This is a genomic window from Caballeronia udeis (assembly GCF_001544555.2).
Lineage (GTDB): Bacteria > Pseudomonadota > Gammaproteobacteria > Burkholderiales > Burkholderiaceae > Caballeronia > Caballeronia udeis.
Genome location: NZ_FCOK02000023.1, coordinates 1 through 113620 on the forward strand (window position 1 = coordinate 1; position 113620 = coordinate 113620).

At 59.9% G+C, this 113620-nt stretch carries 93 protein-coding genes and 14 pseudogenes; 54 read left to right on the forward strand and 53 right to left on the reverse strand.

What is annotated here, in order from left to right:
* Positions 1 to 88: 88 nt before the first annotated feature.
* The 3 genes from AWB69_RS17795 to AWB69_RS17805 form a co-directional block, all read right to left on the reverse strand.
* The gene (locus AWB69_RS17795) at positions 89 to 352 is read right to left on the reverse strand and encodes a hypothetical protein (protein ID WP_062087069.1); all 264 of its coding nucleotides are present in this window, start codon (positions 350 to 352) and stop codon (positions 89 to 91) included.
* A gap of 216 nt (positions 353 to 568) precedes the next feature.
* A complete protein-coding gene (locus tag AWB69_RS17800; protein ID WP_062087071.1) occupies positions 569 to 811 on the reverse strand; it encodes a hypothetical protein in 243 nt (80 codons plus the stop codon).
* Positions 812 to 1090: 279 nt separating this feature from the next.
* Complete coding sequence (locus tag AWB69_RS17805; protein WP_331712679.1) at positions 1091 to 1732, reverse strand: YdcF family protein; 642 nt, start codon at positions 1730 to 1732, stop codon at positions 1091 to 1093.
* 391 nt (positions 1733 to 2123) lie between these two features.
* Here AWB69_RS17805 and AWB69_RS49450 point away from each other — a divergent pair, with 391 nt between their 5' ends.
* On the forward strand, positions 2124 to 2438 hold the full coding sequence (locus AWB69_RS49450) for a hypothetical protein (protein WP_062087073.1): 315 nt from the start codon (positions 2124 to 2126) through the stop codon (positions 2436 to 2438).
* 310 nt (positions 2439 to 2748) lie between these two features.
* Here AWB69_RS49450 and AWB69_RS17815 read toward each other — a convergent pair whose 3' ends face one another.
* Entirely contained in the window at positions 2749 to 3012 is a 264-nt protein-coding gene (locus tag AWB69_RS17815) for a hypothetical protein (protein ID WP_062087075.1), read from the reverse strand.
* 470 nt (positions 3013 to 3482) lie between these two features.
* Positions 3483 to 3881 (reverse strand): transposase, encoded by a 399-nt coding sequence (locus AWB69_RS17820; RefSeq protein ID WP_047898056.1) that lies wholly within the window; start codon positions 3879 to 3881, stop codon positions 3483 to 3485.
* Between the two features lie 411 nt (positions 3882 to 4292).
* On the opposite strand from AWB69_RS17820, the gene AWB69_RS17825 reads away from it, so the two are divergent.
* The 4 genes from AWB69_RS17825 (at position 4293) to rluB (ending at position 10390) form a co-directional block, all read left to right on the forward strand.
* On the forward strand, positions 4293 to 5207 hold the full coding sequence (locus AWB69_RS17825; RefSeq protein WP_062087077.1) for a LysR family transcriptional regulator: 915 nt from the start codon (positions 4293 to 4295) through the stop codon (positions 5205 to 5207).
* A gap of 191 nt (positions 5208 to 5398) precedes the next feature.
* Complete coding sequence (locus AWB69_RS17830; RefSeq protein WP_062087214.1) at positions 5399 to 6652, forward strand: pyridoxal phosphate-dependent aminotransferase; 1254 nt, start codon at positions 5399 to 5401, stop codon at positions 6650 to 6652.
* Between the two features lie 428 nt (positions 6653 to 7080).
* On the forward strand, positions 7081 to 8340 hold the full coding sequence (gene scpB, locus AWB69_RS49455) for an SMC-Scp complex subunit ScpB (protein WP_082913457.1): 1260 nt from the start codon (positions 7081 to 7083) through the stop codon (positions 8338 to 8340).
* 100 nt (positions 8341 to 8440) lie between these two features.
* Positions 8441 to 10390 carry a 23S rRNA pseudouridine(2605) synthase RluB gene (rluB, locus tag AWB69_RS17845; RefSeq protein WP_062087079.1) on the forward strand — a complete coding sequence of 650 codons (1950 nt, stop codon included), beginning with the start codon at positions 8441 to 8443 and terminating at the stop codon, positions 10388 to 10390.
* A 3-nt stretch (positions 10391 to 10393) separates the two neighbouring features.
* Here rluB and AWB69_RS47765 read toward each other — a convergent pair whose 3' ends face one another.
* Positions 10394 to 10762 carry a hypothetical protein gene (locus tag AWB69_RS47765; protein ID WP_156528886.1) on the reverse strand — a complete coding sequence of 123 codons (369 nt, stop codon included), beginning with the start codon at positions 10760 to 10762 and terminating at the stop codon, positions 10394 to 10396.
* 75 nt (positions 10763 to 10837) lie between these two features.
* Between AWB69_RS47765 and rimP the strand changes: the two genes are divergently transcribed.
* The 5 genes from rimP to truB all read left to right on the forward strand — a co-directional run bounded on the left by rimP (position 10838) and on the right by truB (position 17345).
* Entirely contained in the window at positions 10838 to 11299 is a 462-nt protein-coding gene (rimP, locus tag AWB69_RS17850) for a ribosome maturation factor RimP (RefSeq protein WP_047898052.1), read from the forward strand.
* Complete coding sequence (gene nusA, locus AWB69_RS17855) at positions 11296 to 12771, forward strand: transcription termination factor NusA (protein WP_062087081.1); 1476 nt, start codon at positions 11296 to 11298, stop codon at positions 12769 to 12771. Before rimP ends, nusA begins: the two co-directional genes overlap by 4 nt.
* A 92-nt stretch (positions 12772 to 12863) precedes the next feature.
* Positions 12864 to 15866, forward strand: a complete 3003-nt coding sequence (gene infB / locus AWB69_RS17860; protein ID WP_062087083.1) for a translation initiation factor IF-2 — start codon at positions 12864 to 12866, stop codon at positions 15864 to 15866.
* Between the two features lie 123 nt (positions 15867 to 15989).
* Positions 15990 to 16412: a 30S ribosome-binding factor RbfA gene (rbfA, locus tag AWB69_RS17865; protein WP_062087085.1), complete on the forward strand. Its 423-nt coding sequence runs from the start codon at positions 15990 to 15992 to the stop codon at positions 16410 to 16412.
* Positions 16413 to 16415: 3 nt separating this feature from the next.
* Positions 16416 to 17345 (forward strand): tRNA pseudouridine(55) synthase TruB, encoded by a 930-nt coding sequence (truB, locus tag AWB69_RS17870; protein ID WP_062087087.1) that lies wholly within the window; start codon positions 16416 to 16418, stop codon positions 17343 to 17345.
* Positions 17346 to 17416: 71 nt separating this feature from the next.
* Here the strand turns inward: truB and AWB69_RS17875 are convergent, their stop codons facing one another.
* From AWB69_RS17875 to AWB69_RS17890, 4 genes are all read right to left on the reverse strand, one after another.
* Positions 17417 to 18976: a DHA2 family efflux MFS transporter permease subunit gene (locus AWB69_RS17875; RefSeq protein WP_062087089.1), complete on the reverse strand. Its 1560-nt coding sequence runs from the start codon at positions 18974 to 18976 to the stop codon at positions 17417 to 17419.
* Between the two features lie 30 nt (positions 18977 to 19006).
* Positions 19007 to 20263 (reverse strand): HlyD family secretion protein, encoded by a 1257-nt coding sequence (locus AWB69_RS17880; protein WP_062087091.1) that lies wholly within the window; start codon positions 20261 to 20263, stop codon positions 19007 to 19009.
* A gap of 42 nt (positions 20264 to 20305) precedes the next feature.
* On the reverse strand, positions 20306 to 21838 hold the full coding sequence (locus AWB69_RS17885; protein WP_062087093.1) for an efflux transporter outer membrane subunit: 1533 nt from the start codon (positions 21836 to 21838) through the stop codon (positions 20306 to 20308).
* Between the two features lie 133 nt (positions 21839 to 21971).
* Positions 21972 to 22493, reverse strand: coding sequence for a MarR family winged helix-turn-helix transcriptional regulator (locus tag AWB69_RS17890; RefSeq protein ID WP_062087094.1), 522 nt, complete (start codon positions 22491 to 22493; stop codon positions 21972 to 21974).
* 403 nt (positions 22494 to 22896) lie between these two features.
* Here AWB69_RS17890 and typA point away from each other — a divergent pair, with 403 nt between their 5' ends.
* The 6 genes from typA to AWB69_RS17920 all read left to right on the forward strand — a co-directional run bounded on the left by typA (position 22897) and on the right by AWB69_RS17920 (position 32796).
* Positions 22897 to 24723, forward strand: a complete 1827-nt coding sequence (typA, locus tag AWB69_RS17895; protein ID WP_062087096.1) for a translational GTPase TypA — start codon at positions 22897 to 22899, stop codon at positions 24721 to 24723.
* A gap of 303 nt (positions 24724 to 25026) precedes the next feature.
* Positions 25027 to 27885, forward strand: coding sequence for a 2-oxoglutarate dehydrogenase E1 component (locus AWB69_RS17900; RefSeq protein WP_062087098.1), 2859 nt, complete (start codon positions 25027 to 25029; stop codon positions 27883 to 27885).
* Positions 27886 to 28082: 197 nt separating this feature from the next.
* Positions 28083 to 29375, forward strand: coding sequence for a 2-oxoglutarate dehydrogenase complex dihydrolipoyllysine-residue succinyltransferase (gene odhB / locus AWB69_RS17905; RefSeq protein WP_062087100.1), 1293 nt, complete (start codon positions 28083 to 28085; stop codon positions 29373 to 29375).
* A 104-nt stretch (positions 29376 to 29479) separates the two neighbouring features.
* The gene (gene lpdA / locus AWB69_RS17910) at positions 29480 to 30910 is read left to right on the forward strand and encodes a dihydrolipoyl dehydrogenase (protein ID WP_062087102.1); all 1431 of its coding nucleotides are present in this window, start codon (positions 29480 to 29482) and stop codon (positions 30908 to 30910) included.
* A 127-nt stretch (positions 30911 to 31037) separates the two neighbouring features.
* Positions 31038 to 32135, forward strand: coding sequence for a cell division protein ZapE (gene zapE / locus AWB69_RS17915; protein WP_062087104.1), 1098 nt, complete (start codon positions 31038 to 31040; stop codon positions 32133 to 32135).
* Positions 32136 to 32301: 166 nt separating this feature from the next.
* Positions 32302 to 32796, forward strand: a complete 495-nt coding sequence (locus tag AWB69_RS17920) for a transposase (RefSeq protein ID WP_062087105.1) — start codon at positions 32302 to 32304, stop codon at positions 32794 to 32796.
* A gap of 119 nt (positions 32797 to 32915) precedes the next feature.
* On the opposite strand, the gene AWB69_RS17925 is transcribed toward AWB69_RS17920, so the two are convergent.
* Together AWB69_RS17925 and AWB69_RS17930 are read right to left on the reverse strand one after the other, a co-directional pair.
* Positions 32916 to 33389, reverse strand: coding sequence for a DUF2147 domain-containing protein (locus tag AWB69_RS17925; RefSeq protein ID WP_062087107.1), 474 nt, complete (start codon positions 33387 to 33389; stop codon positions 32916 to 32918).
* A gap of 160 nt (positions 33390 to 33549) precedes the next feature.
* Positions 33550 to 34644, reverse strand: a pseudogene (locus AWB69_RS17930) (ShlB/FhaC/HecB family hemolysin secretion/activation protein); the annotation flags it as partial.
* A gap of 979 nt (positions 34645 to 35623) precedes the next feature.
* Between AWB69_RS17930 and AWB69_RS17935 the strand changes: the two are divergent.
* From AWB69_RS17935 to AWB69_RS17965, 8 genes and pseudogenes are all read left to right on the forward strand, one after another.
* The gene (locus AWB69_RS17935; protein ID WP_062087109.1) at positions 35624 to 35785 is read left to right on the forward strand and encodes a Flp family type IVb pilin; all 162 of its coding nucleotides are present in this window, start codon (positions 35624 to 35626) and stop codon (positions 35783 to 35785) included.
* Positions 35786 to 36016: 231 nt separating this feature from the next.
* Entirely contained in the window at positions 36017 to 36586 is a 570-nt protein-coding gene (locus AWB69_RS17940; RefSeq protein WP_062087110.1) for an A24 family peptidase, read from the forward strand.
* A gap of 110 nt (positions 36587 to 36696) precedes the next feature.
* Positions 36697 to 37046, forward strand: a pseudogene (locus tag AWB69_RS47070) (TadE family protein).
* Between the two features lie 33 nt (positions 37047 to 37079).
* A complete protein-coding gene (gene cpaB / locus AWB69_RS17950; protein WP_062087112.1) occupies positions 37080 to 38045 on the forward strand; it encodes a Flp pilus assembly protein CpaB in 966 nt (321 codons plus the stop codon).
* Between the two features lie 131 nt (positions 38046 to 38176).
* Positions 38177 to 39658, forward strand: a complete 1482-nt coding sequence (locus tag AWB69_RS17955; protein WP_082913465.1) for a type II and III secretion system protein family protein — start codon at positions 38177 to 38179, stop codon at positions 39656 to 39658.
* 129 nt (positions 39659 to 39787) lie between these two features.
* Positions 39788 to 40207: a hypothetical protein gene (locus AWB69_RS17960; RefSeq protein WP_156528887.1), complete on the forward strand. Its 420-nt coding sequence runs from the start codon at positions 39788 to 39790 to the stop codon at positions 40205 to 40207.
* Positions 40162 to 40926, forward strand: coding sequence for a P-loop NTPase family protein (locus AWB69_RS47770; protein ID WP_156528888.1), 765 nt, complete (start codon positions 40162 to 40164; stop codon positions 40924 to 40926). The genes AWB69_RS17960 and AWB69_RS47770 overlap by 46 nt, the downstream gene beginning before the upstream one ends.
* Positions 40917 to 41660 (forward strand): annotated as a pseudogene (locus tag AWB69_RS17965) (sigma 54-interacting transcriptional regulator); the annotation flags it as partial. The gene AWB69_RS47770 and the pseudogene AWB69_RS17965, both read left to right, overlap by 10 nt.
* A gap of 53 nt (positions 41661 to 41713) precedes the next feature.
* Here AWB69_RS17965 and surE read toward each other — a convergent pair.
* The 11 genes from surE to AWB69_RS18015 form a co-directional block, all read right to left on the reverse strand.
* Positions 41714 to 42502, reverse strand: coding sequence for a 5'/3'-nucleotidase SurE (gene surE, locus AWB69_RS17970; protein WP_062087115.1), 789 nt, complete (start codon positions 42500 to 42502; stop codon positions 41714 to 41716).
* Between the two features lie 126 nt (positions 42503 to 42628).
* Positions 42629 to 42868: a hypothetical protein gene (locus AWB69_RS17975; protein WP_062087117.1), complete on the reverse strand. Its 240-nt coding sequence runs from the start codon at positions 42866 to 42868 to the stop codon at positions 42629 to 42631.
* 196 nt (positions 42869 to 43064) lie between these two features.
* On the reverse strand, positions 43065 to 43988 hold the full coding sequence (locus tag AWB69_RS17980; protein ID WP_082913466.1) for a DUF1571 domain-containing protein: 924 nt from the start codon (positions 43986 to 43988) through the stop codon (positions 43065 to 43067).
* Positions 43989 to 44257: 269 nt separating this feature from the next.
* On the reverse strand, positions 44258 to 45571 hold the full coding sequence (locus AWB69_RS17985; protein WP_062087119.1) for an acetyl-CoA C-acetyltransferase: 1314 nt from the start codon (positions 45569 to 45571) through the stop codon (positions 44258 to 44260).
* Entirely contained in the window at positions 45568 to 45708 is a 141-nt protein-coding gene (locus tag AWB69_RS47775; protein ID WP_156528889.1) for a hypothetical protein, read from the reverse strand. The genes AWB69_RS17985 and AWB69_RS47775 overlap by 4 nt, the downstream gene beginning before the upstream one ends.
* A complete protein-coding gene (locus tag AWB69_RS17990) occupies positions 45705 to 46607 on the reverse strand; it encodes a MaoC family dehydratase (RefSeq protein ID WP_062087121.1) in 903 nt (300 codons plus the stop codon). The genes AWB69_RS47775 and AWB69_RS17990 overlap by 4 nt, the downstream gene beginning before the upstream one ends.
* Before the next feature lies 1 nt (position 46608).
* Positions 46609 to 48039: a 3-oxoacyl-ACP reductase gene (locus AWB69_RS17995; protein WP_062087123.1), complete on the reverse strand. Its 1431-nt coding sequence runs from the start codon at positions 48037 to 48039 to the stop codon at positions 46609 to 46611.
* 36 nt (positions 48040 to 48075) lie between these two features.
* Positions 48076 to 50580 (reverse strand): acyl-CoA dehydrogenase, encoded by a 2505-nt coding sequence (locus tag AWB69_RS18000; protein WP_062087125.1) that lies wholly within the window; start codon positions 50578 to 50580, stop codon positions 48076 to 48078.
* Between the two features lie 111 nt (positions 50581 to 50691).
* Entirely contained in the window at positions 50692 to 51543 is an 852-nt protein-coding gene (locus tag AWB69_RS18005; protein ID WP_082913459.1) for a TetR/AcrR family transcriptional regulator, read from the reverse strand.
* A gap of 213 nt (positions 51544 to 51756) precedes the next feature.
* Entirely contained in the window at positions 51757 to 52983 is a 1227-nt protein-coding gene (locus AWB69_RS18010) for an MFS transporter (protein ID WP_062087130.1), read from the reverse strand.
* Between the two features lie 491 nt (positions 52984 to 53474).
* The gene (locus tag AWB69_RS18015) at positions 53475 to 54005 is read right to left on the reverse strand and encodes an Lrp/AsnC family transcriptional regulator (protein ID WP_062087132.1); all 531 of its coding nucleotides are present in this window, start codon (positions 54003 to 54005) and stop codon (positions 53475 to 53477) included.
* A 151-nt stretch (positions 54006 to 54156) separates the two neighbouring features.
* On the opposite strand from AWB69_RS18015, the gene mdeB reads away from it, so the two are divergent.
* The 3 genes and pseudogenes from mdeB to AWB69_RS18030 all read left to right on the forward strand — a co-directional run bounded on the left by mdeB (position 54157) and on the right by AWB69_RS18030 (position 58687).
* Positions 54157 to 56877 (forward strand): alpha-ketoglutarate dehydrogenase, encoded by a 2721-nt coding sequence (gene mdeB, locus AWB69_RS18020; RefSeq protein ID WP_062087134.1) that lies wholly within the window; start codon positions 54157 to 54159, stop codon positions 56875 to 56877.
* A 293-nt stretch (positions 56878 to 57170) separates the two neighbouring features.
* A pseudogene (locus AWB69_RS18025) lies at positions 57171 to 57344 on the forward strand (helix-turn-helix domain-containing protein); the annotation flags it as partial.
* Positions 57341 to 58687 (forward strand): pyridoxal phosphate-dependent decarboxylase family protein, encoded by a 1347-nt coding sequence (locus tag AWB69_RS18030; RefSeq protein WP_062087138.1) that lies wholly within the window; start codon positions 57341 to 57343, stop codon positions 58685 to 58687. The pseudogene AWB69_RS18025 and the gene AWB69_RS18030, both read left to right, overlap by 4 nt.
* A gap of 185 nt (positions 58688 to 58872) precedes the next feature.
* Here the strand turns inward: AWB69_RS18030 and AWB69_RS18035 are convergent, their stop codons facing one another.
* On the reverse strand, positions 58873 to 59622 hold the full coding sequence (locus AWB69_RS18035) for a sulfite exporter TauE/SafE family protein (RefSeq protein WP_062087140.1): 750 nt from the start codon (positions 59620 to 59622) through the stop codon (positions 58873 to 58875).
* Positions 59623 to 59743: 121 nt separating this feature from the next.
* Here AWB69_RS18035 and AWB69_RS18040 point away from each other — a divergent pair, with 121 nt between their 5' ends.
* Positions 59744 to 60646, forward strand: coding sequence for a LysR family transcriptional regulator (locus AWB69_RS18040; protein ID WP_062087142.1), 903 nt, complete (start codon positions 59744 to 59746; stop codon positions 60644 to 60646).
* 29 nt (positions 60647 to 60675) lie between these two features.
* On the opposite strand, the gene AWB69_RS18045 is transcribed toward AWB69_RS18040, so the two are convergent.
* On the reverse strand, positions 60676 to 61773 hold the full coding sequence (locus AWB69_RS18045; RefSeq protein WP_062087144.1) for a DNA alkylation repair protein: 1098 nt from the start codon (positions 61771 to 61773) through the stop codon (positions 60676 to 60678).
* A 487-nt stretch (positions 61774 to 62260) separates the two neighbouring features.
* Between AWB69_RS18045 and AWB69_RS18050 the strand changes: the two genes are divergently transcribed.
* Entirely contained in the window at positions 62261 to 63826 is a 1566-nt protein-coding gene (locus AWB69_RS18050) for a methyl-accepting chemotaxis protein (protein WP_062087146.1), read from the forward strand.
* Between the two features lie 144 nt (positions 63827 to 63970).
* Entirely contained in the window at positions 63971 to 64360 is a 390-nt protein-coding gene (locus AWB69_RS18055; protein ID WP_062087148.1) for a VOC family protein, read from the forward strand.
* Positions 64361 to 64364: 4 nt separating this feature from the next.
* Here the strand turns inward: AWB69_RS18055 and AWB69_RS18060 are convergent, their stop codons facing one another.
* On the reverse strand, positions 64365 to 64751 hold the full coding sequence (locus tag AWB69_RS18060; RefSeq protein ID WP_062087150.1) for a nuclear transport factor 2 family protein: 387 nt from the start codon (positions 64749 to 64751) through the stop codon (positions 64365 to 64367).
* Between the two features lie 495 nt (positions 64752 to 65246).
* Positions 65247 to 66155 carry a LysR family transcriptional regulator gene (locus AWB69_RS18065; protein ID WP_231937153.1) on the reverse strand — a complete coding sequence of 303 codons (909 nt, stop codon included), beginning with the start codon at positions 66153 to 66155 and terminating at the stop codon, positions 65247 to 65249.
* Positions 66156 to 66268: 113 nt separating this feature from the next.
* Between AWB69_RS18065 and AWB69_RS18070 the strand changes: the two genes are divergently transcribed.
* The 11 genes and pseudogenes from AWB69_RS18070 to AWB69_RS45835 form a co-directional block, all read left to right on the forward strand.
* Positions 66269 to 67117: an oxidoreductase gene (locus AWB69_RS18070; protein WP_062087152.1), complete on the forward strand. Its 849-nt coding sequence runs from the start codon at positions 66269 to 66271 to the stop codon at positions 67115 to 67117.
* A 346-nt stretch (positions 67118 to 67463) separates the two neighbouring features.
* Positions 67464 to 68459, forward strand: a complete 996-nt coding sequence (locus tag AWB69_RS18075; RefSeq protein WP_062087154.1) for a YncE family protein — start codon at positions 67464 to 67466, stop codon at positions 68457 to 68459.
* Positions 68460 to 68721: 262 nt separating this feature from the next.
* On the forward strand, positions 68722 to 69462 hold the full coding sequence (locus tag AWB69_RS18080; RefSeq protein WP_062087156.1) for an FCD domain-containing protein: 741 nt from the start codon (positions 68722 to 68724) through the stop codon (positions 69460 to 69462).
* A 153-nt stretch (positions 69463 to 69615) separates the two neighbouring features.
* Positions 69616 to 70599, forward strand: coding sequence for a hypothetical protein (locus AWB69_RS18085; RefSeq protein WP_062087220.1), 984 nt, complete (start codon positions 69616 to 69618; stop codon positions 70597 to 70599).
* A 41-nt stretch (positions 70600 to 70640) separates the two neighbouring features.
* Positions 70641 to 71651 carry a tripartite tricarboxylate transporter substrate binding protein gene (locus AWB69_RS18090; protein ID WP_062087158.1) on the forward strand — a complete coding sequence of 337 codons (1011 nt, stop codon included), beginning with the start codon at positions 70641 to 70643 and terminating at the stop codon, positions 71649 to 71651.
* Positions 71652 to 71730: 79 nt separating this feature from the next.
* A complete protein-coding gene (locus AWB69_RS18095; RefSeq protein ID WP_062087159.1) occupies positions 71731 to 72111 on the forward strand; it encodes a VOC family protein in 381 nt (126 codons plus the stop codon).
* 90 nt (positions 72112 to 72201) lie between these two features.
* Positions 72202 to 72705 (forward strand): tripartite tricarboxylate transporter TctB family protein, encoded by a 504-nt coding sequence (locus AWB69_RS18100; RefSeq protein WP_062087161.1) that lies wholly within the window; start codon positions 72202 to 72204, stop codon positions 72703 to 72705.
* Positions 72706 to 72718: 13 nt separating this feature from the next.
* Positions 72719 to 74275 (forward strand): tripartite tricarboxylate transporter permease, encoded by a 1557-nt coding sequence (locus tag AWB69_RS18105; RefSeq protein ID WP_062087163.1) that lies wholly within the window; start codon positions 72719 to 72721, stop codon positions 74273 to 74275.
* Positions 74276 to 74418: 143 nt separating this feature from the next.
* A complete protein-coding gene (locus tag AWB69_RS18110; RefSeq protein WP_231937154.1) occupies positions 74419 to 75522 on the forward strand; it encodes a porin in 1104 nt (367 codons plus the stop codon).
* A 291-nt stretch (positions 75523 to 75813) separates the two neighbouring features.
* Positions 75814 to 76959 carry a porin gene (locus AWB69_RS18115; protein ID WP_062087167.1) on the forward strand — a complete coding sequence of 382 codons (1146 nt, stop codon included), beginning with the start codon at positions 75814 to 75816 and terminating at the stop codon, positions 76957 to 76959.
* A gap of 72 nt (positions 76960 to 77031) precedes the next feature.
* Positions 77032 to 77190: pseudogene (locus AWB69_RS45835) on the forward strand (DDE-type integrase/transposase/recombinase); the annotation flags it as partial.
* 320 nt (positions 77191 to 77510) lie between these two features.
* Here AWB69_RS45835 and AWB69_RS18125 read toward each other — a convergent pair.
* Positions 77511 to 77693: pseudogene (locus AWB69_RS18125) on the reverse strand (BPSL1445 family SYLF domain-containing lipoprotein); the annotation flags it as partial.
* Positions 77694 to 77916: 223 nt separating this feature from the next.
* Between AWB69_RS18125 and AWB69_RS49460 the strand changes: the two are divergent.
* Positions 77917 to 78165, forward strand: a complete 249-nt coding sequence (locus tag AWB69_RS49460) for a hypothetical protein (protein WP_075643933.1) — start codon at positions 77917 to 77919, stop codon at positions 78163 to 78165.
* A gap of 431 nt (positions 78166 to 78596) precedes the next feature.
* Here AWB69_RS49460 and AWB69_RS48715 read toward each other — a convergent pair whose 3' ends face one another.
* From AWB69_RS48715 to AWB69_RS50790, 4 genes and pseudogenes are all read right to left on the reverse strand, one after another.
* Complete coding sequence (locus AWB69_RS48715; RefSeq protein WP_062087171.1) at positions 78597 to 79031, reverse strand: hypothetical protein; 435 nt, start codon at positions 79029 to 79031, stop codon at positions 78597 to 78599.
* 433 nt (positions 79032 to 79464) lie between these two features.
* Positions 79465 to 80168: pseudogene (locus AWB69_RS47075) on the reverse strand (NRAMP family divalent metal transporter); the annotation flags it as partial.
* 274 nt (positions 80169 to 80442) lie between these two features.
* A complete protein-coding gene (locus AWB69_RS49465; protein ID WP_062087175.1) occupies positions 80443 to 81198 on the reverse strand; it encodes a RecQ family zinc-binding domain-containing protein in 756 nt (251 codons plus the stop codon).
* Positions 81199 to 81302: 104 nt separating this feature from the next.
* Positions 81303 to 81635 (reverse strand): annotated as a pseudogene (locus AWB69_RS50790) (DEAD/DEAH box helicase); the annotation flags it as partial.
* A 212-nt stretch (positions 81636 to 81847) separates the two neighbouring features.
* On the opposite strand from AWB69_RS50790, the gene AWB69_RS47785 reads away from it, so the two are divergent.
* A complete protein-coding gene (locus tag AWB69_RS47785) occupies positions 81848 to 82210 on the forward strand; it encodes a hypothetical protein (protein WP_156528890.1) in 363 nt (120 codons plus the stop codon).
* Positions 82211 to 82319: 109 nt separating this feature from the next.
* Here the strand turns inward: AWB69_RS47785 and AWB69_RS45860 are convergent, their stop codons facing one another.
* Positions 82320 to 82727, reverse strand: a complete 408-nt coding sequence (locus AWB69_RS45860; protein WP_331712680.1) for a sensor histidine kinase — start codon at positions 82725 to 82727, stop codon at positions 82320 to 82322.
* Between the two features lie 75 nt (positions 82728 to 82802).
* Here AWB69_RS45860 and AWB69_RS50795 point away from each other — a divergent pair.
* Positions 82803 to 82946: pseudogene (locus AWB69_RS50795) on the forward strand (glutathione-dependent formaldehyde dehydrogenase); the annotation flags it as partial.
* 246 nt (positions 82947 to 83192) lie between these two features.
* Here the strand turns inward: AWB69_RS50795 and AWB69_RS18155 are convergent.
* The 3 genes and pseudogenes from AWB69_RS18155 to AWB69_RS18160 form a co-directional block, all read right to left on the reverse strand.
* A pseudogene (locus tag AWB69_RS18155) lies at positions 83193 to 83863 on the reverse strand (HAD family hydrolase).
* A 13-nt stretch (positions 83864 to 83876) separates the two neighbouring features.
* Positions 83877 to 84044 (reverse strand): annotated as a pseudogene (locus AWB69_RS48720) (hemerythrin domain-containing protein); the annotation flags it as partial.
* Between the two features lie 216 nt (positions 84045 to 84260).
* The gene (locus AWB69_RS18160; RefSeq protein ID WP_062087181.1) at positions 84261 to 85139 is read right to left on the reverse strand and encodes a manganese catalase family protein; all 879 of its coding nucleotides are present in this window, start codon (positions 85137 to 85139) and stop codon (positions 84261 to 84263) included.
* A gap of 819 nt (positions 85140 to 85958) precedes the next feature.
* On the opposite strand from AWB69_RS18160, the gene AWB69_RS18165 reads away from it, so the two are divergent.
* Positions 85959 to 86327, forward strand: coding sequence for a hypothetical protein (locus tag AWB69_RS18165; RefSeq protein WP_062087182.1), 369 nt, complete (start codon positions 85959 to 85961; stop codon positions 86325 to 86327).
* A 510-nt stretch (positions 86328 to 86837) separates the two neighbouring features.
* Here AWB69_RS18165 and AWB69_RS18170 read toward each other — a convergent pair.
* Entirely contained in the window at positions 86838 to 87443 is a 606-nt protein-coding gene (locus AWB69_RS18170; protein ID WP_082913462.1) for a YsnF/AvaK domain-containing protein, read from the reverse strand.
* A gap of 209 nt (positions 87444 to 87652) precedes the next feature.
* A complete protein-coding gene (locus AWB69_RS18175) occupies positions 87653 to 88372 on the reverse strand; it encodes a YrzE family protein (protein WP_062087183.1) in 720 nt (239 codons plus the stop codon).
* A gap of 247 nt (positions 88373 to 88619) precedes the next feature.
* Here AWB69_RS18175 and AWB69_RS18180 point away from each other — a divergent pair, with 247 nt between their 5' ends.
* Positions 88620 to 89051: a response regulator gene (locus tag AWB69_RS18180; protein WP_062087184.1), complete on the forward strand. Its 432-nt coding sequence runs from the start codon at positions 88620 to 88622 to the stop codon at positions 89049 to 89051.
* A 68-nt stretch (positions 89052 to 89119) separates the two neighbouring features.
* Here AWB69_RS18180 and AWB69_RS18185 read toward each other — a convergent pair whose 3' ends face one another.
* Entirely contained in the window at positions 89120 to 89407 is a 288-nt protein-coding gene (locus AWB69_RS18185; protein WP_063977846.1) for a DUF6723 family protein, read from the reverse strand.
* A gap of 464 nt (positions 89408 to 89871) precedes the next feature.
* Here AWB69_RS18185 and AWB69_RS18190 point away from each other — a divergent pair, with 464 nt between their 5' ends.
* Both AWB69_RS18190 and AWB69_RS18195 read left to right on the forward strand, forming a co-directional pair.
* Complete coding sequence (locus tag AWB69_RS18190; RefSeq protein ID WP_062087186.1) at positions 89872 to 90411, forward strand: DUF4142 domain-containing protein; 540 nt, start codon at positions 89872 to 89874, stop codon at positions 90409 to 90411.
* Positions 90412 to 90445: 34 nt separating this feature from the next.
* Positions 90446 to 90946 carry a YciE/YciF ferroxidase family protein gene (locus AWB69_RS18195; protein WP_062087188.1) on the forward strand — a complete coding sequence of 167 codons (501 nt, stop codon included), beginning with the start codon at positions 90446 to 90448 and terminating at the stop codon, positions 90944 to 90946.
* Positions 90947 to 91255: 309 nt separating this feature from the next.
* On the opposite strand, the gene AWB69_RS49470 is transcribed toward AWB69_RS18195, so the two are convergent.
* The 13 genes from AWB69_RS49470 to AWB69_RS18260 form a co-directional block, all read right to left on the reverse strand.
* Positions 91256 to 91462 (reverse strand): hypothetical protein, encoded by a 207-nt coding sequence (locus tag AWB69_RS49470; RefSeq protein WP_231937155.1) that lies wholly within the window; start codon positions 91460 to 91462, stop codon positions 91256 to 91258.
* A 16-nt stretch (positions 91463 to 91478) separates the two neighbouring features.
* Positions 91479 to 91784: a CsbD family protein gene (locus AWB69_RS18205; RefSeq protein WP_063977847.1), complete on the reverse strand. Its 306-nt coding sequence runs from the start codon at positions 91782 to 91784 to the stop codon at positions 91479 to 91481.
* 796 nt (positions 91785 to 92580) lie between these two features.
* A complete protein-coding gene (locus AWB69_RS18210; protein WP_062087190.1) occupies positions 92581 to 92883 on the reverse strand; it encodes a hypothetical protein in 303 nt (100 codons plus the stop codon).
* Positions 92884 to 93129: 246 nt separating this feature from the next.
* On the reverse strand, positions 93130 to 94317 hold the full coding sequence (locus AWB69_RS18215) for a glycosyltransferase family 4 protein (RefSeq protein WP_062087191.1): 1188 nt from the start codon (positions 94315 to 94317) through the stop codon (positions 93130 to 93132).
* A gap of 836 nt (positions 94318 to 95153) precedes the next feature.
* Positions 95154 to 96140, reverse strand: a complete 987-nt coding sequence (locus AWB69_RS18220; RefSeq protein ID WP_062087193.1) for a UDP-glucuronic acid decarboxylase family protein — start codon at positions 96138 to 96140, stop codon at positions 95154 to 95156.
* Between the two features lie 38 nt (positions 96141 to 96178).
* Positions 96179 to 97138, reverse strand: coding sequence for a glycosyltransferase (locus tag AWB69_RS18225; protein ID WP_062087195.1), 960 nt, complete (start codon positions 97136 to 97138; stop codon positions 96179 to 96181).
* Positions 97128 to 98201: a glycosyltransferase family 9 protein gene (locus tag AWB69_RS18230; protein WP_062087197.1), complete on the reverse strand. Its 1074-nt coding sequence runs from the start codon at positions 98199 to 98201 to the stop codon at positions 97128 to 97130. Before AWB69_RS18230 ends, AWB69_RS18225 begins: the two co-directional genes overlap by 11 nt.
* Positions 98198 to 99199 (reverse strand): glycosyltransferase, encoded by a 1002-nt coding sequence (locus AWB69_RS18235; protein WP_062087224.1) that lies wholly within the window; start codon positions 99197 to 99199, stop codon positions 98198 to 98200. Before AWB69_RS18235 ends, AWB69_RS18230 begins: the two co-directional genes overlap by 4 nt.
* Before the next feature lie 62 nt (positions 99200 to 99261).
* Positions 99262 to 101007 (reverse strand): carbamoyltransferase family protein, encoded by a 1746-nt coding sequence (locus tag AWB69_RS18240; protein WP_062087200.1) that lies wholly within the window; start codon positions 101005 to 101007, stop codon positions 99262 to 99264.
* 27 nt (positions 101008 to 101034) lie between these two features.
* A complete protein-coding gene (gene waaF / locus AWB69_RS18245; protein ID WP_062087202.1) occupies positions 101035 to 102204 on the reverse strand; it encodes a lipopolysaccharide heptosyltransferase II in 1170 nt (389 codons plus the stop codon).
* A 150-nt stretch (positions 102205 to 102354) separates the two neighbouring features.
* Positions 102355 to 103659, reverse strand: a complete 1305-nt coding sequence (locus tag AWB69_RS18250; protein WP_062087226.1) for a glycosyltransferase family 4 protein — start codon at positions 103657 to 103659, stop codon at positions 102355 to 102357.
* 221 nt (positions 103660 to 103880) lie between these two features.
* Entirely contained in the window at positions 103881 to 104807 is a 927-nt protein-coding gene (locus tag AWB69_RS18255; protein ID WP_062087228.1) for a glycosyltransferase family 2 protein, read from the reverse strand.
* A gap of 109 nt (positions 104808 to 104916) precedes the next feature.
* Complete coding sequence (locus AWB69_RS18260) at positions 104917 to 105522, reverse strand: PIG-L deacetylase family protein (protein ID WP_231937156.1); 606 nt, start codon at positions 105520 to 105522, stop codon at positions 104917 to 104919.
* Positions 105523 to 105833: 311 nt separating this feature from the next.
* Here AWB69_RS18260 and AWB69_RS18265 point away from each other — a divergent pair.
* The 3 genes and pseudogenes from AWB69_RS18265 to AWB69_RS51100 all read left to right on the forward strand — a co-directional run.
* Positions 105834 to 106529, forward strand: a pseudogene (locus tag AWB69_RS18265) (SDR family NAD(P)-dependent oxidoreductase); the annotation flags it as partial.
* Between the two features lie 775 nt (positions 106530 to 107304).
* A complete protein-coding gene (locus tag AWB69_RS18270) occupies positions 107305 to 107640 on the forward strand; it encodes a hypothetical protein (RefSeq protein ID WP_062087204.1) in 336 nt (111 codons plus the stop codon).
* Between the two features lie 1148 nt (positions 107641 to 108788).
* Positions 108789 to 110744, forward strand: a pseudogene (locus AWB69_RS51100) (Tn3 family transposase); the annotation flags it as partial.
* 274 nt (positions 110745 to 111018) lie between these two features.
* On the opposite strand, the gene AWB69_RS18290 reads toward AWB69_RS51100, so the two are convergent.
* Entirely contained in the window at positions 111019 to 111498 is a 480-nt protein-coding gene (locus AWB69_RS18290; RefSeq protein ID WP_062087206.1) for an amidase family protein, read from the reverse strand.
* A 557-nt stretch (positions 111499 to 112055) separates the two neighbouring features.
* On the opposite strand from AWB69_RS18290, the pseudogene AWB69_RS18295 reads away from it, so the two are divergent.
* From AWB69_RS18295 to AWB69_RS18305, 3 genes and pseudogenes are all read left to right on the forward strand, one after another.
* Positions 112056 to 112772: pseudogene (locus AWB69_RS18295) on the forward strand (tyrosine-type recombinase/integrase); the annotation flags it as partial.
* Between the two features lie 43 nt (positions 112773 to 112815).
* Positions 112816 to 113112: a hypothetical protein gene (locus tag AWB69_RS18300; RefSeq protein ID WP_062087208.1), complete on the forward strand. Its 297-nt coding sequence runs from the start codon at positions 112816 to 112818 to the stop codon at positions 113110 to 113112.
* 106 nt (positions 113113 to 113218) lie between these two features.
* Entirely contained in the window at positions 113219 to 113455 is a 237-nt protein-coding gene (locus AWB69_RS18305; protein ID WP_062087210.1) for a hypothetical protein, read from the forward strand.
* Positions 113456 to 113620: the final 165 nt, after the last annotated feature.

A 113620-nucleotide genomic window follows, 5' to 3' on the forward strand; every position in this document is an offset into this window, starting at 1 on the left:
GCGTAAATCGATCATCGTTGCCTGCTGGAAGCAAGCCGAGCTTTGGTGATGTCATGATTTACGTAATACTCAATAGTACCTCAGCACCTTAGTGAGTCTCGTGCGGCACGTCGAGGATCAGGATGATGGTCCAGTCGGCGTCGCCGTCATGGTGATACTGACGCTCGGCCACAATGAACGGCTGCTGTTTGCCGTCCGGGCCGAGAAATAGCACGTCGCCTTCCATGGGCAGGCACTCAACGGGCGGCAGCGCGAGATACGCGTCCTTGTCTTTTGTGTTGCGCGGCATCAGCTTTTCAATCTTGCGTGATGCTGCTTCGGTCCATTCGATATCCAGCTGGATGTTGCTCATACGATCCTCCGCACACGGGTGCGATTCAATTTATCGACGCGGAATGTAGCATACGCCGCGCCGGCGGGGGTATCGTTGCCGGCATCGTGGTCAGAAGTCGTCATTCACGAACAAAAGCCGGATACAACGCTTTGCGCGTCGTATCCGGCTTTTTTGTCGAACGGTCTGCCAAACAGCTAACGTTTGCGCGCCGTTGCGACGCGTACGCCCGATCGCTTATTCGGCCGTGCCTTTCTTCGAATGCTTCATGCCCGGCTTCTTATGATGCATGGTGTCCTTGTGCATCGGCATTTCGCTCTGCATGTTCGACTGGCGTGCCTGCAGGTCCTGCGCGCGCTGCTCGATATCGGAGATTTTGGCCGGATCGGTACTCATCGTGACGCCCTGATCGGATTGTGCGAATGCTGCGCTGGTCATTGCGCTCAGGGAAAACAAGACTGCCAGGGACACTTTCTTCATTGTTACCTCCATAGACTCGTTGAACCCGGGTTGGCCTGTCCCGATTAGCGAGACATTACACGCTGCGTAGCAAATACCGATCCTGCTCGCGAATCGTTACATGTAGTTACAGTGCCGTCACATTTCAGCAATAGCACTGCGGTTCGACTCTAACAGAGCTTCAGCCCGGCCAGTCGATTGACTGAGCCGGCGATAATACCGGCGAAGCGTTTTGGTTTCTAGTACTGAATTTTGAGATAACTGGCGGTGCTTCTGCATGATTTGTAACATCGAGATGATTCAATAGAGCCCCAGGCGTCGGTACACCCGAAAGCGCGCGAGGCCGACCAGTTCATGAAGCGCAGTTTCCGCATCGATGAAACCACACGAGCCGGGAAAGAAGGTGGCCCGAGGTTGTCGCACGTTGCTGGTGAACGCTTGCGTGTCGAGGCCGAAAGCATTGAAGGCCAGCAGTGACCGTTCCATATGATAAGCAGAGGTAACCAGTATCAGCGATCCGTCGGGTTCGGGCTGCACGATGCTGGCTACGTTGCGGGCGTTCTGGTACGTATTGAGGCTTTCGTTCTCGATCACGAGATCGGAGGCGCTCACGCCGCGGGCAAGCAGGAAGGGGGCGTAATTGTCGGCTTCGGCTTGTTCGTGATGCTGCGGATTACCGCCGCTTACGATTACGCGGCAAGCGCCGCCTGCGCGCCGGCAATCACGATACAGCTCGGCTGTGACAACAATACGTGTGAACGCATCGCGTTTTGGAACAAGATGTTTTTCGCTGTCGTAACGCGTGCCGCCACCCAGCAGGATAAAAGTCGTTCGCGATGCGAAATGCACGTCCTGCGGCGTCGACCTGGCTTCAAAGCCGCGCTGCGCAAGGTGCAGCAACGGCGCTGAAAGCCACCCCGCGCCCAGCGCCCAGAACAGCAAGACGCAAACAACCGCGACAGTGCGCCGGCGTTGTCGCCAAACTGCGAACAGTGCAAAGAAAAGCAGCAATAAAGTTATAAGAACCAATTTGGTTTGAGGTAACGTATAGGTTTTCGAGATAATCCGCTTCGTGGTCATCGCATTCGTGAGAATGCATCGCCGGATCTGCGGAACGCTTTGCGTAGTGCACGTTTAACGGGCGCTCGGAATTATAAGTAGCGGTAAGCAGAAATAAGCAGCACCTAGCGCAAGCGGCGGCTGCGAGTTCCGGTCAGGGGCCGCGAAGTCGGCATTTTGACTGGTTTCGGGGCGTGCCGCGTTTAGTCGGTGCCGCTGGCAGTCAGTTACTGCCATGTGGCGCCGTCACGGCTGCACTGGAAGACATAACGAGATGACCACGTATTCAAACGAAGCCGTACTCGAAGCGCTCCGGCGAGCTCAGTATCGTCAAGTTCCGTGGGCAAGACGCCCAAACGTTTTTAGCCATCTACGCGACCTGGGCCTGCTGGAACTGGTCCGGCAACGCACCGTAGCACCTGCTCCTGGTTTTCACGCTCCCGTGGACATTGCGGTGGTAACCGAGCGAGGCAAGCTCGAGTTCTCCCGGCTCGCACGAGACGAGCGCTCGATGGACTGGGATCTGCACCGCGCCGCGCCTTATTCTCCGGCCGTAATTCAGGAACCCTTGGCCGAAGCGCGCGCTTAAAGCGCTTCCATCCTCCGCGCTAAAACGGTCTTGCGCTTCGCAGTGCCCGAGTGCCGGGCAAACGGTTGCGGCGACTGTCGCTCCACTTTTGGGTCGAATGAGTGCTGCTCTAAAGTGGCGCGCTCATGACCGCGGCAAAATTCCGGCAAAAAAAAGCCCGTATCACAAGGATACGGGCGTACCGGATCTACTTCTGCCACGCTGTGCTCATGGCATAACGTCGGACTTGTGCGATACGGAAGGGTTCCCCATCGGCTAAATATGGCTTGAATTAGCGATATTCCGACGCTTTGGTGCGCGTCGACGCTGCTCAGCGCTTTGGCGGTCGATTACTACGCTCCGGTTCCGGCCGCGCTCGCGCGTTGCTCGCTATGTCGCCTCGCAAGTCTCCGCGCGGCGCCGTTTCGGTTATTGCACCACCACCACGCACTGGTTCCTTTTTCCAGGCCTGCAGACTGGGCTGCGTTTGCGCGCGCAGCGCGAAGTTGCCCGAGGGCGAACCGGCGTACACCGGAATTCCCGCGCCCAGCGATGAAACCACAATGCCGCACACCAGCAGTGACATTGGTTTCATGATGAAAACTCCCCTTCGGACCGATATCGGCCCGCTAGCCAGCTTCATAAGCTATGCCAGCGCACGAAAGGGTGCTGTAAATATTGGTAAAGAGTTGTTTCCTGATTTCCCGGCATGGACGGCAAGCAATGACCAAGCACGCGTTTAAGCTGCCGCAAAGACAAGGCGCGCAAAGACAAGGCATGCCATGCGCTCGCTTTCGGTCAACGAAAGGCGAGCGCTTGCCGGCAGATTTTTGACAGGCTAAAACGGTCTGCGAGCGCAGACCGGCGACCCGTCACTCGAGAAGAGACATCGAGTGCTGAGCCGGGATAAAGCGCAGGAAACCTGCGCGCGGGTGCTTCGCGTGAATCTGGTCCTACCGCGCTGGTCATACACAGCTCATCGTACAGCTCTGGTCACACCACGTGGGTCGTACCGCGACCGACCATACAGCCCGAACGTGCTACTTGCCGCGTTGTGCCAGCCTGTCAGGCCATCTTGACCGGAGCGCGCCACGATTCCGGATTCGTCCAGAATGCGCCACGCAAACGGTCGCGGCTCGGCGGTACGGGCGGTTTCGCAGCGGTGGAACCGATCCGGCCCCGCAGCGACACCTCACGACCATTATTGCCAAGACGTTTCACGATTTCGGCGAGCGTACCGTCCGCTTGCCATTCGTCGAACCGGCGGCGGCAGGTCGGCGGCGACGGGTAGCGGCCCGGCAGCTTCGACCACCCTTCACCCGTGGACAGGACCCACAACACGGCATTGACGACAGCGCGTGCTTCGACACGCGGACGGCCGCGCCGTTCGCTACGTGCCGGTTCTGCGCAAAACAAGGCCTCTACCAGCGCCCACTCGTTATCTCTTAAATCGTCGAACATCATGTTTCACCTCAGCGAAGCTAACCCCGGTGCGCTGCCCCGCGCCGCGCACTCTGGTCGGAATTCGAAGATCGAATCCAGGTAAGGTCGGAGCAGACATTGCGACGGACGATTTGCGTTTAAAACTGCAATGGCACCGACCCCTGCGCAACTTAATGCGAGAACCGTGCCATGCGTGTATCGATCGGTCGGAAAGCCTCGCGGCAGTAGGCTGGCGCGGTGCCAGCATGGGCCGTATGAGACGCTATAAGTGCAGTTAATGAAATCGGGACAATCACCAATCAAGTGCAACAAGCCCATCTGGCGTGCGCAAATGCATTTTTGCTGCACCGCAGCGCGAGTGATGAAACCGTTTTCCTGGCCCAGCGTTGATCTACAATTTGCATTGATAAGCCGGATTGATGAGGGGAAGGTATGGGCCGAGCGCTCAATGTGACGTTGCGGCAGCTTCGGGTGTTTATCGAAGTCGCCAAGCTGCAGAGTTTTAGCCGGGCCGGGGACGAAGTCGGCCTGACGCAGTCCGCGGTGAGCCGGTGCGTGAGGGAGCTCGAGGGGGAAATCGGCCTCAAGCTGGTCGACCGGACCACCCGCGAAGTGCAACTCACCGATGTAGGCGCCAATCTCGTGGGCAGCGTGTCGCGGCTGCTGTCGGACCTCGATGAAGCGCTCCGGGAAATCCGCGACCTCGGTCAGCAGCGACGGGGGCGGGTGATCGTGGCGGCCAGTCCGACGGTGGCGTGCCGCTTGATGCCGCTGGTCATTTCGGCCTGCGTCCGGGAATTTCCGTTGATTTCACTGGGCTTGCGCGACGATCTGCAAAGCGATGTGATCCGCAAGGTCAAGTCCGGCGAAGTCGATTTCGGCGTGGCGATCGGCCCGTACGCCAATGACGACCTGCATGGGGAAGTCGTGATGACCGACTCGTTCTGCGCGGTCGCGAGGCGGGACCACCCCCTTGCGGCGGCACAGGAGGTGCCATGGGCGGCATTGTCCGGCGAACGTCTGGTGATGCTGGATCACGCTTCCGGAAGCCGTCCGATTATCGATGCGGTGCTGCGCGAGCATCACGTTATCGCCGATGTGGTGCAGGAACTCGGCCATTCCGCCACCGTCTTCGGGCTGGTGGAGGCGGGCGTCGGCATCAGCGTGCTGCCGTGGCTGGCCCTGCCGTTGCCGGCGAACTCGTCGCTGGTGGCATTGCCGCTCGTGCCACGCGTGGAGCGAACTGTCGAACTGGTGCGCCGGCGCGACCGGTCGTTGTCGCCTGCGGCCGAGTCGGTGTGGGGGTTGGTTGCCGGATTGCCGAAGCGCGTCGAGGAACTGGCGTAGCGGGCTTCTCGATAGCGTTGGCGGCTATGTGGGAGGGCGGGCTTCGTTCGATCGTCGAGGATTTGCCCGATTCCACGCTTCGCGAAACCCGCGAAAGCGCGAGAACTGGCCTGATGGCTAACGCGTGTGCCGTACAGCGCTTTTCAGAAGGCGCCGCGTTAGACTTTCGCTTTCCATCGGCGGAGGCGGCAATGAGTGAGTCAGGAGGGGCGGTTATCTCGGAACTGGGTGCGCTGACCAGTGCGGCGGCCAATGCGCAGGAAGCGGGTGGACGTGCGCCGAATGCACGCGACGCGGTCCGTGCGTTACGCCCGTCCCAGATCCGTGAGGTTGCCAACGCGGGTTTCGGTGTCCCGGACGTCCTGCCTTTCTGGTTCGGTGAATCAGACCAGGTCACGCCGCAATTCATCCGCGACGCCGCCAGCCGCGCGCTCGCCGACGGTGCAACCTTCTATACCCATAACCTGGGTATCGCCGCGTTGCGAGAAGCGCTTGCGGATTACGTCGGCAAGCTGCATGGCGCTACCCGGCCTGCTGAAATTGCCGTGACCAGCGCCGGAGTCAACGCGCTGATGCTCGCGACGCAACTGGTCGCAGGCGCGGGCGACCGTGTGGTGGCGGTCACGCCGCTGTGGCCGAACCTTGTGGAAATCCCGAAGATTCTTGGCGCGACGGTGGAAACGGTTACGTTGACGTATGGCCCCGACGGCTGGACGCTCGATCTCGAACGTTTGCTTGCGGCGCTCACCCCGGGTACACGCATGCTGATGATCAATTCGCCGAACAACCCGACCGGCTGGGTCATGACGCGCGAGCAGCAACAGGCAGTGCTCGACCGGTGCCGGCAGTTGGGCATCTGGCTGGTCGCTGATGAAGTCTACGAGCGCCTCTATTACGGCGATGACGCCGCGGTCGCTCCTTCTTTCCTTGACCTGGCGACCCGCGACGAACGGGTGATCGCGGTGAATTCGTTCTCGAAGGCCTGGCTGATGACGGGCTGGCGGCTGGGCTGGATCGTCGCGCCCGAGCGTCTGATGGAGGATCTCGGCAAGCTGGTCGAGTACAACACGTCGTGTGCGCCTTCGTTTGTCCAGATGGCCGGTGTCGCCGCGGTGAAGGACGGTGGGCAGTTTACGCAAGAGCTGGTCGCCGGCCTGCGCGCCAGCCGCGATTACCTCGTGGCGGCGTTGCAGCGCATTCCGGGTATCGACGTGCGGGCGCCCGCGGGTTCCATGTACCTGTTCTTCAGGCTTCCGGGCGCGGACCGCAGTCTTGAACTGTGCAAGGCGCTTGTGCGCGAGAGTGCGCTCGGACTGGCTCCCGGCAGCGCATTCGGGCCGGAAGGAGAGGGTTTTGTGCGCTGGTGCTACGCATGCGATACCGCTCGCCTGGACGCCGGGGTGGCACGCCTGCGGGCGTTCATGGAAGCGCACCCGGTTTCGTAAGGGCTGCGGGCTGTCGGGGCGCAAGGGACGGATTGCCGGGAGCCGGGCGCGGGGTTTCGGCTCGCAGGGCCGCCAGACGGGATTGCCGACGTGACCGCCAGACGTGAGTCGGGCAGCTACCCAATGTTTCACCTTTACGCACCGTTTGTTTTTGCGTAATATGCGTCCAGTCACGCGCTTCCGCCTTGGAAAGTGCTACTTCGTCCGGCTGGGAAAAGCTCGGCGATCAGGATCTGATCCCGTATTTTGCCTCCCCCCGGTGCGTGCTCCCAATCAATATGACCGATCAGAAATCGGGCGAGCGCGTCGTCAGTATCCTCGTCCACGATTTTCCAGTCTGAGCGTTGCGAATGGTTCGAGTAGTCGGCGTCATTCGATTCGGCCTGACTTGACCGGTTCATAGACCATACAGGGTCCTATCTAGCTGCATGAATACCCAAGAGGCGAAGATCGTCCTCGAGACTGCCTTGATCTGCGCGCAGGAGCCGCTGAAACTCGCCGAGTTGCGCAAGCTTTTCGCCGACGACATCTCGGCAGACACGGTTCGCACCTTGCTCGACGCCCTGAAGCAGGATTGGTCGGGACGCGGCGTGGAACTCGTGGCGCTGGCGTCCGGATGGCGGTTTCAGAGCAAACCTGCAATGCGGGCCTATCTCGATCGGCTACACCCGGAAAAGCCGCCCAAATATTCGCGAGCTGTTCTTGAAACGCTTGCGATCATTGGTTACCGGCAGCCTGTGACGCGTGGAGACATCGAAGAAATTCGCGGTGTCACGGTGAACACGCAGGTCGTGAAGCAACTGGAAGACCGCGGTTGGATCGAGGTCATCGGTCATCGCGACGTGCCGGGCCGCCCGGCGCTTTATGCCACCACCAAGCAGTTCCTGGATGACCTGGGCTTGAGCGCACTGGACGAGTTGCCTGCTCTCGACAACCCGTCGGCGCAACTGGAAGCGTCGTTGCTCGCGCAACATGCAATCGATTTTCCCGGTGACGACGCGGCGGCAATAGGCGCGGTGCTGGTGCAAGGGTTGGAATCGAAGGGCGAACCCGCTTTGTCGCTGGACGCTCCGGACGCGGGCAATTCGCCGTCACCCGAGCATTTGTCCGGCGCTGACCCGGTCACGACAGCAATGGGTACGGCTGAAAACGAGGCGGGCGACGAGCACGGTGCTGTCGAGCCGGGAACGCCGGATGCTGCGGCGAGTACGACTATGCATGAAGCAGGTGAGTCACCCCGTTCGCAGGAACCCGTGGCGGCCGAAGCAGTCGACCCGGAAGGCGAAGCGTTTTTGCGTTCACGGGCCGGTGCTGACGAGCCTGTGAATGAGGAGAACGACGGCGCGCAAACGAACGCACCGGCGCAATTTGAATCGCATGAACCGCAACAAGCGGTGCCGCTGACCAGCCCGGAACCGCTCGAAGCGGCTGCGGGTGTCAGCCGGGACCCAGTACAAGCAACGCCCGGCGACGCGCTCAAGCGTCGCGAGGCGGCGCCGGATGCCGGCGCATTGACGAGCGACGCAGCGCAACACGCATTACCGCGCGCCGCAGATGAATCCGATGGCGCTGACACCGCGCATGCATCGGATGCATCGAACCCATTCGACGCATCCGATGCGCCGGACGAATCAAGCGAAACCGACGAATTCAACGCACCGGACGACCAGACTGCGCGCCGCGCCTGAGGCCTGTTTGCCCGAACCTTCATTCGGCTGCTAATCACCATCGGCCGGATTTTTTGACGCGCCTGCGACGGGCGCGCGACCCGACACAATTGAGGTTGTTTTGACACATTCCCACGACAGCGATTCGCCCGAATCCGAGCGCCCCGTTCGTGCCGATGAAGCACATGGCCAGGCCGACGCAGGCGAACGCACACGCAACGACGAACCCGCGGACGGCGAAGAACGTCCGCGTCGCGGTTTGCGGCGCGGGCCTCGCAGCCTGATTGCCCGCCGTCGCGCCGTCGCCAAGACGAAGGGCGCCGACGGTGCACCATCGGTGGCACCGGGTGGCGTGATTGCTGAAGCTCCCCCGGATGGCGTGGTTGCTGCGCAGGTGCGGATGCCGCGCAAGGATGCGGGCTCGCGTGGGCCGCGCAACGGCGCGGGAAGTGGCGACGGTGCACGGACCGGGGCGGCTGGCAAGCCCCGCGGTCCGCGTGAAGCGTCGGCCGAGGGAACTCGCGAAGGCCAGCCGCCGCGCGAAGGCGGCCGTCGCCCGGCGCGGCAGGCTCAACCCGGACAGGCTCAAAAGCGCGGTCGCCGCGATGACGCGGCAGCACCGGCAATGCCGGCTTCGGCAACCGCCGCAGGAGGCGCTGAGGACGACGTTTTTGCCTATGTGACATCGCCGGCATTCGACGCCGACAACACCACGGGCGGCGTGCGCGCTCCCATGTTGCGGCGCGGTCGCAGCGCTCCCCAAAAACGCGTGCTCGAAGCGGACGACGACACGCCGAAGCTTCACAAAGTGCTCGCCGAGGCGGGAATGGGTTCGCGCCGCGACATGGAAGAGCTGATCGTGGCCGGCCGGGTATCGGTGAATGGCGAGCCGGCGCATATCGGCCAGCGCATCATGCCGACCGACCAGGTCCGCATCAACGGCAAGCCTGTGAAGCGCAAGCTCGCCAGCAAGCCGCCGCGCATCCTCCTGTATCACAAGCCGACCGGCGAGATCGTCAGTCACGCCGACCCGGAAGGCCGTCCTTCTGTCTTCGACAACCTCCCGCCAATGAAAACAGCCAAGTGGCTCGCGGTCGGGCGGCTCGACTTCAACACAGAAGGTCTTTTGCTGCTGACAACGTCCGGCGATCTGGCCAACCGGTTCATGCATCCGCGTTACAGCGTCGAGCGTGAATATGCGGTGCGGGTGGTGGGTGAATTGTCGGAAGGCATGCGTCAGAAGTTGCTGCATGGCGTGGAGCTGGAAGACGGCCCGGCCAATTTCCTTCGTATCCGCGACGGCGGCGGCGAAGGCACGAATCATTGGTATCACGTGGCGCTGGCTGAAGGCCGGAACCGCGAAGTGCGCCGCATGTTCGAAGCAGCCGGCCTGATGGTGAGCCGGCTGATCCGTACGCGCCACGGCCCGATCGCGTTGCCCAAGGGGCTCAAGCGCGGTCGCTGGGAAGAACTCGAAGACAACGAAGTGCGTGGTCTCCTGGCATCGGTCGGACTGAAAGCACCGGCCGAAGAACGGGGCGCACGCAGCGCTGCACCGCGCATTCAGCCTGATCCGCTGCAAACGTCGATGGGCATCATCACCCGTGAACCCGTGCTCAGTTCGCATGGCCGATTCGCCCAGACGCCGACACGCGGTGGCCCTGGAGGCGCGGGCGGCCGGCGCGGCGCACCGGGCGGTTTCGGCGGCGGCTCCTCCAGTGGTGGTGGTTATGCGGGCAATGGCGGCGGGGGCTACGGCGCGCGCGGCAGCAATGGCGGCCGGGAAGCCAACGGCAACCGTGCGGGCGGCGAAGCGAACGGTAACCGCGCGATTCCACGTCCAGGCGGCTCGGCCGGCGGCCCACGCGGCAGTCGTCCGCCCGGTTCGCCTGCCATGGGTGGTGGCAATGGGGCAGGCGGACGCTCGGCAAACGCGGGCGGCAAACGTCCCGGACAGGGTGGCCGTCAAGGCCCGGCTGGCACCGGTGCGCAAGGTAATGGCGGCAACGCGGGCGGCGCGGGCCGCGGCGGCGCACGCCCGGCGCCGCGCAACCGGACACGCGGACGCTAAGAGTCAGATTTCGCGCCCGGCACAAACCTCAGAAATTTCTACGGCGCGGCATGTGACTTGAACAACGGACAAGGGGCAGGCGGGCAATCGGATCGCCCGCTCACTTCTCACTTGTCCGTGAAATTCAGCTTGATCAGTTTTAGCCCGGGGAAGTCCGACAAAACGGTGATGAATGGCTTCGATTTGCCTTGTAAATGGCCGCCAAATGGCTATATACAGGGCGCATTGGTTGCGTTTATCCCGAAAAATGGCTAAAATCACAAAGTCGCTGGGCATGGTGTTTTGTTTCGCCGCCCGGATGTGATCTCGGTACAGAAGGATGGGCGTTGCGCCCATTTTTTTTTGGCCGTTCGGTTCAGCATCTTGGGGCAACGAAAGTGCGCCGGCTCAAGGCGCGGTCCGCAGGTGTTCGGCGTGGAGCGCGCGAACATCTTGGAGTCTTTCACTGTGCAACTGACGGAAATCATCGAAACCACGGTCTCGGGCCTGGGCTACGAACTTGTCGATATCGAGCGCGCGGGGGGCGGTTTGCTGCGTATCTCCATCGACCAGCCCGCCGGCATCGCGATCGAAGACTGTGAGAAGGTCACACGTCAGCTTCAGTATCTGTTCGAAGTGGAGAATATCGATTACTCACGGCTGGAAGTCGGGTCGCCGGGTCTCGATCGTCCGCTGAAGAAATTGGCGGATTTCGAACGCTTCGCAGGCAGCGAAGTCACTATCACATTGAAGAAGCCGCTGGACGGGCGCAAGTCGTACCGTGGCATCCTGCATGCCCCGGATGGCGAGTCGATTGGTTTGGAATTCGAAGGGAAGGACGGCGGCGCTGCGATGCTCGATTTCACGCTCGCAGACCTCGATAAAGCACGTCTCGTCCCCAAAGTTGACTTTAGGAGCCGCAAACAATGAGTCGCGAAGTTTTGATGCTGGCGGATGCGCTGGCGCGCGAGAAGAACGTCAACAAGGACGTGGTGTACGCAGCGCTCGAAGCAGCGCTTGCTTCGGCAACGAAGAAGCTGTTCGAGGAAGACGTGGACATCCGCGTGGCAATCGACCGGGAAAGCGGCGAGCACGAAACTTTCCGTCGCTGGAAAGTGGTGCCGGACGAAGCCGGCCTGCAGGAGCCCGATCAGGAAATCCTGCTGTTCGAAGCGAAGGAAGAAAAGCCCGACGCACAGGTCGACGACTATATCGAGCAACCCATTCCGTCCATCGAGTTCGGCCGGATTGGCGCGCAGGCTGCCAAGCAGGTGATTCTTCAGAAGGTTCGCGACGCTGAGCGCGAGCAGATCCTGAACGACTTCCTGGAACGCGGCGAAAAGATCATGACCGGCGCGGTCAAGCGTCTGGACAAGGGTAATTTCATCGTCGAATCGGGCCGTGTGGAAGCGCTGTTGCGCCGCGACCAGTTGATTCCGAAGGAAAACCTGCGGGTCGGCGACCGGGTTCGCGCCTACATTGCGAAGGTTGACCGCACGGCACGTGGTCCGCAGATCGAACTCTCGCGCACGGCGCCCGAGTTCCTGATGAAGCTGTTTGAAATGGAAGTGCCGGAAATCGAGCAGGGCCTGCTCGAAATCAAGGCGGCCGCGCGCGATCCTGGCGTGCGTGCGAAAATCGGGGTGATTGCTTACGACAAGCGCATCGACCCTATTGGTACTTGCGTCGGGATTCGCGGTTCGCGGGTTCAGGCGGTGAGAAATGAGCTCGGTGGCGAGAACGTCGACATCGTGCTATGGTCAGAGGACCCCGCCCAGTTCGTGATCGGCGCGCTCGCGCCGGCTGCCGTACAGTCGATCGTCGTCGATGAAGAGAAACATTCGATGGACGTCGTTGTTGACGAGAACGAACTCGCGGTTGCCATTGGCCGTAGCGGCCAGAACGTGCGTCTTGCCAGCGAATTGACTGGCTGGCAAATCAACATCATGACGCCGGACGAGTCCGCGCTGAAGCAAAACGAAGAGCGTGGCACGTTGCGCAGCCTGTTCATGGCGCGACTCGACGTTGATGAAGAAGTGGCTGACATTCTCATCGACGAAGGCTTTACCAGCCTTGAAGAGATTGCGTATGTGCCGCTCAACGAAATGCTCGAAATCGAAGCCTTCGACGAAGACACCGTTCACGAGTTGCGTAATCGCTCCCGTGACGCGCTTCTGACGCTGGCGATCGCGAATGAAGAAAAGGTCGAGGGTGTGGCGCTCGACCTGAAGAGTCTCGAAGGTATGACCGATGAGTTGTACGCGAAGCTCGAAGAACACCAGATCCGGACGCGCGACGACCTCGCCGAGCTGGCTGTGGATGAACTGGTCGAGATGACCAGTATTGAAGAGGATGCCGCTAAGGCGTTGATCATGAAAGCACGTGAACACTGGTTCCAGTGAGAAATGACCATGGCGCACTGACATATCGCGGCCGTTAGGCCGCATGACCCGATCAAACAGCAGGGAATTTGTCCTTGCATCAAGAGGAATGAATGGCGAGTAACAACGTAGCCCAATTTGCCGCGGAACTCAAAATGCCTGCGGGCGTCCTGCTCGAGCAGTTGCAGGCGGCTGGCGTCACGAAAGCGAGCGAGGATGACGATTTGTCCGAGACGGACAAGTCGCGCCTGCTCGAACACTTGCGCAAGTCGCACGGTTCCGCCGATGCTGACAAACGCAAGATCACTTTGACCCGCCGGCATACGTCGGAAATCAAACAATCCGACTCTACGGGTAAAGCTCGCACCATTCAGGTCGAGGTCCGCAAGAAGCGCGTGTTCGTGCAGCGCGATCAGAGCGGTGTTGAACAGGTCGTTGAAGGTGCGAACCACGTCGAAGAAGACGAAGTGGACGAAGCCGAATTGCAGCGTCGCGACGAAGAGGCGCGCCACGCCGCCGAATTGCTCGAGAAAGAAGCGCTGGAGTTGAAGGAACGCCAGGAACGCTTCGAACGCGAAGAGGCGGAACGGGTTGCGCGTGAAGCGGCTGCTGAAGCCGAGCGCCGCCGGGCCGAGGAAGAAGAGGCCAAGCGTGCTGCCGCTCAGGCGGAAGCCGCGGAAATCTCGCGTGCTGCATCGTCGGCGCGTCAGGAAGCCCGTGCGGAATCGAAGGCGGAACACACCGCCGATGAACCGGTAAAGGTCGAAGCTGCCGCACCGCAGGTCGATGAGAAGGCGGCTGCTGAGCGTGCCGCTCAACGCGAAGCCGCGAAGAAGGCGGAAGACGCCGCGCGCGCTGCGACCGAAAAGGCGCGGGCCGAGCACGACCAGATCGCGAAACGCCGTGCTGCAGCTGAAGCTGAAGCGCGCGCTATTCGCGAGATGATGAATACGCCGCGCAAGGCCCAACAGGCGAAACCGCCTGAGCCGTCGCCGGCCGTCGTGGCTGCTGCAGTTGCGACAGCGGCCGCCGCCGCGAAGGTGGCGGAAGGCGCGAAGGCTGCAGAAGCCAAGGGTACGCTGCACAAACCGGCACGCCCGGAAGGTTCGGCTCCGGCACGTCCGGCAGTGGCGAAAAAGCCGGCTGCAGGCGCACCGGCGGCTACCACGCCGTCGTTGGGACCGGACAAGAAGAAGGCCGGTGGCAAGAGCAGCTGGCAGGACGATGCAGCCAAGCGTCGCGGCATCAAGACGCGTGGCGACACCAGCGGCGGTGTGGATCGCGGCTGGCGCGGCGGCCCGAAGGGTCGTGGCAAGCATCAGGACCAGACCAACTTCCAGGCGCCGACGGAACCGGTGGTGCGGGAAGTGCACGTGCCGGAAACCGTGTCGGTGGCGGACCTGGCGCACAAGATGTCGGTGAAGGCTTCGGAAGTCATCAAGGTAATGATGAAGCTGGGCCAGATGGTCACGATCAACCAGGTGCTGGACCAGGAAACGGCGATGATTGTCGTCGAAGAACTGGGTCACAGCGCGGTTGCGGCCAAGCTGGACGATCCGGAAGCCATGCTGGTCGAAGGCGAGACGCAGGAAGAAGTGGGCGAACGCCTGCCGCGTCCGCCGGTGGTCACGGTCATGGGTCACGTCGACCACGGCAAGACCTCGCTGCTCGATTACATTCGCCGCGCGAAGGTCGCCTCGGGTGAAGCGGGCGGGATTACGCAGCACATTGGCGCCTATCACGTGGAAACGCCGCGCGGCGTGATTACGTTCCTGGACACGCCGGGTCACGAGGCCTTTACGGCCATGCGCGCTCGCGGTGCAAAGGCAACGGACATCGTGATCCTGGTGGTCGCAGCCGATGACGGCGTGATGCCGCAAACGAAGGAAGCCATCGCTCACGCGAAGGCGGGTGGCGTGCCTATCGTCGTGGCGATCAACAAGATCGACAAGCCGGATGCGAATTCGGAACGCGTGAAGCAGGAACTCGTGGCTGAAGGCGTCGTGCCGGAAGAATACGGTGGCGATTCCCCGTTCGTGGAAGTGTCGGCGAAGACGGGTTTTGGTATCGAAAGCCTGCTGGAAAACGTCTCGCTGCAAGCTGAAGTGATGGAGTTGAAGGCGCCGATCGAGGCTCCGGCCAAGGGTCTCGTGATTGAAGCGAAGCTCGACAAGGGCAAGGGCCCGGTTGCGACCATCCTGGTGCAGTCGGGTACGTTGAATCGCGGTGACATCGTGCTGGCGGGTACGGCTTTTGGTCGCGTCCGGGCCATGCTCGACGAAACCGGCAAGCCGATCAAGTCGGCAGGTCCGTCGATCCCGGTCGAGATTCAAGGTCTGTCGGAAGTGCCGGGCGCCGGCGAAGAAGTCATGGTCCTGCCGGACGAACGCAAGGCGCGCGAAATCGCCTTGTTCCGTCAAGGCAAGTTCCGCGACGTCAAGCTGGCGAAGCAGCAGGCAGCGAAGCTAGAAAACATGCTCGAGTCCATGACGGAAGGCAACGTGCAGAACCTGCCGTTGATCGTCAAGGCCGACGTGCAAGGTTCGCAGGAAGCGCTGGTGCAGTCGCTGGTCAAACTGTCGACCAACGAAGTGCGCGTGCAGATCGTGCACAGCGCGGTCGGCGCGATCAGCGAGTCGGACGTCAACCTGGCAACGGCATCAAAGGCGGTCATCATCGGCTTCAACACGCGGGCCGACGCTCAGGCGCGCAAGGTCGCGGAGTCGAACGGTATCGACATTCGCTACTACAACATCATCTATGACGCTGTAGATGAAGTGAAAGCGGCCATGTCGGGCATGCTGGCGCCGGAGAAGCGCGAAGTGGTCACGGGTATGGTGGAAGTGCGCCAGATCATCCGTGTGCCGAAGATCGGCGCGATCGCGGGTTGTATGGTCACCGACGGCTTCGTCAAGCGGAACTCGATGGTGCGCGTGCTGCGCAACAACGTGGTCGTTCACACGGGCGAGATCGATTCGCTCAAGCGCTTCAAGGACGACGTGAAGGAAGTACGTCAGGGCTTCGAGTGCGGTATGTCGCTGAAGAATTACAACGACATGGTGGAAGGCGATCAGTTCGAGATCTTCGAAGTGACCGAAGTCGCGCGTACGCTTTAAAAGATTCGCCGCTGGACTCGAGGGCGGAGGGGGCTTCACGCCCGCTCCGCCCTTTTTATTTGCCTGAGTGAGCGCCCTTGAGCGCCCCCATGAGTCCGGCGCATACACATTTATGGAAACATCATGGCCAAGAAACGTACTTCACTCAATCGCAATGTGCAGATCGCGGATCAGATCCAGCGCGATCTCGCAGAACTGGTGCGCGATGTCAAAGATCCGCGCATCGGCATGGTGACGTTTCAGAGCGTCGAACTGACGCCTGATTACGCTCATGCAAAGGTGTATTTCACGACGCTGACCGGCGATCCGAAGGAAACGGAGGCCGGGCTGAATCACGCAGCAGGGCATTTGCATAACCTGCTGTTCAAGCGCCTGCATATCCATACCGTGCCGACGCTGCATTTCCACTACGACCAGACTGTGGTGCGGGCGGTGGAAATGTCGAAGCTGATCGATGAAGCGAATTCCACGCGCGCGCTGGATGACGAAGAAGATGACGCGGACAAAGACGATGCGGACAAAACCGACGACGAGAAGGGCGCCTGACCGATGAACGGTTCTACCCGCCCGAAGATCCCGCGTCGTGTGCTGGATGGCGTGTTGCTGCTCGACAAGCCACTCGGACTATCGAGTAACGACGCGCTGATTCGTGCCAAGAAAATCTATCTGGCGAAGAAGGCTGGGCATACCGGCACGCTCGATCCGCTCGCAACGGGTCTGCTGCCGTTGTGTTTTGGTGAAGCGACCAAGTTTTCGCAGGATTTGCTTGAAGCCGATAAAACCTATGAAGCGACCATGCGTCTCGGCGTGCGCACGACGACTGGGGATGCCGAAGGCGAAGCAGTGCAAACACGTGACGTAAGCTGCGACGAAGCGGCCATCAGGGACGCGATGGCTCACTTTCTCGGCGAGATCGCGCAGGTTCCGCCGATGTATTCTGCACTCAAGCGCGACGGCAAACCGTTGTACGAGTACGCTCGGGCCGGGCAGACGGTGGAGCGCGAAGCGCGCAACGTGACCATTCATGCACTTGATCTGATTGCGTGTGCGTTGCCGGACGTGACGTTTCGCGTGACGTGCAGCAAGGGGACGTACGTGCGGACGCTTGCTGAGGATATCGGCGAGAAGCTGGGGTGTGGCGCGCATCTGGTTGGGCTGCGCCGCACGGGCGTTGGCGCGTTGACGCTAGAGCATGCGGTCACACTCGACACGCTTGCAGAAGCCACGCAAGACACGCGGGACAGCTGGCTGCAACCGGTGGATGCATTGCTGTCCACTTTCCCGGCGGTTCACCTCGACGCCGATGCCACGCGTCGTTTTGCGCAAGGCCAGCGGCTGAAGCTATCGGAGATTGCGGATGCACCGGCTGAGGCCGACCGCGTGCGTGTCTATGCACTCGATGGCGATCGTCTGCTCGGCGTGGCGCGAGCGGGCGAGGGTGTGTTGGCGCCGGAGCGGCTGGTGGTATCGGCGGCTTGAAGATGGACCGTTGAAAAAAAACGCCACGAAAATTTTTCGTGGCGTTTTTTTTATTGTGTATCGAACCAGCGTCAATGCGCTGCCGAAGCCGCGGCCGCGGAATCTCCGCCGCCGGATCGCTCTGGTTTCGTGATCCAGATCAGCGCAATCAGCGCGACGAATATCCCTGCCGAGATATAGAACAGGTCGTTTACGCCCAACTGCGCGGCCTGCTGCGTGGCCATGCTATTGAACAGACCGTACCCCTGCGACTGGCTGAAGCCGGCCGCACCGAACTGCTGCATGGACGCCGTGAAGTTCGGGTTGTACAAGTTGGCCTGCTCCACCAGTTGCGCATGATGAATATTCGACCGATGGTCCCACGCGGTCGAAAAAATCGATGTGCCAATCCCGCCGCACATGATCCGCACGAAGTTCGACAATCCCGAAGCCGCCGGAATCCGGTTTCCCGGCAATCCGGACAGCGTGATGGACACGAGCGGGATGAAAAATCCAGCCATGCCGATACCCTGGATCAAGGTGGGCATCATCAGCGAGAAGGTATCCACGCCCGTGGTGTAGCGCGAGCGCATCCAGAACACGAGCGCGAATACGAGGAATGCGGCGGTTGCGATCTTGCGAGGATCGACGCGTGGCAGGAACTTGCCCACCACCGGCGAGAGCACGACCGCAAACAGGCCGACCGGCGCGAGCACCAGGCCGGCGTCGGTAGCGGTGTAGCCAATGTCGGTCTGCAACCACAACGGCAGCAGCACGAGATTGCCGAAGTACAGCCCATAACCGATCGCAAGCGCGATCGTCCCGCCCGTGAAATTGCGCAGCTTGAAGAGTGACAGGTCGACAACCGGATGTTCCGCCGTCAGCTCCCACACGATGAAAAACGCCAGCGCGATCACGGCAATCAAGGTCAACACCACAATGGTGGTGGAGTTGAACCAGTCGAGATCCTTGCCCTTGTCGAGCATGATCTGCAGCGATCCGACCCATAGCACGAGCAGCCCCAGGCCCACGGTATCAATAGGCGCCTTGCGGATCACCGAATCACGGTCGCGGAAGATCACGAACGTGGCGACAGCCGCGACGATACCCACCGGTATGTTGACGTAGAAAATCCACGGCCAGGAGATGTTGTCCGAGATCCAGCCGCCGAGTATTGGGCCGGCGACCGGCGCGATCAGCGTGGTCATCGACCACATGGAGAGCGCCATGGGCGCCTTCGCCCTGGGATAACTCGCGAGCAGCAAGGTCTGCGAGAGCGGGATCATGGGGCCGGCGACCGCACCCTGCAACACGCGTGCGGCGAGCAGGAAGGGCAGGGTCGGCGCGAGCCCGCACAACCACGAAGCGAGCACGAACAATACGATTGACGTCATGAACAGGCGCACCTGTCCGAAGCGCTGCGTGAGCCAGCCGGTCAGCGGCACCGAGATTGCATTGGCGACCGCGAATGACGTGATCACCCACGTGCCCTGATCCGACGATACCCCGAGGTCGCCGGAGATCGACGGAATGGACACGTTGGCAATCGACGTGTCGAGCACGTTCATGAACACCGCGAGCGACACCGCGATCGTACCGATCACGAGTTTCGCGCCCTCTAGCGGTGGATGAACGGCGTTTGGTTGAGACATATGACGGTTCCGGAATACTTGTGCGAGCGCTTACATCAGCTTGGCGAGATCTTGCTTCGTCGCCGGCTGCACGTTGTCCTTCGACGTCTTCTGCGTGCCGCCGGTACCCGGACCCGAACTGCCTTCGTTCGCTTCGATAATGCGAGCGATCTCGGCGTCGGCCTGATCGCCGTACTTGGCGAACACGTCGGTCTGGTACACGGTGTTGGGTGCCGCGCCGAGCTGGCCGCCGTTCTCGGACTTGATCGTCACGTCCACGTTCATCGACAAACCGATGCGCAGCGGATGTTTCTCAAGTTCCTGCGGGTCGAGTCCGATCCGCACCGGCAAACGCTGCACGACCTTGATCCAGTTGCCGGTTGCGTTTTGCGCCGGCAGCAGCGAGAACGCCGAGCCCGTGCCGGCCGAGAAGCCGATCACCTTGCCGTGGAACACCACGCCGGAGCCGTACACGTCGGCCGTCAATTCGACCGGCTGGCCAATACGCATATGCGTGAGCTGCACTTCCTTGAAGTTGGCATCGACCCATACGCCGTTCAGCGGCACGATCGCCATCAACGGATTACCCGGCGAGACGCGCTGGCCGACCTGCACCGAACGCTTCGCGACATAACCCGTCACCGGCGCCGGCATGGTGTTGCGTGCGTAGTTGATGTACGAATCGCGGACCTTCGCGGCAGCGGCGAGCACGTTTGGATGACTCGCGATAGTCGTATTCGCGGTGAGCGAACGGTTCGCCTGGAGCTCTTGTTGCGCGGCGTTGAGCGACGCCTGCGCGGCACGCACGGCGTCGCGGGCATGCGAAATTTCTTCGCCCGAGACCGCGCCCGTCTGCGCAATCGTCATGCGGCGGCGCAAGTCGTCCTGCGCACGCGAGAGATCCGACTGACGCAGCGCGACTTGCGCGGCGTACTGGTCGTCGTTGACGAACAGCGTGCGGACCTGGCGCACCGTCTGCGCGAGATTCGCTTCGGCCTGATCGAGCGCGACCTTGGAGTCGGCGGGATCGAGTACGACCAGCGGATCGCCCATCTTCACGGTTTGCGTGTCGTCGGCGTTCACCGAGATTACCGTGCCGACCACTTGCGGCGTGATCTGCACGATATTGCCGTTCACGTACGCGTCATCCGTGCTTTCGTGGAAACGCGCGATCAGGAAGTAGTACAGCCCGTAAGCAATAGCAGCGATGATCACGACCAGCACGATCAGGCTCATCAACACCCGGCGTTTGGTGTTGTTGGTTTTGGGCGCCGGCGCGGCTGCGGCGTTTTGTTGAGGGTCGCTCATGAATAGCTCCGTATGCTCTGTCTTGGATTGCTGCTAGTCGATTCAGTTTGCTGTCTTGGACGCAGCCGACGCGGTCTGCGACGGTGCGCTCTTCGACGTTTGCCCGTCGATGGCCAGGTTTGTGTCCGCGGCGTCAAATCCTCCGCCCAGCGCCTTGATGAGCCCGAGTTGCAGGTCACGGCGCTTCATGCGCAGATTCGTCACGGTCTGCTCGTTCGCCAGCCGGTTCTGATCGGCGGTGAGCACTTGCAGTTGCTGCGACAAACCAGCCTTGTAGCGAATCACGGCGAGCTGATACGCGTGCGTCGAGGCGTCGAGGGCGCGCGCGGCGTCGCTGGTTTGCTGATCCACCGAACGAATCGATGCGATCTGCGTGGCCACGTCGTTCAGCGCATTGATCAGGGTCTGGTTGTAGTTGGCCACGTCCAGATCAAAGTCCGCGTAACGGCCTTTCAACTGTGCGCGTAATGCGCCGGCGTCGAAGATCGGCAGGTGAATGGCGGGTCCCGCCTGGAACTGACGGCTCGTAAAGTTGAGAAAGCGGCTCCACCCGAACGCGTCGAATCCTGCCGCCGCCGACAAATTGATGTCGGGGAAGAACTCTGCCTTCGCTTCCTTGATGTCCGATGTCGCTGCCTCCACCTGCCAGCGGGCCGCGACAATATCCGGACGGCGCGAGATCAGATCCGCCGGCACGTTGTCCGGCAGCGTGACCTCGATCTTCGAATTGAGCACCGGGGTGGCGATCTTCAAGCCCCGATCCGGGCCTTGGCCGAGCAAAGCGCCCAACTGATATCGCGTGGTCGTGATCTGGCCGTCGAGTTCGGACAGGTTCGTCTGGCTAGTCGCAATATTGCCTTCGGCGGTGCGGCTTTCCACGTTCGTGTCGAGCCCCGCCAGCACGCGGCCGTTCGTGATCCGCCCGATGTCCAGCCGGTTTGCGATCTCGCGCTGGGCCACGTCACGCAGTGCGTAGAGCAGGGCGAGCTGGTTATAGGTCTGCGCAACGGACGCGGCCAGCGTTATGCGCGCCTGCTGCATGTCGGCCTCGGCGGCTTTCTGCTGCGACACAGCCTGATCCAGCCGTGCGCGGTTCTTGCCCCACAGGTCGAGATCCCACGACGCGCTGACGAGCGCATTGTTTTCGCTATACCACGACCCGCCGAACGGAGGCGGGTAGAGCGCATTGCCGGAGTAAAGTTCGCGCGTCCATGAATACGAGCCGTTCACCTTCGGGTAAAGACTGGAGCGGGAGGACTCGATATAGGACGACGCCTTCGCGATGCGCGCCTGTGCCTGCGCAATCGACGGATTACCGGCCAGCGCTTCGTCGATCAATTGCGGCAATTGCGGATCGCCGAACTGCTTGGCCCAGTCAAGCGATGGCCATTGGCCGCCTTGCGATGGCAGGCTTTGCGTGGCTTGCAGCGCATCGCTTTGGGGCTGGGCAATCTGCTTGTCGCTTTTGATGCCGGCGTAGTTCGCGCAACCTGCCAGCGCGAACGCCGCCACGGCGACAGCCACGGCGCTGCGCGCAGCGACGGGCGCGGAAGCGGACGAATAAAAGAGTTTCATCGCTCGGCTCTTTGATAGGGTGTGTAAAGATGGACGCTGCAACTAATTTCTTTCGTTTCCGTTACGATATCAGGCGCGTAAGAGGAACGTACTGTCATCCCGCGGGCATCATTCAGCGGCGCGCGACGGGTCATCAATAGGAGGGTTTGGAAGCGGATTTTTCCTGCATGCCAAGCATTGCCGCAGACATGGGGTCGCCCGAATTCAACAGGATTCGACGCAGCATGCTTTTCAGGAAGCCTACTTCCTCTGGCGTAAATCCGCAGAGCAGCTTGTCGAGCACCTTCGTAAAAATGGCGGGGATCTGTCCGGCAAGCGCGCGGCCTTCTTCGGTCAGCGCCAGTCGAACGACCCGCCGGTCTTCCTCGCTGCGCAAGCGCGTAATGAGTCCGCGCTTTTCCAGCCGGTCGATCAGGCGCGTGACGGCGCTCGCGTCGATCCCGTATTCGCGGGCGAGATCCGCTGCGGCGAGGCTCCGGCCGCTCGCCAGCATGAACATGATGCTGGCTTGCGTGCTGGTGATGCCGAGATCGGCCATGGTGAGCTGCGTGACGTTGTTCCACAAAGTCGAGCGGACACGGCTAAGCAGGTAACCCACGCTTTCGCTGAGTTCGTAGTTCGCGATTTCGGGAACCGGCTGGGGGGTGTCGCTCATGGATTCTCGTGCGCTTGCAATAATTGACTATGCAAGATTATAGGGTCAGGTAGTTGACGCGGCAAGGACTTTAAGAATCCCCTTAATTCGTCTGGGGCTATCGCCGGTGTTGTTATTTTGAGATTCGTTTGAGGCTCGCCGAGTCCCGAAGGCAGGCGTTGACGGCGTTTTTAGTCTGTCTTGAAATTGGCAGGCGGTTCCGGGTTATGTCCTATTGCACGATGGGGAGGAAGAGGACACGCCGGCGTGTTACACTCTCGGGTTCCCATCGCGCCGAGTGCGGGGGGCGTGGACGTTTCTTTTTGAGTTGACCTTTTGCGTCAACTTTCTGAGTTGACCCCGCGGCCTGCTGCTTGCACCCACCCACGGCGCTCAACTGTATGTAAAAGCTCCTCAGCCTCCTATGACTCGCGCCCTCCGCAATATCGCCATCATCGCCCACGTCGACCACGGCAAGACTACGCTCGTCGACCAATTGCTCCGCCAGACGGCCACGTTCCGAGAGAACCAGCAAGTGGTCGAGCGCGTGATGGACTCGAACGACATCGAAAAGGAACGTGGCATTACGATCCTTTCGAAGAACTGCGCGGTCGAGTACGAAGGCACGCACATCAACATCGTGGACACCCCGGGACACGCCGACTTCGGCGGTGAAGTGGAGCGCGTGCTGTCAATGGTCGACTCCGTGCTGCTGCTGGTGGACGCGGTTGAAGGCCCGATGCCGCAAACGCGCTTCGTGACGAAGAAGGCGCTGGCGCTGGGACTGAAGCCTATTGTGGTGATCAACAAGGTCGACCGGCCGGGCGCGCGGATCGACTGGGTGATCAACCAGACTTTCGACCTGTTCGACAAGCTGGGCGCCACCGAAGAACAACTCGATTTCCCGATCGTCTATGCATCGGGCCTGAACGGTTATGCCGGCCTGAACCCGGACGTGCGCGAAGGCGACATGCGTCCGCTGTTCGACGCCGTGCTGGAACACGTTCCGGTTCGCCCGGCTGATCCGGAAGCGCCGCTGCAGTTGCAGATCACGTCGCTCGACTTTTCGTCGTATGTTGGCCGTATCGGTATTGGCCGGATCACGCGTGGCCGTATCAAGCCGGGCATGGCTGTCGCCGTGCGTACGGGTCCTGACGGCGCAATCCTGAACCGCAAGATCAATCAGGTTCTGTCATTCAAGGGCCTGGAGCGCGTGCAGGTCGAAGAAGCCGAAGCTGGCGACATCGTGCTGATCAACGGCATTGAAGAAATTGGCATTGGCGTGACCATTTGCGCGATCGACACGCCGGAAGCGCTGCCGATGATCACCGTGGACGAACCCACGCTGACCATGAACTTCCTGGTGAATTCGTCGCCGCTGGCTGGCCGCGAAGGCAAGTTCGTCACGAGCCGCCAGATCCGCGACCGCCTGTTCAAGGAACTGAACCACAACGTGGCGTTGCGCGTGAATGAAACGGGCGACGAAACCACGTTCGAAGTCATGGGCCGCGGCGAACTGCACCTGACCATTCTTGTGGAAAACATGCGCCGTGAAGGTTACGAACTCGCCGTGTCGCGTCCGCGCGTGGTGATGACGGAAGTCGACGGCGTGAAGCACGAGCCGTACGAAAACCTGACCGTCGACATGGAAGATGCCAACCAGGGCGGCGTGATGGAAGAGCTGGGTCGCCGCAAGGGCGAAATGCTCGACATGGCGTCAGATGGCCGTGGCCGTACGCGTCTCGAGTATCGTATTTCAGCGCGTGGCCTGATCGGTTTCCAGTCGGAATTCCTGACGCTAACGCGCGGCACGGGTCTGATGAGCCACACGTTTGATTCGTATCAGCCGGTGAAGGAAGGCGGTGTTGGCGAACGTCGTAACGGCGTGCTGATTTCGCAGGACGACGGCGCCGCAGTCGCATACGCATTGTGGAAGCTGCAGGACCGTGGCCGCATGTTCGTGTCGCCGGGCGACGCACTGTATGAAGGCATGATCATCGGCATTCACAGCCGTGACAACGACCTGGTCGTGAACCCGATCAAGGGCAAGCAGTTGACCAACGTGCGTTCGTCGGGAACGGATGAAGCGGTGCGCCTCGTGCCGCCAATCCAGATGTCGCTGGAATACGCAGTTGAATTTATCGACGACGACGAACTGGTCGAAGTTACGCCGCAATCCATCCGTCTGCGTAAGCGTTACCTGAAGGAACACGAGCGTCGTAGCGCCAGCCGTAAGGGCGCAGTGGACTAACTTCACGCGAGTGCGCGTGTCTGGAAAAGCCGCCTTCGGGCGGCTTTTTTATTGCAATGAGGCACCGCATCGGATGCGTCCCTTATTCACGAAAGATCCTCGAAAGCCCGCTGGATAAGCATTCCGGCTGCGACCATCCGCGCGTCGACGCATTGATCTGTGCTATGCTAGAGAAGGTATTGCCAGTTTTAGGTCCTTCCAAGCAGACTTGATTCGCGCAATCCGCTAAACGGTCAGGCCGTGTTGCGGAAGGTTGAGTAACCCGCTATTTCTCGAGAAACTCGAAGAAAGGTGAGCGTAAAAATGATGAAGAATTCCCAGCTGAACTCCTATTTGTTCGGCGGTAATGCCCCGTACGTCGAAGAACAGTACGAGGCATATCTCGATAATCCCGCGTCAGTGCCCGAGACCTGGCGTACCTATTTCGATGCGCTGCAGAACGTGCCTGCATCGGATGGGACGAATCACAACGACGTGGCCCACGGCCCTATCGTCGAATCGTTCGCGCAACGCGCGAAATCGAACGGCTTCGTGCCGCGCGAGAGCAGTGGTGATCTGGCGACCGCGCGCAAGCAGGTCTACGTCCAGTCACTGATTGGCGCCTACCGTTTCCTCGGCTCGCAATGGGCCAACCTCGATCCGCTGAAGCGCCGCGAGCGCCCGGCCATTCCTGAGCTCGAACCCGCGTTCTACGACTTCACCGAAGCCGACATGGACCAGATGTTCCATGCACAGAACCTGTATTTCGGGTTCGAACAGGCGTCGCTGCGCGAGATCGTGAAGGCATTGCGTGACACGTACTGCGGCACGATCGGCGCCGAGTTCATGTACATCAGCGATCCGGAACAGAAGCGCTGGTGGAAGGAAAGGCTCGAATCGATCCGCTCCACGCCGAATTTCACCCCCGACAAGAAAAAGCACATTCTTCAGCGCCTGACGGCGTCTGAAGGGCTCGAGCGTTTCCTGCATACGAAATACGTTGGCCAGAAGCGTTTTTCGCTGGAAGGCGGCGAGAGCTTCATCGCTTCCATGGACGAAGTCGTGCGCCACGCCGGTGCAGCCGGCGTGCAGGAAATCATTATCGGCATGGCTCACCGCGGACGTCTGAACGTCCTGGTGAACACGCTGGGCAAGATGCCGGCTGACCTGTTCGCCGAGTTCGAAGGCAAGCACGTCGACGACTTGCCGGCCGGTGACGTGAAATATCACAAGGGTTTCTCGTCGGATGTATCCACCGACGGCGGCCCGGTCCACCTGTCGCTCGCGTTCAACCCGTCGCACCTCGAAATCGTGAACCCGGTGGTCGAAGGGTCGGCGAAGGCACGGATGGACCGTCGCGGCGACGTCGACGGGCTGCAAGTGCTGCCGGTCCAGATTCACGGCGACGCGGCGTTTGCCGGTCAGGGCGTGGTCATGGAAACGCTGAACCTTGCGCAAACGCGCGGTTACGGCACGCACGGCACGCTGCATATCGTCATCAACAACCAGATCGGCTTTACGACGTCCGACCCGCGCGATGCACGCTCGACGCTGTATTGCTCGGATGTGGCGAAGATGATCGAAGCGCCGGTGCTGCACGTGAACGGCGACGATCCGGAAGCGGTCGTGCTGTGCACGCAGTTGGCAATCGACTTCCGCATGCAATTCCACAAGGACGTGGTTGTCGACATCATCTGTTTCCGCAAGCTCGGCCACAACGAACAGGACACGCCGGCGGTCACGCAGCCGCTGATGTACAAGACCATCGCGAAGCATCCGGGTACGCGCGCGCTGTACGCTGAAAAGCTGGTGCAGCAAGGCGTGATCACGGCTGAAGACGCTGACGGTTATGTGAAGGCGTACCGCCAGGCAATGGACGACGGTCACCACACGGTCGATCCGGTGCTCTCGAACTACAAGAGCAAATATGCGGTGGACTGGGTTCCGTTCCTGAACCGCAAGTGGACCGATGCAGCCGACACGGCCGTGCCGCTGGCAGAACTGAAGCGCCTCGCTGAACGGATCACGTCGATTCCGGAAAACTTCAAGGTGCATCCGCTGGTCGAGCGTGTGATCAACGATCGTCGCGCCATGGGCCGTGGCGAAGCGAAGCTTGACTGGGGCATGGGCGAGCATCTGGCCTATGCGTCGCTGGTGGCGTCGGGTTACGCCGTTCGTCTCACGGGCCAGGACTCGGGCCGTGGCACGTTCACGCACCGTCACGCCGTGCTGCACGACCAGAACCGCGAACGCTGGAACGACGGTACGTATATTCCGTTGCAGAACATTGCTGAAGGTCAGGCGAAGTTCACCGTGATCGACTCGGTGTTGTCGGAAGAAGCGGTGCTCGGTTTCGAGTACGGTTATTCGACTGCGGAACCGAACACGCTGGTTGCATGGGAAGCGCAATTCGGCGACTTCGTGAACGGCGCGCAAGTCGTGATCGACCAGTTCATCTCGTCGGGCGAAGTGAAGTGGGGCCGCGTTTCGGGTCTCACCATGCTCTTGCCGCACGGCTATGAAGGCCAAGGTCCGGAGCACTCTTCGGCACGTATCGAACGATTCCTGCAACTGTGCGCGGATCACAACATGCAAGTGGTCCAGCCGACCACGCCGGCGCAGATTTTCCATCTGTTGCGCCGCCAGATGATCCGTTTGTTCAGGAAGCCGCTGATTGTCGCTACGCCGAAGTCGCTGCTGCGTCACAAGGAAGCGGTGTCGGATCTGTCGGAACTGGCGAAGGGCTCGTTCCAGCCGATCATCGGCGAAGTGGACGGCGCGGTCGAGCCGAAGAAGGTCAAGCGCGTGATCGTGTGCTCGGGCCGCGTGTATTACGACCTGGTGGCGCATCGTCGCGAAGCGAAGGCGAACGACGTCGCGATCATCCGTATCGAGCAGTTGTATCCGTTTGCCCATAAGCAATTCGACGCGGAAATCAAGAAATACGAAAACGCGACCGAAGTGGTCTGGGCACAGGACGAGCCGCAGAACCAGGGCGCCTGGTTCTACGTCGAGCACCATCTGCGTGAAGGCATGCGTGAAGGACAGAAGCTGGCTTACAGCGGCCGTCCGGCATCGGCATCCCCGGCAGTCGGCTACTACGCGAAGCACTACGAGCAGCTGAAGGCGCTGATCGAAGGCGCGTTTGGCCGGTTGAAGGGCGCGCAGACAATCTCGAAGTAAACGGCTGTGACCGGGGATCGGCCTTTGGCGGCTCCCCGGTTTTTCATGCGCTGTCCTGTGATTCAAGTTTCGATTTTGAACGTGGAATGCACAAGCAGCGCTCGCGGTTGGTAAGACCCGTTGGACGCGCGCTGCATTTACACGCTCTGGTCACCCAGGAATTGACGTTGTACCCAGATACATTCAGGAAAAACATAATGTCTATCGTAGAAGTCAAGGTTCCCCAGCTTTCTGAGTCCGTGTCGGAAGGCACTTTGCTGACGTGGAAGAAAAAACCGGGCGATGCAATTGCCATCGACGAAATTCTCGTCGAAGTCGAAACGGATAAGGTCGTGCTGGAAGTGCCGGCACCGGCTGCGGGCGTGCTGGCGCAAGTGATCAAGCATGACGGCGATATAGTGACGGCCGAAGAATTGATCGCGACGATCGATACGGAAGCGAAAGCGGGCGCAGCACCAGTTGCTGCCGCCGCAGGCGCGGCTGAAGTGCGGCCGGCACCGGCCGCGCAGGAAGCTGCTCCGGCAACGGCATCGGCTGCCGCTTCCAACACGTCGGCTTCGCCGTCGGCCGCCAAGATCCTGGCCGAGAAGAACGTCTCGAGCGACCAGGTTTCAGGTTCGGGCCGCGATGGCCGCATCACGAAGGGCGACGCCCTGGCCGCCACGCAAGGTGCGCCGGCTGTTTCCGCTGCGGTTTCCGCGCCTGCTGCAAAGCCGGCCGCTCCTGCCAAGGCTGCTCGTCCGTCCCTGCCGGACGTGAAGGCGCCGGGCGCTGACCAATGGCTGAAGGATCGCCCGGAACAACGCGTGCCGATGTCGCGTCTGCGCGCACGTATTGCCGAGCGTCTGCTCGAGTCGCAGCAAACCAACGCCATCCTGACCACGTTCAACGAAGTGAACATGGCGCCGGTGATGGACCTGCGCAACAAGTACAAGGACAAGTTCGAGAAGGAACATGGCGTGAAGCTCGGCTTCATGTCGTTCTTCGTAAAGGCGGCAGTCCACGCACTGAAGAAGTATCCGCTGGTGAACGCGTCGATCGACGGTAACGATATTGTCTATCACGGTTACTTCGACATCGGTATTGCTGTTGGTTCGCCGCGTGGCCTGGTGGTGCCGATCGTTCGCAATGCGGATCAATTGAGCCTGGCCGACATCGAGAAGAAGATTGCTGAATACGGCGTGAAGGCGCGCGACGGCAAGCTGTCGATCGAGGAAATGACAGGTGGTACGTTCTCGATCTCGAACGGCGGTGTGTTCGGTTCCATGTTGTCCACGCCGATTATCAACCCGCCGCAGTCGGCCATTCTCGGCGTGCACGCAACGAAGGAACGCGCCGTGGTCGAGAACGGCCAGATCGTGATTCGTCCGATGAACTACCTGGCGCTGTCTTACGACCACCGGATCATCGACGGCCGCGAAGCCGTGTTGTCGCTGGTCGCGATGAAGGATGCGCTGGAAGACCCGGCTCGCTTGCTGCTGGACCTGTAAGCCCTGCGTTGGCCCTTTAAATCTGGCAGTAAAACCTTATTTGGGACTCATGGCGCGTTCGGTAGACCCGGACGCGTTGTGTATCCAACAAGAGAAGGATAGTCATGTCCAAAGAATTTGATGTCGTCGTGATCGGTGCGGGCCCTGGCGGTTACATCGCGGCAATTCGTGCAGCGCAACTCGGCAAGTCGGTTGCGTGCATTGAAAGCTGGAAGAACCCGGCCGGCAATCTGAAGCTCGGCGGCACGTGCCTGAACGTGGGCTGCATTCCGTCGAAGGCGCTGCTGGCTTCGTCGGAGGAATTTGAAAACGTTTCGCATCACCTGGCCGATCACGGTATCAACGTGGGCGACGTGAAGCTCGATATCGCGAAGATGCTCGCCCGCAAGGACGGCATTGTCGAGAAGATGACGAAGGGCATCGAGTTCCTGTTCCGCAAGAACAAGATCACGTGGCTGAAGGGTCACGGCAAGTTCACCGGCAAGACGGACGCCGGTGTGCAGATCGAAGTGAGCGGCGAAGCAGAAACCGAAACCGTGACCGCGAAGAACGTGATCATTGCGACGGGATCGAAGGCGCGTCATCTGCCGGGCATTCCTGTCGACAACAAGATTGTTGCGGATAACGAAGGCGCGCTGTCGTTCGACGCCGTGCCGAAGAAGCTCACCGTGATCGGCGCGGGCGTGATCGGGCTGGAACTGGGCTCGGTGTGGCGCCGTTTGGGCGCGGACGTGACCGTGCTCGAAGCGCTGCCCGCGTTCCTCGGCGCGTGCGACGAGTCGCTGGCCAAGGAAGCCGCAAAGCAGTTCAAGAAGCAGGGCCTGGACATTCATCTTGGCGTGAAGATCGGCGAAGTGAAGACGACGGATTCGAGCGTCTCGGTGGCCTACACGGACAAGGACGGCAACGCGCAGACGCTGGACGCCGACCGCCTGATCGTGTCGATCGGCCGCGTGCCGAACACGGATAACCTCGGTCTGGAAGCCATCGGCCTGAAGGTGGACGAACGCGGTTTTGTTCCCGTTGACGACCATTGCGCGACCAGCGTGCCGAACGTGTACGCAATCGGCGACGTGGTGCGTGGTCCGATGCTCGCGCACAAGGCCGAAGATGAAGGCGTGCTGGTGGCGGAGATCATCGACGGTCAGAAGCCGCATATCGACTACAACTGCATTCCGTGGGTGATCTACACCGAACCGGAAATCGCGTGGGTCGGCAAGACGGAACAGCAGTTGAAGGCTGAAGGCCGCGAGATCAAGACCGGCCAGTTCCCGATGATGGCGAACGGCCGCGCGCTGGGTATCGGCAAGGCTGACGGCTTCGTGAAGATGATCGCGGACGCGAAGACCGACGAACTGCTCGGTTGCCACATCATTGCAGCGAACGCGTCGGACCTGATCGCTGAAGCCGTGGTGGCGATGGAATTCAAGGCGGCATCGGAAGATATCGGCCGGATCTGCCATCCGCACCCGTCGTTGTCGGAAGTGATGCGCGAAGCCGCGCTCGCCGTCGACAAACGCGCGCTCAACATGTAATAGCAGCACGGCTTGAGCAGCAGGACGAAGGCGGGCGGGAGTTTTCCCGCTCGCCTTTGTTTTATCCACGGCCTTCAGCCTCTTCAGCTCATTTTGGCTCACTTCAGGGCACCCGGTCCCTCGCACCATGAACGTCAACGAATACTACGAACACGAACTGCAGACACGGGGTTATCAGTCGGACGCAGCGCAACTGGCGGCGGTCGAACGGTTGCAGCGTTGCTATGACGAGTGGGTCGCCTACAAGGCGCGCCGCTCGAACGCGTTCAAGAAGCTGATCGTGCATCCGGAGATCCCGCGCGGCGTCTACATGTGGGGCGGCGTGGGACGCGGCAAGAGCTTCCTGATGGACAGTTTCTTCGCGGTGGTGCCGGTGCAGCGCAAGACGCGCCTGCACTTCCACGAGTTCATGCGCGAGGTGCATCGGGAACTGGAGGAGTTGAAGGGCACGGCCGATCCGCTCGATGAACTCGCGCGACGTGTGGCAAAGCGTTACCGGTTGATTTGCTTCGACGAGTTCCATGTCTCGGACATTGCCGACGCCATGATTCTTTATCGGCTGCTCGACCGCTTGTTCGGCGCCGGCGTGCAGTTCGTGATGACGTCGAACTACGACCCTGACTTGCTGTATCCCGATGGCTTGCATCGCGATCGGCTGCTGCCTGCCATTGAGCTGATCAAGTCGAAGCTGGACGTGATCAATGTCGATGCCGGTACGGATTATCGTAAGCGGACCTTGTCGCAAGTGACCGCCTACCATACGCCGCTGGGCGCTGCCGCCGACAAGGCGCTGCGCGCCGACTTCGCCAAGCTTGCCGCCGTGCCGGACGAAAGCCCGATCCTGCGCATCGAGAAGCGTGAGCTGAAGGCCCTGCGCAAAGCCGATGGCGTGGTCTGGTTCGACTTCGCGACGCTCTGCGGCGGCCCGCGTTCGCAGAACGATTACCTCGAACTGGCGAGCCGCTTCCACGCGGTGATTCTCTCCGATGTACCAAAGATGTCGCCGCGCAATGCGTCCGAGGCACGGCGTTTTACGTGGCTGATCGATGTCTTCTATGACCACAAGGTGAAGCTGCTGATGTCGGCGGAGGTGCCCGCGGAAGAACTGTACGTGGAAGGGCCGATGGCCAACGAGTTTGCCCGCACGGTCTCGCGGATCACGGAGATGCAGTCGAAGGAGTATCTGGAGTCCGAGCGCCGGCTGGTGGATACCTCGCTGACCTGAAGCAGCGTCGGCCGAACGGCCGAGTTGACAATGCGAGACTCATAATTTCGCTGCGAGCTTACTGCTGTAAGGCTTTGAACCGTATTTCAAGATTCGGACATGTCTTATTCCGGGGTTTCCGGCGGATCGGTATCTTCTAATCACTTACTTGTGACTGGAGAGAACCATGAAGCCTTACCGCGATATGTCCGACGAAGAATGGCAAATGGTCGCGCCTTTGCTGCCCGAGTTGCGGCCTCGTCCCGAGTTGCGCGGGCGGCCGCTCGCCAACACCCGCGCCGTGCTCAACGGCGTGCTCTGGGTCATGTACAGCGGCGCTTCATGGTCAACATTGCCCCGCAAATATCCGTCGTATCAGACATGCCACCGGCGCTTCAAGGCGTGGCACGAATCCGGTGTGCTCGGGCGCGTGATGCAGCAATTGTTCGGCCCAGCGAGTGAAGGGTTGTATTCGCTGATGACCTCGCGCATGCGAGTGCCAACCGAGTTACCCGAGGGATTGGGCGACCATGCGGTTGCTGCGGATATCGCTCAGCTTGCGGAGATGCAGGGCGATGTGCGGCCCGTGCTCATGCCGCCTGGGTCGCTCGTTCCGCTCGGACCGCTGACCCCGGCCGAGCCGGTTGAATACACGCGGGGCGGTGTGCGTCACGCGGCCTGATGGCGGTGTGATAGGCGATGTGACGTGCGAGCAAAGGTCGCTCGCACACAAAAACCCGTCTGGGAGGCTCGACGTCCTCAGACGGGTTTTTATGCTTCAGACAACATGACGCAGCGTTCCTATTGCTGTCGAATCCAGGTTTGCGAGCGTCCGAGCAGTGAAATGCCAATATATCCGCGCACCACAAGTTTCTGGCCGCCGTCTTCCAGATGCATCTTGCATTTGTATACCTTGCCGTTCTCCGGGTCGAGGATCTCGCCGCCATCCCACGTATCGCCATCGGGCTTCATGCCGTTGATGATGGTCATGCCCTTCATCAACTGATCCTTGCGTGAATCCGTGCAGGCCGTGCAGCGGCGGTTCGGATCGTCGTTGTTGCCCAGGCCGTTGAGGACCTTGCCGCTGAGCGTGCCATCGCTGTCCTGGGCGATCTGCACGACTGCCTTGGGCTGACCGGTCTTGTCGTCGATGGTCTGCCAGAGTCCCGTGGGAGATGCAGCCTGCGCCATGGCTGTTGCTGCCGAGGCGAGTAGTGCGCCGGCCAGCAGGATGCGTCTGAAATGCCCATAGGCGCGTGGGGTAAGTCCCGTCATGCTTCCTCCTTGAGGTAAAACGTCTCTTGATACATTGTCGATGTCGTTATTCTGCCGGCCACGGGGCACAGCGTGCCGGACAGAATACGTCAAAGCATCGGGATGCGTTTTGTACAAACCCTCTAGTCGGACCTGGTTGGCCGCTATGGCTTGTCCTGCTTCAATTGAATTGGTAGGAAAAGGTTGCGTTGACGCGCGGGCGGCGCGATCCGCTCCCTTCCAGCGGGGCATCGCTCACCGGTTTCGCCAGCGATAAATCCAGGCTGTAGTACTTAGCATCGGAGATCCGGAAGCCCACGCCTATTGATGCCAGGCGGCTTGGTTTCGCGCCGCCGGCATGGAGATACGTGTGGGCGGTATCGACGGAAACGTCGGGCGTGAAGGTCTTCAAAAACGCCAGGCCAATTGCAAACGGCCGGTTGATTTCGGCCGATGCGGCCCAACCCGAATCGCCCGATACTTCTCCCGGCTGATAACCGAGCGCGAAGCGTTGTCCGCCAAATGCGATCTGTTCCGACGTCGGCAGGGAGTCCGCACTGTATTGTCCGGTCGCCGCAATCGCGGTGCCTATCTTGAACGGCCATTCGTTGGTCTGCGAGACCGTCGCGCCGGTGCGCACGAAGGTGAGCGACGCAGGGTTGGTCGTGACAACGCCCGGAATGTTGGTGTCCGCCGATTTCGATGCCCCAAGCACATCGAACGCTTTCGCCACGTTCAGGCTCGCGCGCCGTACAGTTCCCGTATCCACGCCGGTGTAGTCGAGTTGCAACGTGGTTACACGCACCTGCGAACGCTGGCCAAGCTGCGCGCCCGTGATGGTGTTCTTGTAGCGGTCCTCGTCATGCGAAGCGTACGCGCCGACCGTGCCGATCAGGTTGCGCGTGTTGCTCAACACGAACGTATACGACGCAGACAGGCCCACTTTGTCGTTGACGACAGTGCGCTCGACATAGGAGGGTAGATAGGGGTTATCGACAGGATGTCCATAGTAGTGCGATGCATCTACCTTGACGGTGAAGCCGTCGGTACCTATTGGCAATGAGCCGTTGACGTCGAAATAGGTCTGATCGTCGCGGCCCTTGGGCGCGAGCGCCGAGACGCCCAGCGTCTCACCCTGTCCGAGCAGGCCGTTTTCCGTTGCAGTAATAATCCCCTGCACACCGGAATGATTCATGTCTATCCCGGTCGCGAAATTGAAGGGCTTGCGCTCGACATCGAGATCGAGCGTGGTCGCGCCGTCGGTGGTCTGCGGGGGCGCCAAGGGCCAACACGGTCGCGATAGCCGCGGTGAGAATGGTGACGCGCAATGCGCCGCTTTGGATTTGGATGGTCTTCATAACGCCCTCGGATGGTATTTAGTTTTTGCTTTTTGAATTGCCATCGTCTTATTGCAGGACGCGTGCCATTTGTATGGAGGATGACGAACGGTTTGGTATGAATAAAGGATTAACCAGACGGTACAAGGCCTGGCATGGCTTTGCCGGTGGGCCGAAGGTCTTGAGGAAATGGGGCGACGCCGCGCCGAGGTCTCACGTAACGTAACGTGCGGTCAAGGTCGTTACGCCTTGGCCCGTAACGCCGTATGCGTCGGGTTACGAATCCGGCTATGAATTCGAGCACGCATTCAACGCTTACTACGTGAGCGGTCGGTCATGCGCAATCACACCCCTTGTCGCTCGTGTGCACTGTCAGACATTCACTTGACGGTAGTACGAACGATTTCCAATACGAAGCCGTATTGCGTCGGCCTAATAATGCGTGCGGGTCATCCGAATAATGAGTGCGGACGGGAGGGAAAACACTAGAAGATAAGAATTCTTAAAGTTTGTGAGAGACGTTCCGCTAACTGGATGGTTAGCCGTCGCATCGTTCGGCGAATGCCAACAAAAATGACAGGTCGAGGTAAGTGTTTGAATACAAAGTGTTGTTGTGACACAAACCTTACCTGTCGAGGGTAACAACCGATGAAATTATTGCTGGTTACCCGTTGATTTCAAGATAGCGTTCAGCTATAAATCGTTTCAGGGATTCATCGTTTGATATCCTGACTGATGGAGGCACCATCGATTACACGTCTAGAACTTGAGAGAAGCGGCAAATGAAATCGCGCGCAACGACGCGCACCCAGGCATGTGGAGCCAAGCCCGCGGGGAAGAGAGAACCCGCTGGCGGCGACCCAGAAAAATGCCGGATCATTTGCCAGATGGCCATTAAAAATATCCGAGGGAAGCATCATGTCTAAGTTTATCAAAGGCTTCGTCAAAGACGAACGCGGCGTCACTGCCATTGAATACGCGATTATTGCCGGTCTTATCGCGGTTGCACTCGCGGCCTCGGTAGGTGGCGTTGTCACGAAACTGCAGAGCGTGTTCACCTCTATTGTGGGTGTGTTATAGCGACACAGGCTTCGCGCCGCCGGGCATCAAAGCGTCACATTCTTCTCGCGTAGCAATTATTGGCTATACCGGCCTGTTGGCCGGTATAGCTCACTCACTGTGTGGTGTTGCGTTAATTCGCATAACACGTAGCGGATCTGCTGCGCGCAGGCGTGACGCCGGGCTGTCCAGTCGACTGCTTTAAAGAGCGGCCGGCGGGATTAGTTTGCCTGGTTGAAGCGAGTCCATATCATGATTAACGCCGCGTTATTCATTAGCTGGGCACTCGCGGTCGTCTTATTCGATTGCCGGTCGCGCCGCATACCCAACTGGCTCGTTATTGCGGGACTGGCGGTGGCCTGGGTGCTTGTGGCGGGTGGTCATTCGCCATTTCATATCGACGTATCCAGTGCCGCGCTCGGTTCCATGGCCGGGCTGCTTGCGCTCTTGCCGTTCTATTTGATCGGCCTGATGGGCGCCGCCGACGTCAAGGTGTTCACTACGCTCGGTGCATGGTGCGGTTTTCACGCATTGCCCGCGCTGTGGATCGTCGCCAGTATTGCCGCTGGGATTCATGCCCTGTATTTGCTTGCGTCAGCGGTGATCGAGGGGAGGCGGAAGAACGCGTCAAGTTCATTGGAATCCTCACCGAATGTTGACGGCTACGTGGAAGGCTTTCACGACGTCACTAGACCTGGCGCCGAACGGTCATCAGGGTACACCTTCATTGTTGGAGGTCGAAGGGCTACGCCGTATGCCGCACTGCTCGCCATCTCCGCGATAGGAAGTCTGACGCTGCAAGCATTAGAGGCCGCCCGATGACCCTGCTCAATTCCGCACGGCCGGTGTCGCAGGACGCTCAACAGCGTGTCCGAATACGTGCCCCCGTACATGGGCGATCCCGCGCTGGTCGCCGGGTGCAACGCGGCAGCATGGCGGTGGAATTCGCCATCGTGTTTCCGCTTTTCTTCCTCGTGTTCTACGCGATCGTTACGTACAGCATGATCTTCGTCGCGCAGCAATCGCTCACGCTCGCTGCATCGGAAGGAGCGCGTGCACCACTGCGACGGGTCTCGTCAACTGGCTCGCGGGCGTGGCACCCTGTACCGCCACGTATGCGGCATGCAGCTTCGACGCCACGATGCAATGCGTGAATGTGACGCTCAAATATAACTACGCGGGCCAGCCGCTCGTGCCCTCGCTGCCATTGATCGGGCTACCGGTACCGACAAGTCTCATCGCAAGCGCCATGGTGCAACTGAACCCGGAGAACCTGTTTTAGGCGTTCTCCGCGCTTGAAACAACCAAGACGATCATGGCTAACATTACCCGCATCCTCGCTGTGTCCCTGATCGTACTTGCCGTGCTGCTCGGCATTTTCGCGTGGACCCTCTCGCGCCGGCCTGTGGCGCCCGTGCCGCAGATCGTGCAGGGCCAGGCAAGCTTTCCCGTGGTCGTGGCCAAGCGCGATCTGCCTCCCGGCAAGCCGATCGACGCCGATGCATTGACCTTGCGGATGGCGCCATCGCGCGGAGCGGGTGAGTTCGCCGATGCCACTGGGCTCGTGGGGCGCGTGCCACTGATCGCGATAACCGCGAATACGCCGCTCTCCGAAGCGAATCTCACTACCGGACTTGCCGATGCCATCGCCCCCGGCGAACGTGCCATCGCGGTGCGGGTGGACGAGGGCAATGCGGTGGGCAACCGGGTGCGGCCGGGCAATTTCGTCGACGTGTTTTTCATGCTCAAACGCGATATGTCCGCTGGTCCTGGCGCGGATGCGGAGGTGGATGCGACGCAAGCGCGGCTGTTGTTGTCGAAGGTCCGGGTGCTCAGTTTCGGCGATGCGACGCTGCCCGGCACGTCGGATGCTGGCGACGCTAACGCCAACGCGGCCAATGCCCCGCGCGGTGCGGGTGCGCGTACGGCGGTGCTGGCCGTGCGCACGGCGGATATCGATGCGCTCACGCTCGCCGAAGGCGCAGGCCGTCTGGTGCTGGCGCTGCGTAATCCCGCCGACACCGACATAGCCGAGCCGCCCGCCATGGCACCGCTTCTCGCATCGATAAGGATGCCGAATAATGATGCATCGCGTGCGGCTACGGGTTTGTCCCTGGAGGCGCTGGCGGGTTCCCGTGGCGAACGGTCGGCGCGCACGCCGGTCATGCCGCCATTGCCGGCAATGCCTTCCATGCTTGCGGCGCGTGCGCCGCGTGTTCAGGCGGTGTCGAATGATCTCGAGTTGATTCGCGGTGCGCATAGGGAAAAGGTGACGTACTGAAAATGCAGGCTGCGCCGTAAACACATTTAGAAGCATGAGTAGAAGGACGAGTAGGAGTCGAAATCAAAAGAAAGTTCGGGGCCATGCCGCCGTATGGCGACAAAGCAGTACGCAGTCGATATATAAAAATCATGAAAGCCACGGCTTCTTATCGAGGACACGGCGTCTCTGGCGCTGGTCGGTTATTGCTCGCCACGCTGGTGTGCGCGTGTACGGCGAGTCCGTACGCCAGTGCGAAGACTGCTAGGCCTGCGGCTGATGTGGCCGACTCGGCGGTGTCGAGGGTTATCGACATCACCGTCGGCGCCCAGAAGCAGATCGCGATGGGGCGCACATTGCAGCGTGTTGCCGTGGGCGACCCCGCGGTCGCGGACGTGCTTTGGCTCAAGAGCAGCAGTGGTGCGAACGGTGGCTTGTTGCTGGTCGGAAAAAGCGCGGGACGTACCGAGATGATGATCTGGGAGCGCGGTCAGGGCGCGCCCCGGACCTACACGATCAACGTCACCACGCTGGCCGCCCGCAAACTGCTCGGCAGCGATACACCTGCGGTGAACGTGCTTGGCCGGACAGCGGTTGTAACGGGGTCCGCCGCGAGCATGGATGCCCATGAGCTTGCTATCGCCGTAGCGAGGGAGTCGGTTGCGGGTACCACCGGTTCGCCGGATACGTCATCAGGAGCATCAGCCAAGGATTCGCGCGGGCAGAACGGCGGTTCGCCTGACCCGGCGGTGACCGGAGGCAGTAGCGGGGGCGGTGCGAAGGAGGGCGCGGTCCTCGATGCATCGACGGTGGCGACAAGTCCCGTCGTGCAGGTCGATGTGAAGGTGGTCGAATTCAGCAAGGCTGTGCTGAAGGAAGCGGGCTTCAATTTCTTCAAGCAGAACAACGCGTTTGCATTCGGCACTTTCTCGCCTTCGTCGGTGACGTCGTATACAGGGGGCGCAACCTCGAATCTGCAGGTCATGTCCACGACGCCCATCAGCAGCGCGTTCAACCTGATGGTGAACCTCGGGACTCGCGGTATTTTCGCGAACCTGAGCCTGCTCGAATCGAACAACCTGGCGCGCGTGCTGGCCGAGCCGACGCTTGTCGCATTGTCGGGGCAGAGTGCGAGCTTTCTCGCAGGCGGCGAGATCCCGGTGCCGGTGCCGCAGTCCCTTGGGACGATCAGCATTGTCTATAAGCCCTACGGTATCGGGTTGACCGTCACACCGACCGTGCTCGGGCCGCGGCGGATCGCGCTGACCATCAATGGCATTTCGGTGCCGGCCATCACGACGCGGCGTGCGGACACCACAGTCGAACTCGGCGACGGCGAGAGTTTCGTGATCGGCGGCCTGATCGATCGCGAGACGGCATCGAACGTCGACAAAGTGCCGTTGCTCGGCGACTTGCCGATCATCGGCTCGTTCTTCAAGACCTTGCAATACACGCAGAACGATCGCGAACTGGTGATCATCGTGACACCGCACCTGGTCTCGCCGATCGCAAAGGGCGCAGTGCTTCCCGCCACGCCCGGCGAGCAATCCGAGCAGCGCGACGGACCGGTGTGGCGCTCGTTCATGGGAGGTGTCGCGGCGTCGAGTGACGAGGTGCCGGGGTTCTCGAAATGATCGGCGCAAGTGCTGAGAGAGGGGGTGGCAGGCAGATTGTGAAGACGCGTGCAAGTTCGTCCGGAACGGCGGCGCGCGCGAGGTGTGCAGGCAGCGTTGCCCGCGCCGATGTGGCAGGAGAAAGCGGCGATGAACGCAAGAGTTCTATCTTTGACTGAGACGGAAGCGCGTCCTCCAGGCGTCCGGTTCCTGTGCGTCTGCTCGGATTCGGGACACCGGGCCTGGCTCGCGCACGCGCTGGGTACGCTGGGCGCGCTCGAGTATGTGCCGTTCGACGCTGTCGAGTTGATGCCGAAGATATCGACGCTGGGCGCCGCGATGGTGTTCATCGACTTTGCCCGCGCGCCGCTTGAAGCGCCCGAGGCCAGCATCGCAAGCGCGACCGCCGTGGCGGCCGCAGTGCACGATGCATTCCCGGGAGTTGCCATTGTTGCGCTCGGTCACTGCAGCAGTCGGCTAGCGCGATTGCGGCATTGCGCGCCGGTGTACGTGATTTTATCGACGTGGAAGGTGAGCCTGGCGAAGCACTTCGGATTGCGAAGCAGTTGATCGAGCAGGCCGGCCAGTCCGCGAAGACAGAACAGATCACCAACCGTCACGGGCATATGACGGTGTTGCTCGGCGCGCGTATTGGCGTAGGCGTCAGCACGCTGGCGGCGAACCTGGCGGTGAAGCTGCAAAAGCGTGGTACGGCAGCGGCGAAGACCGCCGCGCTGCTCGACTTGGGCATTCCCGCTGCCGACAGTTCGGTGTTGCTCGACACGCAAAGCGAATTTAATTTCGTCGATGCCGTGCGTAACCTGCGCCGCTTCGACCAGACCTTCGTCCATACCGCGTTCGGGCGCCACGTGAGTGGCCTGGCGGTAACCACACTGCCGCCGGATCTCACGGCGATGCGCGAGGTGTCGTATGCGTCGGCGGTGAACCTGGTTAACCGGTTGCGGACCTTCTTCGATCACCAGATCGTCGATCTCGGCGGTTTTACCAACCTTGAGTTTGTCGCGCAGATGGTGCGTGCCGCGGACAACGTGTGGCTGGTTTGCGATCCGAACGTGGCGTCAGCGGTGTCCGCCATGGAGTTGCTGGAAGGCCTGCGTTTCCAGGATGTCGATGCGCGCTTGCCGAAGGATCGCGATACCGCCGATGCGCCGCAGAAGCTGCAGCTGGTCGTGAACAAGTTCGATCCTATGTTGCAATTTGGCGCCGAGCAGATTGCCGAGCGGCTTGGCTTGCCGCTGCTCGCGGTGCTGCCGGCGCGGGCGCTGTGATCGCGCACAAAGGTTACTTCGAACAAGCCGACGGCGGTACGTTGTTCCTCGATGAAATCGGCGATATGCCGCTCTATCAGCAGGTCAAGTTATTGCGCGTGCTGGAAGACAGTGCGGTCACGCGGATCGGTTCGGCCACACCGGTCAAGGTGGATTTCCGGCTGGTCGCCGCGACTCACAAGAGCCTGCCGCAATTGGTGAAGGACGGCGACTTCCGCGCGGATCTTTACTATCGGCTGGCGGTGATCGAGTTGAAGATTCCGTCGCTGGAGGAACGCGGGGCACTGGACAAGATTGCGTTGTTCAAGTCGTTCATCGCGCAGGTGGTGGGGCAAGAGAAGCTCGCGACCTTGCCCGAGTTGCCGTACTGGCTGGCCGATGCCGTCGCCGATAATTATTTCCCCGGCAACGTGCGTGAGCTGCGCAATCTGGCGGAGCGCATAGGCGTGACTGTGCGGCAAGTGGGATCGTGGGATACCGCGCGGCTGCAACGCTTGCTTACGCTTGCCCGCACCTCTCAGCCGGTGCCGCCAGAGCTGAGTGCTGAAGTGATCGTTGATCGCAGCAAGTGGGACATGAACGAACGCAACCGCGTGCTGGCCGCCCTCGAGGCGAACGGCTGGCGGCGGCAGGATACCGCGAGTCACCTTGGCATCAGCCGCAAGGAGCTGTGGGAAAAAATGCGCAAGTTCCAGATCTTCGACGAAGAACCTGAAACTCGCGCCGAGGAGTGAGACGTTGCAGGCAGCGGTGCCGCACCCGACGCGCTCGCCGCCTGGGTTGACTTCTACGCCAGTGCTGCGGTTAACGCGGCGAACGTGTGTTCGTCGGTCCGCTCGAAGTGCAGCGGCGTGACCGAGACCCGGCCCGACGCTACCACCGCCGTCTCGCTGTCGGCCGCGTTCTCGCGCGGGCCGCGCTGGAAACGCAGCCAGTAATATTGCAGGCCGCGCGGATCGGTTTGCGGCAGCACGTCGATACCTTCAACCAACCCCACGCCCTGGCGCGTCGGGGTAAGAGGGCCGGCCAAAGCGGCGTCTATGTCCGGGAAATTCACGTTGAGGCAAGTCGGTGCGTCGTGCGCGATGGCGAGCAGCGAGCGGATCACGCCGGGTGCGAGTTCGCGCGCCGTATCCCAGCGCACGTTGTCGCGATCGCTGAAGGTCTGGCTCAATGCAATGGATGGCAAGCCGAGCAGCAAGCCCGTCATGGCCGCGCCGACCGTGCCGGAGAACATGGTCTCCACGCCCAGGTTGCCGCCGCGGTTGATTCCCGACAACACCAGCGTAGGGGGCGCGTCCTGCATCAAATGCCGCACAGCCATCACTACGCAATCGCCGGGGGTGCCGAGCACGCCGAAGCGATGCTTGCCGTGCTGGCTCACGCGCAGCGGCGAATGCAAACTGATGGAGTGCGAGGTGCCGCTCTGGTCGTGCTCGGGGGCGACGACCCACACTTCGTCAGCGAGTTCGGCAGCAACGGCTTCAAGCACGGCGAGGCCGGGTGCGTCGATACCGTCGTCGTTGGTCAGCAGAACGCGTGCAAGTCTGGGTCGGGCGGACGTCGCAGAGGGCATTGCAAATCTCCTTTCGATTGAGGGAAAACGTCAATCGATCGATTATTCCAGAGATCGCGATGCGGGGCGGAGACGTGATGGGGAGTCTTCGTGAACGGTGTCCACGAAGACTGTGTGCTTGCGTATTTACTTGATGCCAAGTCCGCGCAGCACCGCATTGCCGTCTTCGGTGAGGCGGAACTTGGCCTCGCCTGGCGTGGGCGATACCATTTCCACGTAGCCGTATTCGCTCAGCGAGGCTACGTCGGGAGGCGCGGCCATTGCGTCGATCGGCGCGTGCAGCAGCAACAGCAGCGTGGCGATTTCGTGATGGCTGAGTAATCGTTTGATGGCTCGTACCGGAGCCGATGCGTTGCGGAGGTTCATGACGAACTCCTTTCGTTAATGCTTTGTCTTTGTTTCGTGCAGAGCGTCGATTGAACCACGCAACAGCGTGTCACGTTTCGATGAAGTTGGGGCAGGGTACCGATCAAGTCTTAGGCGAAACTTAAAACAGAACAAATGCCACGCGTGCGTCTGCGATGAAGACGATCGGGGAGGCTAAATATTGTGTTTGATGAGGTTAAAAATTGTAAGCCGGGTTCCTGGGGCTGAACGTGGCGTTGTCGAAGGTCTTCGGCACGATGTTCTGGAACACAATGCTTTCGAAGATATTGCCGTCGTTGTCGAAGGATTCCGCCGTCCGGAAAAACGGCCGCCTCAGGTCCAGGCCGAGTATTTCCTTCTTGGCATAAAAATCGGGCTGTCCGGAAGGGGTTTCGTAAGTGAAGGCGACCACGCGCGCACCGTCAATGGTTTTTACTTCGATGTCGTCGGCACGCGTGACCCCGGCGTCGGCGAATTTCTTGCCTTCGGCCAGGAACTGCTGCGTGATGTATTCGGTACCGAGATCGCGGACCGAATGTCGCGATTGCGAGTGCGCAAGCGGGCCGTTGAGTGACGCCCAGAGCGCAATCACCTTCAGAAAACCGCCCAGATGGCCGTACATTTGGTCGGGCCGTGAGGTTTCGTCATAGAGAATTTCCTGGCCCGCATGCGCACCGTCGGGCAGCCATTTTGCGTAGACCCGCAGCGGGTCACGCGTCAGGCGCACCAGCATGTGGTCAGCCTGATTCGGCCACCTGCCATGGATACGCTCACGCCGCAGCATGGTGAACTCATACGACGGATAACCGTTGGGGCCGTTCTTCAGGTAGCGCGGCAGCGCAAGCGGATCAAGCGATTTGAACAGCGCCACGAGCGCCGGGTCGCTCATATTGGCGAGCATGCCGCTCAACGCGGCTTGGCTCAGCCAGCGGACCTGGTCATCGAGCGGGAGTTTGTCGACCTGCGCCGCGGGTGTCGTCGGCGGTGCGCTCGATGTGCTCGATGCGTTTGTTACGCTCGTTATGCTGGCGGAGAGCGCCGGACCGGCCGCGGAGGTGGCGGAGGACACTGGCAAGGCGGCCGTGGCCGCGCTGGCCGCGTCTTGTGCGCTGGCGGGCATGGCGATGGTTGCGAGTCCAATCGCGGTCCACATACCCCAGATCCAGACGCTTACGCGAATCAGCTGACGGTTTTGGCGGCGCTGTCGTGCTCGATGCATGAAGTTCTCCGTGGTCCGTTCGTTCTACTTTGGCTGCGTATGCGTCGCACAGTTCACGGCCGAAATCTTTCCTTGTCTTAGAACGGCTCGGGGAGACCGAAAATTCCGGGGCATCGCGCTATATCTTCGGGGGTACCGTCGACAAAACCTGATCGGCTCGCCCGCCGGCGTCAGCGCTCGAGAATGGCGACAACCCCCTGTCCGCCCGCGGCGCAGATGGAGATGAGACCGCGGCGCGTTCGCGTGTCGCCGGGCGCCTGTGCCAGCGTCGCCAGCATCTTGGCGAGCGTCCCCACGATCCGTCCGCCGGTCGCCGCGAACGGGTGACCGGTTGCCAGTGAACCGCCATTGAGGTTCATGCGGCTGCGCTCGATCGAGCCGAACGGGCCGTCCAGCCCGAGTTGCGTGCGGCAGTATTCCTCGTCCTCCCAGGCCGCGAGCGTGCACAGCACCTGTGCCGCGAATGCCTCATGGATCTCGTAGAAATCGAAGTCGGCCAGTGCAAGTCCGGCCCGTTCGAGCAAGCGCGGCACGGCGTACGCGGGCGCCATCAGGAGGCCTTCTTTCTTGTCGAAGAAATCGACTGCCGCGGTTGCCGAGAGCGTCAGATAAGCGAGCACGGGCAGGTTGCGCGCAGCCGCCCATTCTTCGGACGCCAGCAACACCGCCGATGCGCCGTCAGTGAGCGGCGTGGAATTACCGGCTGTGAGCGTACCGGCGTCGCGATCGAAGACGGGTTTCAGCGCAGCGAGTTGCCCGGCCGTGAGGTCCGGGCGCAAGATGTTGTCGCGTGAAAGGCCTTTGTACGGTGTCATCAGGTCGTTGAAAAAACCGCGCTCGTACGCCGCTGCCAGCTTGCGGTGACTGTCGAGCGCAAGTTCATCCTGCGCTTCGCGCGAGATCTTCCAGCGCTTGGCCATCAACTCGCAGTGTTCACCCATTGACAGGCCGGTACGGGGTTCGCTGTTACGCGGCAGCATGGGCTTGAGCAGCATGCCGGGCCGCAGCTTCGCCAGTGCGCTCATGCGCTGCGCCGTGGACTTGCCGCGGTTCGCTTCCAGCAGGATCTTGCGCATCCGTTCGTTCACGCCAATAGGCGCGTCGGAAGTCGTATCCACGCCACCCGCAATGCCTGCATCAATCTGCCCGAGTGCAATCTTGTTCGCGATGAGGATCGCGGTTTCAAGGCCTGTCCCGCACGCCTGGCTCACGTCGTAGGCGGGCGTTTCCCAGGCGAGCGTGGTGGACAGCACTGCTTCGCGCGTTAGATTGAAGTCGCGTGAATGCTTGATCACCGCGCCCGCCGCGACTTCACCGAGACGCAGGCCGTGCAGGTCGTATCGATCGATCAGGCCTTGCAGCGTGAACGTCAGCATGTCCTGATTCGATGCCGTTGAATACGCCGTGTTGGAACGCGCGAACGGAATCCGGTTGCTGCCGACGATAGCCACGCGGCGCACGGCGGGAAGGGCGCTCACAGTCATGATGAAATCTCGTCGAAGGATACGGCGGGCGCTTCGGGATCGAAACCGGCCGGCGCGGCTGGTTTCAAACACCGCACGTTCTTGTACAAGGCTGCGAGTACATCGCGGCACTCGTTCATGACTCGGGGTTGCATCATGGCAATTCCCACTCGAAGCGGCCGCGCAGATGGTGCCGCTCACCCGCCAGATCGCGCACTTCAAAGTCGCGCGCTGTCGCCGATAAAGCCGCGGTCCACAGCGTCGTCTCTGCCGGCAGGAAAATAGGCGACTTGAAGTCGCCACGCACATTGGCGGTATCCAGTTGCTTCGACGGTTGCAGCGCCGCGAGCGTACGCCCGAGTGTCCACATGCCATGCGCGATTGCGTGCGGAAAGCCGAACGCTTTCGCCGTCAGCGCGTGCAGATGAATCGGGTTGAAGTCGCCGGACACTTTTGCATAATCGCGGCCGAGTTGTGCAGGAAGTTGCCAGCGTGCTTCACGTATGAGCGCGGGGGGCGTTGTATCGGTGACGATCGAAGCGCTGCCCCGACCCTCGGCACCACGCTTCAGATACACACTGTCCGCATCCCATACCGCTTCGCCACCACGATAGATACGCGTATGCAGCGTGAACACCTGGCCCTTGTCATGCGCCTCGAGCGCGCCGTTTTCCACTTCAATGCGCAATGTCTGTCCGGAGTGCAGCGTACGCCGCAAGCGCACGCTGTTCGACACATGCACGAGACCCATCGCGGGCCAGGGAAACGCGGGATCGGTGAGCAGCATCAGATGCAGCGGGAACGCCATCACGTGAGGGAACGTGACTGGCACGCCTTGCTCGGGGATAAACCCGCACACCCGCGCATAGCGGCCGATCTGTTCAGGATCGAGCGTCACGCCCGGGCGCACGAGCCGCAGCGGCGGCAGTTGGTCGACCGCATCCGCGCGTTTAAAAATGCCCCGCAGCGCGCGGCCATAGAGTTTTGCCGGAGGCGGCAGGGTCTCCAGGATCACCGTGCGCATGCGTGGCGAGCCCGACGGAAGCGGCATGCTCATGTCACGCTCCGATCAGGCTTTGTCCGCACACGCGCACCACGTTGCCGGTGATGCCGGCGGATGCGGGGCTGGCGAGCCACGCGACAGTCTCTGCTACATCCACGGGCCGGCCGCCCTGGCTCATCGAATTCAAGCGGCGTCCGGCTTCGCGAAGTCCCAGCGGAATCCGGGCGGTCATCTGCGTTTCGATGAACCCCGGCGCCACCGCGTTGATCGTGATGCCCCGTGTGCGCAGCGATTCGGCCATGCTCTGCACGCGGCCGATCACACCGGCCTTCGACGTCGCATAGTTGGTCTGGCCAGGATTGCCGGCAATCCCGCTGATCGACGATATCCCCATGATCCGGCCGCCGTCATGCAGCACATGCTGATCGAGCAGCATGTCGTCTATCCGTTCCTGCGCCGAAAGATTCACGTCGATCACGCTGTCCCACGCGGCCTCCGTCATTTTCGCGATGGTCTTGTCGCGCGTAATGCCGGCGTTGTGCACGACGATATGGACACCGCCCATTGCCAGCAGCGCGGCCGCGATGGTCGCGGGTGCGTCAGAGGCGGTGATATCCGCGACGAGCGCCGTGTGCGCGCCTTGCGACGGCCAGGCATCTTCAAGCGAGAGCATGGTCTGGTCGAGCGCGTCCTGCGCCTCGCGTACGTCGAGCCCGATTACATGCGCGCCACGATCGGCCAGCACCTGCGCAATCGCCGCACCGATCCCTTGCGCCGCGCCCGTCACGAGCGCGCGTTTGCCCGCGAGCGGCTGGTTCCAGTCGGCGGGTGGATTGGCAGGCGTGGCGTCGATACGCACGACCTGGCCCGACACATAGGCCGAGCGTGGCGACAGCAGAAAACGCAGCGCCCCTTCAATATCCCCGCCCGGTTCGACCTGCACCAGATTCGCAGAGATACCCCCACGCGCTTCCTTCCCGAGCGAACGTGTCATGCCTTCCAGCGCCCGTTGCGCGGTCCAGGCACGCGGTGAAGCGCAGGATTCGGGCGGCAATCCGAGTACGACAATGCGCCCGCTCTTCGCCACCGACCGGATGGCATCGTGGAAGAAGCCGTAAAGCGCATGTAGTTGCGTGCTGTCGGTAATGCCCGTTGCGTCGAAGATCAGCGCCTGCACCCGGTCGTTCGGCGGCGCGCCCGGCGCACGCGCTTCGAAGCGGCCGCTCATGGCGCCATGTCTTGCCGCGACGGACAGCCAGCCGAGCGCACTTTCGTGGGCGACGCTTGTCATGCCGAGCGAAGTCAGCAGCGTCAGCATCGGTTCGAACAGCGTAGGCGACGGCCCTGCTCCAATGGCTGCTATACCCCCGAATTCCGCGCGGCCCTGCGCGTACCGCAGCAATACTTCGGGCTGCGGCAGGCCGATGGAGCGCGCGATGCTCGCGCCGAAGGGTGAATTGACGAAGTCGAGATAGCGATCTTTCATGCCTGCCTGAGAACAATTTAGGGCTTATGTGAAGGGTCACGCATGGATCTCCTCCGGCTCGTTCGCCAGCGCTTGCTGACGTTTCTTCAACGCATCGAGCATACCGAAGTCCGCGCCGAAGTCGTCGACCTTGACGACCTCCACGCCGTAGCGCGCGTAGTCGGAGAGTACCTGACGTTCGTTTGCATCGATCAAACCGCGCGATTCGCAAGCCGCGCTCCAAGCGTCGAGTTCGGGCAGGCTTTGCGGCATCGGCGGGATCTGCCTGGCCTTGACCGCATCCCGCAGCTTATGCTCGATTTCAGCGTATCTCGGGCTGAGCGCGAACATCAACTCGCCGTAACCGAGCGGATCAATATGCGCGGGCGGCGCGTACGAGTCCGCAACCAGACGTTCGCGGGCGTCCCCGGGGGTTGTCATCAACTCGGCAATGGCGCTTCCCAGCCGATCCCCCGGCACGCAATGCGGCATGCCAAACGGAAACGCAAGGACGCGCACAAAACCTGCAGCGAGTGGTTTCGGATAATTGGAGAGTATGCCTTCGAAGGCCGTTTGCGCTTGATGCAGCGCATCTTCAACACCCCAGCGCACGAGCGGAAGATCGGCTTCAGGGCGGCCATCGTCTTCGAAGCGTTTGAGCGTGGCCGAGATCAGGTAGAGCTGCGAGAGGATATCGCCGAGTCTTGCGGACAGGCGTTCGCGCCGCTTCAATTCGCCGCCGAGCACGAACATCGATACATCTGCCAGCAGTGCAAACGCGGTGGACATGCGCGTGGCCGCGCGATAGTAGGGCACAAGACGCGCGTCGGCGCGCTGGGGTCTTGCGATCAGCACGCTGCCGCCCAACGCGAACACGAGGCTGCGCGCCACGTTCGATGCCGTGAAACTCGCGTGACCGAAGAACGCGTTGTCGAAATCACGCAGGCCTTTCGCGCGGTCGGCATCGCGTGTTGCGGTCATCTCTTTCAGCACGTAGGGATGACAGCGGATCGCGCCCTGGCCGAAGATGATCAGGCTGCGCGTGAGGATGTTCGCGCCTTCCACCGTGATCGAGATGGGCACCTGCTGATAAGCGCGGGCGAGGAAATTCGATGGCCCCATGCAGATGCCCTTGCCGGCGACCACGTCCATGCCGTCGTTGATCACTTTGCGCGCACGTTCGGTGATGTGATATTTCGCGATCGCGGAAATCACCGACGGTTTCTCGCCGAGATCGACACCTTGCGCCGACAAGCGGCGTGCCGCGTCCATCACATACAGGTTGCCGCCCATGCGGCCGAGCGCTTCCTGCACACCTTCAAACTTGCCGATAGCGGTACGGAACTGCCGCCGCACGGCGGAGTACGCACCGGTGCCGCGCACGGCGAGCTTCGCCATGCCCACGTTCGACGATGGCAACGAAATCGCGCGCCCCGCTGCAAGGCATTCCATCAGCATGCGCCAGCCGTTGCCGACCTGTTCGCGTCCGCCGATCACCCAGTCGAGAGGGATGAATACATCGTTGCCCCGGTTCGGGCCGTTCTGGAACACCGCGTTCAGCGGCCAGTGACGACGACCGATGTTGACGCCCGGATGCGTGGTGGGAATGAGCGCGCAGGTGATGCCGGCTTCGTCGTCGGCGCCAAGCAGATGGTCGGGATCGAGTGCGCGAAACGCGAGGCCGAGCACGGTCGCGATCGGCCCAAGCGTGATGTAGCGCTTGTCCCAGGTCACACGAAAGCCGAGCGTTTCGCGGCCCTCATGCAAACCCTTGCATACGATCCCCACGTCGGGAATGGCCGCCGCGTCCGATCCCGCGTAGGGGCTGGTCAGCGCGAAGCAGGGGATTTCGTCGCCACGGGCGAGGCGCGGCAGATAGTGATCCTTCTGCGCTTCGGTGCCGTAGTGCATCAGCAATTCGGCGGGACCCAGCGAGTTGGGCACCATCACCGAAACCGCTGCGGCGGAGCAGCGCGTGGCGAGTTTCATGATGACCTGCGAATGCGCGTAGGCGGAGAATTGTTTGCCGCCGTACTGCTTCGGAATGATCATGCCGAGAAAGCCCTTCGACTTGATGAATTCCCATGCCTGCGGTGACAGGTCCTGCCAGACCGCCGTCGTCTCCCAGTCATTGGCGAGATCGCAGAGTTGCGTGCATTCAGTGTTGATGAACGCTTGTTCTTCAGCCGTGAGCGTGGGTGCGCCGAGTGCGAGCAACGTGTCCCATGCCGGGCGTCCCGAGAACAGCGCTGCATCCCACCAGACCGTGCCGGCTTCGATCGCATCGCGTTCGGTCGGCGACATCTCCGGCAGGATCTTGCGGAACAGCTCGAAGATGGATTTGGTCAGGAGCGCGCGGCGCACTGGCTTGATGGCAAGCACGAGCGGCGGCAGCACGAAGACGATCGCAAGCAACGCTGTGACGACTGGTCCGGTCACCCCCGCGAACCAGCCGATAGCCACCCATATCACCGTCCATGCGAGCCAGGCAACGGCGGGTGCTTGCCTGTACAGCAGAGCGCCGCTCACGATAAACAGTGCGATCACGAAGCTGGCTGTCATGACGACCTCTCCTGATGTTGTTCGATAGTGTGCGGCAGAACGGCATGGAGGCGGCGTGCATCGGCAGCTTATTGTTCAGCACATTACATACCCGGCACGCGCGTCGTCAATTCAGGCATTGGCATGTTGCGATGCAGCATCGTGCGCGAACCGACTCTCGTTCGAAGGGTCGGTCTTCAAGGGTGCTGCGTTGTTCAGAACCGGTCCGTGCTCGGCGAACATGGAGGCGAACTGGCAGACGCTGTTCGGGAGCAACAAGGGTGCCTTGAGCGCGGCGACCATGACGAGCGCGAGACGGCCGATCAATTGCGAATCTTCCAGACGCTGCCCTTGCGCGAAATCTGCGATGCGACTGTCGGTATCGGCACCGGCGAGAATGCCCGCGAGCGAGCCGATGCAAAAGTGCAGCCGCCAGCCGAGTTCTTCGCGAGGCAGATGCGGGAGGACTGTTTGAAAAGCGTTGAAGAAACGCTCGGCCACCTCGGCATAGACGCCGCGCAGGAAGCCGCGGATGAACGGCGACGGGTCGGTGTAGGCGCGGCCGAGGAGGCGCAGCAACGCAGGGCCGCTCTTCTCGGCGCAACGGGATTGCTGAAGCGCCGGGATGAACATTGCACCGAGGATATGCTCGCACGTGAGGTGCGAACCCAGAGACGACTGGAAGCGTTCGAGCAGGGCCAGGCGGCCCTGGTTGAGACCGTCCAGGCGACGGCTGAGCATGGCGTGGATCAGCGCGTCCTTGCCGCCGAAGTGATAGTTCACGGCAGCCAGGTTCGCCTCGGCGCGGGCGGTGATGAGCCGCATCGACATGGCTTCATAACCGGCGTCGATAAAGAGCGTTTCGGCGGCGTCGAGCAAGCGGGTTTTGGTATTGCCGGTTGTGCGTAAGGATGCGCGACTGGAAGGGTTAAGCGTGGAACGGGTGGGCACTGGCGTCTCCGGGACCGTTATGGCGGTCCGCATGGTCGGAATTGTGGATGCAAGCTTTTTATCGTGATTAAAACGATCGTTCTAATCACGATAAAAAGCTTTGGCGAAATCGACAAGCCATTTCATGGAGCGTGCTCTCTAGAAAGAGAGCGATAGCACGGGAGGAAGAGAAGCAGACGGATATGAGGCGAGTGGGAAAATGGGGACGCGAGCGCGTCCCCATCGAATAAAAATGCTTAACCGAATTTAAACCGATTCCGTAGCCCCGATGTGCTGGGCAGACTCCGTCATGTCAATACCGCGCCGCTCGCGGCTAAAGAAAATAAGCCCCGCGATCACCACGGCGACCGTGCCGCCGACCAGCGCCATGGCGAGCCCATAGTTGTTGCCATTCTTGATAGCGATAGACGCTTGCATGGTGGCATTAACCGAAGCCAGCAGATTGCCCAACTGATAAATGAGCCCGGGAAACGTGGCGCGAATCTCATCGGGCGAAATCTCGTTCAGGTGTACCGGAATCACCCCCCAGGCCCCTTGAACAGAGATCTGCATCAGAAACGCTCCGGCGGCCAAGGCTACCGGGCCACTCGAGAATGCCCAGAGCGGCAATACCGGCAACGCAATTAAAGCGGCAATAAAAATTGCCCAACGGCGCCCGATTTTCTCCGACATGGACCCGAAGAACAGCCCGCCGCAGATTGCCCCGATATTCAGGACAATGGTAATGAGCGCAACCGTGTGTGGATCGAAGTGATGCTGTTCGCGCAGGAAGGTCGGATAAAGATCCTGGGTGCCGTGCGAGAAGAAGTTAAACGCGGTCATCAAGACAATGGCATAGATGGAGAGCTGCCAGTTTTTCTTCAGTGTCACCAGCAAGCCGGGCCGTGGCCGCTTCTCCATGGCTTTCCATGCCGGTGACTCAGGGACGTGTGCACGGACATATAAAACCAGCAGCGCGGGCGCCACGCCGATAAAAAACATCCCGCGCCAGCCGACATATTGATACGCGACGCCGAATACGATGGAAGCCAGCAGATATCCGCTCGGATAACCCGCTTGCAAGAGACCTGATACAAAACCGCGTGCCTTGGTTGGCACGGTTTCCATCGTAAGGGCCGAACCCACGCCCCATTCACCGCCCATCGCAATGCCGAACAGCGAACGCAACACAAGCAGCGTAAAGAGGTTCGGCGAGAAACCCGACAGCATTTCCAGCAACGAATAGATGGCGATATTGACCATCAGCGTCGGACGCCGGCCGTACTTGTCGGCGAGACGGCCGAAGATCAGCGCTCCAATAGGGCGCATTGCAAGAGTAAGGGTAATCCCCAGAGCGACCTCCGGGATCTTCGTATTAAATTCCGCGGCAATATCTTTCAATACGAAAACCATTAGAAAGAAATCGAAGGCATCGAGTGTCCAGCCTAAATAGGCCGCAATCGTCACGTTTCTTTGTTCTCGCGTCCAGCTCATTACCGTAATCTCCCCATTCGCGTAATTGATTAATCATGACGACGTCACCGAGGCCTTCTCTGCGCCGCGCCGGATAAGGCGCTCGGCTGGTGTCGGCAGGTTGGAGTGTACGCCGCTGTTTAATTGGATGCTCGCAACGATCACTCAAACTGGTATTAACCCCGGTATGGTTTCACGTTTGCTGGGCAACACGTCAATCGAATGGCTTTCGATTAAGCCCGATACTTAAAGAAAATGAAAGTTAATTGAATTATTTTTGTATTAAACAGGTTTGCGGGAGAGGGGCGTCCGAGCTTCACTTGGGGTCAAGACATCGGTTTATCTACGGACAAGTTCGCTCACTGTGCGCATCATGTACTCCTGGTGTGGTGGTTGACCCCTCGACTCTAGCGAGCGGCCAGCCGGTGCGCTGCGGCGGAAACGCCATTCGATACGCTTTCCACGCCAACGGCACGGCTCATGAGCCATTGAAAGCCGCTAATTGAAGGCCGCTAACTCCACTCCGTATCCGCGTTCTCGTCAGGGTCATGCAACGTCAGTCCCGACAGCGGCAGCGGCAACGCCGTTTTATACCGCACCTGCTTGAGCGCGAAGCTTGAACGGATGTTCGAGATGCCCGGAATCTTGGTAAGCCGTTCAATGATGAAGCGCTGCAGCGACTGGATGTCCGGCATCATCACGCGCAGCAGGTAATCCGCGTCGCCGGTCATCAGGTAACACTCCATGACCTCGGGCCGCTCGCCTATCGCTTCTTCGAAACGCCGTAGCGCATCTTCGTCCTGTTTCGTCAGGCTGACCTGTATGAACACGTTGATCCGAAGCCCAAGCGGTTCCGGGTTCAGCAGGGTGACCTGTTGCTTGAACAGTCCCAGCTTTTCGAGCGCGCGAACGCGGTTGAAACACGGCGTCTGCGAGAGGTTCACCGCCCGCGCCAACTCCGAATTAGTGATGCGCGCATTCTGCTGCAACTGGTTCAGGATGCCGATGTCGATACGGTCCAGGCGTTTAGGCGATGTGGTCATAGCTCGAATATTCTGGAGAAGGGGGCGTACACGGAATAAATACACTATCCCGGAGCCTGATTAAAAGCAAATCAGTGGCACATTCTGCGGCGTAATAGCTAAGCTGTATTGAAAGCAAATGCTATTTCCCCATTCAATGCGGAGCCGTGCCATGACCGATTTATCCAGCGGAAGCGAACAGATTCTGTCGATATCCCGAGGTCGCGAAGACAGCGATCCCGAGGAAACCGCCGAATGGCTGGAGGCGCTCGACGCGGTCACGGAACACGTCGGCCGAGACCGCGCTCAATACCTTTATGACCGCCTTGCCGAGCATGCGCTGTCGCTTGGGATCGAGTCGTCGAGGGCGCGTGTCACGCCCTACATCAATACCATTCCTGTTGCAGAGCAGCCGCGTTATCCGGGCAATCTGGAGATCGAGGAAAAGCTCGCCGCCGCATTGCGCTGGAATGCGCTCGCCATGGTTGTGCGCGCCAACAAGGCTTACGGAGAGCTCGGCGGCCATATTGCGAGCTATGCCTCCGCGGCCGATCTCTTCGAAGTGGGTTTCAACCATTTTTTCCGCGCCTCAGCGCCGGATGCCGGTGAAGGCACGGGCGGCGACCTGGTGTATTTCCAGCCGCATTCATCGCCGGGCGTTTATGCACGCGCGTTCCTCGAAGGCTTTCTTGGCGAAGAGCATTTGCAGCACTACCGGCAGGAGATAGCGGGACCCGGGCTGTGTTCGTATCCGCACCCGTGGCTCATGCCGGATTTCTGGCAGTTCCCCACGGGCTCCATGGGCATTGGTCCGATCAACTCGATCTATCAAGCGCGCTTCATGCGCTACCTGCAAAACCGTGGCCTCGCAAAGACGCAGGACCGCAAGGTGTGGGGCTTCTTTGGCGACGGCGAGATGGACGAGCCGGAATCGATCGGCGCATTGTCGCTGGCTGCGCGCGAACAGCTCGACAACCTGGTGTTCGTGATCAATTGCAACCTGCAGCGGCTCGACGGTCCAGTGCGCAGCAACGGCCGCATTATCGATGAGCTCGAAGCGCAGTTCATTGGCGCGGGCTGGAACGTGATCAAGGTCTTGTGGGGTTCGGACTGGGACGCGCTCTTTGCACGCGACCAGACGAACGCGCTGCTGCGTGCGTTCGCGCATACGGTCGACGGTCAGTTCCAGACCTTCTCGGCAAACGATGGCGGTTATAACCGCGAGCGTTTTTTCGGCCAGAATCCCGAGCTTGCCGCGTTAGCTTCGCATCTTAGCGACGAGGATATTGACGGCTTGCGCCGTGGCGGTCACGACGTGCGCAAACTCCACGCGGCTTACGCGAAGGCGCTGAGTCACCGAGGCCAGCCGACCGTGATCCTTGCCAAGACCATGAAGGGCTTCGGCATGGGTACGTCGGGCCAGGGCAGGATGACGACGCATCAGCAAAAGAAACTGGGCTTCGACGACCTCAAGGCGTTTCGCGATCGCTTTCGCTTGCCGCTGTCGGACGCCGATGTCGAGGCAGTCAAGTTCTACAAACCTGCGGAAGACAGTCCGGAGATGCAGTACCTGCACGCACGACGCGCAGGCCTTGGAGGTTATCTGCCCAGAAGGCGGAGAGCGGCGTCGAAGGGGCTGATCGTCCCTTCGATTGCTACCTGGGGCCAGTTTGCAATCGATGCGGCGGGCAAGGAGATGTCGACCACCATGGCGATCGTGCGCATGTTCGGCACGCTGATGAAAGATGCAACGCTGGGCCCTCGCGTGGTGCCGGTGGTCGCCGATGAAGCGCGCACCTTCGGCATGGCGAACATGTTCCGGCAGGTGGGCATCTATTCGCCGCTCGGGCAGCTGTATGAGCCGGAAGATCTCGGTTCCATGCTCTACTACCGCGAGGACACCAAGGGGCAGATTCTTGAAGAGGGCATTTCGGAAGCAGGGGCAATGTCGTCATGGATTGCCGCGGCAACGTCATACAGCGTGCACGACCTGCCCATGCTGCCGTTCTACATCTATTACTCGATGTTCGGCTTCCAGCGCATTGGCGACATCATCTGGGCGGCGGCGGACCAGCGCGCACGCGGTTTCCTGATCGGCGCGACCGCGGGCAAGACCACACTTGGCGGCGAAGGGCTGCAGCATCAGGACGGCAGCAGCCATCTGGTGGCATCGACCATACCGAACTGCCGTGCCTACGATCCCGCGTTCGCCTATGAAGTCGCGGCTATCGTGGACGAAGGCATGCGCGAGATGGTCGAGCGCCAGCGTGACGTGTTCTATTACGTCACGGTGATGAACGAGAACTACGCGCAGCCGTCGGTGCCCGGCGGTAACCTGGAGATGCTGCGCGAGGGTATTCTCAAAGGCATGTATCCGCTCGCGGCGGAACCGGACGAGACAGCACGGGTGCAGTTGCTTGGCGCCGGTGCGATTCTTGGCGAGGTGATCGCGGCGCAGCAGATGTTGCGCGACGACTGGGGTATGGAAGCAGCGGTATGGAGCGTGACGAGCTTCACGGAGTTGCAGCGCGACGGCATGGCGTCCGAGCGGCTTGCCCGTCTCGGCGAGGTGGCTCCAGCGCCGTATGCAAGCACGATGCTTGGTGCATCGCGTGGTCCGGTGATCGCGGCAACGGACTATGTGCGTGCTGTGCCTGAACTGATCCGCGCTTACGTGCCACGCCGCTACGTGACGCTTGGCACGGATGGCTTCGGCCGTAGCGACACACGTCAGGCGTTGCGCGAGTTCTTTGAAGTGGATCGCGCGTCCATTGTGATCGCGGCGCTGAAAGCGCTGGCCGACGACGGTGAGATCGATATGGCGACTGTGCGAAAAGCGTCGCAGCAATATGGGAAGGCGGCGTCGGCGTTGGGAGCTCCCTGGCAGCGGTAGGAGCAACAGCTCCCTCTTGATCGCAGGCTCATTCTGATCGGATGAGCCATGCAGTTAACCTGCCGCGCGATTGACGCATTTATGTTGTGCGGAGCCACTGCGCCGCGGTATAAAAGCCGTTCCAGAGGGTTCCCCGGCCATGTCCGCTCCGCTTCTTGATCCTGCAAAAACTCATTCGGCTGATGGCCCGGTGTTGATCGCGGTCGAGCTATCCGGCGATGACGCGCGTGTCACCAGGTCTCGTTGCTACGCCCGTGGCAAGACTTCGGTGCGCTTCGCGGCTTCGCGGCTTCGCGCGTCCGATGCGGGCGTTGGAGATGCTTGCATCGGGCACGGCGGTCACGACTATTGCGCTCGATCTCGGTTATGAAAACGTCAGCGCGTTCATTGCGATGTTTCGACGGACCTTCGGTGTGACGCCAACCCAATATTTTGCTGAGCTAGTACCTGACCGGAAAGAACCATGAACGAACTAACACTGCTGACCGAAGCCGATGATCGTGCCCGGCGCTATACCGAGTCCATTCCGGGGCGCCGCGTGTTCCCGGATCAAGCGGCGTTGCAGGCTCTGGCCGCATTCAACGAGCCACTGCCCGTTCACGGATACGCCGCGGAGGACGTGTTGCGATTACTGGACGATATCGGTTCGCCCGGCACGGTGGCGTCGAACGGACCGCGTTACTTTGGTTTTGTGATTGGTGCGTCGCTGCCTGCCGCTGCGGCCGCAGAACGCTTGATGCTTGCATGGGACCAATGTGCATCGTCATTCGACAACTCACCGGTCGCGGCCACGCTCGAACGGGTCGCGGCGGGTTGGGTCCTTGATGCGCTCGACCTGCCTCGCGAAAGTGCCGTGGGATTCGGAACCAGCGCCACGGCTTGCACGCTGAGCTGCCTTGCCGCTGCGCGTCGCGTGCTGCTTGCGCGCAAGGGATGGGACTTCGACAACGACGGACTGGCAGGTGCTCCCGAGGTTAAGGTCGTGGTGTCCGAGCTTGTGCATATCACCGTGAAAAAGGCGCTTCGCCTGCTTGGTTTCGGCATGAACAAGATACTGTTCGCGCCGGTCAACCACCATGGTCAGGTGGACCCGGAACGTTTGCCGCCGCTCGATGACATGACCATCCTTTGTTTGCAGGCGGGTGAGGTCAACACCGGCGAATTCGATCCATTCGACGTGCTCATTCCTCAAGCCAAGGCCGCCGGTACCTGGGTTCATGTGGATGCGGCGTTCGGCTTGTGGGCGCGGGCTTCATCGCATGCGGAATTGACGAAAGGCATAGAAGCGGCCGATAGCTGGACCACCGACGCCCATAAATGGCTGAACACCCCCTACGACTGCGCGATGGCAATCTGCCGCGATAGCGAAGCGCTCGCCGCTGCAATGAATAGCGATGCAGTCTATTTGAGCGGCGCGAGAGACGCGCAAAAGAACCTGACTCTCGAATTTTCGCGAAGGGCTCGCGGCATACCTGTGTGGGCCGCGTTGCGCTCGTTAGGACGTGAAGGCGTGGCTTTACTAGGCGACCGGCAATGCGCGCTGGCGCGTCGCATTGCACAGGGCTTGGCACAGGCGGGATTCGAGGTCCTGAACCGTGTCACGCTGAACCAGGTCCTGGTTCGCGCGCATACCGATGAACTCACCGTTGCTGCCCGCGAAGCGGTCCAGGCGTCCGGCGAGGCCTGGTTTGGCGCGACCGTCTGGCAAGGGCGGCCGGCCTTCCGGATCAGCGTGTCATCCTGGCGGACGACGGAACACGAAGCCGACGCACTCGTGCAATTGTTGACCAGGCTTGCAAAGCCGCGCTAAGCAACGCGGCGGTCATCGCGCTATTGGCGCGGTTCGCGAGGCTACCGATGCCGATCGAAAAATGCGCGAAGGTTGATTGCGAGGCTGGCCAATACCGCCAGCGCGCCCAGTGTTTCGAGCAATGGTGAGAGCATCGCGTCTGATCTCCCAGAGTCGAAGCCGGTTGCATGCTCCCGGCACGACACTTAGATGAAATGCCGTAACAGCAGTTGAAGACCGAGCGCCAGCATGCAGATAAAGAACCATCGGCGGAAGGTCGTGGGGCTGATACGGCCGCGTATGCGTTGACCGATCCACATGCCGAGCAAGGCAGGGACGACAGCGAACAGCGAGCTTGCGATGTTGTTGAGGGCGAATGCGTTTTCTCGTGCAAGCCCAATGGCCAATGCCACGGTCGATACCGTAAATGATAGTCCGAGGGCCTGGACGAGATCCTCCTTTTTTAGATCGAGCGCCTGAAGATAGGGGACTGCTGGTACGACAAAAACACCTGTTCCTCCCGTGACAAGACCGGTTACCACGCCAATCACGGGGAACAGGCGCCGCTCATGCCGTGGCGCCACGGAGAAGTGCCAGGACAGCAGCCCCGAGGCCGCATAAAGCGTCAGCGCGGCGCCAAGGCCGGTCACGGCCCACACCCCGCCGCTGCCGGCGATGAACGAAGCCGCGGCCACGGTGCCGATCACAATGCCCGCCATCATCAGCCAGAAGCGCCTGACAAGCGCACCCAGGCGAGGACCTGCAACAAGCTGCCAGACGTTGGTGACGAACGACGGCAGGATCAGCAGCGAAGCGGCCTCGGCCGGCAGCATGAGCGTTCCGAGCACACCCATGGCCACGGTCGGCAGGCCCATGCCCGTGACGCCTTTTACGGTGCCGGCGATCAGGAAGGTCAGCGTAATGGCGGCAAAACGCGCAATGGCGAACGAGGTCATCGGTACTTCCGGAGAAATGATCTGCCCTCATTTTCCCCGGATTCGCAACGGCCACAATGCGGAAGATACGTACTGTGCCTTAGGGTATAACTAAGGCTGATCAACAGAATTTCCTTGGACCATGCGCCTCGATCTGATAGACCTGCGCCTTTTCCTGTTCATCCTGGAGACCGGCAGCATTACGCACGGCGCGGCTCAGGCGAATATGTCGTTGCCGTCGGCCAGCGCCCGGTTGCGCGGCATGGAGGAAGCGCTCGGGCTGCCGCTGCTGGAGCGAGGCCGCCGTGGGGTGGAATCCACGCCCGCAGGGGACACGCTGGCACACCACGCGCGTCTGGTGCTCGGCCAGATCGAACGGATGCAGGGCGAACTGGGAGAGCACTCCGAGTCCCGCAGAACGCGTGTGCGGCTGTGGGCGAATACCGCTGCCGTCACCGAATTCCTGCCGCGTCCCCTTGGCGGATTTCTTCGGCGTAACCCCGGCGTGCATATCGACCTGAAGGAGCGGCAGAGTACCGAGACGGTCAAGGCCATCCTTAACGGTTCCGCGGAGATAGGCGTTGTTTCCGATGCGCTCGAACATGGGACGTTGCAGACGTTCCCGTTCGCAACCGACAAGCTCGTCCTGATCGTCGCTCGCGATCATGCGCTGAGCGGGCGTCGTCGTGTCGCGCTCAGGGACGTGGTCGAGCAGGATTTCATCGGGTTGAGCGCCGGCAGCGCCCTTCAGGAGTATCTGGGCGAGCAGGCGTTGTTTGCCGGGCAGCCTTTCTACTTTCGCGCGCGGGTGCGGACCTTCGAAAACATATGCAGCATGGTCGAGCAAGGGGCCGGTCTGGGGATCGTGCCGGCAACGGCCGCCAAGCGCTACCGGGGGACGCCGGGCGTGCACACCATAGAGTTGACCGACCGCTGGGCGACACGCCAGTTGCTGATCTGCGTTCGCGATCTGGAGGCGTTGCAACGGCCGGAGCGCGCGCTGGTTGAGGAGCTTGGTGTTGCCGCTAAAGCGCGCTCAAGCTAGCGGGAACCCGGGTTGCGATGGTTCAATGCTCAACAACTCAGGTCGAAATATCCTTTGGCAAGGCATACCCCGTTCACCAGTATCTCGACGTCGTGACGCCCTGCGTAATGCACGCGCGTGGTGAAGTCCCGGATGTTCTGCGTGCGTTCTATCGCTACCTTCTGTCCGCCATCGAGTGTCAGTTCCTTTAGCTTGAATACCTTCGCGGCCGTCACGCCCGATTTCTTCACGTAATGCATCCTGTAGTCGATCACGAGCCGCTGGCTTTCCGGGCACTTCGAGGCAAGATCGAATGACAAGGTCACACGCTCGCCCAACGCAACCTGGCGTGGCGTCACGGCGAACTTGCTGAGCTTCACATCGGGCATGCCGCCCGCGCCGATCACCGCCAGTGCGCGGCCATTGCCGGCCTTGATCAGGGAGCGCAGGGCGCGCTTCGCAATCCAGGCCGTGTGAGCGTTTTCAATCGGCCAAGTCGCCAGCCGGTCCAGCACCCAGTCAGGATGCGATTTGGTCACATCGTTCAGATGATTGGCGACCGACTTGCGGACGTAGAGGCTCGTGTCCGAACGAAGGTTCTCCAGAATTGGTGCGGCCAGTGAAGGATCAGCCAGGATTGCGTCGAGCCGGAACGACCATGGCAAGCGCGGACGGCTTCCCTCACTGGCGAGACGTCGCACGGCGTCGCTGTCATCGCGTGACCACGTTGTCATGATGACCAGGGCTCGCTTCAGGTCCTTGCGCAGGAACTCGCGGACAGCGAATTCGGACGTGCCGAAGGCCGTGAAAAACTTGAGCGCGTCCATCGATATATCGAAGTCGTCCTGGCCGTATTGTCCAACGTAATCGGGAAGGACCAGCGTAGCAAATCCGTTCCCCATGCGTGGTGCCAGCGCACGAAGAATCTCGAGCGCCTGGCGGTAGTCCGCGGGAAGGGTTGCATGCAACGCCTGAGTCATGCGGCGCAGGCGCTGCATCAGGGTCAGCTCGTCAAGCCCGGCTAGAGAAATCTTGAGGAAACGTCGCGTGTCGAACGGGGGATAAACCGCTTTGACGTCGAGCGCCATGTCGCGGAACCGGCGCTCGTTGAAGATCTCTTTCAGTGCGGTGTTTTCGGTGTCCGGCATCGTTATCGTTTTCTTGTAGCAAGTGCAATGGAGGCGCAGCGGGGCGCCCAATAGTACCGCCGCGCAACTATGCTTTTGTTCATGGTCCTGGTCGCGGCCTGCGTCACATCGCTCGTCATGAGAGTGCGTCTCTCGCAACGGCGGGAAACAGCATATCCGCCCTCCCTGTCAGATCTTGTCAGGAGCGGTGTTTTTAGGGCGTGTTCAATAACAATTCTCGCGCTTCCCCGTCCTCTCGCAAGCTTAAGTATCCGTCAATGCAGCCGTTAACAAGAGGCCAGCCTGTCAGGTTTCAACGCTGTCTTAGATCACTCGACGACCATCCGGCAATAGCTTTTCCGATCCACATCCGATGACATTCCCGCGCCGTTTCGTGCTGCCGTGAATGGGCGCTGTCGACGGGTGCTGCAGAAAGATATCTGTTGTTTGACAGGCTAAGACGCGTTGAAGGGCCATATCGAATTCAACGTTACGAAGAGTCGTCAATATGCTTAGAAAAGCCAGCGTTTCCACCAGCCTTCTTGTCGTCCTGGTCGTGTTCTGTCTTTTCCAGGTCGTCACCGAAGGGCTGGGTTTCTGGTCGTTGACCGAAACTCACGAGGATGTGGGCAACCTGTCGAACATCGCGCTCAAGCAAGTCAACGAGGTCAATGAAACCACCCAGCGCCTGATGGACGCGCGGATCAACCTGTCGCGCGCCGGTACGCGCATGGCGCGCGGGGGCACGGAACCGGTCGATATCGTCCAGCACGCGCGCGAGCAGTTGGTGTTGGCGGACAAGTCGTTTACTGCTTTCGTCAATGCGCCGAAAACCGGCGATGAAAACAGGGCGCGCACCGCCGCGTTGCAGGAAAAATTCCAGGCGTATCACGGCGCACTGAATGAACTGACCCAATATCTCGATGCCAACAATCTCCAGGCTTTCCTCGACCAGCCGACTCAGGGCTTCCAGGACCGCTACCTCGCCGAGCAACAAAACTTCGCCCAGTTTGGCGACGCGGCGAGCCAGTCGTACCTCGATTCCATCGATGCCCGGCTTGACTTGTTCCGGGGCGTTGGGTTGGCGATTTTCATCGTGCTGGTAGCGGGCGTTGCATTTGTGCACGTCTCGTTGCGCCGCGGCGTGGTCGCACCGCTCGAGGAGGCCGGCCGTCACTTCGAACGGATTGCAGAGGGCAAGCTCGACGAGCAGATTGCCGATCACGGCACGAACGAGATCGGCCGCCTGTTCGCCGGTCTCGCGTCCATGCAGGCAAGCGTCGCGCACACGGTAAAGACAGTGCGCGAGTCGTCGGACTCGATCAATCTTGGCGCTGATGAAATCGCAACCGGCAACGCGGACCTGTCGGCACGTACGGAGAACCAGGCGGCCTCGCTGGAAGAGACTGCATCGAGCATGGAGGAGTTGACCGCGACCGTGCGCCAGAACGCCGAGCATGCCCGCGATGCAAACAGTCTTGCAGGCGACGCGCTGACGGCGACATCGCGAGGCACGGGTGTGGTTGACCAGGTAGTCGAGAAGATGACCAGCATTGCCAGGAGCTCGGACAAGATCGCGGAGATCATCTCGGTGATCGACGGCATCGCTTTCCAGACCAACATCCTTGCTTTGAATGCAGCAGTCGAGGCGGCGCGTGCGGGCGAGCAGGGCCGCGGATTCGCGGTCGTGGCAAGCGAGGTGCGGGGGCTTGCGCAACGCAGCGCGCAATCAGCCAAGGAGATCAAGGAGCTGATCGGCGAATCGGTTTCGCAGGTGAACGATGGCTCAGCGCTGGCGGGACGCGCTGGTGAGGCCATGCGCGAGGTATCGACGTCAATCTCGCGCCTCACGCAGATGATGGCGGAAATCAGCGCCTCGTCCCTCGAGCAAAGCACGGGCATCGACCAGGTCAATCAGGCTGTGGTGCAGATGGACGAGATGACGCAACAGAACGCGGCGCTGGTGGAGCAGGCGGCGTCGGCGGCGGCGTCGCTGCATGAGCAGACGCGCCACCTGAAGGCCGCGGTATCCGTGTTCAAGATCCCGGACGAGGGAAGGGTAACGCGGTACTAAGAACTCGATCCGGGACAAGGACGTTGGCAGAGGCCTCACGATGGCGAAAGCAGGGATAATAATGCTCGCCGGAGGGTTAAGCGCAATCGGCCCGCCTATCGTGATCGGCGCCGTGCTTTCCCGGCGCAATTTATCGAGGTCCTGATGTCCATTGCAATGACAAGATTGATTCTCTTCGTCAGGGATGTCGCTGCGCTGAAGTCGTTCTATCAGACTTCTTTTGGCTTTGACGTAGTTGAGGAAATTGAAGGGGAGTGGGTGGTGCTTAAAGCGGGGCACGTTGAGCTTGCTCTTCGTCTGGTCGGACGGCCTTACCGCGACAGGCCGCTCGTGCCCGACAGTTCAAACGCTAAACTGGTCTTCTCGATGCCGTCGGGGATGGCGGAACTGCGGGACCAACTCGTTAGCGCAGGCGTTCAAATGAGCGCGCTGAAGCGCTACGACGGTTTTGCCCACACCCTGTGTGACGGCCAGGATCCGGAAGGGAATGTATTTCAGCTTTCGCAACCGGATCTGGACATGAGACCAGCCTGAGCAGTTATCGTGTCACGGCGGTATGCAACCTCGGTGAGCCCATCTTGAACCATGCTTTCGCTATTTTCCCGTTCTCGACTTCGTAGATGGCGATCACGTCGATCTCGCCGGGGCCGTCCGGAAAGGTGCGAGTGACAACCTCCTGGTCGACCACCATGTTGCCAACCGATATCCGCGTGATGAGCTTGCCGGAAAGATTGGCTTCGCTGAACCGGGCGACATGCCGTTCACGGATCTCGATTGCGCCGCTAGCCAGCAAACGCGAAGGGAACTCATAGTACTCACAGTCGTGGGCCCACCACTGCATGAACGCTTCTATATCCCGGGCGTTATAAGCCTCGAGTTGTTTTTGCACGGGGAATTCGACGTCGCTCAACTTGCTCTGATTCATTTCGTTATTTTCCCTGTGAGTATTAAACGATCCCGGTGGCGAGCGTCATCATGAGCACGCACGCCGGGCGTCAGCGGGAAGTATTGCAGCGAAGTATTGCGGCAGTCTATAGCCGGGTGGCACGCGCCGCCCTGGACGCACTTTTGAAGCCGGCTGAATACCCAACGTCCTTGATCGGAACGCCCGGAAATCGAACGAGCTGGTCTGTGGCGGCGCGCAAGCGAAGATGACGGATAAGCACCAAGCCCGCCTTCATGTTCGAATAGCCGATAAATCGTGCTGCGCGGAAGCCTCGACGATTCAACCATCCTATCGGTAAATAGTTCGCATTCCTGCAGGTTTTCGAGAACGTATCGTCGCGTATGTTCGAACATGAGTTCGGCCAGCGCGCTGGCTGCGATCAGGATTTCCCGGCTATATCAAGGTGGTCGAGGTGATCGAGACTATGTCCGGACGCTCGTATAACGAGTGGGCGCGCAGCCTTCGCGAGCGGTTTCACTGTGCTCGCAAGCGCTTCAACAACGCGGCCAACACAGGAGAAACTTGCTTGCGCGACGGGTAGTAGAGGAAAAATCCAGCGAACGGGGGACACCAGTCCTCCAACACCCGGACCAGACGCCCCGTCTCTATATGGAGCGCTGCCTCATGCTCCAACACGTACGCGACGCCAAGACCATCTATCGCGGCCTGGAGCATGAGATCCGGCTCATTGAACGTCAGCGGTCCCGACAACGCCACCTTTAATTTTCGACCGCCGTTTTCAAATTCCCATGAATAAAGGCTACCTGCCGTCTCCATCCGGTAATTGATGCATCGGTGATGCTGGAGATCGTCCGGCGTTGCAGGAGCGCGATGTCGCGACAAATATTCCGGTGAAGCAACCACGGCCATCCTGAGGGCGGGCCCGACCGGTAACGCCACCATATCCTGTTCGAGCTTCTCGCCTAGCCTGATGCCGGCGTCGAAACGCCCGGCAACAAGATCCCTGAACGCATAGTCGATGATGACTTCGACGGTTGCTTCCGGATAGGTCGTGCAGAAGCCGGGTAGCACCGGACGGATGACAGCCTCATACCCTTGTCGCGTAGCAGTGATTCGCAGGGTGCCCGAAATACGATCGCGGATCCGGCCGAGGTCCCCCAAGGCACCATCGATTGCCTCCAATGCAGGTTCCAGCGTCAACAGCAGCGTTTGCCCCTCGGCGGTGGGCGCCACGCTGCGGCTGGTTCGTCGAAGCAGCGGGTAGCCGAGCCGATTTTCCAGGCGCTTGATCGTATAGCTCAGCATCGAATTGGACACATTCAATTCCGCGGCAGCGCGGGAAAAGCTGCGCGTCCGCGCGACTGCGGCGAAGACCGAAAGGTCATCCAGGACCCCGCGCGAGATCGTTTTATCTGACTGCATGACTCATACGAATTATCCACGATGATTGAACGAATACTCGCATCTATCCTTTCTCATGGTCAAGACACGGGGCCGCGGCCGGTGTTGATAATTTGAAATGAAAGGAGGGAAGAATGATTGACGACAATTCGGTATGGATGATCACCGGTAGCTCTTCCGGCCTGGGTCGTGCGCTGGCCGAAAAGGTGCTGGAACACGGCTATCGCGCCGTTGTCACAGCTCGCAAGCCCGACGCGGTGCGCGACCTTGTTGATCGATACGGCGACCGGGCGATCGCCGTGGGCCTCGACGTTACCCAGTCCGCGCAAGTCAGCTCTGCTGTGAGCGTTGCGTATGAAAGGTTCGGCCAGATCGACGTACTCGTGAACAATGCCGGCTATGGCTATGTCGGGGCCATCGAAGAGGGCGAGGATGCCGAGATTCGCGCGCAATTCGAGACTAACGTCCATGGTGTCATCGGCATGATGCAGGCCGTGCTGCCGGGAATGCGGCATCGCGGGAGAGGACATATTGTCAACGTGAGTTCGATCGGCGGACTCACCACTTTTCCGAACGTCGGTTACTACCATGCGAGCAAGTACGCCCTTGAAGGCCTTTCGGAGACCCTCGCGAAGGAGATGGCACCGTTCGGCATTGGAGTGACGGTAGTGGAACCCGGCGCGTTCAGGACAGATTTTCGCGGCCGTTCGATGCGGCAATCCAGAATTCGCATTCCTGAGTTTGCCGAGACATTGGGCAGGCAACGCGATGCCTTGCTCGACTCGCACGGAAAGCAACACAATGATCCGGCGAAGGGCGCACTTGCAATCATTGAAGCATTGAAGGCGAAGCAGCCGCCGATGCATCTGCTGCTGGGTGCCGACGCGCTTGACCTTGCGCGCAAACAGCTTGCTGCCATGGTCAAGAACTTTGACGAGTGGGAGACGCTGTCACGAAGTACCGCATTTGACGAGGCGACGTAGGTTCCCATAACGAATCGCGTAGATGATGCCTGTCTTCTCGCCCGAGTCGGGCATTCATCGCGCCTTGGAATCAGCGGCCGCTTTCGAGAGATGCAGGCGGTCGTTCAGCGTCGACTACGACAGTTTGTCGTCGGGCGGGGTGCCAAAACCTGCCGATCCCTCAGCATAAATCCCTAGTTGCCAACTGTTGACAATTAAATTGGATATGACAAAATAAACTGTCGACAATTAACAGTTAGCAGAAATCAATTGTGTTTTTCAGCAAACTGGCTGAACGAAGACCTGTCGTCGTCAAGGTAACGATAAAAAAACTGGTTCAACGCGGACCGTCGAAAAAAGGGCAAACATGAAGCCGTTCAATTTCTCTTATGTCAGCAGGACGATGGCGCTCGGCATCCTTGCGCTAGCCACGGGTTCGTTTGCGCATGCGCAATCTCACTACGCATTGATTAAAACGATCGATTTGCCGGGGAAAGGTGGCCATGGAGACTGGGTCACGTTCGATCAACCCACTAATACAGTGTGGATAGGCCAGGCGCCGGCGCATAACGTCGTCGTCCTCGATGCTGAAAAGTTGGCGGTGAAAGCGACTATTCCGGGTGTCAAGGAAGCCACCGGTATCGACCTGGACGATGCTTATGCGTACGTATCCGATGCTAAAAGCAACACGATGGTTGTGATCGATAAACGCACGTTCGAGAAGGTCGCGACGGTGGATTCCGGAGGTGAATCGCCCGATGGCATCAGCGTTGACCGACGCACCGGGAAAATCCTTTTGGCCAATGACGATAGCAATAACGAAGTGATGTTCGATGGCAAGCCGCCGTTCACAAAAATCAGCGCGATCGAGTTGAAACCGCGTCCTGCGAAACACGGACCGGACGTCGGCTTGTACGTGCGGGAGCTGGACCGTTTATATCAGCCGGTGGACAACATGATCGACGTCATCGATCCAAATACGAACCAGATAGAAAGCGTCTGGGACTTAGGGGTGAAAACCGATGCCAAGCCCATGGCGTACGACAGCAAGACCAAACACCTGGTGATCGGGACGCGTGACAAGAAGATGCTGATCGTCGACCCCACAATGGGAAAAGTCATTGCGACCATCCCGTTTGAGGGCGGTGATATTGACGAGACTGCGATCGATGTCGGCGCTCGTCGCGCTTTCATGGGCGACAAGTCAGGCAACGTTGAAGTCGTGGATCTCGATGCCAATACGGTAATCGATCACCTGATGACGGAAAAAGGCGTTCACACGCTGACGGTTGATCCGAAGACGCACCGGATCTTTGTCTATCTCAACGTCAGTAACAAGGTTGCGGTATTCGAACCCACTTGAGGTTCAGAGGTGACAGGCAACGCCACGCAGGCCACGCAGGCGTAATGCGGAACGCAAGCGGGCGGGAGCGGCAAAACCGTGAATCGGACCAACTGGAGGCAAGCGACTCATCAAGCCTGCGGAGAACAATCCCAGTATTCCGACTTGCCGCAAAACGTCGTAAAGCGCCGTGAAAAGGCAGTGCAGGCGTGGGCGCCAGTCCATGCCAACAGCGTTTTATCAAAGTGTTGACAGTTTGCAAAGTGCAATTTAGTATGACTCCATGACAACCGACTACAGCACCTCAACCGTTACCGTCGCCGAACTCCAGTCACATACCCTGACCGGAGTGGTGCAGAACGAGATCGAAAAAATGATCCTGCGGGGCGAGTTAGCCCCAGGGCAGCGCCTGAACGAGAAACTCATTTCCGACAAGTTGTCGGTCAGTCGTGGTCCGGTTCGGGAAGCATGCCGGGCGCTCGCAGAACTGGGGCTGGTCTATTTGATTCCGAACCGCGGTGTCTTTATCAAGCGGCTCACGAAGAGCGATGCGATCGAGGTCTACGATCTGCGCGCCGGGTTGATTGGCCTGTCGGCATCGCTGCTAGCGCCGATCCTGACCACGCAGGCCGCAGCGAAGCTCGATGCATTCGTCGACGAAATGGAAGATGCGGCGGAAAAGGGCGATTTTTCGCGCTTCGATCCGGTGAACCTCGAGTTCCATGACTTCATCGTGCGCTCGACTGAGAACACGCGGCTGATCAAGTTGTATGGGAGCCTCGTGAAGGAGTTTCACCTGTTTCGTGCGCACGGACTGGTTCAACGCGGCTCCTTGCTGCAATCGAATCGAGAGCATCGCGAGATTGTCGTGGCGCTGAAGTCGAAGGATTCGAAGTTGAGCTATGAAGCTAGTTTCAGCCACGTTAGCCATGGCAAGGAACGCATGCTGACGGCGCTGGATGACTTGGCTAAAAACGCGTCTTCGCCCGTTAAGCACTCGGAGATGAGCGATCCGATCGTGTAGCACGGCGGGCGGAAGGGACGATCGAATATGGAGGGTCAATTACAAATTGGCCGGTCGAATTATTACGGTCTACGAATTGTATTGGATGTGCATGCCCGGAGATGCTGATTTGGGCGCCGCTATAAGATGCTGTCAAAGAGGTTTGCCAATATCATGCTTGAGCTTTCGTTAGCATGCCAAATTACTGATCGGACCCGGGCGCTGGTTGACGGCCGCGTAAGCGTCGGTGGATGTCGGATCAACTTTGTTCATGGTCCCGCGGAGGAGCTGTTTCAGCGAGCGTTTCGTCATGAGGAATTTGACATCTCGGAGCTGTCGCTCGGCACGCACCTGCTCACTACGGCGCGTGGCCAGAGCCGCTACATTGGCGTGCCGGCTTTTGTGTCGCGCTCGTTTCGCCACTCGGCCATCTATGTGCGCGCCGATCGCGGGATCGACTCAGCCGAAGCGCTGCGCGGACGCAAGATCGGCGTGCCTGATTTCCAGCAGACGGCAGGGGTGTGGGTACGCGGTTTTCTCGACGACGAACACGGCGTGCGCACACGCGACGTGCACTGGGTCACCGGCGGGCTTGAGCAGGCGGGGCGCGAAGTGCGCATGCCGCTCGACTTGCCTGCGGACATCAGCATCGCTCCGATCGATTCGGGCGCAACGCTTTCAAAACTGCTCGATACTGGCGACGTCGACGCGATCATCGCGCCCAGACCGCCCTCATGCTTCGGCCGCAATCCGAATGTCCTGCGCCTGTTCCCGCATTTTCGCGAAGCCGAGGAAGCTTATTTCACGAAGACGCGTCTGTTTCCGCCGATGCACACCATCGGCATCCGCCGTTCGCTGGTGGAGAGATATCCCTGGTTGCCGGTGAACGTATTCGCCGCTTTCGTGAAAGCGAAGGAGATCGCCATGACCGAACTGACCATTACCGACACGCTGCGCGTTACGCATCCGTGGATCAACGCGGAGGTGGACCGGGTCAAGGCGCTGATGGGCAATGACTACTGGCGCTATGGACTCGACGCCAACCGCCCCGAACTGGCCGCTCTGCAGCGCTATGCGAGAACCGACGGGCTCATCGGTCAGGAGGTACCGCTCGATGAGCTTTTTGCCGCAACCACGTTTGATGGTTTCAATTTCTGAGTCACGAAACGTCGATCAAAAAACAATCAGGAGACGATGTAATGGGCAAGACCGGTAGTACCCGCTTCAATCGGCGCAGCGCGGCGCTGTTCTCATGCGTAGTGCTTCTCGCGATCAACTCGATAGCTGCGCGCGCCGCCGACGGGTGGCAGCCTCATCGGCCCGTTGAGATCGTGGTGCCGAGCGCGCCCGGCGGTGGGCTGGATCTCGTAGGACGCACGCTGCAAAGCGTCATCCAGCAAGACAAGCTCTCAAGCAAACCAGTCACCGTCATCAACCGTCCGGGCGGCGGCGGTACAGTCGGCATTGCGTACATCAACTCGCATCCCGGGGACGGCCATTACGTCAGCGTGCAGGCGCTACCGCTGATCACGAACCGCATCACCGGCATTAGCACGGTAGGCGTAGACGACGTGACGCCGCTGGCCGTCTTCGTAACCGAGCCGGTCGTCTTTGCGGTTGCGGCGTCAGGGCCGATCAAGACGGGCAAGGATCTTATCGAGATGCTGAAAAAGGATCCCTCGGCGGTCAGCATGGCGGTGTCCAGTTCGCCGGGTGGCCAGAGCCACGACGCCGCCGCCTTGGTACTGAGGGCGGCTGGGCAGGACCCGAAGAAGCTGAAAATAGTGTTCTTCGATTCAGGCGGCGAAGCGGTCACCTCGCTGATGGGCGGGCACGTCACAGCGAGCGCAACACCCGCGGGAGTCGTGCTTGGACCGAGTCAGGCGGGTCGTGTCAGGATGATCGGAATTCCTTCGAATTCCAGAGAAGGGGGTGATCTGGCCAATGTGCCGACCTGGAAAGAGCAGGGTGTGAACGTGGATTTCAGCACATGGCGGGTGCTCGTCGGGCCGAAGAACATGACCCCGGATGAGATCGCCTGGTGGGACAACGTGTTGAAGAAGGCCACCTCTTCCCCCGAATGGAGCGCAGCAGTCAAGCGTAACCTCTGGACTGCTGACTATAAGAATAGTGCCGAAACCAAAGTTTTTTTGAACGAGGAACAGAAGCGGTTGACGTCGCTTCTTACAGACCTCGGTCTCGCAAAGTAGCCCCATAGCGGAAATATTCGTAAGAGTTTGCTCCACCCCTGACTTTTCCACCGTATCAACCAACGACATGGAGAACCATATGTCACGCATCGTCCATCTCGCCGTCAAGGTCAACGATCTCGAAGAGGCGACGAAGTTTTATACAGAGGTATTCGGATTTACGGAGGTCAAGACCGGCCGCAACCGGGAGCACATCTCGCGGCATATGACCGACGGCCACATCGACTTCACGCTGATGCAATACGACAGCGAGGATTCGCATGAGGCGACTATTGCGGGAGAGGGACCGCGCCTGCACCACTGGGGCGTGACCGTGGACGATCAGGAACTGGCGGCCGAGAAGATCAAGCAATATGGCGGCACGATCCTCTCGGCCAAGGGCGAAGGGGCACTCAAATTCCGCGCCCCGGATGGCACGATTGCCGAAGTCGTGAAGCCCGGACGCTACAACGAGAAATAGAGCGCGGAATACCTTAGCCCCAGCATCAGTGCAGGACCGGCGACGCCTGTGTAACGGGCGCGCCGGAGCATGGAAATATAGGGAGGAGACGTGAAAAGCTTAAAGGGTGACGCGCAGCTAGCCATCGGCGTAATCGTGCTCGCCGCCGTATATCTGTACATGGACATGCGCCTGCCGGAAGTGCGCCTGAGCGATCCGCTTGGACCCAAGGCATTTCCGGCGCTCGTCGGCGTGGGGTTGATAGCGTCCGCGTTGTTGTTGCTGCTCGAACGGCGGCACAAGCTGCGGATCAATCCGCTCGCCGAAACACCGCCTGCGGCTGATGAGCCGGGCACCAATCCAGGTAAAAGTATCAGGCACTCGCCGCTGGTCCTGGTCGGCATGGTGGCCTGGACGGCGCTTTATTACGTGTGTTTCGATCGTGTTGGCTACCTGATTGCTACGACCGTGTTCCTGCTGGGTCTGCTCACGTATTTCAACCGAAACCGCCACAAAACGAATATTGCGGTCGCACTTGGTTTCACGCTTGTTTTCGACTTGCTGTTTTCCCTGGTGCTGGGCGTTCCAATGCCCGCCGGCCTGTTATCGATTTGACGCGGAGCACCACATGGAAAGCTTGTACGGGATACTGCATGGACTGGCTGTTGCCATCCAGCCGACCCACCTTCTCTATACCCTGATCGGCGTGTTCATCGGTACGATGATTAGTCACCTGCCAGGCATCGGTCCATCGGCGGGGATTGCGCTGCTGATCCCGGTCACCTTCGGCATGGACCCGATTACCGCGCTGATGATGTTGACCGGCATCTACTACGGCTGCATGTACGGCGGCGCAGTGACGGCCATTCTGCTGAACACCCCGGGCGATGCCGCTGCTGTGATGACCGTACTCGACGGCTATCCGATGGCGCGCAAAGGTCGTGCTGCGGCCGCACTCGCCATTGCCGGCGTGAGTTCGTTCATTGCCGGCATGATCGGTGTGACGTGTCTCTCGTTCGTCGCCGTCCCGCTCGCTGCGGTGGCGCTGCACTTCGGCCCGACCGAATACTTCGCGCTCATCTTCTTCGCTCTCTCGACCGTCGGTGCGCTCAATGGCAATTCGATTGCGAAGGGCATGATGGCGGTGTTCATGGGGCTGGGCCTCGCGACCATTGGCATCGACCTGCAGAGCGGCGTGCCGCGCTTCACCATGGGCCTCGCACAACTCCAGGACCGGGTGAGTTTTCTCGTGGTTGTCGTCGGGCTTTTCGCGATCGCCGAGGTCAGCCGGATGGTGGAAGGCACGCTCGGCGGGACGCTGCATTCAGTGAAGGTGGAAGGCAAGCTGTGGTTCACGAAGAAGGAATGGAAACGCGCCCGTCCGGCAATCTTCCGCGGAACGGCGGTGGGCTTCCTGTGTGGTGCTGCGCCAGGCCTGGGTGGCACCTTGGCGGCGATGCTGTCGTACGTGCTGGAGAAGAAGATCTCCAAGCATCCCGAGGAATTCGGGCACGGCGCGGTGGAGGGTATCGCTGCCCCAGAAGCCGCGACCAATGCTGATACCTGCGGCGCTTTCGTCCACCTGCTTGCTCTCGGCGTGCCGGGCTCCGGGGCGACGGCCGTAATTATGGGCGCGTTCATCATGTACGGCATCCAGCCCGGACCCATGCTGTTTCATACGCAGCCGGATCTTGTCTGGGGGCTGATCGCGAGCATGTACATAGGCAACATCATGCTGCTGGTGCTGAACCTGCCGCTCGTAGGCATTCTCTCCAAGATTCTATATGTGCCGCCAGGTATCCTGCTGTGCCTGATCCTGGGCATAGCTTCGGCGGGGGTCTATTCATTCAACAACGATGTCTTCGACCTGTACCTCGCGCTTGGCTTCGGTGTAGTCGGTTTCCTGTTCCGCAAGCTTGACGTGCCCAAAGCGCCGCTGCTGTTTGGGCTGATTCTCGGGCATACGCTGGAGCAGTCGTTCAGGCAGGCGCTGACGATCTCCAATGGCGACCCGACCGTGTTTGTCCGCAGCCCGATCGCCGCTGGCCTGCTTTTGTGCGCTGTCATCATGATCGGGGCTTCGATCTGGAGCAAGCGGCGTCCGGTCAAGGACCTGCAACTGGCCGAAGCCCGCATTGCGGAGCAACGTCTGGCGGAACAGCGTCTCGCCGAACATCGGCATTGACGCTGCCTGATTGATATCTGAATGAACCTGCTGGCGGCACGGATCTCCGCGCCGCCAGAGGGGCGACTCGCGCTGAATCTACCCGATTGATCATGGGGAAAATAATGAATGTCTATCGACTATCACTAAGTTTAGTGATCCTTATGTTAGAGAGTTCGAACGTCTGGGCGCAAAGCAGTGTCACCCTCTATGGCACGCTGGACGACGCGGTGGCCTATTACAACAACGTAGGCGGTCACTCAGTGATCCAGATGCAAGGCGGCGGGCAGGAAGATAACAAGTGGGGGCTCAAAGGCGGAGAAGACCTGGGTGGCGGCATGAAGGCGGTTTTCGCACTGGAAAATGGCTTTGTGATCAACAACGGCACACTGGACCAGGACGGTCGCGAATTCGGGCGACAAGCCTATGTGGGCTTGTCGAGCGAGGCGTTGGGAACACTGACTTTGGGACGTCAGGACGATCCGACGGTCGACCTCGTTCAGCCCATCACCGCCGACGGGTATGGGTCGGCGTTTTCAACGCCGGGCGACGCGGACAATAACGATAACTCGCTGTGGGTCAACAACGCGGTGAAATATCTCAGCCCAAGCTACGCGGGATTCCAGTACGAGTTGCTTTACGGGTTCGGCGGCGTGCCCGGCAGCACGACATCGGGTCAGACCTATTCAGCTGCGGCCTCTTTTACCAACGGCGGATTCAGTGCTGCGGGCGGGTATTTCTTTGCGAAGAACGATCGCGGTGGAGCGGGTTCATCCGATCCGATCGCCGATAATTCGGTGACGCCATTGAGTGGCGCGACTGCCTTTGTGGGCTCGCGCCAGATCGTGCAGGCAGGCGTGCAATACGTATTGGGTGACTTCACTGCCAATGCCCGATACAGCAACGCCCAGTTCAAGCCCTATCTGAATTTCGGGGCGTTCAATCGCACTGAGACGTTCAATATCGGCGCGACATCGCTGGGCTGGCAGGCAACGCCAGCGCTATTGCTTGCCGTTGGCTACACGTATACGCGATCCAGTGGAAATGCTTCGGCCACCTATAACTCAGGGGCGGCCACGGCCCAGTACGGCCTATCCAGACGCACGAACTTTTATGCAACCGTGGGCTACACGCACGCGAGCGGTACCTCGTTTTCTACCGATGGCTCAACGCTCGTGCCCGCAGGAGGCGCGGTCTCCGACCTTGCGCCGACCTCGGGGACGCCGACTCAGTTGGCGATGATGCTTGGCATCGTCCATAAATTTTAAGCGTGCATTTGGCTATCTTTTCTGCGAACGCATAAAAACTGGGTAGTTAATTACAAATGCCGGAGATTCCCGGGCTAAACCTACTTGCACACCCAATTACTTATGTATATTGTCAACAGTTAGCAGCCTAGCGTTTACAGTAAGAGCGGTAAAGCGGTTATTAAGCGGATGCGTGGTACAGGCGAAGCGAAAGAGCCGCGGAGCAAACAGTTCGCGGCAGAGCCGGTAGAAATAGTAGGTGTACTAATAAAAATGAAATCAATAAAACTTATCAATATTGACGGAGATACCATGCGACGCCTCGTGATTCCCAGTCTTGCCTTGGCCGCATTGAGCGGCGTTTCGACTTCCTACGCTCAAAGCAGCGTTACGCTTTACGGCGAAATAGATAACGCGTTCGCCTACTACAACAATGTGGGTGGCCATTCGCTTTTCGCCATGCAGGGCGCTGACTTGACGGCTAACCAATGGGGGATCAAGGGTAAAGAGGACCTAGGAGGGGGATTCTCAACGATCTTCAACCTGGAAAATGGCTTCGATATCAATACGGGCACGTTGCGCCAGGGCGGTCGTGAATTCGGCAAGAACGCATGGGTCGGGCTCGCGTCGAAGTCCCTCGGGACGATCACCATGGGTCGTCAACTTGATCCCACTGTCGACCTGGTGCAACCGATCACGGCTGACGCCTACGGTCCGGCGTTCACCACACCGGGCGATGCAGACAACAACGACAACACGTTCCGGATCGACAATTCGATCAAGTACACGAGTCCGAGTTATGGCGGTTTGCAATACGAATTGATGTATGCCCTTGGGGGCGTGGCGGGCAGCGTCTCATCGCAAGACACAATTTCCGGTGCTGCGGCGTACACACGCGGACCATTGAGCGTAGCGGCGGGTTATATCTTTGCGAAGAATGACGGAGCGGCCGGGGTGGGGACGGCCGACCTGACCCATAACAATTCGGTCACGCCACTGTTTGGCAGCGTCTCGTTCGTCGGCTCGCGCCAGATCGCCCATGTAGCGGCGCAGTATGTAATAGGGCCGTTCACGGCGAACATTCGTTACAGCAACGCGCAATGGAAGCCTTACATCAAACTAGCGGCATTCAACCGGACGGAAACCTTCAATACTGGCGGAACGTCGCTCCAGTACCTGCTTACGCCTGCACTGGCGTTCAATGTGGGATACGTCTATACAAGATCGACGGGTGCGTCATCAGCCACTTATCACACGGTCGCCGCCAGCACCGAATACTCCTTGTCGAAGCGTACCACGCTGTATGCCATTAGTGCGTACTCGCATGCACGAGGCACGACCTTCAACGCAGCCGGCACCGGTATTGTGTCTGCGGCCGGTTCGATCGGGGATCTCGAGTCGAGTTCGAGTACGCCCAGTCAGGTCGCTGTCATCCTGGGCATTACCACCAAGTTCTGAAGATGACCAAGCGTGGAAGATGTGCGGAAATCCATGACTTGCACTGGTGGACAGTGCCAGGTGCGGGCGCCGCGATCAGTCGATCAGCATGGCGTCGAGTTCGATATCCTGCTGCGGAAACGTCGGGACAAGGCGGCAGCCAAGCGGTTTTTCAAACGGGTGCTTGCCGCTTGTCCCGAAGCGTCGCGCGAGATCGTGGCTGACCAACTGCGCAGCTATCTGGCGGCAAAGGAAAACCGCTGGATATGACTGGAACGCCTCGGAATGCGAAAAACAAAAAATCCCGGTACCCACCTGATCTCGGCGCCCTTTGACAGTCTGCGCGTCGTCGATAAGCAGATGCATTTGCCGGCCGCCGCCCGGACTCGCCAGCCGGGACTCCCTGACGGCGTTGCCTGAATTCAGATACGCATCACCCTGAGCGCCCGGACCCGGCATGGCGGGTTGACTACGCCTGCTGCCGGATTCCGATAAGGCCAGGCACATCAGGCGGGTCCGTCATTTGTGGCCGCATGCGAGCGCGACCCGGGCCGGGGCACACCGTGTGGCCATCAGATCTTCAGTCGCGTGACCTTGGTGCCTTCCAGCGAGACACCGGCCATCAGGCCGGCGTTGGTCAACACGAAGGCCTGCACCGGCGCGGTCGCGGTCGACGTATCGATATTGCCGTTCGCCCCGACCTTCACCACGGCGACCGTCGCGTCAACCCCGGCTGCCCAGCCTTCGCTGTTGCGTAGTGACTCGGCCGCCCACCGGAATTCATTCTGCTGCTCGTACCTCATTTCAACGTCGAGGTTGATATATAAACCATGAATTATAGTTAATCAAAATAACATTAATTATCGTTAATTCTTCTGCGATCCTACTCTTTTATTAAGCCGGACTGCAGCATGTAGCTCTCGTCCGTCGACCAGCCGACTAGCGTGAGCGGTGCGGCCGAAGTTGAAGGAGAAGGACATGACCATCTCAGAGAGATCCCTGCGTTTTGTCGTCGACAAATGGCTTACACCCGTCCCGGGGATGCGGATCCGCGTAGTTCAATTCGGTCGCGTTGGCCACGACAAAGGACCCTATGTACACGTCGAGGCATTCGCGCCGACCGGATCGCGTGCAATTTTCTTCTTTCGCCACGATGACGGCTGCTGGTGTGTGTTTCCCCCTAGGCGCACACAGCCGGCGATGAACGGTTATCGGCTTGCAGCGTGACGAGCGCTAAAAAGCGCTGACGAGATACGATGAAAACGGAACCGACGACGTCCTTGAACCATCAGGAAATCTTGACCCACTGCCATGCGCTTGCCGCAGCGAGGCAGAGCAGGCCTGTTGAAGCGCGGGGGTGGCGCCTATCGGTTACGCGGGCGGGGTGTCCAGTGGATAACCTGATCAAGCCGCGCGACTACAGCACATCTGATGAAAAGTGCGCCCATTGACAAAGTTAATGCGGACTTATGGAGAGCGTGCAAAATCTATGGTCCCCCCCATTTTTGCAAACTGCCTTCCCGAAGCCCAATCCTTGCACGCAATTGTCTTCATTCCTCGCTCGGCACGGCTACGTAGTAAACGGGGTCTGTTTGCGGATATGGCTGTCCGTCGTCGGACCGGTGCGCAACTGGAGTAGTTGAGAGCTAACGCGAGGGCTACCGCCGAAACGCACTTGGCGCGCTTGGAAAACCACGCATGTCACCGGGATCTTGAGCAAAGAATTGCTTTTCTTTTCCTACCTGAGGCGGGCGGGGCAAGAAGAACATTGCACTGCTCAAGCCGGTCGTTACCAACGTCCGACTCGGGACATTCTTGAACGCCTTGCGGACCGGACCGGGCGGTGCGATCAGTGCGGCGTGGCCACTTTGGTGAGCCGGCTTTGCAGCGCCTCGCGGCGTGTGGCGACGCGCTCGCCAAGGTTCACGAGATCGAGCCCGGTCTTGCGCAGTTCCCGGGAACAGCTCCGACTCTTCTTCTTCGAGATGATGCGTGACGCTCTCGATCAGGACCTTGGTGGCGTCGAAGCCTTCATCGCTGGCTTTCATCATCGTTAAATTTTCGATCAGCGTCTTGACCAGGAAGTGCTCCATCTAGTCAAGACCCGGTACGAGATGGGCTTCGGGCTTTTCCAAGCACGGTGGTTGGCTCGGTAATCTCAAAAAGCGCGGGTGGCCTTTTCCTTGCGCCGTCGTTGAATATCCGATAGTGGATCAGTCTCGCCAGGTGCAAGTTGGGCGGTTCGCACCAATGCGTTCGTCCTTCTTGCGAGCGCGGCCGCTCGTACGATTCTTCCTGTCAGTCACAACCGCAACTGGTCCAGTCGGTCGTTCGCGGTCTTCCGTCGATATTGCATGTCGTCGAACAATGGCTAGCCGGAACGCGAGCAGCGGCAGTATTCGGCTCCAAGAACCGTACGGAAACGTGAAGGAACGCGGATTGCAGGCACATGTTCATGGCCGTCAATCCGAAGATCATGGGCAAGTTCGCCATCTCGATACGGTTACGCGTGGTGGGTTGGTTGGCTCCGGTGCCGATGATTCCCAGGCTAAAGAGCAGAAATGCGAATTCGCCCGCAATGGGCTTGGGCGGGAGCGCGGCCTGCGACGAGATCTGAATATTGGTGATGCCATGGGCGTTCAGCGTCGCCGCAGTGGTTAAATAATAAAGAAAGCGACCAGGTTCGAGAATCCCATTCCGATCCAGGTGTCCATCCGAATGCGTTTGAGGCTCGACGGCCCCTGAGCCGGCGCGTTCTTCAAAGCCTTCTGACCGGTCTCGGCGCGCATCTCTTTCACCTCTTGAGACGCCTGCCAGAAAAACAGTTAAGGACTGGTGGTCGTCCCAAGGACCCTTGCAATAAAACGGATAGGAGCCCGAGCCCGATGGTATAGACGCGCGTCGGGCCGCCCAATACGAGGTTGACCGCGGCTCCCATCGCGGTGAGATCAGCTGCGATGTTGATGGTGTTGGACAAGAAGCAAAACGACAGAGCCGTAAAGCAGCCAGGCTGGATAGTAACGCCGGATGTTGGTGGCGAGTCCATGCCCGCTGACCCGTCCCAGTCTCGCGCTGATCATCTGGATGGCCACCATCAACGGGTACGTAATGATGATGGTCCACAGCATGTTGAAACCGAACTGGGCCCCCGCCTGCGAGTAGGTTGCAATACCGCTGGGGTCGTCGTCCGAGGCGCCAGTAATCAGGCCAGGCCCCAGCCTTTCCAGCATCACTGGACTTCGGTATCGGGCGTGTCGGACGGATTGATGTCAACGGACATATAAGGCATCAGTTCGCTTGAACGGCCCGCGGTCATTGCGCAGGTGGGCCGCAGTGTGCCTTATAAAGCTTACAACATCGATGGCAAGGTTGGGCCGTTACTTCCATCGGCATCCTGCCGCATGCGACCAGACAGTCGCATGTCTGTTCGAGCGTCATCCGGAGGAGCGTTGTCGAAGCCTTCGATCTTCGCGGCGAGGTAGACGAACTCATGGGCGCCGTCGTCTACCGGTCGCTCGTTTTCGGCCTCAGATACCGCGAGATGAACGTGCGGGTCTGTCCATCCGGAAAGGTCACTGCGACGCGCTCTCCGCTTGCAAGCTTCACCACGCCTGCGCCGTAACGGCGCACCCATACTTCGTCGCCCGCCTCCCAGGTCCTTGTCTTTCGCGCGGGCAACTGCGCATGTTGCGCATCGTGCTGCGCTTCGTGCATCTCTCGCGGGCCCGGTGTGATCGTGGTCGGAGCCAGGCGATTGTCACACGTGCCGCATACTCCGCCGTTCAGTTCATCGCGAATGTTGGCCCCAGCATCGCCATGACCATACTCACTCGATACCGCTGCGCGCGATGTATCGATGCTCACCATCTGCGTGGCGAAGTAATCGAGCACGATCCGCCAGCGGCATTGGGCACTTTGCGCATAGCCGATCATTCGTTCGAGTATGTTTCGGTCATTCTCGGCCATCGCCGCGTAGTGTTTCGCGGCTTCCCGCAGACGTTCGTCCGCAAGTTGATCCGCACTGCGTGCCTGCAGCTTGACGGCCCCGCGGCGCGTACGGTTGTAGCGTTGAGCATCGACGCCTGCGTCCAGGAGCGCCGCGTGAACCGCGTTGCATTCCGCAACCGTCGCGCAATATACGATGCCCGCGCCTTCTCGTTCCGTGACCTTATCGACGAGACGTTTGCGCTTTTCCTGCAGATTAGTAAATTGTTCGACCGTGAAGCGCAAGTTGGCGCGATATACGCCGGTGTTGACCACGCGGCGTTATCCATGCCTAGTTGGTGGAAGATATCGGTCATCACAGCCGGTGTAGCCGTTGCGGTCAAGGCGAGAATAGGCGGGCGGCCAAGCGCCTTGATTGAATGCAGCATTTCGACGAATGCGGGACGAAAATCGTGCCCCCATTCAGAGATGCAGTTTGCTTCGTCAACGACAACCAGCGCTACCTTTGCCTTGTCGCGGGCGTCGAGCATGGCGATGAAGTCCTCCTTGATAAGACGCTCGGGTGTCACAAAGAGAATCCGACATTCGCCCTCGGTCACCGCGTCGAGAGCCTGCTTTTCCTCCGACGCCGACAATGAACTGTTCAGTAACGCCGCCGGGATTCCCGCCTCAAGCAGCTTCTCCAATTGGTCCTTCATCAGCGAGATCAAGGGCGAGACCACCAGTGTGGGTTCTTCGGTAGCGAGGGCCATTTGGCTTCTGGCTTTCCCTGTGCGTTGATCGGTGATTTAGCGCTTTTTCTTAGCAAAGCGAATGCCGCGCCGAGCGCATCACATGTTCGTCAAACAGGCTGTTGGCAAAAACTCGCGTTCGCCATCGGTCTCACGTCAAGGGAACGGTATTTGCACTACTCCTTCACGGGCCGAAAAATCGTGCTCGAAGCGCTAATGCCTAAGGAGGCGATATGAAAACATTTGCTAAGCAACTTCTAGTTTCAGTCACGGTTCTCGGATTGTCGTGCAGTGTGTACGCCCAAGCGGGCGGTGGAGCGGGTGCAGGCGGCGGTGCTGGTGCCGGCGGAGGCGGAGGCGCTGGCGCTGGCGCGGGTGGGGCGGGTGGAGGGTCGGCCGGTGGCGGCGGTGCGGGCAACGGCGGTGCCGGCGGCTCAGGAGTAGGAATGTCTACGCCAAACCAAGCTGGGAAAACGGGGGGTGCAATGAGTGCTCCGGGTAAGGCGGTCCCCGGCGGTGGATTGGGTACCGGAACAGGCGCGAAGCCGGGCACGGCCGGCGCGGGAGGCTCGACAAGTAATGGATCGAGTAACTGACGAACAGTCTGCAGCCCGCCGTTCGGCGGGCGCGCAAAGGAGCTTTAATCTCCTCGGCTCTCCGAACCGATTGTCGGCAAATTCCGTTGGCGACGAAGGCAACCGTGTATTACTGATGACGGGGCAGGCGCACGGTAAACACCGTTTCTGCCTCGTCGGACCGTGCTTCAACGTCGCCGCCATGAGCCTTGGTAACCTCGCGGGCGATATACAGCCCAAGTCCCGGATTGCCGTCCGCGTCGTATTTGTTCTCTTGATCCGGGCCTCGCCTGAGAGGCTCAAAAATCCGGTCCAGGGTTTGTTGCTCAATGGCGACTCCGCTGTTCTTCACCTCGAAACGAACTTCCTCGTCCGCCGCGGTCACAACCACCCGTACCGGCGAGTCTGGCGCTCCGTACTTGATCGCATTCAGGACCAGGTTGCCGAGCAACTGCTCCAACCGTCTGCCGTCCCAAACACCCTTAGAGTCTCCCACCCTCACCAGATCTATCTGGTGATCCGGGTGCGCTGCTCGCACCAGGTTCAGTTCATCGGCAAACAGACGAGCCAAGTCGACGTTGGTCGGAGAAATATTGATACCCAAACCCAGTACGATTTATTGCATCGAATCCAGGAGGGCCAGATCGATCCATCTTTCGTGATCACCCACACGGTCCCGCTGGAAGGCGGCCCGGGTATGTACAAGACATTCCGCGACAAGGAAGACGGCTGCATCAAGGTTGTCCTCAAGCCGTAGCGGACGCGCGGACCGGTGATTCAATGTCGCAATCGCGTCGCCGTCGCGGCGTTGAACGGTGCCGGCGCGGCGTTTCCATGGCGCCGCCACGTACGCCGACGACGCGCGTCAGGGTCTGACAGGCCCGAGGCCGATCATCCCTTCGCAACGAAAAAAGTGGGGCACTTCGAGAAGTGCCCCAAACCACCCTACGACTACGCTGTCGCAGAAACCATGCTCGTAGTGAATTGCATTCGGATAAAACGATTACTTCGGATGCGCCGCCAACTCATCCAGATGGTCCAGTAGGTCGCGGGGATCCTCGTACACGCGGATCGCACCCGCTCCCCGGAGTTCCTCTTCCCCGACACCACCCGATGTCAGTCCCAGTCCCAACGCATGGCATCGCCGAGCGCCGAGCAGGTCCCATATGCTGTCGCCAACGATGTACGCGCGCTCAATCGGAACGCCAAACGCTCGGCGGCTTTCAGAAACAGATCCGGCTCGGGTTTGCCGTGCTCGACCTCGTCACCCGTGAGTACCAATGTTTTCGATGTGTCCAGACTCAGCTTTTCCATGTTGGAGGCTGTCGCCTCGGGACTGCCGCTGGTGGCGATTGCCCACGGTATATCGGCTCCAGTCAATGCTGCAAGAAGCTCACGGGCTCCTGGGAGCGGCTGAATCTGGCCGTTCAACCGGTCGAACGCCTCTTTCTGTCTTTTTTTGATTCGGTCGACGCGATCCGTATTGATGCGGCCACCGACCTCTCGTAGAAGCTGTTTCACGAAGAGCTCGCTGCTCATGCCTATTTTGCGGTGGATTCTGGAGACGGGCAGGCTCAGTCCTTCGCTCGTCAGCGCTTCGGTCCATGCGATCACGTGTTGGTAGACGCTATCGATGAGCGTGCCGTCGAGATCAAAAATGAAGGCTGATTTCATTGGAAATCGCGCGGAGCGGTGCATGGATTTCGAGGGCGGCGCAGATGGTGTTGACGAGCGCTGCCTTGCGCCAGTGAGGCCCGTCTGTTCGATATCGATGAAAAGCTGCCAATACATGAGCGTGATCGAGCTTGATCATCGTTGTAATGCGAGGGGAGGCTCCGAACGATTCAAAGTCCATAGTGTGTGCCTGCTCAGTTAAAAAGGGTTGCGCGCACGTATGCGAGATCCTACGGTCAGCCGCGAGTGTCCTCGGCAAGCAATGCCCGAGCACTTGCCGCCTACCTCGTTGGAAGGCTGGTCACCTCGGTAAGAGGGGCGGCTCGATAAGACAGACGGCCCTCTAAGCGGGCCATCCTTCCAAACAGGAACTCATGCAGCTGCTATTCAGTCGATCCTACTTCGCCGTAGTCGCCTGACCTGCGCCGAGATCCGCGCCGGTCGTCGGATCAGCATTGACGTCTGAAGCCGTACGGGACGCCATCGCCTGCAGGACCTCGACATCGGCCTCCGTTACGCCAACTGTTGCGAGTCCGTCGCCGCCGTCAACAGCGGGCTGCGGGTCTTCAACGAACTTCCAGTCGCCGCCTTCGTTCCAAGGCCCACGGATGTCGTCGCCCTTTGACATATTGAAATAGACGCTCGTGAACTCGGGCACGCCCGGCAGCTTGCCCTGCGGGAAGTTGGGTTGGATCGAGTGCAGCGCTTTCTCGAAAGACTTCTGGTGGGCGATTTCGCGTGTCATCAGAAATCCCAGCGCCTCCTTGATGCCTGGGTCATCAGTGACATTGATCAGCCGCTCGTAGACAATTTTTGCACGTGCCTCTGCCGCGATGTTCGAGCGAAGGTCGGCCGTCGGTTCTCCAATCGTGTCGATGTAAGCCGCGGTCCAGGGCACGCCGGCCGAATTGGTCAACGCAGGTCCACCGCCATAAAGCAGGGCCGTCGTATGCGAGTCATTGCCTCCTTCAGTGAGCGATCGATACAACTCGGCCTCGGACTCAACGGCTTCTGCAAGCTGACCCTTTGCGCCTTTGTTCAGCATCGCAACGATGGAGCCGATGATTTCCAAATGACTCAACTCTTCGGTAGCGATATCGAACAACATGTCTTTGCGGCCCGGATCATCTTCGCTGACCGCCTGAGTGAAGTACCGGCACGCGGCCGCCAGCTCGCCTTGGGGGCCGCCGAATTGCTCGAGGAGGAGGTTCGCCAAGCCCGGGTTGGGAGCCGAAACGCGGACGGTGTATTGCAGGCGCTTGTTGTGTACGAACATTGATATCTCCAGTCTAGGTTAAATGAAACGTTTCGCCATACGCATGTCGAACACGCGTCAAACGGAGGTGCGAATCGTTGGGTCGAGCGGCGCTGCGTTTGACCGCACAGCGCACCCAGTGCTGGGCGCTCGATTCTCAAGGCTTGCGGCCCTGGCGAAGGTTGCAGTGTTTAAGAAAGGGGATGCGCAGTGTTCTGTGCAATCGACGTACCACCAGAGCGCTAAAACGGGTTTTCACTAAAAAACCGGATGCTCGGATATGTACGGTGACAATCGGCACCGAGGCACCGTCGAAGCATTGGGAAACAAAATCTAAGGACCTAAGGATCTGGCTTCCGGCAAAATAATCCGAAACGTGGATCGCGAAATGAAGGGGGAAGTAGACTTTGACCGAGGACAGAAAACAGGAATGAGCACAGACAGGAACTGCGAAATAAAAATGTCAAAAGTCGACTCGAATCCCACCAACGACCGAAAACATATCTGTCGAGGAATGCTGATCGACGGGGAAACGTAATTGGTGCCGTGTTGTTTTCCCTGCGCGGGGATATCGCGAATGTAGGGGGGAAACTTAAGACGAGTCAGGCGGGGAGCCGGCAAAATCCGCTGTTTCCATCGCGACTTCGGTAACAAGCCGTGATTTGCGTCGGGCCGCTGCTCGAGATACGGCAGTGAATTGTTCAGTCGCATTTCGATTGGAAAAACGACATACGGGATTGCCAATTTTTTCAATTCGGCGGCGAAGGGGTCGGCGGGTAAGCGTGGGCGACGACACGCATAGCAGCGGGCTGCGTCCTTAACTGGCATTGAGACAAGAATATGGATCGATCAGTGACTGCGCCGCTCTACAGGGTGTCTGGCCTCAGGGAGCTCTGGATTGCGGGTATTGCAAACGCGATGCTCTGGCTTGAGGTACTGGCTGCCGGCCTCTTCACATTTCAGGCGACGGGCTCCGGGCTTGCCGTCGCGATCGTCTCGGCTGCGCGAAGTTTTCCGCTGCTGTTGACGGGTGCGTTCATCGGGGTTTTATCGGAGGTTACAGCTACGGCGCGCTCGTCACGTCTCTTGGTTTGCAGGTTTTCAAAGTGTCGTCAGCCATGGGGTCTGCTGGCGTCCGCCGAGGATCGCTCGTCGCCGGCTTGGTCATCGCTGTTCGGACGCCGCGCGGGCGGCCCATCGTTTGGCTAGCTACCGGTGCTGCCGGCCTTTTCCTCGCGCTCGTTGTCGCGTCACTCGTTGGGTGGTCGGAACATCCTTTCGTGCCCGTCCTGGCCGTACTGTTCGTCGGGGGATTCGCTAGTGCGCTCTATAACATCTTTCAAACCACGATCGTAATCGACGTAGCGCCCGAACGCCTACGCAGTCGCATGATGGGGTTGCTCACCGTCTGCATTGGGACTTGGCCACTTGGAACCGTGATCGCCGGTGCGCAGTCCCGCCCGTTAGGGTCTTTAGGCGCACTTGGAGCTTTAGGGGGATGCGGCCTTGTTGTCCTCGGCCTAATTGCCGCGGTAGCGCGCCGCGGTTAGATAAGGTTCAAGGCGGGTTTTGAATAACGTGCGTGCTTTGTCTTTGTGCCGAGCTATCAGGCGTCCACCCGTTTCAGCCGGGCTATTGTTGGAGGACTGCACGGCTGTCAGGAACTCATTGCAGAAGAACCGGCGACCCGACGGCCGCCGATACATAAGGCGAAGGCTATTATTGAGTCTTCTTTGTGGTGGAGTCCGGGCGCAGCTGGGGGTCTTCCCCTGCCACGCGCTCGACCGCCCCATCCGTGCCGCGCACGGTGTCGTTCACCGTCTCGGTGCGAGTGCTTGATTCCTTGCCGACCACGACCTCTTCGATCACGCGTGCGGTTTTGGCGACGACCGGCTCTTCCGCTGTTTCACGCACTTCGACGAAGCCTTTCTTCAAGTCTGCTGCAGTCGCCGGGCGGTCAACCGGACGGCGGTCGATCGTAGCGTGTTCCTCGCGCAGGTTCACCGACTCGCTGACGGGCGTTTCGGTCAGCCGGGAATAGACCCGAACGCCGCTCGTGGATACTTCACGCTTGCCCACTGACAGTTCTTCTTTGACGACTGGAAACGCCTGACGGTCCGCTGCAATTTCATCCGCCGTATAGGCAGGAACGCTACTGTCGTAGCCGCTGTAGCCGGAACTCTTCCACCGTGCCACGCGTTCGTCGATATCGAGGGCGCCGGCACCATTGAGCGCGGCGCGGACACGGTCAACTTGCGACTCGTCTGCTACGTCCACTGACAGTAACGCATGACCGCGGCGAATTGACTCATGGTAGTGGTTCACTTCTTCGTCTTGTGAATTCGGACAGCGCCTGTCTCGGTCGTTTTCACCCCGACTTCGAGTTCTTCCTGGACTGCGGCGATCTGAACTTCGTCGGCGTGAACGCCATCAGAGGGCGGGGGATTGGCGGACGTCGGCTTCGCACTCTGTACCACGGGTGTGCTCCAAAGAAAAAAAGCCGAAGCGATTGCTTCGGCCGACCTACGGTCAACTCACAGACGTCCGCTGCCTGGGCGCGTCACACGGCTACGCGCGGGAACGGCGTCGTTCCCAACGGCGGAGCCGCCGGCGTCCTCAAAGGGAGGCTGATGACGGAATCCCGCGCCCCCGGACACGATAGCGATGATGGCACCCACGATGAGCGCGGCGAAGGAGAACCAGCTGGCGCGAGCGACACCTCGCGCGGCAGTATCGGCGGCCTGTCGCGCATCTTGTTCCGCATCCGGGCTCGACGCCGCTGACGCGGCTGACGCAACGGCCGCCTGCACCTGCTGCTTCGCCGAATTAAGCATCGACGGCTCCGTGCTGGTTTGGTTCGCGGCCGTTGCCCCAACTTGTGCGCTCGTGGCCGCAACGTTGCCGGCCATGCTCACCGCACCTCCGATCAATGAAGTCATACCGAAGACAATCAGCAAGGTCATAACGGCCCACGACAGCAGTCCGTGCAGCCATCCAAGCACCGGCGCGCAGCGACCGGCAAAGTACGAACCGATAAAGACAGCCAGCACCGTCGTTACGATCACCCAGACGCCCGACCCAAATCCGAAGCCGTGTAAAGGATCAGGCCGGGATAACGGGGAGAGCAGAGAGGCTCCAATGGCGGTACCAAGGACGCTCATGATCAAATAGACAATAGACGAGAGGATCACGCCAGCAATCACAGAACCCCATGAAAGTCGCGGCAGTCCGTCCTGGGTGGTTAGCAGTTTCATATGTCTTCCTAAGTGGGAATAGAAGCCGTTAGAGATCCTGTTTCAGCCACGCGAATGCGTGCACTAAGACTGAGCAAGCCGTATGCCGCATCGATCGCGCGGCCGCGGCCCCTTCCTCTCACCGCACTGGCTCGCTGAAGCTAGAGTAGGGAATGACCGTTGAAAGTCGATACTCGACCTTGCTTCCTGCAAACAAAAGTTCGTCAGGCATGCCCGGTGCTCGGTAATTCCCAAAAGAGGAGGGTTAATGGGAAACGAACATAGAAACGCTCGTGCGGCAGTCTGGACGTCGCGCCGAGTGACGCGCGGTACTTCCAAAATACGCGTGTTAGTTGTCGACGACAATGTCTCGGCCGCGCAGGCGCTGGCGACCTATCTTTCGCTCGAGGGGATGGAATGCGAGGCGGCGTTTGGCGGACATGCCGCTGTGTCTGTCGCCACTGAGTTCAGGCCACACGTGATCCTCATGGACATATCGATGCCGGACTGCGATGGCTACCAAGCGGCATTAGCGTTAAGAGGTGACGCGCGTACGAAAGAGGTCGCTATCGTTGCGTTCACAGCATTCGACGAAGCAGAACTGCGCCAACACGTCGTAGACCACGAGTTCGACGCTTATTGCCAAAAGGGACAGGCACCATCGCGGCTCGCCACTTTGGTCACGCTGTTCGCCCACTGAGGGAGCCGGACCTCTGCTCAGTGCAATGAGGTGCGCCCAGCGTACCGTCTTGGCGCTTCTAAACGCGGCTATAACTCGGGATTCTGTAGGTCACCTGATGCAAGCTGTTCGCCATACCGCTGCGCGGCATCGACTGCCGATTGAGGGTCTACGAATGGGCCCATTTCCGGGCACCCTTCGAAGGGGAACAAGATCCGCTTATCGGTCAAACGCACCACCTTAAGCGTGCCGTAGAACTGGCCGGGAACTCCGCGATACGACGCGTAGATTCGAAAATCGGCAAGCGATCGACCCTGGATTGCAGGTTGTAAAACTGCTTTGAATTGCGTGAAATTTTTCCGCGGGCCTTTTGCCATTTTCGCCACCAAACATATCGATCTCAGTCGAATAATTTTGGACGTGCTTCGCCAACTTCCGGAATTCGCGACCCGCGACGTGCTCTTCAGCGGCGAAGGGGGATGGTTATTCGATTGGAGGTTGAGCGCTCCGAGCGTTGATTACAAACGCCGTTTCCGTATGGTCCGCCTCGGCGCTGGTCAGGCCTCCTTGACGTCATTGTCCCCTCCATCGCTCAGTCGCTATGAGCGGTTAGTTTTTCCGGCGCCGGGTGTTCCATCTCCTAGATCTATGCCCATTTTCTCGCAATGTTGTACGCGCCGGTGAGCGAGCTCCCATGTGCAAACGGGGTGCCCGAACCACTTTCAACCACGACCGCGTGGAAACGGCACGGGTGGAATGGCGTTTGCATTAGTGGCGTCGTCTCTCATGCCTGTGAGCCTTCGATACTATCCACCGTGGTCATCCGCGAAGGAGTTGATCTATGAAACCCGCCCCTATCGCCGCTGCGCTTCTGGCGCTTGCCACGGCCGGCTCGGCCGTCGCGCAAACGCAAGCTGCGAGTACTACCGCCGCGAACGACCTGCCGTCGCCAGACAAGGAGTTCGTACAAGCAGCCAGCATGTCCAGCTCTACTGAAATAGACGCAAGCAAACTTGCTGCGAAGCAGTCACAGGATGCAGATGTAAAAAGCTTCGCCCACCACATGGAAGTGGACCACACGAAGTTGGCGATCTCGTTGAAGATGGCGGCGCCGCACGGCGTAGCCGTGCCAAAGGACAATTCCGACATGGCCGTTCTCAATTCGCTGAGCGGCCTTCATGGCAAAGCGTTCGACGCGGCCTACATCAAGCAGGTCGGGCTCGACGGGCACAAGAAGGCCGTAGCAGCCTTTCAAACCGAGGCTGACGGCGGCCAAAACGCAGCCCTCAAAAAGGCTGCTCAGAAAGCTCTGCCCACGATTAAAGAGCACTTGAAGATGGCGCAGGAACTTGCGACCAAGAAGGGCATCACAGCCCAGTAGCGAAGCAAACTTTCCGCAAACTTTGGAGAGCATCATGGCAGCGAAAACATTGAACGATTTGTTCGTCCACGCCCTGTCGGACATCTACAGCGCAGAGAAGCAGCTTACCAAGGCATTGAAGAAACAAGCCCGGGCCTCGATGAGCACGAAACTCAAGGAGGCTTTCGAGACGCACCTGGAAGAAACTCACGGGCAGATTGAGCGCATTGACCAGGCGGTGGAGGCAACTGGCATCAAATTGAAGCGCATCAAGTGTGTCGCGATGGAAGGATTGATCGAGGAAGCAGATGAGGAAATCGGCGAAATCGAGGTGGGCCCTGTGTTGGATGCTGCTTTGATCGGCGCGGCGCAGAAAGTCGAACACTACGAAATTGCTTCCTACGGAACGTTGTGCGCGCTCGCGAAGAAACTAGGTTATACACAGGCGATGACTCTGCTGAATCAAACCTTGGAAGAGGAAAAAGCGACCGATAAGAAACTGACCATCTTGGCAGAGCAGGAGGTTTCCGCCGAAACGGCAGGGGCTAAGGTCTAAGCGAAGCAGGTGATTGGCTGGCTGGCCCCGAGCAAAGGGGCAGGCCAATCATTCATATAACAATCAGCGGGTTGAGTCGCCCCCGGTTCGCAATCAATGCTTTCTTCCTGCGGCGATAAGGGGGCGTTCACAACGCCTCCTTGATGACTTGAGCGTCTTTACGTAGTTCGGATCGAAGTGCCGCGAAATGGGAAGCGCGACGCAATTGGGCTCGCAACACAAAGAACGCCGCTATCGAGACTGCTATCCAAGATCCTGCAACGCCCCAGACGACGTCTATGAAGTAAGGTGTTCCAAATGCAGTGGCAATCAACGCGATACATAAAAAGGGGCGAACAACAGGCCTATCGCGAGCGCGACCATCGCGATGAGCTCGCGCAGCAGCTTTGCCTTCGTATCCGCGAGCTCGAGCGATATCAACTCCGCGTAATCGCCACCACGCTGAGCGCAGAAAGCGCGAACCGCCTTCCACGCGCGGACGTGACCTCGCACCTTCGTCAATGAACTGAGTGCCATCGATGTCTGCTCAAGGTCAGTAGCGGCGCCCCCGAGCGGGCGGGACATCATCATAGTTTATCGAGTCGCGATTTGCGCTCTTGAAGAGCGCACCGAGGAGGAAGCCGGCCAGCCCCACCACGGCAAGCGTGATCAGCGGGTTTTCAGTGGTCGTCTGACGCAACTGACCGGTTGCTTGCCCATAAATCTCTTGCACTTTACCTCCGAGCTCTTTTGCTTTCCCGGCAAACTGAGCACCTGCGTCGCCGGTAACGCTTCCAACAACATCCTGTATTTTGCCAATCGTTTCGTTGGTCGCGCCTGTTATCTCGTTCGTTTCCATCTGAGCCTCCGAGGTTGGTAGGGTATGTGTTGCAGGGAACAAGAGCCTTGATTTATCGCTTGCTACATCAATGGAAAACTAAGTAAAGGATTACTAAGACAATAACGGGAACGCCGAGAAGCCAACCGAGTAAATAGGGCATGTTGTTTTACCAAAAAGGATGCACAGCAGCGTAGGTAGTTAGGATCGGCGATTGCTAAAGGCCAACCTGCCGAGGACGTATTGAGTTATAAGCAAGCGGCGTACCGCGCATCGGAGCGCTGCCGGGGGCTTGAATGAAAACGAAACATGTTGCGATACTGTTTGTTCCTAGCGCCGCGGCCGGCGCTCCGATCGTAGCGGAGGCTCAATCAGCAAATACGCCGACGCTGCCAGCGAGGACGCCGCGAGCAACTGGGCCGCCAAAGACCGACGGGGCGCCAGCGCAAAACCAAGTTCGTCCACCGGTTGATGCTGGAAGTGATCGTAAAATACCGTCGAGCGGGTCTGCTTCGGGATCGAGCGGTGCGGGACTCAGCATGCCAATGCAAGCAGTCCCACCCGTGGGCGATAAGCCCTTGCCCAAGCCTTACTGAGCGAGATACCAGGGAAGCGATGTGGTCCATGTCGACCTTTCCTAATGCTCGGTGGGCTTTGGCGATCGCGGCGATAGGCGGTGATGGTAGACGCGCCACACGACAGATTAACGGCACGGCTCGACGCCGGGTTACCGACGACGTCGGGCGCGCAACGTGACTGGCGCAGAACGTTGGGGCGATGTACAGGAAGGTGCCAGTGTTGGATAACATGGAGTTCGTTAGGGCGAGGCTGAGACAAATGCGTTTGCCTTCACGTCTTCCTCGAATTGAACGGTCCAAGGGATCTCGTGGCCGCCATCATAGGCCCGCGTGATCGAGCCAAATTGAACGAGGATCGAGCGCAAGCGAGGTTCGACGCCAGTGTCGCCGGCGATCTCATCTGTGAACGATACATTGAAGTCCTCGGGCACAAGCTTGGCCTGGGCACAGATGTCTAGAAACTGATCCTGCTCGCGGTCCGGTAGATCATCAAAAGTCCGGGCGCGGAGGTCGCGGAGACGGCGGTCAAAATGTAGGACCAATGCAGTATGTCGGACAGGACGACAGGACGGCACGACAATAACGGGCCTGCGCCCGCGTCGCAAGGTAGGAACAATGTGTCGGACGGTCACACCGAAATTCGTCTGCATCGCCGAGCTTTGAACGCGGCGCCCGTGGGCGCCTCTAACAGCACGTGATTTTGTCAACACAGCCCTCTCGACCAAATGCCAATCGCCCAAGCGGGGCGTCCTGTCCGCCGGTCAGGGAATTCCGTGCTGGAAGCGGGTTCAGTCTTTCGGACCGAGGATGCTTCTTGCGTCCGTTACGATTGATGCCGACAGATCCATGAGGTTGGAAGCGAACAGGATGGGCGTCCAATCGTCGGCGGCGGACCTTGCTTTCTCAGCGAAGCGGCCACGCAACCGGAGGTCGGAACCGAGAAGCTTCATCCTGTCGGCCAGCATATGAACGTCTCCCGGCTCAACAATAAAGCCGTTGATACCGTCCGCTACTAGCTCGCCAGCAACTCCACAAGTCCTCGTGACGATAGCGGGGCACCGCGCGGCAAACGCCTCATTGATGCATAACCCCCACTGATCGAACTTGCTGGCGAGCACAGCGAATTCCGCGAGCGCGTAGACGGCCGGCATGTCGAGGTTCTTGACTGAATCCAGGATGACCACATGAGCGTTCAAGCCGAGTTGCGCGACTTGCTGAAGCAAGCGATCGCGACACCGGCCCTGACCGATCAGAACCAGTGATTGGCCTATTTTGTAAAGCCCTGATTGAAAATAGGCTTCGATCACCACATCAACATTCTTGCGCGGTACGAACCGACTCACGCAAACGCAATATCGAGGCGGCAGACCGAATTTTGCGCGGACGTCGCTGTCGGAGTTGCGCGCTGCCTCAGACCTCTGTGAAAAATATTCCACATCGATGACGTCGAAACCCACCCGAGACCGGGAAAACGGAATCCCTAGCGAGCGTGCGTATGCGCGGTGCTTTTCCCCCGCTACGAGCGCGCCGTCGAACCGACGAACGATGGTCCGCTTGAGCCACTCTTTCGCCCCATACCGTTTGCCGTCGTCAGCTTTCGAGTCGGACATGTAGATCAGGAAGAATCGGCGGTATAGCACCTTCAGGATGCAAAGCCACATGGAGTAGCTCGTGTGATAACCGAGCGTGACTACTACATGAGGGGCAAACTGCCGTACCGCATCAGATAAGCCGGCCGCAACCTTCACCCAGTGCCCACCGGCGTCGGTTGCGTCGTTGATGAGAGTTACCGATCGAGCGGGTTCCCGTTCAAAGAATTGGACGCGACGGTCCTGAGGAAAAGCATATACGCTCGACTTCCCAAAAATCTCCACGAGATATACGTCGTCACCTCGCATGGACGCTAGGTCAAGCAACGCCTCGTACCGCGGCACATGGTAGTCGCCGAGATTGCCTACGACAAAGAGGATCCGCATCTTTTAACCTCGAAACGATAGCGCTCGTCGTGCAGGCAAGTTCGATTCGGCGCAGCTAATTTCCGCTCCGATCATTTGCGTTCGCAATCGCCATTCCCTGGGAACCGGAGGGAACCAGCCAATCGGTTTGCTGTTCTTCTTCGCTCCGGCCCTTTGGCAATTGGAGCATGGAGCATGGTACGGTCACAAGTGGTCCCGCTGAGCAAGAAGCGCGAATTTGAACCTGAGTCAATGGCTCGGGATGGCGGAAAAGAAACACGGTACTGTCAGTTACTGGTGGGGGTCCGCGAGCCTCCATAAAAGTATCTTTCACCTTCCAATATGCGAGTTTCGCTCCGCTGAGATTCGCACTTCCCGGCTTCCGGCAGACTCGCGACTGAAGCTGCCCACTGACCAGTCGCCAGGCGAAACGCTTTGATCAAAGCCTTCGGTAACGCGGCGGAGCCGCGATAAGGTGCTTCCTTTCAGTCAAGAGATCCTGGAGGCGTAGCGAACCCGTCCAGCTGAAAACTTTGCCGTTGTGGTTAGAAGCGCGGCAAGAGGTATCGCAGGATGACGCATAAGTCGGCCACTGATTCGAGCACCATGGGGCGCGCCTCGGGTGCCAACGCGAGCACCGACGTGAAGGGCCAGTGAGTTGTCAGGCGGCTCGAAGCAAACAAGGCGCCGACCTTCGGCGTGTGCCGGAAAAAAGCGTCGTACTTTGTCAGTGGACTCTGCGACTCACGCGCCGAAGCCTTTTCGTCGACACTGCTGCAAGGTGCGCCCGAGCCGAATTGAGGTTGTGAATACGGGAAGCGGTGTTGACCAGCTCGTTCCCCGCAACCCGTTGCTGCTCAGGCGGGTAAAGGCAGATCAGATCGAACCGCCGCTTCCTGCGTAAAGCGGCGGAAATAACGCGCCGTGCGATTCAGGCCTTCATCGAGTCCGGTTTCCGGTTTCCAACCTAACGTGTCGATAGCAAATCGGATGTCCGGTTGCCGATGACAGGGGTCGTCCATAGGCAATGGCGCGAACACGATTTCAGACGACGACCCCGTCAATTCGATAATGCGCCGTGCGATATCCAGCATCGATAACTCATGCGGGTTACCGAGGTTCATCGGACCGGTTATGCCTTCCGGACTGTTCATCAAACGAATGAATGCGTCGATCATGTCGTCCACGTAACAGAACGATCGTGTTTGCAAACCATCGCCGTAGATCGTGATCGGCTTGCCTGCGAGCGCCTGCATCATGAAGTTGGAGATCACCCGGCCATCGCATGGGTGCATCCGTGGACCGTAAGTATTGAAGATCCGGGCGATCTTAATCGACAAGCCGTGTTGCCGCCGGTAATCCACGAATAGCGTCTCCGCGCAGCGCTTTCCTTCGTCGTAGCACGCCCGCGGACCCAGTGGATTCACATGGCCCCAGTAGTCCTCCTTTTGCGGATGAACGAGGGCGTCCCCGTAGACCTCGCTGGTCGAGGCCTGGAAGATTCGCGCCTTGACGCGTTTCGCCAGTCCGAGCATGTTGATTGCGCCATGCACGCTGGTTTTTGTGGTCTGGACCGGATCGTGTTGATAGTGAACCGGTGAAGCGGGGCAGGCCAGATTGTAGATTTCATCCACTTCAACGTAAAGGGGGAAGGTCACGTCGTGACGCATGAGATCGAAGTTCGCGCAGTCCAGCAAATGTGCGATGTTGTCTTTCGTTCCCGTGTAGAAGTTATCCACACACAAGACGTCCTGCCCTTGCATCACCAGCCGTTCGCACAAGTGCGAGCCGAGAAAACCGGCGCCGCCGGTGACAAGAATCCGCTTACGATGATGCTCTTTCATGTTAGCTCTCTCGGTGACACCGTCGATTTAATCGGCGCTCAACTGCTTACATAACGCAGCGTATGGTTCCAGTCGCGAATAAAGCGGTCAATGCGAAAGCGTTCCAAGGCGACCTTGCGTGCACCGTTACCGAGCCGGAGTGCTTCATCCGGATCGCGCAGCAGTTCGTGCATCGCGTCGATCAGCGCGCTTACGTTTGTGTCGATATATCCGCTCTCGCCGTTGCGAATGACAGTCGCAAGTTCGGTGGTCGCAAGCCCGACGATGGGCATGCCGATCGTCATGGCCTCTACGACAGCGAGCCCGAGACTGGTCCAGCGAATCGGGTTAAAAAAGAAGCGATAGCTCGCGCTGAATGCTGCAAGATCCAAATTGCCAACCTCGCCGATACCCCCGGCGGACTTTGCATCCATGCCGACAAGATCCAGTGGAACGTGCGCTTTTACGCTTGTATAGATGTCGTCGCCCAGACGCCGTCTGCGTTGCCTGAGGTGATTGATAACCACAATCCCGCGTGCCTTCTCGCCGGTGTAACGCACGCCTTCGGGAACGATCACGCCATGCTCGATCACCCTCGTCGGCGTAACGCCGCAGTCCCACATCAGCTGATTGAAATGCGTGACATGAATCAGCAGCGTGTTGGCGTCGTCAACCCAGTGGCGTTGTTCGAACGCGTTTTCCTGAGGCGGGTCATGTTCTATATAGACGCGTGGCAAGCGGCGTTGCGTCTCGCTAAGCAAGTTGATGCGGTCGTCATTCCATTGCGTTTTATGTTGGAACAGGATGACGTCGAACTGCTGAGATGCGACCCGATCTGCCGGCATCTCGTGAACGTTGTTACCCCAGGGCAGAACGCCCACTGTGCCCGCATAACCCGGTGGATGATCGGGCTTGGTCACGAGATAGAAGTCATGATGCGCTTGCGTGAGGTAATACAGATAGTTGCCGTGGACATGCCAGGTCAGCACGCGCAGGCGTCGGCAAGGGCTATTCGACATGGCTCACCGGCCCGTAAGCGTTGCCCGATACTTCCGATACACGCATCAGTTGCTCGAACGCGGTGTCCACGACGTGTTCGACGCTTATGTTCAGTGCGCACGGATGCCCGTACGGGCAATCGCGGAAGCCGCACGGTCGGCATGGCGGGTAGTGAGCGAGTACCCGGTGCCGCTCATGATCCAATGGCGCCCATCTTTTGGTGTCGCTGCCCAACGCAATCACCACGCTGCGTGTTTTCATCGCAACGGCTACGTGAGACATGCCGGTGTCGTTACATACGACCAGCCGTGCCTTCGACACCAGCGCAGCCAGTCCCCCCAGCGATGTCTTGCCGGCGAGATCAACCGCTCGTGCGTTCGTCGCGAGCGCTATGCCCGCTGTGAACATGCGTTCGCCTACAGTGCCGGTCATCGCGATTTGCCAGCCATTGTCGGCGAGCAAGGAGGCGACTCGGGCGAACCGATCAGCTGGCCATCGGCGCGAGGGCAACTGCGCGCCGGGGTGAACGAGGATGAGGCGATCGGAACGCAGCGCGTAGGTGTCCATCAGCGTCTCACACTCGGCGCGGTCACTACTGCTCAGCGGAATCTCGAGGCTGGTGTCTTGCGTCTCGATGCCCATTGCGTTGATCAACGCGGTATAGCGCAGGATCTCAGGCAGCGTGTCGGGCCAGCTAACAAAAATACCGTTCCTCGGCGCTTCCCCGGCTTGTGCGAAACCGGCATTGGCGAGCGCGCCCATTTTCTGGACGATCTCGTTCGCAATGCCGCCGCTTCCATGCATCTGAATCGCGAGATCGAAACGACGTTTGCGCATTGCTTCCCAAAAGCCTTCGAGATGGTCGTCGGTCTCCGCTTGCTCGGGAAACCCGACTGCGCCGGGGAAGACGATCAACTCATCGACGAGATGCGCATAGCGCTCCACGAAACTTCGCGCCCACGGAAGACCGATCAGGACGATGCGCGCATCGGGCTTTGCTCGTCGTAAGGCACGTAGCGCCGGCACGGCACATAACATATCGCCGAGTTGAAGCGCGCGGAAGATCGCGATGTTCTCGCTCATAGGAAAAACACCCTGAACTTGAACGCCCCGAAAAGGCGCCAATAGATGGAAAGAAATGGAATAAGCACCGATGTACACGCCATTTCGACTACGTGAGCTGGCCCGCGAGACGTATGGGATAGCCGCTTGACGCAGAACCAGGCGGTCATTACGAGCCACGCTGCGGCTGCACAGCCCGCTACGCGCGCATCACCCCAAGCCGCGGCGTACAACAAAACGATCACTGCGATGACGATGGCGTAGTACAACAGCGGGGGCCTGCGTCGAATACGGCGCTTATAGAACAGTGGGTATTTTTTATAAAGCAGTGCGTCAAACTGACTCTTTTTTTGCTGCGATAAACTCACGCCCCACCGTGCCGGCCGGACCGGGTGCAAGACGATCGCGTCGTCGGCGCGGGAGATCGGAATGCCTGCTTTCATGAGCGCGAACTGCAAATCGGAGTCCTCGCGCCACGCTGATGTAAAGCGCGCGTCGAAACCCCCGATCCGTTCAAGTGCCGCACGATCCATGAACGCGTTGGCAGTCGCAAACTCCGCGTGCGCGAGGCCTGCGGCGTCGGTTTCGTAGTCCGTGGGACGCTTGCCAAGCGGTACGATGATACGGCCCGATACCACGCCAGCGCCGGCAGTCAGCTCTTTCGCGCCCGATGCTAACCAGCGTGCGTCAGGCTGGGTATCATCGTCGGTGAACGCGATGCTGGCCGCACGCGAGAGTCGCCATCCGGCGTTGCGCGCGCCCGCCGGACCCTGCGTTGCCGTCACGGGCACAAAGCGCACCAGCGGCCCGCTCGCCGCGTGTACCCGCGCGATACGCTCAACGCATGCGCGGGTCGCATCGTCGGGACCGTCGTCGCAGACGATGATCTCAAACCGAGCCGGGTCGTAATCCTGCGTCAGCAGCGACGCGAGGCAGCGCTCGAGCATTGCAGGACGGTGGTAGGTCGGAACAACCACGGAGATATCGGGCGTCCGTGCTATCGGCGAATCGATTGCCATCCCGTCAGATTTACTGCGGAGTTGGTCGAAGGCATCTGCTGCAAGCGTGCTTACGAGTGTGCTCATACCCCGGCTCCATGTTTCTCGATCAGGAACGAGCCGATCACCAGCGCATCAAGGGGCGAAGTCCAGAACGATTCAAGCGCGTCGCGCGGTGAATTCACCATCGGTTCGCCTCTGGTATTGAACGATGTATTGACCAAGACGGGCACACCCGTGCGTTGCCGGAAAGCGTCAATCAGGTCGTAATACAGCGCATGCTGGCTGCGATTCACCGTTTGGACCCGCGCAGTCCCATCCACGTGACGTACCGCCGGAATCTGTTTTTCCTTGGCAGAACGCACGTCGAAGATGAACAGCATGAAGGGTGCCGCGGCGCCGTCGACGAACCATTCGTTCGCGTATTCCTCCATCACCACAGGTGCGACAGGCCGAAAGTCCTCACGATCCTTGATCTCGTTGAGCCTTGCCTGCATGTCGGGATCGATAGGCGAAGCGAGGATGGAGCGTGCGCCGAGGGCCCGCGGACCAAATTCCGTGCGGCCCTGATACCAGCCGATGACCCGATTGGATGCGAGGATATCGGCTGTTTCGCCAACCACATCGTGAAGGCGACGGTAGGGCGCTTTGGTCCATTTCAAGAGCTGCTCGATCTCGTCGTCTGCATACTCGGGGCCGAGGTAGGCGTGGTCCATCTGCCACTGGCGCGAGCGATCGCCGGATTCGGCGCGCTTGCGATAATCGATCCATAGTGCCGCGCCGAGCGCCGTGCCGGCGTCACCCGACGCCGGTTGCACCCATACCTCCGAGAACGGACCACGGTCCCGCACGCGTGCGTTCATCACACAGTTCAACGCCACGCCGCCTGCCATCGCCAGATGCTCCAGTCCGGTTTGCTCGTGCAACCAGCCGGCAAGCTTCAACACTGTTTGTTCGAGTGTTACCTGCAACGAATGCGCGATGTCGAAGTGCTTCTGCTCGAGTGGTCCACCGCGTTCGCGTGCCGGCCCGAAGCGTTCAACGAGGCGCGGAGCATCGACCGTATAAGTGCCGTCATGCCGATACTGCACGATCTCGCGGAACGTGTCGACATAGGCGGGCTGTCCATAGGAAGCAAGCGCCATGACCTTGTATTCGTCGGCGGAGTGAAGAAAACCCAGGTAGCCGGTCACGCTCTCGTAAAGCAGGCCGAGCGAATGCGGCAACTCGACCTGTTTGAGCCGCTTGTATTCGCCATCCGCGAATTGTCCGAGACTTGTTGTCACGCCTTCGCCGCGGCCGTCCACGGTCAACACCGCAGTGTCCTTGAACGGCGCGGCGAGAAACGCGCTTGCCTCGTGCGACAGATGATGATCAACGTAATGCCATTCGAAGCGCATCGCGCGGCCGGCGCTACGAAAGCGTTTCATCAGATGATGCGGCGCACCGTCGATCAGTTGTGCTCGCGCATTCACGATATAGCTCAAGAACAAGGGATCCCACGGCGATTCGGATGGATTGGCGGGTGGCTTGAGCCCTGGTTCGAGCGGCAGTTCGATCGTGGCGCCCACGCGCGCGGGCATGGAGGAAAGCAGCTTTGGATCATAGGAATACGCGACATGATCAATATCAGCGAGTTCGATGCCGGCTTCTTTAAGGCAATAGTTAATCGCATCGAAGGGTAGTTGCCAGGTCGAGAAAGGCACCGGCCGCTTCGCGTGCTTGATATGCGTAAAGCGCTCGTCCTCGGCCGCCGCAATGACGACACCATCCTTGATCAGCGCAGCCGCGCTGTCGTGGTAAGCCGCGTTGATGCCTAATGTGTACATGGTCGGTAATCCGGGTGACGAAGCGTTTCATGAGGTGATGAGGATTGCGTCGGCGGCGCTTGATGCAGAATCGGCGCGCAGCAGTCGCATGGTTGCGTCGATCACCTGTCCCACCGTGACGCCGGTGAGGCAGGCATGATGTCCTTCGGGACATACGCTGCGATAACACCATCGGCAAGGTACGTCGTGATGCAGGACGACATGCGGCGTTTGCCAAGGCGTATGTTGCGGATTCGTCAATGCGTACAGGTCGACAACCGGGGTGCCGAGCGCCGACGCTATATGCACAGGTCCACTGTTGTTCGATACCAGCACCTTCGCGCGCTCGATCAAGGCTGCCAGCTCGCCGAGTTCGAGCGCCCCTGAGAGATTGACGGTCATGCGGTGTGTCCCGCGTGCCTGCGCACACACGTGAGCTTCGTCGGCGCCGCCGGTGATCAGTACCGGCCAGCCGGTCAGGTCCGAGAGCTGTGCGGCGGCCTGCGCGAAGCGCTCGGCGGGATAGCGTCGAGCGGCGGCCGTGGCGCCCGGATGCATGACAATGAACGGCGCATCAAGCGCGATGCTCCGCTGCGCAAGCTTGAGGTTCAGTGATGCGGTGTCGCAAGGTGGCACGGCCAAACGCATGCGCTGATTCGATGACAGCGCGCCCACGTGTCTGACCAGCGCCAACTGCCGTTCGACTTCGTGCCGTGTACCGGTCTGCGGTTCGGGTTCGGCGACCCAGTCGGTCAATAGTGCGTAGGGATTTTCGCGGCAGTGCGCGAGGCGTCGCGAAATACCGGCCAGATGGCACAGCATCGCGGCGGGCATCGGGTTCTGGCTGTAGACGGTAAAAATCACTGCAGCATCGAAAGCTTCTTCCCTCAGGCGCCTGACGATCGCAAGGTCCGCGGCCGCATCAGCGGGGCGGTTGTTTTTTACCCACGGCGCGTCGTATTCGATCACCGCATCGATACTGTCGATAAAACCTGCTGCGCGTGCGCCGGAACCCGATGCCAGCAGCGTGATGTGGCGATCCGGTGCCGAGGTGCGCAACGCATGCAGGGCGGGCGTGGTCATGAGCACGTCGCCGAGATTGTCCAGGCGCACGCAGAGGATGCGTTTGATCTCGGCGCCCCACGGCCTTGCCGACGCGGTTTCGGGCGTACGGGCATGCGAATCGATGGCGATCCGGACCACCGGCGCGTGCGTCATGTCGTGAACTCCCGTCGAAGGATGCTGTATTGAATCGCCAACGCCCCCTCGTGAAGGTTGGCTACCACGCGGTCCGGTTCTCGGAAGGGTCCGCGACGCCACATCGACTCGTTGCCGTTGTCAACTCACCACGCTTGCGCATCCGGCGCGTCATGCGGAAGCGCCGCCGGCTGCGAGCCGCACGTCGTGCGCGCCGTTATGCGCATGTGGTCCCGCATTAGCGGCCACATCGATCTTGGCCACGCGCGCATAGATCCCGCTGAGCGTGTCCGCTACGCTTTCCCACGTGAACATTTCCTTCGCGCGCGCGAGCCCTGCCGCGCCCATGCGTTGCACCCGCGGTGGGTCGCGCTTGAGCATGACCAGTCCATGGGCGACAGCAAGCGGGTCTTTCGGCGGCACGAGCAATCCCGTCTCGCCATGCGCGACTGAATAGCGAATGCCGCCAACATCCGCGCCGATCACCGGCGTGCTGCAGGCCATCGCTTCCAACGGGGTAATGCCGAACGGTTCGTACCAAGGCGTCGTGACGAATACGTCGGCCGCGTTGTAGTAAAGACGCAGGAGCGAACGCGCTCGCCGGCCAAGGAAGTTGACGTGATCCGTCACGCCGCATTCGCGTGCAATGGCGCGCAAGCGGCCGATCTCGGGCGTCGCAATCTCGTTGGCTTCATCGGAATTGCCACCCACCACATAAAGATCAACTTCCTCTCCGAGAGTCCGGTTGCAGAGGCCAACGGCACGCACCACCGTGTCGACGCCCTTGCGCGGCACCATGCGTCCCAGCTGCAGCGCGATGAAACGGTCCTTCGGCCAGCCCAACTCAGCTCGCGCGGCGCGCTTGTCTACAGGGTGGAATTCATCGTGGTCGAAACCGCAGGGCACGAGGTCGATACGAGCGGCATCGGCTTGATAGAGCGAGATCAAATCCGCTGCGTCCTGGGGGCACTCGGCGATCACCGAGTCGGAATCGCGCACGAGCCTATCCTCGATATCGAAGCGCTCGTCTGGGAAACCATCGTTTACACCCTGATGAAGGCGCCGTACGCGGCCAAGCGCATGGAAAGTCGTCACGAGAGGAATGCTAAGCGTTTCCTTCAGACGTAAGCCTACCAAGCCGGACATGAAGAAGTTTGCGTGCACGACGTCGTAGTGCAACGGTTCCTGGCGGGAAAACTCGACAACGAAACGCGCGAAGCCCTCCATATACGGAAGAAGTTGCTCCTTCGGCACCTGTCGTTTCGGACCTGCAGGTACATTGATGACACGTGCTCCGTCCAGGCGCGAGACAAGCGGCAACAACGACCTGTCGCAACGCGTGAGGACATCTACCTGATGGCCTTTTCGGGCAAGTTGACGCGCGACGTTCGCCACGTAGATGTTTTGACCACCGCTGTCGACGCTGCCGGCAGCGGCCAGCGGCGAGGCATGCTCGCTGACGAGTGCGATCTTCATCGTGGTGTCCTTAGTGTTCGAGTCTTTCGTATGCGATGGCGCGCCGCGATCGACCTCCCGGCGTGCACAGTCCACAGCATTCGTTGTGCCTATATCGAAGCGAACGAAACAAGCGTTGGTTCGTTGCGATACCTACGCATTTTTTTCACGTGGCTTAAAAGATATGGCAAATGATTGCCGCGAGAGCGGCCGGTGAGAACTACATCGGGCGAGTAAAAGCGTCAGGGCCGGTGTCGCCAGGCGTCGGCAAGCGCTTCGGACCGACGCACCGCTTCTCTCATTCGCTCGATCTCACGCGGAACCGGTTGACGTCGGCTCAGGGCCCATGGCAGCGCTGCGAACAACGCCAAGGCGTCGCGAACGAAAGCACCTTCACGGCGCATCGCGTGGACGGCGCCCCGGGTTTCGCGCCACGCTTCGCGCCACGACAAGCGCATCCATGCAACCCACGCGGCATTTCGGGCCAGCATGCGACGCCGGAGTGCACTGTCGCGCAGCGGGGAAGGGTGGTGATGGACGATCAACTCCTCGGCATAGACGATGGTGAAGCCGTTGGCGAGCACATCGAGTGCGACCAGCGTTTCTTCTCCGCCTATGAAAAAGCGGGGCTCATACCCGCCTATCTGTCGATAGAGCGACGTCCTGAACACGCACGACCCGGCAATGTAGCCGATCAGCGAGGGGCCGGGCAAGCCGGTGGCGTCAAGTGGGCTGCGTGCCATCAGGCGGCAGGTCGCATCGGTTTCGCCGGCTTCGTCGACCAACACCCGGGCGCTCAGCACACCGACGCGAGGCGCGCTGTCCAACAATTCGACCGCGCGCGATAGCGATCCCGGATGCCACCACATGTCGTCGTCGCAGAACGCGACGTACTCCGTGCTCGCGCTTGCGACACCAAAATTACGTCCGGCCGCACCGAGGTTTTTCTGTGCGGAAACAAGCGTGACTTCGGGAAAGTGCGCGGCAATATGTTCCGGAGTGCCATCGGTCGAACCATTGTCGACAACGATCAGATGAAACCGGTCGGGAAGCGCATTCAGCCGCGCGAGCGTATCGAGCACCTGCTCCGAGCGGTTGTACGTAAGCACGACCACCGATATCTTTGTGGGTGCCTTCGCGGCGGACAGGTCGTTTCCTGCGTCGTTCATACTCTTCATGTTCTTCGTTACGCAAGCTCAAGCTTCCAGCAGCGCTCGGTACAAAAGACATCGTCATAACCATCCGGTCCGAACGCCTTCAGTTGGCTTGCGTACGCTGTCACTGCGTCGCGTTTCGAAGCCCGATGGGAAGGAGCGGCTCGCCAGTGCGAAAGGGCCGGTGTCGCGATAATGCCGCGCGAGAAAAGTCCGCCATGCGCGTTTGCAACTGGCCGGCCAGACGCCGGTAAAGGGCGTCCTCGTAAGCGAAGCAGGCCAGCTCCGGGTTGGCGCGCCAGACATCGGCGCATGCGAGATGCACGAGTTTGTGGTCGGAGTGATACAAACCGAACGGGATCACAAGAGTGTGAGCAGCATGGCGGCGTAGCGCCCGATCGAGTGCCCGCGCGATTGCCTGCTGAGTCGGGGCATGGACACGCGGAGCAGACGGGACATATTGCGCATCGAGAAAATCGCCGCGGTCGGGGACCGCATTCAGGACGTCCAGCGCCCGGTCATCTTCTAGCGAACGTGCTTGCATTGCCTGGGCAGCATTGTCGAAGCCGCAGTGACGGTCCCAGTCTGTCGTGACGTCGGAGGCGGGGCAACCAGAAAAGACGGTATAAACGACCGTACCAGGATGAGCGGCAAGCGTCGCTCCGCAACTGAAGACGGCATCGTCGAAATGCGGCGAAATGACGAGCGGGCGAGCAAAGGTATTGGACATGGCGTTTTGGGCAAGGGACGACGCTCTGAAAACGCAAAACCTGGACCTGGGGTCCAGGTTCAGCCCTCCTCCGAATCGAGCTCGGTACGAGTAGTTGCGACCGGCCGCGTCGGTTCAGGAAGCCGTTCCGGCAGTGGGTCAGTGCAATCCTGCGCCGTGCGTTCCCGCGTGGCGTTAGCACGCGCAATGTTTTGATAGCTCGCCACTAAAAAATTTTCTTCTACCGCCAACTGATGGAAGTCAGGAATCGCGCTTGCTGGCATGTCCACAACGAAGAACCCGTATGAACCCTGTATACATTGGAGTGCACCATGCCGTCCGAAAAAATATCCACTTCGCGCCGCACTTTGATGCAGGGCGCCACAGCAGGGCTCGTCACGGCAGTTGCAGCACGTGCTGTCGCACAGACCGATGTTTCCAACTCGACAGGATCAGCAATATCGAGTCCACCGCAGGACCCACGCACGCTCTATCCGCATCCGCCATTTCCTGCCCAGCAGCAACCGTGGCCCGGCCTTGCGGGCCGCATGACGCCCCGCCCCGACCACGGCGAAACCAGCTATCGAGGCACTGGTCGTCTTAACGGACGAAAGGCGCTGATTACGGGCGGCGATTCCGGCATCGGTCGCGCCGCAGCCATCGCGTACGCACGCGAAGGAGCCGACGTCGCCATCGTCTATCTACCGGCAGAGGAACCCGATGCGCGCGAGGTCATACAGATTATCCGTGCGGCAGGGCGCAAGGCAATCGCATTACCCGGCGACATTCGTGACGAGGCGTTCTGTCAGGCGTTGGTAGAACAGGCCGTGTCTGGTCTGGGTGGCCTAGACATCCTGGTGAGCAACACTGGGCGGCAGCAGAGCCACGATTCGATCCTCGACATCAGCACCGAGCAGTTTGACTGGACCCTCCGTACCAATCTGTATGCGATGTTCTGGATTACGAAGGCTGCAATTCCTCACATGCCACCGGGTTCGGCCATCATCTATACGAGTTCGGTGAACGCGTCCCCGGAGGAAGGGCGATGTCCATTCCATCTCGATCGTCACCGGCCGGATCGCGACTATGACGGTGGTGCGCGCTGACCTTCCCCAGTCACCGGAATGTCACGTGATCGTGAACGCTGGCTACTACGACTTGGGAGCGTTAAAAACCTTGAACTATTAGCGAAGGATACCTAAATTTTGTGAAATCACGGCGTTGGAGGTGGACATGAAAATCGCTATTCGCATCGAGGTCGCCACGGACTATGGTGAAACCGAAATCTTCGAGATTTTCCAACCTTGAGCGCCTCTATCGAGACCTTGAACCTGCAAAGATTGGTTTATCGCTGGATGAAGGGAAGCACGTACTGCATGAAATGCAGAAGATCGTGGTAACTGCACAAGCGGGGAGGTTTGTACGCTACGGTGCTTCTGCAATCGTGTGACAGATCGCGCGGCGATTGCACCGACATCGGCGTAGCAATGACTTGCCCAGAGGCTTTCGGTTGGCACCCGGGCGAGTCGCTCTTCGTTTTGTTCCTGCCATGCGCGTGCCCAAGGAAAGTTTACAGAATATGGGGCGCCTGCAGGAAACGCCTGAGCTATTCACTCGGAATGGTACCGGAGGCCAGAGTCGAACCGGCAGGGGTTTTTGTGGCGGCGGTTCCAAGCCCGCTGCTGGTGAGCCTCCCTTGAGGCGACCACGGCGATACCGACGATAGGGTGGGTATGGCAAATTTCAAGGAATCTTTATCCCGATACACACATCTAACATTGCGACAGATCTTGCATGTGCAAAATGGAATACGCATCGCTTCAACCAGAGTTGGCAACGCTGTTGCGACGGCTGCCCCTCGGCACCGCAGCCGATATTAACGAGTGCACCGTTGCCTTTTGGGACGGCCAGGAGGTGAGGGGGCTTCGCTTGCGGCCTGACGGCGGCGGCCAGCTGGACGCAGATTTCGAGTTTGACGAGAGATCGTTCAATCAGCTGCATTCGGATATCGTCGCGTGGATGGCCGTTCCGCGTTATGCGATGCGACCTGAACTCGTGGACTGGATGGAAGGGCGTCCAATCGTAGTTCGCTTCGCGCTGTCGCCCCAGTCAATTTATACGTATGAACTGGGCCTTTAAGAAGTTCTGATGCGAACCCGCTGTTTCTCGAGCACCTCTTCGCCCTGAATAATATGTGGCTGGTTGGTTCGAAGCGACCCAGGTCGACTCTTCAAGCCGTCGTAGTTTCGGTGGCCATCATTCGTCGCGCACAGCCTGTTTTGGCGATCTCCAAAAGCGGCTAAAAAGGTACGCACTGGATGTAACTCTCTGGACGGCGCGCCCGCGCTCTGTCCTGCTGCATTTCGGCGGTCCACTTATGTCGCTCGTTCACCTTGGCGAGCGGAGATCATTGCTGTCAGTCGCGCACCGTACCGATAAGGTTCGCCTGCCGTGCTTCAGGCTGGCAGTTCCGGCCGTTCGCGTTCTTTCATCGATATCTCACGACGTCGATCGATGACCGGCCGGAAATGAGCAACGTACAGGATGCCAGAGCAAGTTGGAGGAACGTGGATTGCAACTCCGTACATGCCATCACGCAGCGACGCGACCGTTGGCGACCAATTTAAGGAGACTGTCATGCGAGCAACGATTAAAGGTATTTTGATTTCAACCTTGGTGATGAGCTTAGCCGGTGCCGTGTTCGCGCAAGGGGCTGGCGGCGGAGGTGGGGGCGGCGCCGCTGGGGGGACGGGAGCAGGCCAAGGCGGAACCGGAATGAGCACTCCCAACAGTAATGGTGTGACAGGGTCAACCTCGGGCGCATCAGGCTCAAGCACGATGGGAAAATCTTCCGATATGTCGCACAAGAAAACGCAGAAGAAGGGAGCAACCGGCGCTTCGGATACGGGCTCTTACTAGTAGCCATAGCGAAGGCCGCCTATTGCCGCAGATTGAAACAAAATTGGCGGCCGATGAGCCGTTTCCGAGCCGTTTCCGAACAGTACAGCTCTCCCGCGTCTCGTCCGCGCGTTTCATCCGTGTGGTGAGACGCGTTTGTGCCGCACCGAAATTGTTTGAAGGGGTCGCCTGTATTTTGATGCAGTTTACCGGGCTAGCGACCTCTAACGCTGGCGTGGGATTGCGTGGCGGCCCTATTTAAATATCTCACTAAATCAAAGAGTTGCTGTTTGGGTGTTTGTCTCACTTCGCGCCGACGATTGTCGGTTGCCGCGCCGATTTTGTGCCGCTACGCTGGTCGGCCCCCTCACGCTCGCGGAGAAAACGCGATGGAGCACTGGCAACTAGCGTATCTCGGCATGCGGCAGATCCCGGACGAGCTCAACGAGTTCGAGCTTGCCACGTTCTTCACGTTCTCCCGCAAAGAGCGAGGGTTGATCGACGCCCGGCGCACTGATCTGTATCGGCTCGGAGTTGGGCTGCATATCGGCTTTGTGCGCATGACGGGCCGCACGCTCGACGCATACAAACAGATTCCGAAGGCCCTGTGGAGTCACCTTAGCGAGCAACTGGGTGTCGATCCGCCGGGGCTCGGTACGCTACGCTCCTTGTACGGTAGGCGCACCGACACACTTGTTGACCATCAGATGCTGGCCTACCAGGTACTTGGCTTCCGTCCGATGACCGAGCATCAACGCCGCTACGTCCTGCGCTGGCTCAAGGAGCATCTGTCTGGGCGCCCTGAGCGCGGCCAACTGTTGCATGAGTTGAAGCGGTGGCCGTACGAGCACCGCATTCTGATTGCTCACGATCGATTGCTCAAGCGGTTGATCGTACAAGGCCGTCCAGGGCGTCGAAGTCGCGCTGACCGATACGCTGGCACGCGCCTTTGGCGCATCGACGCTGGATGACTGGGGACACCTCCTTCCGCGACCCGATGGGGAGCACGGGAGCCTGCAACACTGGCTGTGGGCCGTTCCTATACGCAACTTGACTCACCAGATGAGCGAGATCTTCACCAAGATCGATCGACTGTATGCAATCGGCGTTCATTCCCGCTGGCCGGCGAACTGCAACGACGCGTTAGTGCGCCACTACGCGAGACGCTGTGCGAACCGACCGCCGTCGGTAAGCAACCGGATTGAAACGCAGTCGCGCCGGCTGGAAGCCGCATGCTTCATGCGCTATGCGTTGTGTGCCGCAACTCCCGGAAATCATTCTCGAGATCGACAGCGTGACACGCTTCAACTGGTTGCTGCTCGGACGACGGGAGCCACGTTCACGCAGCGAGCTGCTTCTCGTGTATGCGGCGGTCCTGGCGCACGGCACTTCGTTGTCCGCTGCCGACATCTCGCGGATGGTACCGGGATTGTCGCCTACCGCGATCCGGCAAATGATGAACCGAATCGCCGATGAAAGAAAAATACGTCAGGCCGCCGATGCCGTGCTGGAATTCATGCTTCGCCACCCGATCGCCGCGCACTGGGGCCGTGCCGATCTGGCGTCGTCCGACATGATGTCGCTGGAGACAACGCGTACGGTCTGGCAGGCGCGGGCCGACCCGCGTCGGCGCACCGCGTCGATCGGCATGTACACGCATACGTGATGGACCGCTGGGGGATCTTCTACGATCAACCCATCATCCTCAACGAGCGGCAAGCAGGCGCGGCGATCGAAGGCGTCGTTCGACAAAGCGGAACGAGGGACGTGGCGCAGCTCGCCGACTCGCGGCCGTGACTGACTGCGATGTGCGCCTGGATCTCATGGAAAGCATCTGGGACGAGTTCGTGCGGGTGGCAGCGCCGATTCAAAGCGGTCGCTGCACCGCGGTCGAGGCGTTGACCCGCTTCGGCGCAGCGGCGCGTGGACAGTCCGTGTACGACGGTGGCGTTCATATAGGAAGGTTGTTCCGTACGGTTTTCCTGATCGACTATTTCACCAATCCGGTTTTCCGCAGCGAGCTTCAGCATGTCCTCAATCGTGGTGAAGCCGTACACACCGTGCAGCGGGCGATACACATCGGCAAGATTCCGTCGGAACTAACAAAGCATCACGAATCGCTCGCAGCCGTGTCGTCATCGCTGGCGTTGCTCACCAACGCCGTCATGGCTTGGAACACGATGCATATGCAACGTGCCGTTGGTCAGATCGAGGCGATGAGTGGGGACGTCCTTAGAGCTGTGGACCTGCGGCGAATCGCACCCACCTATCTGGAAGGCATTAACTTGCGTGGCACATTCGATTTTCCGATCGCCCGCTATGCGGACCGTGTGCTGCCCAGCCTAGTGGATGGCCTGAGTGTAAAAATGAGCTTCGCTCTGCGTGACGCTGGCCGTAGTCCGAATTGCAACTGTCACCGTTGCAGAAAAAAACCGTCAATTCGCTGGGCCGTCGTGCACCTATAGCGTCCGAGCCTCGCTGCACGAGGGTACCTTCGCTTGCCAGTTGTGGGCGCGCCGAATTCGAGTTTTATCCGATGCACGGTTCTATGATCAGCTATTGGATTTATGGCTTGAAATGCGAAGGGACCGAAGAACTCAACTACAAGGATACGATGAGTTATCTTTCGCTTCGAAAACCGTGACGGAAATCACTCAGCTTTGCCACCTTAGAATGTCCGCTGCTGGTTCGGACTGGAAATTCGGGAAGATTGCTCTTCAGCAGCGGGATTCCGCCAGCGGCCTTGAATCGGGCAACAGCAGTGGCATCCTGCGCAGGTATGTTGCCCGCGAAGAGCCTGGAGCCGCGCTGGGTCAAGACGCCAGCCGTATCCAGGGCATCCTTGATGGAAAACGGCACGCCGTGCAGCGGTCCCAACACGTCGCCGTTCATGACGGCCTTTTCTGCTGCTTTAGCGGTGTTGACTGCGTTGTCCCGCATCAAGGTGACGACCGCATTAACCTTTGGGTTGACCGTCTCGATGCGATCCAGATGCGCTTTTATGACCTCGACGGGTGAGATCTCTTTGGTCCGGATCAAACGCGCCAGTTCGGTCGCGTCGCGATAGAAAATCTTTGTGTCATCGTTCGTGAAGCTCATGGCTGCCGCCTATACGTGGACATACATTCGAGGAGGTATATGCGCGGAAAAACGCGCCGTGCAGTTCACGGCACATAGGCATATATCGCTAAGACGAACGGAGTGTAGGCGCGCACTGACGCAAGATAAACGGCGGATCCTGGAAACATTCTCCAGCGCGCTGGATAGTGCGATCTCAACGACCCGGAAGACGTGGGTGCCTGCGTTATTTGTAGCTGAGAAAGCGTATAAAAATGGCTGGTTGGCCGATCGGCAACGAGCAAGGCAGATCGACATTCGCCAACAACTTCTGGCAGATTACTGACAGCCGCGGGCGTCGTGGTGAATTGTCGAAAGCCGATAGTTTGAGGAGCAGTCGCCGGTAGCCGAACGGCCGATGCAGCGCCGAGTCAGGTCATTCGTGGCGGATGATCAATTGTCCGCTTTGGGTCGAAGAACGAAACCGCTCGAGCGGAAGGGGCTCCGGCCAGCGCGTGCGGTTCTTGGGAGGTCCGCCGTGCGGTTCCGTATGTTGGCGAATGAGGCAATCCGCCTCGTTCTCCAGCAGGAGCCCAATCATGGCCTCCTTACAGGCAAACGCCAGTCCACTGCGCCAACGCATGATCGACGACATGCGCATGCGCCAGCTTTCGCCGAAGACGCAGGACACCTATCTGCGCATCGTGCGCGAATTTGCCCGGTTTCTCGGACGCTCGCCTGACACGGCCACCGTCGAGGACCTGCGGCACTACCAGTTGCACATGGTTGATCACGGCACATCGCCCGTGTTACTGAGCCACGCGATCACTGAACCACGCGATTACCGGCCTGAAGTTCTTCTTCCAAGTCACGCTCGATCGCCCGAGGTGATGCTCAGGATGCAGCCGGTGCGCGTTCCACGCATATTACCCGTCGTGCTCAGTCCCGATGAAGTGCGCCGCCTCATCGAGGCGGCCGGCAACCTGAAGCACCGGACCGCGCTGTCGGTCGCCTACGGCGCAGGACTGCGCGTGAGCGAAGTGGTGGCCCTGAAGGTCACCGACATCGACAGCCAGCGTATGACGATGCGGATTGAGCAGGGCAAGGGCCGCCGCGACCGCTACGCCATGCTCTCGCCGGTGTTGCTCGAGCGCCTGCGCGTCTGGTGGCACGTGGCGCGGGCCCGGGGCAAGATGCTGGATGGCGGGTGGGTCTTTCCCGGGCTCGATCCCGTCGACCCGCTCAGCACGCGACAGCTGAACCGAGCCATCCACGCCGCCGCCGAGGCCGCACACATCGACAAGCGCGTACCCTTGGTCTAACTTCGCGTCTCAGGGAAGGGAAGACGATGATCCGCGAATGGCTGATGCTCAGAGAGCGCTGCGACGGCTTTGCATATCCTTCCGCTCGCATAGCAAAGGGCGGCTTGCGCGCTACGTCGGGAAGATTGAGCACTTTCGGATGACAAAGGGCGACCTTGGTGTGGCGCTTCGCGAGAAGCTTCTCGAAGACAAGGTTCCAGGCATCGCTGGCACGATGTACATACTTGACCCGGATGCGCTCGGAGCGACGGTGGGTCTTAGTTTCCAGGACCTCAAGCTCAAGCGCTATCCCGAGACCACAAACGCCTACTTGTCTGGCCTGCTTGCCGGTTGAGAAGGGACTCCTGCGGTAGAGGCCGACGTTGGATTTCTGCTCATCAGCGGCGGCGTCCGTACCAGAGGGCGAGCGGTAAGCGTAGGACGCGTTAAATCAACAGACGGTGCCGGATAACCGGATCACGCCGCGGGGCGAAATCGAGAAGCTCCAGATCTTTCTGTACACGATCGCCAACCTGCCGCAGGATCGTTGGGTCAAGAACGACAACGCCCACGACAAGCTGCTCACCGAGTCGAACGCGCAGGCGACCATCATGGCCGGGATCATCTGGCAGGAGCAGGTTGACCCGGTGGCATGGCTCGCGCCGAAGAGGCTCAACTTCAACTTCGACGACGAATGAACCAGAGACCTGATGGAGCAGCGCGCGGACGGGTTGGCTTGACTGTTTGCCCGAATGTTTGTACATTTCTGTTAACGAATTTCGTACAGGATTCAACTATGTCATTCCGAACCCATGATGTGGTACCAATTAGTGAAGCCCGGTCACGGCTGACGGAGCTGGCGG

Excerpts from the sequence above, each read along its gene's own strand:
- AWB69_RS17795 (WP_062087069.1), bottom strand. The coding sequence starts at position 352 with ATGAGCAACATCCAGCTGGATATCGAATGGACCGAAGCAGCATCACGC.
- AWB69_RS17800 (WP_062087071.1), bottom strand. The coding sequence starts at position 811 with ATGAAGAAAGTGTCCCTGGCAGTCTTGTTTTCCCTGAGCGCAATGACC.
- AWB69_RS49450 (WP_062087073.1), top strand. The coding sequence starts at position 2,124 with ATGACCACGTATTCAAACGAAGCCGTACTCGAAGCGCTCCGGCGAGCT.
- AWB69_RS17815 (WP_062087075.1), bottom strand. The coding sequence starts at position 3,012 with ATGAAACCAATGTCACTGCTGGTGTGCGGCATTGTGGTTTCATCGCTG.
- AWB69_RS17820 (WP_047898056.1), bottom strand. The coding sequence starts at position 3,881 with ATGATGTTCGACGATTTAAGAGATAACGAGTGGGCGCTGGTAGAGGCC.
- AWB69_RS17825 (WP_062087077.1), top strand. The coding sequence starts at position 4,293 with ATGGGCCGAGCGCTCAATGTGACGTTGCGGCAGCTTCGGGTGTTTATC.
- AWB69_RS17830 (WP_062087214.1), top strand. The coding sequence starts at position 5,399 with ATGAGTGAGTCAGGAGGGGCGGTTATCTCGGAACTGGGTGCGCTGACC.
- scpB (WP_082913457.1), top strand. The coding sequence starts at position 7,081 with ATGAATACCCAAGAGGCGAAGATCGTCCTCGAGACTGCCTTGATCTGC.
- nusA (WP_062087081.1), top strand. The coding sequence starts at position 11,296 with ATGAGTCGCGAAGTTTTGATGCTGGCGGATGCGCTGGCGCGCGAGAAG.
- infB (WP_062087083.1), top strand. The coding sequence starts at position 12,864 with ATGGCGAGTAACAACGTAGCCCAATTTGCCGCGGAACTCAAAATGCCT.
- rbfA (WP_062087085.1), top strand. The coding sequence starts at position 15,990 with ATGGCCAAGAAACGTACTTCACTCAATCGCAATGTGCAGATCGCGGAT.
- truB (WP_062087087.1), top strand. The coding sequence starts at position 16,416 with ATGAACGGTTCTACCCGCCCGAAGATCCCGCGTCGTGTGCTGGATGGC.
- AWB69_RS17875 (WP_062087089.1), bottom strand. The coding sequence starts at position 18,976 with ATGTCTCAACCAAACGCCGTTCATCCACCGCTAGAGGGCGCGAAACTC.
- AWB69_RS17880 (WP_062087091.1), bottom strand. The coding sequence starts at position 20,263 with ATGAGCGACCCTCAACAAAACGCCGCAGCCGCGCCGGCGCCCAAAACC.
- AWB69_RS17885 (WP_062087093.1), bottom strand. The coding sequence starts at position 21,838 with ATGAAACTCTTTTATTCGTCCGCTTCCGCGCCCGTCGCTGCGCGCAGC.
- AWB69_RS17890 (WP_062087094.1), bottom strand. The coding sequence starts at position 22,493 with ATGAGCGACACCCCCCAGCCGGTTCCCGAAATCGCGAACTACGAACTC.
- typA (WP_062087096.1), top strand. The coding sequence starts at position 22,897 with ATGACTCGCGCCCTCCGCAATATCGCCATCATCGCCCACGTCGACCAC.
- AWB69_RS17900 (WP_062087098.1), top strand. The coding sequence starts at position 25,027 with ATGATGAAGAATTCCCAGCTGAACTCCTATTTGTTCGGCGGTAATGCC.
- odhB (WP_062087100.1), top strand. The coding sequence starts at position 28,083 with ATGTCTATCGTAGAAGTCAAGGTTCCCCAGCTTTCTGAGTCCGTGTCG.
- lpdA (WP_062087102.1), top strand. The coding sequence starts at position 29,480 with ATGTCCAAAGAATTTGATGTCGTCGTGATCGGTGCGGGCCCTGGCGGT.
- zapE (WP_062087104.1), top strand. The coding sequence starts at position 31,038 with ATGAACGTCAACGAATACTACGAACACGAACTGCAGACACGGGGTTAT.
- AWB69_RS17920 (WP_062087105.1), top strand. The coding sequence starts at position 32,302 with ATGAAGCCTTACCGCGATATGTCCGACGAAGAATGGCAAATGGTCGCG.
- AWB69_RS17925 (WP_062087107.1), bottom strand. The coding sequence starts at position 33,389 with ATGACGGGACTTACCCCACGCGCCTATGGGCATTTCAGACGCATCCTG.
- AWB69_RS17935 (WP_062087109.1), top strand. The coding sequence starts at position 35,624 with ATGTCTAAGTTTATCAAAGGCTTCGTCAAAGACGAACGCGGCGTCACT.
- AWB69_RS17940 (WP_062087110.1), top strand. The coding sequence starts at position 36,017 with ATGATTAACGCCGCGTTATTCATTAGCTGGGCACTCGCGGTCGTCTTA.
- cpaB (WP_062087112.1), top strand. The coding sequence starts at position 37,080 with ATGGCTAACATTACCCGCATCCTCGCTGTGTCCCTGATCGTACTTGCC.
- AWB69_RS17955 (WP_082913465.1), top strand. The coding sequence starts at position 38,177 with ATGAAAGCCACGGCTTCTTATCGAGGACACGGCGTCTCTGGCGCTGGT.
- AWB69_RS17960 (WP_156528887.1), top strand. The coding sequence starts at position 39,788 with ATGAACGCAAGAGTTCTATCTTTGACTGAGACGGAAGCGCGTCCTCCA.
- surE (WP_062087115.1), bottom strand. The coding sequence starts at position 42,502 with ATGCCCTCTGCGACGTCCGCCCGACCCAGACTTGCACGCGTTCTGCTG.
- AWB69_RS17975 (WP_062087117.1), bottom strand. The coding sequence starts at position 42,868 with ATGAACCTCCGCAACGCATCGGCTCCGGTACGAGCCATCAAACGATTA.
- AWB69_RS17980 (WP_082913466.1), bottom strand. The coding sequence starts at position 43,988 with ATGCCCGCCAGCGCACAAGACGCGGCCAGCGCGGCCACGGCCGCCTTG.
- AWB69_RS17985 (WP_062087119.1), bottom strand. The coding sequence starts at position 45,571 with ATGACTGTGAGCGCCCTTCCCGCCGTGCGCCGCGTGGCTATCGTCGGC.
- AWB69_RS47775 (WP_156528889.1), bottom strand. The coding sequence starts at position 45,708 with ATGATGCAACCCCGAGTCATGAACGAGTGCCGCGATGTACTCGCAGCC.
- AWB69_RS17990 (WP_062087121.1), bottom strand. The coding sequence starts at position 46,607 with ATGAGCATGCCGCTTCCGTCGGGCTCGCCACGCATGCGCACGGTGATC.
- AWB69_RS17995 (WP_062087123.1), bottom strand. The coding sequence starts at position 48,039 with ATGAAAGATCGCTATCTCGACTTCGTCAATTCACCCTTCGGCGCGAGC.
- AWB69_RS18000 (WP_062087125.1), bottom strand. The coding sequence starts at position 50,580 with ATGACAGCCAGCTTCGTGATCGCACTGTTTATCGTGAGCGGCGCTCTG.
- AWB69_RS18005 (WP_082913459.1), bottom strand. The coding sequence starts at position 51,543 with ATGCGGACCGCCATAACGGTCCCGGAGACGCCAGTGCCCACCCGTTCC.
- AWB69_RS18010 (WP_062087130.1), bottom strand. The coding sequence starts at position 52,983 with ATGAGCTGGACGCGAGAACAAAGAAACGTGACGATTGCGGCCTATTTA.
- AWB69_RS18015 (WP_062087132.1), bottom strand. The coding sequence starts at position 54,005 with ATGACCACATCGCCTAAACGCCTGGACCGTATCGACATCGGCATCCTG.
- mdeB (WP_062087134.1), top strand. The coding sequence starts at position 54,157 with ATGACCGATTTATCCAGCGGAAGCGAACAGATTCTGTCGATATCCCGA.
- AWB69_RS18030 (WP_062087138.1), top strand. The coding sequence starts at position 57,341 with ATGAACGAACTAACACTGCTGACCGAAGCCGATGATCGTGCCCGGCGC.
- AWB69_RS18035 (WP_062087140.1), bottom strand. The coding sequence starts at position 59,622 with ATGACCTCGTTCGCCATTGCGCGTTTTGCCGCCATTACGCTGACCTTC.
- AWB69_RS18040 (WP_062087142.1), top strand. The coding sequence starts at position 59,744 with ATGCGCCTCGATCTGATAGACCTGCGCCTTTTCCTGTTCATCCTGGAG.
- AWB69_RS18045 (WP_062087144.1), bottom strand. The coding sequence starts at position 61,773 with ATGCCGGACACCGAAAACACCGCACTGAAAGAGATCTTCAACGAGCGC.
- AWB69_RS18050 (WP_062087146.1), top strand. The coding sequence starts at position 62,261 with ATGCTTAGAAAAGCCAGCGTTTCCACCAGCCTTCTTGTCGTCCTGGTC.
- AWB69_RS18055 (WP_062087148.1), top strand. The coding sequence starts at position 63,971 with ATGTCCATTGCAATGACAAGATTGATTCTCTTCGTCAGGGATGTCGCT.
- AWB69_RS18060 (WP_062087150.1), bottom strand. The coding sequence starts at position 64,751 with ATGAATCAGAGCAAGTTGAGCGACGTCGAATTCCCCGTGCAAAAACAA.
- AWB69_RS18065 (WP_231937153.1), bottom strand. The coding sequence starts at position 66,155 with ATGCAGTCAGATAAAACGATCTCGCGCGGGGTCCTGGATGACCTTTCG.
- AWB69_RS18070 (WP_062087152.1), top strand. The coding sequence starts at position 66,269 with ATGATTGACGACAATTCGGTATGGATGATCACCGGTAGCTCTTCCGGC.
- AWB69_RS18075 (WP_062087154.1), top strand. The coding sequence starts at position 67,464 with ATGAAGCCGTTCAATTTCTCTTATGTCAGCAGGACGATGGCGCTCGGC.
- AWB69_RS18080 (WP_062087156.1), top strand. The coding sequence starts at position 68,722 with ATGACAACCGACTACAGCACCTCAACCGTTACCGTCGCCGAACTCCAG.
- AWB69_RS18085 (WP_062087220.1), top strand. The coding sequence starts at position 69,616 with ATGCTTGAGCTTTCGTTAGCATGCCAAATTACTGATCGGACCCGGGCG.
- AWB69_RS18090 (WP_062087158.1), top strand. The coding sequence starts at position 70,641 with ATGGGCAAGACCGGTAGTACCCGCTTCAATCGGCGCAGCGCGGCGCTG.
- AWB69_RS18095 (WP_062087159.1), top strand. The coding sequence starts at position 71,731 with ATGTCACGCATCGTCCATCTCGCCGTCAAGGTCAACGATCTCGAAGAG.
- AWB69_RS18105 (WP_062087163.1), top strand. The coding sequence starts at position 72,719 with ATGGAAAGCTTGTACGGGATACTGCATGGACTGGCTGTTGCCATCCAG.
- AWB69_RS18110 (WP_231937154.1), top strand. The coding sequence starts at position 74,419 with ATGTTAGAGAGTTCGAACGTCTGGGCGCAAAGCAGTGTCACCCTCTAT.
- AWB69_RS18115 (WP_062087167.1), top strand. The coding sequence starts at position 75,814 with ATGCGACGCCTCGTGATTCCCAGTCTTGCCTTGGCCGCATTGAGCGGC.
- AWB69_RS49460 (WP_075643933.1), top strand. The coding sequence starts at position 77,917 with ATGACCATCTCAGAGAGATCCCTGCGTTTTGTCGTCGACAAATGGCTT.
- AWB69_RS48715 (WP_062087171.1), bottom strand. The coding sequence starts at position 79,031 with ATGGAGCACTTCCTGGTCAAGACGCTGATCGAAAATTTAACGATGATG.
- AWB69_RS47785 (WP_156528890.1), top strand. The coding sequence starts at position 81,848 with ATGAAAACATTTGCTAAGCAACTTCTAGTTTCAGTCACGGTTCTCGGA.
- AWB69_RS18160 (WP_062087181.1), bottom strand. The coding sequence starts at position 85,139 with ATGTTCGTACACAACAAGCGCCTGCAATACACCGTCCGCGTTTCGGCT.
- AWB69_RS18165 (WP_062087182.1), top strand. The coding sequence starts at position 85,959 with ATGGATCGATCAGTGACTGCGCCGCTCTACAGGGTGTCTGGCCTCAGG.
- AWB69_RS18175 (WP_062087183.1), bottom strand. The coding sequence starts at position 88,372 with ATGAAACTGCTAACCACCCAGGACGGACTGCCGCGACTTTCATGGGGT.
- AWB69_RS18180 (WP_062087184.1), top strand. The coding sequence starts at position 88,620 with ATGGGAAACGAACATAGAAACGCTCGTGCGGCAGTCTGGACGTCGCGC.
- AWB69_RS18185 (WP_063977846.1), bottom strand. The coding sequence starts at position 89,407 with ATGGCAAAAGGCCCGCGGAAAAATTTCACGCAATTCAAAGCAGTTTTA.
- AWB69_RS18190 (WP_062087186.1), top strand. The coding sequence starts at position 89,872 with ATGAAACCCGCCCCTATCGCCGCTGCGCTTCTGGCGCTTGCCACGGCC.
- AWB69_RS18195 (WP_062087188.1), top strand. The coding sequence starts at position 90,446 with ATGGCAGCGAAAACATTGAACGATTTGTTCGTCCACGCCCTGTCGGAC.
- AWB69_RS49470 (WP_231937155.1), bottom strand. The coding sequence starts at position 91,462 with ATGGCACTCAGTTCATTGACGAAGGTGCGAGGTCACGTCCGCGCGTGG.
- AWB69_RS18205 (WP_063977847.1), bottom strand. The coding sequence starts at position 91,784 with ATGGAAACGAACGAGATAACAGGCGCGACCAACGAAACGATTGGCAAA.
- AWB69_RS18215 (WP_062087191.1), bottom strand. The coding sequence starts at position 94,317 with ATGCGGATCCTCTTTGTCGTAGGCAATCTCGGCGACTACCATGTGCCG.
- AWB69_RS18220 (WP_062087193.1), bottom strand. The coding sequence starts at position 96,140 with ATGAAAGAGCATCATCGTAAGCGGATTCTTGTCACCGGCGGCGCCGGT.
- AWB69_RS18225 (WP_062087195.1), bottom strand. The coding sequence starts at position 97,138 with ATGTCGAATAGCCCTTGCCGACGCCTGCGCGTGCTGACCTGGCATGTC.
- AWB69_RS18230 (WP_062087197.1), bottom strand. The coding sequence starts at position 98,201 with ATGAGCGAGAACATCGCGATCTTCCGCGCGCTTCAACTCGGCGATATG.
- AWB69_RS18235 (WP_062087224.1), bottom strand. The coding sequence starts at position 99,199 with ATGGCAATCGATTCGCCGATAGCACGGACGCCCGATATCTCCGTGGTT.
- AWB69_RS18240 (WP_062087200.1), bottom strand. The coding sequence starts at position 101,007 with ATGTACACATTAGGCATCAACGCGGCTTACCACGACAGCGCGGCTGCG.
- waaF (WP_062087202.1), bottom strand. The coding sequence starts at position 102,204 with ATGACGCACGCGCCGGTGGTCCGGATCGCCATCGATTCGCATGCCCGT.
- AWB69_RS18250 (WP_062087226.1), bottom strand. The coding sequence starts at position 103,659 with ATGAAGATCGCACTCGTCAGCGAGCATGCCTCGCCGCTGGCCGCTGCC.
- AWB69_RS18255 (WP_062087228.1), bottom strand. The coding sequence starts at position 104,807 with ATGAACGACGCAGGAAACGACCTGTCCGCCGCGAAGGCACCCACAAAG.
- AWB69_RS18260 (WP_231937156.1), bottom strand. The coding sequence starts at position 105,522 with ATGTCCAATACCTTTGCTCGCCCGCTCGTCATTTCGCCGCATTTCGAC.
- AWB69_RS18270 (WP_062087204.1), top strand. The coding sequence starts at position 107,305 with ATGGAATACGCATCGCTTCAACCAGAGTTGGCAACGCTGTTGCGACGG.
- AWB69_RS18290 (WP_062087206.1), bottom strand. The coding sequence starts at position 111,498 with ATGAGCTTCACGAACGATGACACAAAGATTTTCTATCGCGACGCGACC.
- AWB69_RS18300 (WP_062087208.1), top strand. The coding sequence starts at position 112,816 with ATGGCTGATGCTCAGAGAGCGCTGCGACGGCTTTGCATATCCTTCCGC.